The sequence below is a fragment of the Prosthecobacter algae genome (genome assembly GCF_039542385.1).
Lineage (GTDB): Bacteria > Verrucomicrobiota > Verrucomicrobiia > Verrucomicrobiales > Verrucomicrobiaceae > Prosthecobacter > Prosthecobacter algae.
This window is the reverse complement of the sequence record NZ_BAABIA010000003.1, coordinates 628,984-744,326: the sequence shown is the minus strand read 5'-3', so window position 1 is coordinate 744,326 and position 115,343 is coordinate 628,984. Positions and strand designations below refer to the sequence as shown.

General features: G+C 60.3%; 94 protein-coding genes, 2 tRNA genes and 1 pseudogene (2 of these 97 only partly in view). 35 read left to right on the top strand and 62 right to left on the bottom strand.

What is annotated here, in order from left to right; genetic code table 11:
- The 10 genes from ABEB25_RS09775 to ABEB25_RS09730 form a co-directional block, all read right to left on the bottom strand.
- Positions 1-133: the beginning of a ParB/RepB/Spo0J family partition protein gene (locus ABEB25_RS09775; RefSeq protein WP_345736203.1), read on the bottom strand. Its footprint begins 2,156 nt before the window's first position; the window shows 133 of its 2,289 coding nt (coding positions 1-133); its start codon is at positions 131-133; the stop codon falls past the left edge of the window.
- A gap of 30 nt (positions 134-163) precedes the next feature.
- Positions 164-913, bottom strand: coding sequence for a hypothetical protein (locus ABEB25_RS09770; protein WP_345736202.1), 750 nt, complete (start codon positions 911-913; stop codon positions 164-166).
- Complete coding sequence (locus ABEB25_RS09765; RefSeq protein WP_345736201.1) at positions 910-1,335, bottom strand: hypothetical protein; 426 nt, start codon at positions 1,333-1,335, stop codon at positions 910-912. Before ABEB25_RS09765 ends, ABEB25_RS09770 begins: the two co-directional genes overlap by 4 nt.
- 3 nt (positions 1,336-1,338) lie before the next feature.
- Positions 1,339-1,572, bottom strand: a complete 234-nt coding sequence (locus tag ABEB25_RS09760) for a hypothetical protein (protein ID WP_345736200.1) — start codon at positions 1,570-1,572, stop codon at positions 1,339-1,341.
- A gap of 2 nt (positions 1,573-1,574) precedes the next feature.
- A complete protein-coding gene (locus ABEB25_RS09755) occupies positions 1,575-1,802 on the bottom strand; it encodes a hypothetical protein (protein WP_345736199.1) in 228 nt (75 codons plus the stop codon).
- A complete protein-coding gene (locus ABEB25_RS09750) occupies positions 1,799-1,999 on the bottom strand; it encodes a hypothetical protein (RefSeq protein ID WP_345736198.1) in 201 nt (66 codons plus the stop codon). Before ABEB25_RS09750 ends, ABEB25_RS09755 begins: the two co-directional genes overlap by 4 nt.
- Positions 2,000-2,318: 319 nt before the next feature.
- Positions 2,319-2,816, bottom strand: coding sequence for a hypothetical protein (locus ABEB25_RS09745; protein ID WP_345736197.1), 498 nt, complete (start codon positions 2,814-2,816; stop codon positions 2,319-2,321).
- Positions 2,813-3,433, bottom strand: coding sequence for a hypothetical protein (locus ABEB25_RS09740; RefSeq protein ID WP_345736196.1), 621 nt, complete (start codon positions 3,431-3,433; stop codon positions 2,813-2,815). The genes ABEB25_RS09745 and ABEB25_RS09740 overlap by 4 nt, the downstream gene beginning before the upstream one ends.
- A complete protein-coding gene (locus ABEB25_RS09735) occupies positions 3,430-3,825 on the bottom strand; it encodes a DUF7673 family protein (protein WP_345736195.1) in 396 nt (131 codons plus the stop codon). The genes ABEB25_RS09740 and ABEB25_RS09735 overlap by 4 nt, the downstream gene beginning before the upstream one ends.
- Positions 3,826-3,852: 27 nt before the next feature.
- Positions 3,853-4,725, bottom strand: coding sequence for a BRO-N domain-containing protein (locus tag ABEB25_RS09730; protein WP_345736194.1), 873 nt, complete (start codon positions 4,723-4,725; stop codon positions 3,853-3,855).
- Between the two features lie 396 nt (positions 4,726-5,121).
- On the opposite strand from ABEB25_RS09730, the gene ABEB25_RS09725 reads away from it, so the two are divergent.
- On the top strand, positions 5,122-5,436 hold the full coding sequence (locus tag ABEB25_RS09725) for a hypothetical protein (RefSeq protein WP_486360836.1): 315 nt from the start codon (positions 5,122-5,124) through the stop codon (positions 5,434-5,436).
- 65 nt (positions 5,437-5,501) lie between these two features.
- Here ABEB25_RS09725 and ABEB25_RS09720 read toward each other — a convergent pair whose 3' ends face one another.
- From ABEB25_RS09720 to ABEB25_RS09705, 4 genes are all read right to left on the bottom strand, one after another.
- The gene (locus ABEB25_RS09720; protein WP_345736192.1) at positions 5,502-6,014 is read right to left on the bottom strand and encodes a GYF domain-containing protein; all 513 of its coding nucleotides are present in this window, start codon (positions 6,012-6,014) and stop codon (positions 5,502-5,504) included.
- Between the two features lie 29 nt (positions 6,015-6,043).
- Positions 6,044-7,216, bottom strand: a complete 1,173-nt coding sequence (locus tag ABEB25_RS09715; protein WP_345736191.1) for a tyrosine-type recombinase/integrase — start codon at positions 7,214-7,216, stop codon at positions 6,044-6,046.
- 114 nt (positions 7,217-7,330) lie between these two features.
- Positions 7,331-7,415 (bottom strand) — tRNA-Leu (locus ABEB25_RS09710).
- A gap of 19 nt (positions 7,416-7,434) precedes the next feature.
- Positions 7,435-8,394: a CPBP family glutamic-type intramembrane protease gene (locus ABEB25_RS09705; protein ID WP_345736190.1), complete on the bottom strand. Its 960-nt coding sequence runs from the start codon at positions 8,392-8,394 to the stop codon at positions 7,435-7,437.
- A 33-nt stretch (positions 8,395-8,427) separates the two neighbouring features.
- Between ABEB25_RS09705 and ABEB25_RS09700 the strand changes: the two genes are divergently transcribed.
- A complete protein-coding gene (locus ABEB25_RS09700) occupies positions 8,428-8,733 on the top strand; it encodes a hypothetical protein (RefSeq protein WP_345736189.1) in 306 nt (101 codons plus the stop codon).
- Between the two features lie 145 nt (positions 8,734-8,878).
- On the opposite strand, the gene ABEB25_RS09695 is transcribed toward ABEB25_RS09700, so the two are convergent.
- The 6 genes from ABEB25_RS09695 to ABEB25_RS09670 all read right to left on the bottom strand — a co-directional run bounded on the left by ABEB25_RS09695 (position 8,879) and on the right by ABEB25_RS09670 (position 13,910).
- Positions 8,879-9,589, bottom strand: coding sequence for a hypothetical protein (locus ABEB25_RS09695; protein WP_345736188.1), 711 nt, complete (start codon positions 9,587-9,589; stop codon positions 8,879-8,881).
- Between the two features lie 45 nt (positions 9,590-9,634).
- Entirely contained in the window at positions 9,635-10,153 is a 519-nt protein-coding gene (locus ABEB25_RS09690) for a dihydrofolate reductase (RefSeq protein WP_345736187.1), read from the bottom strand.
- A gap of 31 nt (positions 10,154-10,184) precedes the next feature.
- Positions 10,185-11,489: a hypothetical protein gene (locus ABEB25_RS09685; protein ID WP_345736186.1), complete on the bottom strand. Its 1,305-nt coding sequence runs from the start codon at positions 11,487-11,489 to the stop codon at positions 10,185-10,187.
- Between the two features lie 11 nt (positions 11,490-11,500).
- Entirely contained in the window at positions 11,501-12,367 is an 867-nt protein-coding gene (locus ABEB25_RS09680) for an ABC transporter ATP-binding protein (protein ID WP_345736185.1), read from the bottom strand.
- Positions 12,364-12,771, bottom strand: coding sequence for a GntR family transcriptional regulator (locus ABEB25_RS09675; RefSeq protein WP_345736184.1), 408 nt, complete (start codon positions 12,769-12,771; stop codon positions 12,364-12,366). The genes ABEB25_RS09680 and ABEB25_RS09675 overlap by 4 nt, the downstream gene beginning before the upstream one ends.
- Before the next feature lie 161 nt (positions 12,772-12,932).
- Positions 12,933-13,910 (bottom strand): MBL fold metallo-hydrolase, encoded by a 978-nt coding sequence (locus ABEB25_RS09670; RefSeq protein WP_345736183.1) that lies wholly within the window; start codon positions 13,908-13,910, stop codon positions 12,933-12,935.
- Between the two features lie 231 nt (positions 13,911-14,141).
- Here ABEB25_RS09670 and ABEB25_RS09665 point away from each other — a divergent pair, with 231 nt between their 5' ends.
- The 3 genes from ABEB25_RS09665 (at position 14,142) to ABEB25_RS09655 (ending at position 21,374) form a co-directional block, all read left to right on the top strand.
- A complete protein-coding gene (locus ABEB25_RS09665; RefSeq protein WP_345736182.1) occupies positions 14,142-15,332 on the top strand; it encodes a S1C family serine protease in 1,191 nt (396 codons plus the stop codon).
- Positions 15,333-15,591: 259 nt separating this feature from the next.
- Complete coding sequence (locus ABEB25_RS09660) at positions 15,592-18,018, top strand: beta strand repeat-containing protein (RefSeq protein ID WP_345736181.1); 2,427 nt, start codon at positions 15,592-15,594, stop codon at positions 18,016-18,018.
- Between the two features lie 335 nt (positions 18,019-18,353).
- Positions 18,354-21,374: a beta strand repeat-containing protein gene (locus ABEB25_RS09655; protein WP_345736180.1), complete on the top strand. Its 3,021-nt coding sequence runs from the start codon at positions 18,354-18,356 to the stop codon at positions 21,372-21,374.
- 234 nt (positions 21,375-21,608) lie between these two features.
- Here the strand turns inward: ABEB25_RS09655 and ABEB25_RS09650 are convergent, their stop codons facing one another.
- From ABEB25_RS09650 to galE, 4 genes and pseudogenes are all read right to left on the bottom strand, one after another.
- Positions 21,609-22,433, bottom strand: coding sequence for a hypothetical protein (locus tag ABEB25_RS09650; RefSeq protein ID WP_345736179.1), 825 nt, complete (start codon positions 22,431-22,433; stop codon positions 21,609-21,611).
- Positions 22,434-22,503: 70 nt separating this feature from the next.
- Entirely contained in the window at positions 22,504-23,820 is a 1,317-nt protein-coding gene (locus tag ABEB25_RS09645; protein ID WP_345736178.1) for a Gfo/Idh/MocA family protein, read from the bottom strand.
- Between the two features lie 92 nt (positions 23,821-23,912).
- A pseudogene (locus ABEB25_RS09640) lies at positions 23,913-24,662 on the bottom strand (MIP/aquaporin family protein); the annotation flags it as partial.
- Between the two features lie 106 nt (positions 24,663-24,768).
- Positions 24,769-25,776 (bottom strand): UDP-glucose 4-epimerase GalE, encoded by a 1,008-nt coding sequence (galE, locus tag ABEB25_RS09635; RefSeq protein WP_345736177.1) that lies wholly within the window; start codon positions 25,774-25,776, stop codon positions 24,769-24,771.
- Positions 25,777-25,876: 100 nt separating this feature from the next.
- Between galE and ABEB25_RS09630 the strand changes: the two genes are divergently transcribed.
- A complete protein-coding gene (locus ABEB25_RS09630) occupies positions 25,877-27,034 on the top strand; it encodes a Gfo/Idh/MocA family protein (protein WP_345736176.1) in 1,158 nt (385 codons plus the stop codon).
- 73 nt (positions 27,035-27,107) lie between these two features.
- Here the strand turns inward: ABEB25_RS09630 and ABEB25_RS09625 are convergent, their stop codons facing one another.
- A complete protein-coding gene (locus ABEB25_RS09625) occupies positions 27,108-27,803 on the bottom strand; it encodes a hypothetical protein (protein ID WP_345736175.1) in 696 nt (231 codons plus the stop codon).
- A 12-nt stretch (positions 27,804-27,815) separates the two neighbouring features.
- On the bottom strand, positions 27,816-29,696 hold the full coding sequence (locus tag ABEB25_RS09620; protein WP_345736174.1) for a DUF1549 domain-containing protein: 1,881 nt from the start codon (positions 29,694-29,696) through the stop codon (positions 27,816-27,818).
- Between the two features lie 108 nt (positions 29,697-29,804).
- Between ABEB25_RS09620 and ABEB25_RS09615 the strand changes: the two genes are divergently transcribed.
- Positions 29,805-30,554 carry an RluA family pseudouridine synthase gene (locus ABEB25_RS09615; protein WP_345736173.1) on the top strand — a complete coding sequence of 250 codons (750 nt, stop codon included), beginning with the start codon at positions 29,805-29,807 and terminating at the stop codon, positions 30,552-30,554.
- A gap of 23 nt (positions 30,555-30,577) precedes the next feature.
- Here ABEB25_RS09615 and ABEB25_RS09610 read toward each other — a convergent pair whose 3' ends face one another.
- Positions 30,578-32,209: a peptide ABC transporter substrate-binding protein gene (locus ABEB25_RS09610; protein WP_345736172.1), complete on the bottom strand. Its 1,632-nt coding sequence runs from the start codon at positions 32,207-32,209 to the stop codon at positions 30,578-30,580.
- A gap of 435 nt (positions 32,210-32,644) precedes the next feature.
- Between ABEB25_RS09610 and ABEB25_RS09605 the strand changes: the two genes are divergently transcribed.
- Genes ABEB25_RS09605 through ABEB25_RS09575 form a run of 7 tightly spaced genes read left to right on the top strand, consistent with a single transcriptional unit; the run spans position 32,645 to position 40,058 of the window.
- Positions 32,645-33,898 carry an ABC transporter permease gene (locus tag ABEB25_RS09605; RefSeq protein WP_345736171.1) on the top strand — a complete coding sequence of 418 codons (1,254 nt, stop codon included), beginning with the start codon at positions 32,645-32,647 and terminating at the stop codon, positions 33,896-33,898.
- A 1-nt stretch (position 33,899) separates the two neighbouring features.
- Positions 33,900-35,408 (top strand): ABC transporter permease subunit, encoded by a 1,509-nt coding sequence (locus tag ABEB25_RS09600; protein ID WP_345736170.1) that lies wholly within the window; start codon positions 33,900-33,902, stop codon positions 35,406-35,408.
- A gap of 28 nt (positions 35,409-35,436) precedes the next feature.
- On the top strand, positions 35,437-35,685 hold the full coding sequence (locus ABEB25_RS09595) for a UPF0175 family protein (protein ID WP_345736169.1): 249 nt from the start codon (positions 35,437-35,439) through the stop codon (positions 35,683-35,685).
- Positions 35,682-36,167 (top strand): PIN domain-containing protein, encoded by a 486-nt coding sequence (locus tag ABEB25_RS09590; protein WP_345736168.1) that lies wholly within the window; start codon positions 35,682-35,684, stop codon positions 36,165-36,167. Before ABEB25_RS09595 ends, ABEB25_RS09590 begins: the two co-directional genes overlap by 4 nt.
- A gap of 2 nt (positions 36,168-36,169) precedes the next feature.
- On the top strand, positions 36,170-38,110 hold the full coding sequence (locus ABEB25_RS09585) for an extracellular solute-binding protein (RefSeq protein WP_345736167.1): 1,941 nt from the start codon (positions 36,170-36,172) through the stop codon (positions 38,108-38,110).
- Positions 38,107-39,093 (top strand): ABC transporter ATP-binding protein, encoded by a 987-nt coding sequence (locus tag ABEB25_RS09580; protein WP_345736166.1) that lies wholly within the window; start codon positions 38,107-38,109, stop codon positions 39,091-39,093. Before ABEB25_RS09585 ends, ABEB25_RS09580 begins: the two co-directional genes overlap by 4 nt.
- Entirely contained in the window at positions 39,090-40,058 is a 969-nt protein-coding gene (locus tag ABEB25_RS09575; RefSeq protein ID WP_345736165.1) for an ABC transporter ATP-binding protein, read from the top strand. Before ABEB25_RS09580 ends, ABEB25_RS09575 begins: the two co-directional genes overlap by 4 nt.
- A 38-nt stretch (positions 40,059-40,096) precedes the next feature.
- Here ABEB25_RS09575 and pbpC read toward each other — a convergent pair whose 3' ends face one another.
- Both pbpC and ABEB25_RS09565 read right to left on the bottom strand, forming a co-directional pair.
- Positions 40,097-42,361 carry a penicillin-binding protein 1C gene (pbpC, locus tag ABEB25_RS09570; protein WP_345736164.1) on the bottom strand — a complete coding sequence of 755 codons (2,265 nt, stop codon included), beginning with the start codon at positions 42,359-42,361 and terminating at the stop codon, positions 40,097-40,099.
- Positions 42,362-42,462: 101 nt separating this feature from the next.
- Complete coding sequence (locus tag ABEB25_RS09565) at positions 42,463-43,818, bottom strand: alkaline phosphatase family protein (protein ID WP_345736163.1); 1,356 nt, start codon at positions 43,816-43,818, stop codon at positions 42,463-42,465.
- A gap of 161 nt (positions 43,819-43,979) precedes the next feature.
- Between ABEB25_RS09565 and ABEB25_RS09560 the strand changes: the two genes are divergently transcribed.
- Entirely contained in the window at positions 43,980-44,147 is a 168-nt protein-coding gene (locus ABEB25_RS09560; RefSeq protein WP_345736162.1) for a hypothetical protein, read from the top strand.
- A 173-nt stretch (positions 44,148-44,320) separates the two neighbouring features.
- On the opposite strand, the gene ilvC is transcribed toward ABEB25_RS09560, so the two are convergent.
- Positions 44,321-45,349: a ketol-acid reductoisomerase gene (gene ilvC / locus ABEB25_RS09555; protein WP_345736161.1), complete on the bottom strand. Its 1,029-nt coding sequence runs from the start codon at positions 45,347-45,349 to the stop codon at positions 44,321-44,323.
- A gap of 183 nt (positions 45,350-45,532) precedes the next feature.
- Here ilvC and ABEB25_RS09550 point away from each other — a divergent pair, with 183 nt between their 5' ends.
- The 4 genes from ABEB25_RS09550 (at position 45,533) to ABEB25_RS09535 (ending at position 48,407) form a co-directional block, all read left to right on the top strand.
- Positions 45,533-46,072, top strand: a complete 540-nt coding sequence (locus ABEB25_RS09550; protein WP_345736160.1) for an RrF2 family transcriptional regulator — start codon at positions 45,533-45,535, stop codon at positions 46,070-46,072.
- A 176-nt stretch (positions 46,073-46,248) separates the two neighbouring features.
- Positions 46,249-46,431, top strand: a complete 183-nt coding sequence (locus ABEB25_RS09545) for a YezD family protein (protein WP_345736159.1) — start codon at positions 46,249-46,251, stop codon at positions 46,429-46,431.
- 21 nt (positions 46,432-46,452) lie between these two features.
- Complete coding sequence (locus ABEB25_RS09540; RefSeq protein ID WP_345736158.1) at positions 46,453-47,220, top strand: M14 family zinc carboxypeptidase; 768 nt, start codon at positions 46,453-46,455, stop codon at positions 47,218-47,220.
- A 215-nt stretch (positions 47,221-47,435) separates the two neighbouring features.
- Positions 47,436-48,407 carry a CNNM domain-containing protein gene (locus tag ABEB25_RS09535; protein WP_345736157.1) on the top strand — a complete coding sequence of 324 codons (972 nt, stop codon included), beginning with the start codon at positions 47,436-47,438 and terminating at the stop codon, positions 48,405-48,407.
- 14 nt (positions 48,408-48,421) lie between these two features.
- Here the strand turns inward: ABEB25_RS09535 and ABEB25_RS09530 are convergent, their stop codons facing one another.
- The 8 genes from ABEB25_RS09530 to ABEB25_RS09495 form a co-directional block, all read right to left on the bottom strand.
- Positions 48,422-49,510: a substrate-binding domain-containing protein gene (locus tag ABEB25_RS09530; RefSeq protein WP_345736156.1), complete on the bottom strand. Its 1,089-nt coding sequence runs from the start codon at positions 49,508-49,510 to the stop codon at positions 48,422-48,424.
- A 292-nt stretch (positions 49,511-49,802) separates the two neighbouring features.
- Positions 49,803-50,969, bottom strand: coding sequence for a thiolase family protein (locus ABEB25_RS09525; protein WP_345736155.1), 1,167 nt, complete (start codon positions 50,967-50,969; stop codon positions 49,803-49,805).
- Positions 50,966-52,498 carry an acyl CoA:acetate/3-ketoacid CoA transferase gene (locus tag ABEB25_RS09520; RefSeq protein ID WP_345736154.1) on the bottom strand — a complete coding sequence of 511 codons (1,533 nt, stop codon included), beginning with the start codon at positions 52,496-52,498 and terminating at the stop codon, positions 50,966-50,968. Before ABEB25_RS09520 ends, ABEB25_RS09525 begins: the two co-directional genes overlap by 4 nt.
- On the bottom strand, positions 52,495-53,256 hold the full coding sequence (locus ABEB25_RS09515) for an SDR family oxidoreductase (RefSeq protein WP_345736153.1): 762 nt from the start codon (positions 53,254-53,256) through the stop codon (positions 52,495-52,497). The genes ABEB25_RS09520 and ABEB25_RS09515 overlap by 4 nt, the downstream gene beginning before the upstream one ends.
- Before the next feature lie 120 nt (positions 53,257-53,376).
- Positions 53,377-54,333 carry a Gfo/Idh/MocA family protein gene (locus tag ABEB25_RS09510; protein ID WP_345736152.1) on the bottom strand — a complete coding sequence of 319 codons (957 nt, stop codon included), beginning with the start codon at positions 54,331-54,333 and terminating at the stop codon, positions 53,377-53,379.
- Positions 54,330-55,319, bottom strand: a complete 990-nt coding sequence (locus ABEB25_RS09505) for a Gfo/Idh/MocA family protein (protein WP_345736151.1) — start codon at positions 55,317-55,319, stop codon at positions 54,330-54,332. Before ABEB25_RS09505 ends, ABEB25_RS09510 begins: the two co-directional genes overlap by 4 nt.
- Positions 55,320-55,506: 187 nt before the next feature.
- Positions 55,507-55,591, bottom strand: a tRNA-Leu gene (locus ABEB25_RS09500).
- Positions 55,592-55,715: 124 nt separating this feature from the next.
- Positions 55,716-56,417 (bottom strand): SWIM zinc finger family protein, encoded by a 702-nt coding sequence (locus ABEB25_RS09495; protein ID WP_345736150.1) that lies wholly within the window; start codon positions 56,415-56,417, stop codon positions 55,716-55,718.
- A gap of 68 nt (positions 56,418-56,485) precedes the next feature.
- Here ABEB25_RS09495 and ABEB25_RS09490 point away from each other — a divergent pair, with 68 nt between their 5' ends.
- The 4 genes from ABEB25_RS09490 (at position 56,486) to ABEB25_RS09475 (ending at position 61,080) form a co-directional block, all read left to right on the top strand.
- Positions 56,486-56,920, top strand: coding sequence for a SufE family protein (locus ABEB25_RS09490; protein WP_345736149.1), 435 nt, complete (start codon positions 56,486-56,488; stop codon positions 56,918-56,920).
- Positions 56,921-56,930: 10 nt separating this feature from the next.
- Entirely contained in the window at positions 56,931-58,280 is a 1,350-nt protein-coding gene (locus ABEB25_RS09485; RefSeq protein ID WP_345736148.1) for a Gfo/Idh/MocA family protein, read from the top strand.
- A 162-nt stretch (positions 58,281-58,442) separates the two neighbouring features.
- Positions 58,443-59,171, top strand: coding sequence for an RNA polymerase sigma factor (locus ABEB25_RS09480; protein ID WP_345736147.1), 729 nt, complete (start codon positions 58,443-58,445; stop codon positions 59,169-59,171).
- The gene (locus tag ABEB25_RS09475; protein WP_345736146.1) at positions 59,164-61,080 is read left to right on the top strand and encodes a bifunctional serine/threonine-protein kinase/formylglycine-generating enzyme family protein; all 1,917 of its coding nucleotides are present in this window, start codon (positions 59,164-59,166) and stop codon (positions 61,078-61,080) included. Before ABEB25_RS09480 ends, ABEB25_RS09475 begins: the two co-directional genes overlap by 8 nt.
- Positions 61,081-61,086: 6 nt before the next feature.
- On the opposite strand, the gene ABEB25_RS09470 is transcribed toward ABEB25_RS09475, so the two are convergent.
- The gene (locus ABEB25_RS09470; RefSeq protein WP_425572015.1) at positions 61,087-62,397 is read right to left on the bottom strand and encodes a DUF1501 domain-containing protein; all 1,311 of its coding nucleotides are present in this window, start codon (positions 62,395-62,397) and stop codon (positions 61,087-61,089) included.
- Between the two features lie 156 nt (positions 62,398-62,553).
- Here ABEB25_RS09470 and ABEB25_RS09465 point away from each other — a divergent pair, with 156 nt between their 5' ends.
- Both ABEB25_RS09465 and ABEB25_RS09460 read left to right on the top strand, forming a co-directional pair.
- Complete coding sequence (locus tag ABEB25_RS09465) at positions 62,554-62,781, top strand: AbrB/MazE/SpoVT family DNA-binding domain-containing protein (RefSeq protein WP_345736144.1); 228 nt, start codon at positions 62,554-62,556, stop codon at positions 62,779-62,781.
- Positions 62,778-63,176 (top strand): type II toxin-antitoxin system death-on-curing family toxin, encoded by a 399-nt coding sequence (locus ABEB25_RS09460; RefSeq protein ID WP_345736143.1) that lies wholly within the window; start codon positions 62,778-62,780, stop codon positions 63,174-63,176. Before ABEB25_RS09465 ends, ABEB25_RS09460 begins: the two co-directional genes overlap by 4 nt.
- An 8-nt stretch (positions 63,177-63,184) precedes the next feature.
- Here ABEB25_RS09460 and ABEB25_RS09455 read toward each other — a convergent pair whose 3' ends face one another.
- The 3 genes from ABEB25_RS09455 to ABEB25_RS09445 all read right to left on the bottom strand — a co-directional run bounded on the left by ABEB25_RS09455 (position 63,185) and on the right by ABEB25_RS09445 (position 69,743).
- Positions 63,185-64,504, bottom strand: coding sequence for a sulfatase family protein (locus ABEB25_RS09455; protein ID WP_345736142.1), 1,320 nt, complete (start codon positions 64,502-64,504; stop codon positions 63,185-63,187).
- Entirely contained in the window at positions 64,494-67,427 is a 2,934-nt protein-coding gene (locus tag ABEB25_RS09450; protein WP_345736141.1) for a PSD1 and planctomycete cytochrome C domain-containing protein, read from the bottom strand. Before ABEB25_RS09450 ends, ABEB25_RS09455 begins: the two co-directional genes overlap by 11 nt.
- A gap of 228 nt (positions 67,428-67,655) precedes the next feature.
- Positions 67,656-69,743 (bottom strand): spermidine synthase, encoded by a 2,088-nt coding sequence (locus ABEB25_RS09445; protein WP_345736140.1) that lies wholly within the window; start codon positions 69,741-69,743, stop codon positions 67,656-67,658.
- 133 nt (positions 69,744-69,876) lie between these two features.
- Here ABEB25_RS09445 and ABEB25_RS09440 point away from each other — a divergent pair, with 133 nt between their 5' ends.
- The gene (locus ABEB25_RS09440; protein ID WP_345736139.1) at positions 69,877-70,416 is read left to right on the top strand and encodes an RNA polymerase sigma factor; all 540 of its coding nucleotides are present in this window, start codon (positions 69,877-69,879) and stop codon (positions 70,414-70,416) included.
- A 6-nt stretch (positions 70,417-70,422) separates the two neighbouring features.
- Complete coding sequence (locus ABEB25_RS09435; protein WP_345736138.1) at positions 70,423-71,868, top strand: anti-sigma factor family protein; 1,446 nt, start codon at positions 70,423-70,425, stop codon at positions 71,866-71,868.
- Positions 71,869-71,979: 111 nt separating this feature from the next.
- Here the strand turns inward: ABEB25_RS09435 and ABEB25_RS09430 are convergent, their stop codons facing one another.
- The 3 genes from ABEB25_RS09430 to ABEB25_RS09420 form a co-directional block, all read right to left on the bottom strand.
- Positions 71,980-73,764 (bottom strand): hypothetical protein, encoded by a 1,785-nt coding sequence (locus tag ABEB25_RS09430; protein WP_345736137.1) that lies wholly within the window; start codon positions 73,762-73,764, stop codon positions 71,980-71,982.
- A 239-nt stretch (positions 73,765-74,003) separates the two neighbouring features.
- The gene (locus ABEB25_RS09425; protein WP_345736136.1) at positions 74,004-75,371 is read right to left on the bottom strand and encodes a tetratricopeptide repeat protein; all 1,368 of its coding nucleotides are present in this window, start codon (positions 75,369-75,371) and stop codon (positions 74,004-74,006) included.
- A gap of 4 nt (positions 75,372-75,375) precedes the next feature.
- A complete protein-coding gene (locus ABEB25_RS09420; protein ID WP_345736135.1) occupies positions 75,376-75,579 on the bottom strand; it encodes a hypothetical protein in 204 nt (67 codons plus the stop codon).
- A gap of 253 nt (positions 75,580-75,832) precedes the next feature.
- Between ABEB25_RS09420 and ABEB25_RS09415 the strand changes: the two genes are divergently transcribed.
- Complete coding sequence (locus ABEB25_RS09415; protein ID WP_345736134.1) at positions 75,833-77,011, top strand: Gfo/Idh/MocA family protein; 1,179 nt, start codon at positions 75,833-75,835, stop codon at positions 77,009-77,011.
- Positions 77,012-77,137: 126 nt separating this feature from the next.
- Here the strand turns inward: ABEB25_RS09415 and ABEB25_RS09410 are convergent, their stop codons facing one another.
- The 3 genes from ABEB25_RS09410 to ABEB25_RS09400 all read right to left on the bottom strand — a co-directional run bounded on the left by ABEB25_RS09410 (position 77,138) and on the right by ABEB25_RS09400 (position 85,058).
- Positions 77,138-82,012: a DUF7453 family protein gene (locus ABEB25_RS09410; protein WP_345736133.1), complete on the bottom strand. Its 4,875-nt coding sequence runs from the start codon at positions 82,010-82,012 to the stop codon at positions 77,138-77,140.
- A gap of 165 nt (positions 82,013-82,177) precedes the next feature.
- On the bottom strand, positions 82,178-82,687 hold the full coding sequence (locus tag ABEB25_RS09405; protein WP_345736132.1) for a DUF6702 family protein: 510 nt from the start codon (positions 82,685-82,687) through the stop codon (positions 82,178-82,180).
- Positions 82,674-85,058, bottom strand: a complete 2,385-nt coding sequence (locus ABEB25_RS09400; RefSeq protein WP_345736131.1) for a M1 family metallopeptidase — start codon at positions 85,056-85,058, stop codon at positions 82,674-82,676. Before ABEB25_RS09400 ends, ABEB25_RS09405 begins: the two co-directional genes overlap by 14 nt.
- 126 nt (positions 85,059-85,184) lie before the next feature.
- On the opposite strand from ABEB25_RS09400, the gene ABEB25_RS09395 reads away from it, so the two are divergent.
- Genes ABEB25_RS09395 through truA form a run of 3 tightly spaced genes read left to right on the top strand, consistent with a single transcriptional unit; the run spans position 85,185 to position 87,288 of the window.
- Positions 85,185-85,946 (top strand): TSUP family transporter, encoded by a 762-nt coding sequence (locus ABEB25_RS09395; protein ID WP_345736130.1) that lies wholly within the window; start codon positions 85,185-85,187, stop codon positions 85,944-85,946.
- Positions 85,947-85,991: 45 nt separating this feature from the next.
- Complete coding sequence (gene ruvX, locus ABEB25_RS09390; RefSeq protein ID WP_345736129.1) at positions 85,992-86,486, top strand: Holliday junction resolvase RuvX; 495 nt, start codon at positions 85,992-85,994, stop codon at positions 86,484-86,486.
- Entirely contained in the window at positions 86,461-87,288 is an 828-nt protein-coding gene (truA, locus tag ABEB25_RS09385) for a tRNA pseudouridine(38-40) synthase TruA (RefSeq protein ID WP_345736128.1), read from the top strand. Before ruvX ends, truA begins: the two co-directional genes overlap by 26 nt.
- Before the next feature lie 62 nt (positions 87,289-87,350).
- Here truA and ABEB25_RS09380 read toward each other — a convergent pair whose 3' ends face one another.
- The 5 genes from ABEB25_RS09380 to ABEB25_RS09360 form a co-directional block, all read right to left on the bottom strand.
- Entirely contained in the window at positions 87,351-90,062 is a 2,712-nt protein-coding gene (locus ABEB25_RS09380; protein WP_345736127.1) for a VWA domain-containing protein, read from the bottom strand.
- Positions 90,059-91,864 carry a vWA domain-containing protein gene (locus ABEB25_RS09375; protein ID WP_345736126.1) on the bottom strand — a complete coding sequence of 602 codons (1,806 nt, stop codon included), beginning with the start codon at positions 91,862-91,864 and terminating at the stop codon, positions 90,059-90,061. The genes ABEB25_RS09380 and ABEB25_RS09375 overlap by 4 nt, the downstream gene beginning before the upstream one ends.
- Before the next feature lie 443 nt (positions 91,865-92,307).
- A complete protein-coding gene (locus ABEB25_RS09370; RefSeq protein WP_345736125.1) occupies positions 92,308-93,168 on the bottom strand; it encodes an acyl-CoA desaturase in 861 nt (286 codons plus the stop codon).
- 313 nt (positions 93,169-93,481) lie between these two features.
- Positions 93,482-96,115 carry a DNA topoisomerase III gene (locus ABEB25_RS09365; protein ID WP_345736124.1) on the bottom strand — a complete coding sequence of 878 codons (2,634 nt, stop codon included), beginning with the start codon at positions 96,113-96,115 and terminating at the stop codon, positions 93,482-93,484.
- 147 nt (positions 96,116-96,262) lie between these two features.
- Entirely contained in the window at positions 96,263-97,684 is a 1,422-nt protein-coding gene (locus ABEB25_RS09360; protein ID WP_345736123.1) for a sulfatase, read from the bottom strand.
- 87 nt (positions 97,685-97,771) lie between these two features.
- Between ABEB25_RS09360 and ABEB25_RS09355 the strand changes: the two genes are divergently transcribed.
- Entirely contained in the window at positions 97,772-99,184 is a 1,413-nt protein-coding gene (locus tag ABEB25_RS09355) for a hypothetical protein (RefSeq protein ID WP_345736122.1), read from the top strand.
- 26 nt (positions 99,185-99,210) lie between these two features.
- On the opposite strand, the gene ABEB25_RS09350 is transcribed toward ABEB25_RS09355, so the two are convergent.
- On the bottom strand, positions 99,211-99,984 hold the full coding sequence (locus ABEB25_RS09350; RefSeq protein ID WP_345736121.1) for a dioxygenase family protein: 774 nt from the start codon (positions 99,982-99,984) through the stop codon (positions 99,211-99,213).
- Positions 99,985-100,046: 62 nt separating this feature from the next.
- Positions 100,047-103,949, bottom strand: coding sequence for a S8 family serine peptidase (locus ABEB25_RS09345; RefSeq protein WP_345736120.1), 3,903 nt, complete (start codon positions 103,947-103,949; stop codon positions 100,047-100,049).
- A gap of 179 nt (positions 103,950-104,128) precedes the next feature.
- On the opposite strand from ABEB25_RS09345, the gene ABEB25_RS09340 reads away from it, so the two are divergent.
- Positions 104,129-105,385, top strand: a complete 1,257-nt coding sequence (locus ABEB25_RS09340) for a TCR/Tet family MFS transporter (RefSeq protein WP_345736119.1) — start codon at positions 104,129-104,131, stop codon at positions 105,383-105,385.
- On the opposite strand, the gene ABEB25_RS09335 is transcribed toward ABEB25_RS09340, so the two are convergent.
- Positions 105,330-106,205, bottom strand: coding sequence for a YicC/YloC family endoribonuclease (locus ABEB25_RS09335; RefSeq protein ID WP_345736118.1), 876 nt, complete (start codon positions 106,203-106,205; stop codon positions 105,330-105,332). The two genes, ABEB25_RS09340 and ABEB25_RS09335, sit on opposite strands and share 56 nt — an antisense overlap.
- Before the next feature lie 98 nt (positions 106,206-106,303).
- Positions 106,304-109,171, bottom strand: a complete 2,868-nt coding sequence (locus ABEB25_RS09330) for a DUF1553 domain-containing protein (protein ID WP_345736117.1) — start codon at positions 109,169-109,171, stop codon at positions 106,304-106,306.
- A 56-nt stretch (positions 109,172-109,227) separates the two neighbouring features.
- Here ABEB25_RS09330 and ABEB25_RS09325 point away from each other — a divergent pair, with 56 nt between their 5' ends.
- Entirely contained in the window at positions 109,228-109,536 is a 309-nt protein-coding gene (locus tag ABEB25_RS09325) for a type II toxin-antitoxin system Phd/YefM family antitoxin (RefSeq protein WP_345736116.1), read from the top strand.
- The gene (locus ABEB25_RS09320) at positions 109,533-109,871 is read left to right on the top strand and encodes a type II toxin-antitoxin system RelE/ParE family toxin (protein ID WP_345736115.1); all 339 of its coding nucleotides are present in this window, start codon (positions 109,533-109,535) and stop codon (positions 109,869-109,871) included. Before ABEB25_RS09325 ends, ABEB25_RS09320 begins: the two co-directional genes overlap by 4 nt.
- Before the next feature lie 164 nt (positions 109,872-110,035).
- Here the strand turns inward: ABEB25_RS09320 and ABEB25_RS09315 are convergent, their stop codons facing one another.
- From ABEB25_RS09315 to ABEB25_RS09295, 5 genes are all read right to left on the bottom strand, one after another.
- Positions 110,036-111,436 carry a DUF1501 domain-containing protein gene (locus tag ABEB25_RS09315; RefSeq protein WP_345736114.1) on the bottom strand — a complete coding sequence of 467 codons (1,401 nt, stop codon included), beginning with the start codon at positions 111,434-111,436 and terminating at the stop codon, positions 110,036-110,038.
- Between the two features lie 2 nt (positions 111,437-111,438).
- The gene (locus ABEB25_RS09310; protein ID WP_345736113.1) at positions 111,439-112,140 is read right to left on the bottom strand and encodes a FadR/GntR family transcriptional regulator; all 702 of its coding nucleotides are present in this window, start codon (positions 112,138-112,140) and stop codon (positions 111,439-111,441) included.
- Between the two features lie 425 nt (positions 112,141-112,565).
- On the bottom strand, positions 112,566-113,573 hold the full coding sequence (locus ABEB25_RS09305) for a carbohydrate kinase family protein (RefSeq protein WP_345736112.1): 1,008 nt from the start codon (positions 113,571-113,573) through the stop codon (positions 112,566-112,568).
- A 14-nt stretch (positions 113,574-113,587) separates the two neighbouring features.
- Entirely contained in the window at positions 113,588-114,709 is a 1,122-nt protein-coding gene (locus tag ABEB25_RS09300) for a Gfo/Idh/MocA family protein (RefSeq protein ID WP_345736111.1), read from the bottom strand.
- Positions 114,706-115,343: the 3' portion of a class I fructose-bisphosphate aldolase gene (locus tag ABEB25_RS09295; protein ID WP_345736110.1), read on the bottom strand. 196 nt of this gene lie beyond the right edge of the window; the window shows 638 of its 834 coding nt (coding positions 197-834); its start codon lies off the right edge, out of view; its stop codon occupies positions 114,706-114,708. The genes ABEB25_RS09300 and ABEB25_RS09295 overlap by 4 nt, the downstream gene beginning before the upstream one ends.

Here is a 115,343-nt window from a genome sequence, read left to right as displayed (position 1 = left end):
TCAGCTCCTGCATTGGCCCTTCATCAAAGTGCTTGCGCGGATTGGTGGGGCTGGCGTGCAGCTCCACGTATTCGAGGTACTGGATTTGGGGAGCTTCCTCCCCCTGATTCATCGGTTCAGTTTGGGCGATCATGTGGTCGTTTGCGTTTGGGTTTGAAAAAAGTCAGTCTTCCAGGTCGATGCGGTCGAGGTCGATCTCGTCAGGGTGGCAGTTGCAAAGCTTCGCCAGGCGCTCCCGCTCAGCCTGCTTGCGTTGCAGCTCCGCTAGATGCTTGGCCCGTGCGCTGATCGTGGGCAGGCCGTCGCACTTCGGTGGCAGGGCAGGCATCTCATCACCAGCCTTCCGGCCATGCGCACGGTGCTTGTTGCCCTTCTGGGCCTTGCTATAGGCAATCTGGGCGCTGGCGGATTTGCCACCGCTCATCACAAATTCGGAGCGGCTGTAGCGATCCACCAATTCACACACCACCTCCTTTTCAATGAGCTGCCAGTCCTGTTTGGAACGCCCAAAAAGCTGCGCCATCTCGCAGGGCCTCATGTTCCAGTCATGCGCCTGGTGCTGAGCGCGTGCCAGCATGAACAGCCGCTCGAGCGCCGTCAGCGGATCCGGCCCTTTGCCAAAGACGAAGTTCAGCGCTGTATTCACCGCCTGCCTGCGAGCATCATCGAGTTCCTCCAGGAGTTGCAGCACGCGTGCGATCAGCTCCTCGCGATCCATCCCCCTCAGCTCTTGCTGGTCGCTCGGCAGCCAGTCGGGGTCGACACGTGTCGACCCCGCCTCCCGTCCGATCACCTCCGTCAGCGGCGTGTTAAAATCCGCAGGATCCACGACGAGGAACTCACCTTCACGCCGCCAGACCTTGGCGAGCGTGCCACCCACATGGGCTTCGTATTGTTCACGCGCCTTGCTCAAACCTCGCCCTCCTCTCTGTCCTGAGTGTGATCCCCGGCCCGGTGCAGCGAGGCCTCCACCTTCTTCGGGTCCGGCACCTTAGCGATCCGATCCCCGGTCCAGATCTCTTTCCAATCTTGAGCAGTGGCCAGTGTTTCAGAGCTGCCCCTTGCGGACATCGGCAGCGCCGCAAAAAGTGGGGTATCTTCGACACTCTTTTGTGCCACCCCCTGGCTGGCTTCACCCACCATCCGCTTGGCTCCCAGACCATTCCGAATGGCGTTCACAAAGCTCAGCATCTCAATCATTGAATGACGAATGGCCATCGTCACCACCAATGCTTTCGGATACAGTTCCTCCATCCGCCTCACATGCTCACGCATGGTGACCTCGGCCTCCACAGCCCTCGCGCATTCGCGCTCCAGTTGTTCGTCCAGTGGCATAATTTACAGTTGGTTAGCCGCCCCTTTTTGAATGCCTGCTGCCCCGAGGATTTTGCGAGCCATGCTCACCGGGCAGAAGCCGATCTTGCGCATCGTCAGGGCAAAGCGCCAGGCCCTCACCCGATCCCCATCCGCCAGCGCCAGGACGGCCCTCAGCCCATCCTTCTCTGGGATCTGGAGAATCTCACCGACCTCGTTGCACCATTCTTGTTCAGCGATCATATAGGGCAGAGGCATGGTTAAAATTGTTTGTTGCCTGAGCCTCTGGCCTCAGCTCGCATCACATCGGCAGAGCGAAACCGGGCCGTCTCTCCACGTGTGCCGCTCATCGGTCGCAGGCCCCAGCGCTGGGCCATCCGGCGCATCCATTGGCGACGCAGGGCAGGGGACTCCATCGGCGGCTGCCAGCGCTTTTCGAGGTCCGCCCAGGTCAGCAGCCCGTCATGAATTTCGGTGGGTGCGCTCATGCTGCTTGGCGCACCTCCTCAGCGTCCAAAGGTTTCGCATGCACGCACATCGCTGCGTAGGGCCGTTCGGCAAAAAAGATCGCCACCTCAGGCAGCCTAATTGCCAGCCCCGCCGCCTCGCAGGCATTCTTAGCTTCCAGCGTGCGAAACCATTTTTTGGCCACACCCTCAGCGATAACGGTCACTTCACAGCGCATGGTTAGCCTTCCTCCTCTTTAAGGCATTTCAGGCAGCAGGTGATCAACATACCCTCGGCCTGCGTGTAAGGATCATGCGTCCAAGGCTTGACCCGCAGTTGGTCATCAGGCTTTTCAGCGGCGCAGTCCAAGCAGTATCGCTGATCCACAGCCTTGATCTCAGGATGCTCGACGGTAGCCTCATCGCACAAAGGGCACGTGGCCTCCTTGACGACGATTTCACACGACCCACAAAGCCGTGCCTCTTCGATTGTAATCACCCCCGGATAAAGGGTTCCCCGGCGTAGTCCAACGCTCATAATATTTTGTTAGTGATGGGTTATCCTTCCGTGTTTTCCGCACCTTCCGTGGTCGTCTCTTCTGCCCTCGGCAGCTCGCGCTGCAGCCGCTCATGCAGTTGATCCAGGCACTTCAGCACCTCGCCCTGGCGGGCCTGGGCACCCTTCAGGGCATCGCCATAATCCTCGACGCTCAGCGTGGTCGCTGCCGTCTGGATCAGTTCCTGCACCAGGCGCGACTCGCAGCGCACGGCCCGGACGATGTGATACAGATCCCCGGTGGTCAGCTTTGGATCCAGCACTAGCGCCGCAAAGGGATCCACACCCTCCAGATCCTGAGGACTGGCCTCGAACTGCGCACACAGCGCCTTGTATTCCCGCCAGCCTTCCGCCGTCATCACGGCCCGTCCCGCGCAGCCGTCCACGTAGTGCAGCCCATCGGCGGCGTTGACGGTCAGCAGGCAGGTATTGCAGCCCGCCAGCCGGAACTGTTCGGCTGCCTTTCTCATCGGCAGCGGTGTCATGGATGCTTCATTCATGGTCTTTCAGTGCCTCCTTGGTTCATTGAAATTTTCACCTGCATGGACTCAGGCGTTTCGATCCAGTTGCAGTCATTGCAGCCCTTCGTGACGTCCGGCAGACCCTGCTTTTCCCAGCGCAAATCTTCGAGATTCTGGCTACCACAATCCGGGCAGCTCGGTCGCCACAGAGCCAGCTCACCTAGAAGAGGAGGCGCTTTCGCCGCTCGCTCGATGCGCTCCGCCTCAGCGATCTGGAAGGCGAGGGAAACAATCAGGTTGCCCAGCGGCGTCTTCCTGGGCTTCCAAGCCTTTGCCTCAAAAGGCCACCAGCTCGAAGGATCACCCGCGTTGCCCAGGTGCTCTTGTTCCAGCGCCGCCCGCGCATACTCCAGTGAGGCCAGATTCAGCTCACCGTTCACATGCCGATCATCGTGCGCCGCATCAAAGCCCTTGGCCCCTTGCACCGCCCGCTCCGTCAGCACCAGTTCGAAGACGGATGTCAGCCCCATCTCCGACAGCAGATCATCCGCCATGCGCTCCAACAGCGCCCGAGGCCCCTTGACCAGCTTCATCGCTACAAGCCAATCCATGATCACCTCCCGGATGATCCGGCGTGGGTAGAGCGGCGCGTTCACAGCGAAGGCTCCTTTCTATGTGCATCGGTGAACCAATCGAACAGCCCGGCTGCCTTGAAGGCGTCGGAAACCTGATCGTAAAAAAACGTGTCTCGCCCGCCCTCAAAACCGAAGGCCGTCAGCACGATCATCAGATCCTGACGCAGAGGCCAGTCCAGCGACACGATCTCCAGGAGACTCGTCTTCTGGCCATTCCATAGAGAATACAGCAGATTACGCAGCGTGTAGCCCTGGCCCGTCTTTTGCGCACAGACCTCCACCAGCCGTTCCAGCGCTGCAGGCGCATTCTGCGCCAACACCCGCTGTTGTTGCTGCTGATTCCGCAGCGTCCCGAAAAAATCCAGGAAGGCCTCCACGGTTTCAGGCTTCGGTGCCTCAAGTGTTGAGCTCATAATTCGGATGTTTGGTTTGTTGTTTGCTCACACGAGAGCCATCTCATCGACCTTGTTGATCTGGTACTTCCTCACCGCTCCGCCCCGGCTGATGAGCTGGTAACCACTTGGGAAGATTCGTCCGTTGAACTTCTCGGCCAGCTTCCCGAAGGCGCTTCGATGGCTCGCAATGCTTGTGTCCTTCCTGAAAATCTGCGGGAAGTACCCGTTCATCTGGGCCATGTCCCGGACAAATTGGGCGTCCAGCACTTCACCGCTTGCACCGCTTTTTTGGATCATTTCGAGCAGGCGCTCCATCTCGACGGCATCACTGTCTGGAAGCTGTTTCAGCCTCCCAAACTTCAGCCGCAAAGTGTCGAGAATTTCCCTGGGGAAAACAAAGCAGCGGCCATACGTATCCACCTCTTCCACCTGGAACACACAGCCCATGGCTTTGGAGTAGCGACGAACCAAAAAGCCAAATTCGATCTGTCTTTCGATGGGCCAATTTTTACCCACCTCTTCAATGTAGCGTAGGACGGGAAGGGTCCCAGCTCGGTCCGGCACGCCCCCCATCCCTTCAGCCGCGATGTACTCGCCCCTCTTGCGCAGACTCGGCAGCACCTCAGCGGTAACCCATTTGCGGAAGCTCTTAGCCTCAGCCTTCCGACTCTTGAAGATCAGAGCGTAGAGGCCTGATTCGGAAATGATGTTGAAGCACTGAGCCCCACCGCGTTTCCCTGAATGACCCTCAGTATTATCTAGGGTCATCTTTTCGTCATCATCCAGCGCCTTGATTGCTTCGCTAGGGTTGGAGATCTCCAAAATTCGGCAGACGTCCGCCGCCACAAACCAAGGCTCCGCGCCCCTTTCCACCACACGCACAGCCTGGGAGTTAAAGTCGAATATTTTAAGCGTCATAAAATGGAGCGATAAAAGTGCCGTTCCAGATTTAGGCAGCGATGGCAGTCTGTGCTGCCGCCTCGGGGGTTGTGCCTTTCAGTTGGGCGCGAAGGATTTTGAGTCCGCGCTCAAGGGCCAGTCTCGCAATGTCGGACTTGGACAAGCCAGTCTCGACGCTTGCAGTCTCAATATCTTCACTCAGCTCGTTTGAGATTCGCAGGCTCATTGGCTTGACTGCATTCCGTTCGTCTGTTTGGGGATTTGTGCTCATGATTATGTAGCGGTTTAAACTACATTACGCATCCCATCAATTTTATTTTGTGTTTTTTTTAACTACATGCACTCTCTTGCATGGCACGCCCCAAAAGCACCGAAGGAGGTGAACCCGTTTCAATACGCATCAGTGATAGGCTCATGGACGAAGTCAGAGCTGCTGCTGATCAACTCGATAAAAGCCTGCATGAGACCATGCGTGAAGCTCTTCGGATCGGCTTAGCCGATCTCAAAAGAATCAACTATGACATCAGCGGCGCTGTCCTTGATGCAATTTCAAAGCCCGTCCCCCTAGCCGTGAACCAGGGGGAGGGCACCCCGATTGTGAAAGCTGCTCATTTGTTCGGGCACACCACGCCCGCGTCTTCCTCGAAAGCGGCGGAGCAGCATGCGACAGGAACCGATGGCGAGGCGAAATCGAAGAAAGTCACTTATCGCTCTGGCAGGAAGAAGTAGACCTAGAGCAGCCTAACCAATCATCCAACATTATTATAGGCCCATGGTAATCCCACGGGCCTTTTTCATATCACTAAACCCAGCTCGGCCGCCAGCTTCTTATTGTAAGCCTTCGCCCCGATCACTGCATCAGCCATCATTGCGGCCCATACGATCCATCCTGCTGCCACAAGGCTGCTCAGGGCAGCAAAGGCAAAGATGGCCAAGAATCCCACAGCTAAAAAGATCTGCTTCCATGCTCGACAATAAATCTGGCCTCCAAAGGGAAGGAGGGCGCTTAATGCGAGCGCCAATCCTGGCGATTTTTTACGCTCTTCGAATTGCTGACGAGCATGGTTCTGCATCTGCTGGCGTCGCTGTTTGATGGCGTCCTCTTTTCTTTGAAAGTCAGCCGCCTGTTCCACATGTTCGATCAGCGGTGTCCAGTCCGGACTGCCTTCCTCACAGATCATGGCTTTAGCGGTCGCTGAACCGGAATGCCACATGTTCAGGAGCTGGGCGTCAGTGAACGGTCCCTCCGCAGCGCTTTCTCCAGTCTTGGACAGCCAATAGGTAATCATCCCTATGACTAAATCCAAGCCTGCTCATGAAATCAAGGATTAAACTTTCACGGCTTCAGCGCCCAAAACTTGGAGGCATCCGTCTTCGTCTTCAAGGCCCGGTAATGCCGATGCAACATCGCTGCTGACTCATGGCCCATCTGAGTCTGCAGTTGCGCTTCGTTTTGGTGCATCGCGTAGTGCATGGAGGCATACGTGTGCCTCAGCGCGTTGTGTGGCCACCGCCCAAAGGGGGCAGGCTCAGGATCCTTTCGCGCTTTCTTCCTCTCGTTCCGGCTCAAGCCATCGCCGCTGTTGCCCGCATCCCAGCCCAGCTTGCTGCGGAATACCCGCCAGCGCCCGTCCCACCACTTGCCCGTGATCTTCCCTTCCAGCTTCAGTCCCGAGGCCTTCAGCCAGGCCACTGCATTCTCACTGAGGTCCACGATGCGCCGCCTTCTTGTCTTCGCCTGGCTGCCTGCCACCACCACCGTCGCTGCCTCCAGATCCACAGCGCTCCAATCCAGCCTCGCGATCTCCGCAGGTCGCAGCCCCGCGTAAAGGCCCAGCACCACAAAGCCGATCACCTGCGGATCCTTGACCGCCGCTCGCAGCAGCAGCTCGCATTGCTCGACCGTCAACGTGCCGATCTCGCCATCCCCGAGCTTCGGCTTTGCCACTTCCGCACATGGATTCAGCGACAGGTATCCCTTCTTGATTCCCCAGGAAAAAAGCGCCGAGGCATCGCCCAGATAGTTCACCCATGTCTTCGGTGCCCACTTGTTCCGCTTCAGCCATCTCTCGATGTCCTGCCCCCGGATCTCATTCGCGGGCCTCGACTCCAGTTCATTTTTCAAAGCCCCCAGCGACACCTTGAGCTGCCGATGATATCTCGGCGTGGAGTGCTCGTACTTATCATTGAGAAATCGCTGCACCATCGCCCCGAATGAGATCGACTCTTTGGTCACTCCATGCTTCAGGAAAAACTCAGCAGCTTCAGTCAAAGTTGCCCCGGCATCCTTGAGCTTGGATCTTACCAGCAGCACTTCCGTGATTTCGGCTGAGGTCAGATGAGTCAGCGAGGTGCCGTGCCTTTCGGCGGCATTCTCATGATCTTCCTGCGCTGTTTTTGCCGCCAGTCCGGTCGGATAGTTTTTCTGGACTCGCTTCCCATCGACCATCCCCAGGTCGAGCTGGTAGACGATTTTTCCGCTAGGAAGCTTTCTCTTTCGAATGGGCATTACCCAGCAGGGATAGGCGTTACACGTGTAACGTCAATCGTGACTTTTCGGGCCTTTTCGGGCCGTTTGCAGCCGCGCTTGTCTCTCCTCCCTCCTACGTACAGCCTCCCTCAGTGGTGCCGGAGACAGGACTCGAACCTGCACTAGTTACCCAACCAGATCCTAAGTCTGGCGCGTCTACCAATTCCGCCACTCCGGCAAAGAAGGACTGAACCTCTTTATGTTCCCTCTTGGGGGGCTTGCTGCAAATGATTTGTGCGCAGACAGCGCAAGGCCAGCCAGCCAGTGAGCAGGACGACGAGGAGGGGGAGGAGGCCGATTTTGAGGTTGCTGCCGATCCAGGGGAGCCAGCCGGGCTGGCTGCGGGTGAGGGCGCTGAAGTATTTCAGCCCGAAGACCCAGCCGCCATGAAGGCCGATGCCCAGCCAGAGGGCGCTGGTTTTCATGCGCGCCTGAGCGAGCACCCAGCCGACGGCAAAAAGGGTGGCGAATTCGGCCAGGAGGAAGTCCACATCGCCAAAGCCGGCGGCGATCTGCCGCAGGACGAGGAAACCGCTGGCCCAGGTGACCTCGGCATCCTCAATCTGCCAGCCCTCGGGTGGTTTCATGAAGTGGACGATGGCAAAGATGAAGGTCCCTGCGAGCAAGGCACCCCGTGCGCTCATGGTGCGAAGCAGCAGGCCCAGGAGGAGACCGCGAAAGAAAAACTCCTCCACGATCCCTGCGCCGAGGGCGGCGGTGAGGGGCTCGCCAAACTTGAACCAATCGGGCCTGGGCCGGAGCTGGTAGGCACCCATTTTCAAGAAGATGAAACCTAGGGCCAAGAGCAGGCCAGCTGCCAGAACAAACCCCAGAGCCCACTGCGCCACGCCCCGGCCCACGGGCTGCCAGGTGGGCAGCAGCTGGCGGTCCAGCCGCACCCAGCGTAGGAAGGGAATGATGAAAACGATGGCGCAGAGGAGCACCGCCCGGTTAAAGTAACGGGAAAAGTGCGCGCGCTGGATTTCTGAGAGCAACCAGTTGCCTAATCTGGTTGGGTTGTCAGTCAGCCAACCTTTGGCCCATTGCCCGAGGTCAAACAGCACGGGCGCTAGCAGAGCACCGCCCAGCATGACGGCGCCCAAATAGAGCAGAAGCTTGGGCAGGGCAGAGGGGGGGCTGGCGTTGGCAGCTTGCATGGTGGCGATACTAGCGCATCCTGCGCACTCTCAATGACCAAAAACCAAATCCACGAATGGCACGAGCGCCTGGAAGACAACCGGAAACAGTACATTCGCGCCCACTGGAACTCACGCGAGTGGCTCTTCCGCCTGGCCCATCCTGATGGAGAGGAGTGGATGCCCATGCAACCCACAGCCGATACGTGGCTGAAACTGCATGATCTCCTTTTCCGCAAATACCAGCGCAAAAAGCTGCCGCTGAAGCACATCAAAACCGTGGAATCGGCCATGGAAAAGCTGGGCATCCCGGTGCCAACCCACGGCGGCCCTGAGACAGCGGAAGAGGAGGAGTATTGAGAGAGCCTTCTTGTGTTTCTACCGCCATTTGCTGACGTACTGCGTTAGTTCCCCCCAGGGATCCCTCCATGGGCCGGGCCTTTTTCACCCGGGCGCGTAGAGGGGCATGAACTGCCTTGGGATAACGAGGCCCCGACAGCAGTGATTACCCTCTGTCTTTTTCGACAACGACGCCGCCACCGTGAGCTGCGCCAAAACGAAGGCCCACCTGCACCTCGGGGAAGTGAAGCTGCCAGGCTGCCTGCACATCACGTCGTCTCATGAAGGTTCCCAAAAGGGCCAATACAAACGCCCCGCCTCCGAGGGTGGCCGCGAAGATACGGGCGATGTGGCCGTGATCTGTGGACAGTGTCGTCGCAGCCGTGCGGCGCTGTTTTTCCAGAAGCTGCATCTGGGTCATGACCACGCGCAGGCTGGCGGCCAGCCTTTGGTCTAGCGGTTGCTCTTTTACAGCCATGAGGGCTGCCATGTGTTGGGACAGGCCACTGATTTCGGCTGTCGGATAGCGTTGCCAGAGGCTGGGGGAAAGTGACAGGGCCAGGGAATCACTCGCCCGATCGTACGCCAGGAGGATGGCGTCCCGGTTCGGGCTCCAGTGCTGGCGCAGATCTCTGGCCTGGCTGCGGAGGGTCTGGCCCGAGGGCAGGAAAGTGCCAGCATTCAGCCAGACATCCGCCTGAAGGGCAGCCCGGCAGGCGGCGATTTCCCTGGCCAGTTCCGCCTGCCTTGGTTCGGGCAGGGCGCGGGTGTCATCCCGAAGACCGTTGGCGGGTGGGGGCGGAAGATCCTGCGTCCCCGCCAGGGCCGTGAGGCTCAGGCCGGCAAATAAAAGCAGGGCTGCAAAGGACCGGGTCATGACTTTCGGAAGGTCGTCTTGAGGGATGCAGCATGCAACAGGCAGTCAGGCCGCATGCTGATAATGGCGCACGCGCTGGTAGGTCACGATGCTGAAGCTATGGGCGTGATGAGAGTCCGCCGGGTGGTCTTGGCGAGTCACGGGTTCCCAATCATCGTGGCTGAAGGCAGGGAAGGGCACTCCGTTGCCTAAGGCATCGTTTACATGGGTGATGATGAGGCGGTCCGCCAGGGGCATCGCTGCCTCGTAGGCCGCCGCCCCTCCGCACACGACCAATTCGGTCTGTCGTGCCTCCCCCGCTTGCCGCAAGGCCGAAGAGACGCCACCCACACGTTCCCCCCAAAACGGGACAAACTTTTCATTCATCGTCAGCACCAGCGGATGGTGGTCGGAGAACCAGCCGAGCATCTCCTCATAGGTCCTGCGGCCTAACAGCAGCCATTTCCCCTGCGTGTAGGCGCGGAAACTGGCGCGATCATCTGGCAGATCCCAGGGGACGCCTTGGCTTCTGGAAATGTAACCATCCGATGAAACCGCAGCGATAAGAGTCAGCAGGGGCGTCATGATGGCAATGGAGCATCCTCCCATGTACAATTCAAGGCCTGCCTAAAGAGTCTGCTGCGGCTATGCCAAAGGCGCGGCGCGGACGGTAGTAGGAGGGTGCGCGCCAGAAGCCGCGCTGTAGAAAGCAGGCGGCGGCCAAAAACATCACAGAACCCACGGCCGACATCCAGAGTGCAGAGCGATCTGGCGCGAAGATCCCTGCCACCATTACGGATATCGGCAGCAGCATGATGACAAAGCGCCACGATGACCCGACATAAGAATTGAAAGTGAGAAGCACCGCAGAGACTCCGGCGGTGATGAGGGCGGCGTTGAGACACTCAATGCCTAACGAAGAGTTTGGAGAAAAAATCGCCCCCGTCAGGGCCGTCTGCGACGCGGCCAACAGGCCTAGCATGATCGGAACACTGAGCAAGGCCAGCGTCAGCCTTCGGGTGGAGAGGGGGACGGAGCGCAGCATCCGCAGGCTGAACCAGTCAGCCACCACGGCAGGGACAACCATCATCGTGATCACCAGTTGATCGTTGATCTGGCGGGCGTCTTCAGCGGAGATGGTCCGGCCTCGCCATAACCGTAAGGCCCAGAAGGTGCAGGCAAAGAATAATAGCAGGCTCAGCAGCCTCCCATGTATAGTGAGGAGGAGCAGCAGCAGGCCGCCGCTCCCAGTGGCGGGTGTGCTGGCATTTGTGGTTGTTGGGGACTGTGTGCAGGCGGTCACCTTCAGACGGCTCTGCGCCACCTTGCCTGCCTGAATGAACGAAAAAGCTACGAGTGGTGGGATGAGCGCGAGCATGATCCATTGCCAGGGCTGCACCGCCGCAGGAGTGCCCGGCAACTGCGAGCGGAGCATGAAAAAACCTGGGAACAGTAAGCCCCACAGCGCACCACAGGGGACAGTCACCATCCATTCCACCTTCGTCTCCGGCTTGCGTGGCAGGATAAAACGCCACATGAGGAACATGAGGGCGGATAGGCCAATGCCGAGAAGCGTTACGACTATGAGGGAAAACCACGGCGCTGCCAGCCCCGGCAAAGGGGCCTGGGCATGGCCGGCCTGCTGCCAGAGGAGGCCCAGTGCCAGTAGCGGGGTGCTGAGGAGTGTGGGCAGACAGACCGAGATGAACCACCACACACGGTCCTGCTCCTGCCTGGAAACAGGCTGGAGACGAACAGTGTAAAGCACGCCAGTTCCAGCATCCACATGGAGGAGTGCCAGAGCCAGTGGGGGAAAGCTGAGGAGGTTACGGGTGAAAAAAGCCAGACTCCCGATGACCAGGATGTAAGCGGCCCAGACCCAGCGCCACCGGTTTAAATAATCGAGCAGGATTCGTGTCATGGCGGCAGGGGCTATTGAGTGAGGGCGAGGAAGAGTTCCTCCAGCGAGAGGGGCTGCGCGTGTAGGTCCTGCACACCGCGTGAGGTGAGCCCGGCTACAGATGTCCTGTGCGTGTCCAGCACGGCCCGCCAGCGATCGCCCGCCTGCTCTTGGACCGTAAGCCCCGGCAACCCTCGAAGGAGGAGGTCCTTGCTGCGGAACTCCAACTGGAGGTGGCTCTCCACTAAGGCTGAGGTGGTGCCGCTGGTCAGCACACGGCCCTGATGGAGGATACTGACCTGATCCGCGAAACGCTCCAGATCACTGATCTGGTGAGAAGAGAGCAAAACGGTGCGGGATTCATCTTTCACGATGGTTAGTAATTCGGAAAAGAGGGACTTCTTTGAGTGGGCGTCCAGGCCTGTGGTGGGCTCATCCAGCACGAGGAATTGAGGGCGCCAGGCCATGGCCAGGACCAGAGCCAGCTTCATTCGCCCACCAAAGGAGAGTGTGGCGATGCGGTCCCCGGCACTGAGACCAAAAGACTGCATGAGCCGGGTGGCTAGTGATTCGTCCCAACCCGGATGAAAACCGCGCACAAAACGGATGGCGCGGCTCACCTTTCCCCAGGCCATGTAGCTGAGGTCTGGCCCCACATAGGCGGCGCTTTGTTTCACCTCCACTTCGTGCCGCACGTGGTCCAGCCCGTTGACCTGGATGCTGCCGGCATCGGGTAGGCCCATACCAAAGATCTGGTCCAGCAGGGTGGTCTTGCCTGCGCCATTGGGACCGATGAGGCCATAGATGGTGCCGGACGGCACGCTCAGGCTGATGGGGCCAAGGCTGAAACGAGGAAAGCGTTTTTCCAAACCGGTAATTTCAAGGGCAGTGGCATTCATGAGGCGGTGGGGTGGAGCGTTTGCATGAAAAGTTGCTGGATCTCAGTTGGGGAAAGGCCTGCTTCGGTGGCTTCCCGCAGGGCGTTGCGCAGGTGGCTCCGCGCCTGCGCAATCTTCACCTCACGGGAGCGATCCTGCCCCCGTGCGGCGACAAATGTGCCCCGGCCCTGGCGGCGGTAGATGATGCCCTCGCGCTCCAGTTCCTCGTAAGCCCGCTTCACCGTGATGACGCTGACCATCAGGTCCCCCGCGAGCTGGCGGAAGGAGGGCAGCGCCGAGTCCGGCTCCAGCAGCCCCTCGCTGATGATCCTTTTCAGCCCCGTGATGATCTGCTCATACAGCGTCCCAGGGGCCGCCGGGGAAATGGCAGGCAGGAGCAGCTTGATGGAGGGTGTGTTGGACATGCAGTTGATCTACTGTGCATATTTAATATGCACAATAGTTCCGCGTCAAGACATTCATGAAAAATTGAGTGGCCACGACTTGTTAGGCCCCTCGTTGAGCTGCCGGCTCGTTCTATGAGGACATCTTTTTCAACCCACTGGGACCATTGCCCGGGGGCCCCTTAATACAGCGCCGATTCCCCTTCGTGGAGGATGCGCACGCGGTCCTGAAGCTGACGGGCCTGGGTGGCCAGCAGCAGCCGTTCTGCCGGTTCATGGATGGGTTCTCCACCCAGGGGGAAAGTATCGTGGTGCATGGGCACCATGTGCTGGGCACCTAGCATGGCAAAGGCGTCCAAGGCTTCTTCGGGATTCATGTGAACCGGGCGACCGCTCGGAGCCTGGTAAGCACCGATGGGCATCAGGGCCAGATCAATCTGAGCGCGCTGACCGATTTCCGTAAATCCATCGAAAAGGCTGCTGTCACCACAGTGGAAAAGGCTGCGCTGGGGAGAGCTGATGAGGTAACCCCCAAAACCGCGATGGGTATCATGAATCATGCGGGCCCCCCAATGACGGGCCGGGGTAAGGGTGATGCGCAGATCACGGAATTTCGCCCGCTGCCAGGTGTCTAGTTCCACGATTTGGCCAAATCCGGCCCGTTTGACAATGCCGCCCACGCCTTTGGGCACGATAATGGGCTGTCCACGGGCCACCCGGCGCAGGCTGGGCAGGTGCAGATGGTCATAGTGGGCATGTGTCACCAGCACCAGATCAATGGGCGGCAGATCGCTGGCCCAGACGCTGGGGTGACGCAGACGCTTGATGGGGCCATGCCACAGTGCCCAGTTCGGATCGATGAGAATGTTGACGCCAGAAATCTGAGCAAAAAAGCCAGCGTGCCCTAGCCAAGTGACCCCAATTTCTGTGGAAGTGACCAGCGGCACGCCATCAATGACGCGGCCCGGCTTGCGTGGCGAGAGAAGGGAAGGGATCAGAACTTCGCCAAAATACTGCAGGTTGCGCTTTCGCCAGCCTTCTGTCGGCATGAGTCCGATGCGGTGCTCATCCCGTGCGGCCTGGGCCAAAGGGGGACGCCGCTGGCCTGAGCTGCCCAAAAAGGCGGGCCCACCGTTGTCCGGGGCAGGATCGTGAATCATGAAAGGACGGTCTGAGTGAAGGTATGGGACGCAAAGGAGTCTGACAACCTTGAATATGAAAGCGTTGGCTCTTCGCAGCAAAACTTCCTTACGCACAAAGAATGCCACGCCTGCTGCCCTGGCCGCTTTTGTCAGCCCATCTTTTTGGGCAGCGAGGGATTCAGGGGGCGGTAAGAAGCCGCAGTCCGCATCTTGCCATCGGCCCGCAGCCACGCATCGTAGGGCTTCGTTATGGAAACTCTCCGCCGTCTCGTTTTTGCCATCACCGTTTTTCTCATCGCCACCTTGGTTTTTTCCATCTGGCGTCGGGGACAGGAGGGGTATGGGCTGCTGAATTTCCTTCGCGGCGAAAAGCCCCAAGCCGCCCAGTCTTTCACAGCCCCAGCAGCACCTAAGCTGGATCTCAATGACGTGAAAATTCTCAGCGCCATGAACGATGAGTTTTCCAAGCTCTCAGCAGCCGTGCTGCCCAGCGTCGTGAGTGTGACCACCAAAACGGTGCGCCGGGGGCAGACCGCCTGGCATCCGTTTTTTGGCGTCGTCAGTGGCCGTGCCCAGATCATCCCTGGACTAGGCTCCGGGGCCATCATCTCAAAGGAAGGGCACGTCGTTACCAACTACCACGTCATTGCCGATGTCAGCGAGGTCATTGTCACCACCAATGACAACCAGCAGTATCCAGCCCGCGTTTTGGGGGCGCATCGCGAACGTGACATCGCCCTCCTCAAGATCGAAGGCGGAAAAAAGGATTTCCCCGCCCTGTCTTTCGCCAATTCGGACGACGCCCGGGTGGGCCAGTTGGTATTTGCTGTAGGCAATCCTTTCGGCCTTAGCGGCACCGTGACTCAGGGCATCATCAGTGCACGGGACCGCCATCTCAGTGACAGTCAGCTAGACTACCTACAAACCGACACGGTCATCAATCCTGGCAACTCCGGTGGCCCTCTGGTCAACATTCGGGGTGAAATCATCGGCATCAATGTCGCTATTTACCGGGGAGATGAAAATGTGCGTGCCTGGCAGGGCGTAGGGCTGGCCGTGCCGGCCAACGATGCCAAGATGGTAGTGGACTCCATTCGCAATCAGGCCAAAGGCGGTGACCCAGCCTCCGTTGCCGGCATGGGCTACCTGGGCCTGGAACTGAACGCCGAACCCGTCCGTGTGGAAGCGGCTTTGGGCGGCTCCGTCACTATGGGCGCTTATATCACGGACCTCGATCCCCAGTCGCCCGCTGCTCGTGCAGGCCTGGTCGTAGGAGATGTCATCACGGCCATCAATGGCCGCACCTTTCGCACTCCCGGAGACCTGTTGAAGATCATCCGCTCAATGTCACCAGACTCCCAGATCACACTAGAGGTCATCCGGGGCGGAGAACCCATTTCTGTGGCTGCCCGGGTGGGGCAGAGACCCGATGTTAGATGAGTATTTATAGTATGGCGGTTAAGCCTGTTTGGGTGGAATTTAGTTGAAATAGTCATGGTGCAACCAAAGTTGGTTCCCCGCTGGGTGCCTGCTGACTTTTTTTGGCAACGTTAAAAACGTTTAAGGGTATCTCAGGTGTAAAGCTCTAAATGCCTGCCCCTTCCTTATGAAAAGTCTCATTCCTTCATCTTTAGCTCCTAGATTGTCTGCGGCGGCGCGAGCGTGCTTGCTTGGTATCCTGGTTTTATTCGCAGGGCTAATGCAGGGGGCACCTACACTGACGCCGGGAGATCTGGTGGTGGTGCGTTTTAATTCCGGTGTCAGTGGTGCGGCGAATGATTCGGTTTCGCTGCTTTCTTTGGCAGCCATTCCCGCTGGCAGTGTCGTCATGATCACCGATCATGGTTGGAGAACCTCCTTCTTCACAACGAACACCGTTGGCGCAGCTGGGCGTGGGGATGGTACTTTGATCTGGACCGCCCCAGCGGGCGGAGTCGCCGCAGGGGTCTATCTCCACTTTGTGGGAGACGGCACCTCCGTCACGGCCTCTTCAGGCAGTGCCGGAACGGTGACGGGGGACTTTGGTACGACAGGTCTTCAATCAACCAGTGAATCCATCATCATTTACCAGACGGCCAATAATGCGGTAGGCGGAACCCCGACATTCATCTATGGGTTCAACCAGTTTCCTGAAGCCAACCGCGATGCTGGCAATGGCTGGACGCTGGCCTCCAGCATCACTGTGGACAATGAGTTTTTTAAGTCCACCCTTCCTGGTTCGGGCGGCTCACCTGGCATTACGGCCCTGACAGCAGTCACAGCGGATGCGGGACTTGGCACGGCCTATGGCAGGCTGGCAAACCAGTTTAACTACATCTATGTGGGACCCACCACCGCTGCTTCAAAGAACACCTGGCTCCAGCGGGTGCACACCACTGCCAATTGGCAGTCCAGTTCCACGGTTTTTGCGGTGACGGATGGTTCTCTCGATGAGCCCCCGAATGTTGGCGGTTCAGCAGTGGCCCCCACAGTGGCCACGCCGACGAGCACGGCAGTGACGGGAAACAGCGCCAGTCTCGGGGGCAGCATCACCGCCACCGGTGGGGCGGATGCCACGGCGCGCGGGGTGGTCTATGCACTGACTTCTCAGAATGCGAACCCAGAGATCGGCGGGGCGAATGTGACGGTGCTCACAGAGAGCGGGACCTTCAGCACGGGGGCCTTCACGCGGAATGCCACCAGCCTCGCAGCCAGCAGTGGCTACAGCTACAAAGCCTATGCCACGAACAGCGCTGGCACGAGCTACAGCAGCGTGGGTACCTTCACCACCACGGCCGCTTCGGCCACGATCATCTTCAACGCCACCACGGGGATCTCCGGCACGGTGGTGACGGATGGCCAGGGGGGATCCAACGATGTGCCGAACATCGCGCTCCAGTTTTCTGCCAAAGCGGCAGATGGCACCACGGACCTGCCGATGACCTACCAACCCAATATTTATGCGGGAGCAAATGGCGTTGCGGGGGGCTATAACAGCAGCAGCATCCAGTCGGTCTTCAAAATCAAAAGTTCGTCCACGGCCACGAACTTCACCATGAGTTCGATCTTCATCGTGGACTACGGTGGCGTGGATGGAGATCTGCTGAGGATTGAGGCTTTTGACGATGGGGTGAGCGCAGGCTTCATCACCTACCAGGTCTCCGGGGCCCCGTGGTATGACACGGTGGATCTGGCCACCCTGGGGGGAACGAAGTTTGTGGACATCGATGAAGTGCGCATCACGGGCAGCGGCGGTGTGAACATGTACATCGCGGTGAACAATGTCACGATCTCAGGCATCACCACTTCAGCCTCCACCGCCACGGTTTCCTCTCTGACTCGTGCGAATCCGACGCCGAGCAATCTGAACACGGTGAACTGGACGCTCACCTTCGGCAGCGCCGTCACGGGCGTCACCGCCAGCAACTTCACCCTCGGCGGCACCAGCACCGGAGCTAGCGTGGGCACTCCCACCACGGCCAATGCGGGCCTGAGCTGGACGGTCCCCGTCACCACAGGCACAGACGGCACCCTGCTCCTGCGTCTGGACAATGACACGAGCCTCTCGTCCGATATCACCACCACTCTGCCTTTCGTGGGGGAAACTTACACGATTGATAAGACCGCGCCTGATACCAGCATCACGGCAAATCCCGCCCTGCTGACGACCAGCACGGGTGCCAGCTTCAGCTTCACGGGGAGCGATGCAGGCAGTGGTGTGGCCAGCTATCAGGTCAAACTGGACCTGGGCAGCTTCGCCACGGGCACCAGCCCTACTTCCTACACCAGCTTGGTGGATGGCAGCCACACCTTCCAAGTGCGGGCGGTGGATGCGGCGGGCAATGTGGATGCCAGCCCCGCTAGCTACACCTGGACGGTGGATACCACCCCGCCACAGGTGCTTTCCGTCACGCGTCTCAGCCCCAGTGCGCAGGCTGTCTCCTCCGCCACCGTCACCTTCCGCGTTACATACTCTGAGGCAGTCACGCTGAATGCACCCGCCACCTCGCGTTACGCCGTCGTCCCTGTGAGCGGCAGCAGCATCACGGGCACGGTCACTGGTGTGAGTGGCACGGGAAACATACGGGATGTCACCGTCAGCATCACCGGCGGCACGGGTGAGTTCCGCCTGCGTGTGGTGGACTGAGTGTCTTTGTGAGTTCTGTAAAAATTTATTATCCGATGAAAGCTTTCATTCCTTTTCTCACATTTGCCGTTTTGTGGTTTGCTGGCCAGGTTCACACCACTGCGGCGACTTGGACGACACAGACTTCCAATTCTCCTGTTTCATCCAACTTGCGCAACCTTTGGGGCGTGGATGCAAACAATGTTTGGGCTGTAGGAGGGACGACCTCGGTTCCTGCCCTTTTGAAATGGAACGGTTCGGTGTGGGCTGCTCAGTCTTCACCTGTGCAAAAAGCACTCTACAGTGTTTGGGGTACCAGTGCGACTAACATCTGGGTTGGCACGCGTGAAGCCAGTATGATGCACTATGATGGCAGCACCTGGACGACTCATATCAGCGGACTTGAAGCTGGCGGCACTAACGGCCCCTACTTCATTTACAACATTTGGGGAACTGCGCCTAATAACATTTGGGCCGTGGCGGACAACGGTGAGTTTGGTCCGATCATCAAATGGAACGGCACTAGCTGGAGCACACAGTACACCCACACGACAGGCCTGCGCGCCATTTGGGGGTCCTCGCCTACCGATATTTGGGCGGTCGGCAACAGCACCGGAATCGTGCATTATGATGGCACCAGTTGGTCAACCGTCAATTATACGCTGACGCCGGCCTTGCTTCCAAACACCACCTTGTTTTCTATTTGGGGAACTGATGCAAACAATGTCTGGATCGGCGGTGCTTCTTCTGGAGGGGTGGTCACGATTTTGAAATGGGACGGTTCTACCATATCTCGGTTCAATACAACAGGGATGCCTGCAGCCACATCAGTTGGGAGTATCCGTGGCATCACGGGGACTTCTGCCAATAACATCTATGTCGCCGGGGACATCAGTGGCTTTGCTTCGAGATGGGACGGAACCACCTGGACTACTCAATCTACCGGCACTGTCAGCAGTTTGAATGCGATCTGGTGCACGACCAACGGGGCCGATATTTGGTCTTCAGGGGCTGCGTCCACAATCATCAAGGGCACGGCCACTCCTGAGGGGTCCCCCCCCACCGTCACCACCCCGACGAGCACCGCCGTCACGCACAACACGGCCACCTTGGGCGGCACGATTTCCGCCACCGGCGGGGCCGATGCCACCGCACGCGGCGTGGTCTATGCACTGACTTCGCAGAATGCGAACCCGGAGATCGGCGGGGCGAATGTGACGGTGCTCACGGAGAGCGGGACCTTCAGCACCGGGGCCTTCACGCGGAATGCCACCAGCCTCACGGCCAGCAGTGCCTACAGCTACAAAGCCTATGCCACGAACAGTTCCGGCACGAGCTACAGCAGTGTGAATACCTTCAATACTCTCGCCGCTCCTGCCCCTGAGATCGCCGTTTCCTACGCGGGCAATAATGTGGCCGATGGGGCGACGGTGCCGGCTTTGGCCAATGGCACCGACTTTGGCAGCACCCCGGTCGCTGGCGGTCAGGTGGAGCACACCTTCACCATCACCAACAGCGGCACCGCCGTCCTCACCATTGCCAGCCTCGCGGTGACGGGGGACTTCAGCATCACGGCCACACCGTCAAACAATGTGGGCATCAGCGGTGGCACCACCACCTTCACCATCCGGTTTGATCCCACCACCACAGGCGTCCGTGCGGGTGAGGTGAGCTTCACCACCAATGACGCCAGCGAGACCTCCTACAACTTCACCGTCCAGGGCACCGGCACCGGGCCGCAGACCTTTGACCTGGTGAGCTTCCCCATCGCGAACACGCCTTACGACAGCGGCGAAACTTACATTTACTCCTCAGGCCCCACCCTGCCTGAGCCGGTACCCACTACGCTGGGCGATGTGGTCTCCGCAGGTTCCGCCCCGGGTGGTGATGGAACCACCAGCATCGGCGACTTCGGCCTCCTGCGCCGGGGTGGCTTCCTCGCAGACAATGGCCACCTGGTGTTCCCTGGGACGCTTGAGATCGGCACGGGCAGCCCTGCGGTGACTTTGGCCAGTTCCTCCGGTTTGTGGAAGACCGCTGGGGGAAATCTTTTCCTCCTCGCCCGCAGCGGCACCACCGTGCCGGATGTGGCCACGGCCCAGTTTTCCACCCTACCAGAGGTCCCTGGCATCAGCGCGGGCGGCGATGTTAGTTTCCTGGGCACCCTGAACATCGGCATCGGCGGCGTCACGGCTGACAATGACACCGGCCTGTGGAGCGAATTGGGCGGCACTGGCCTCAATCTCCTGCTGCGGGAAGATGACAACGTACCCGGTCTCGCCGGCGTGAAAGTGGCCAAATTTGCCTCCGGCATCTACGCCACCGCCACCACCGGGGCCAGCACCGGCCAGGCGGCCTTCTCCGTCACTTACAAAGGAGCCAGCACCAAGACCGCCCTCCTGCGCGCTAGCATCAACGGGGCCGCCACCACCATCAGCGTCGTTGCCACCGAAGGTGAAGACGCCCCCGGCACCGCCGTGGACTTCGCCAACCTCGCTGGCAGCTACTCCGACCCAGGCCGCATGGACAGCGCAGGCAATTTTGTCTTCTCCGCCATCACCACCCCCGGCAACAAAGAAGGCATCTGGTATCAACCCGTGGCCGGAGCCACCAGCAAGGTCGTCTTCTCGGGCGAGACGGCCCCCGGCACCTCGGGAGCCACTTTCTTGAAAGTCTATCGTCCCTCCATCGGCAGCGGGGGCGTCATCGCCTTCCGCGCCTCCCTCAATGCAAATGGTGACAACAGCAGCAGCACCCGCAACGACGGCATCTGGCGTGTGGATGCGGACAATCCGGCCAGCCTCACCTGCATCCTGCGTCGTGGGGATGACAGCAGCGTCGTTTCCAACCTGCCCGTCGGCACCCGTGTGGGCAACCCCTGGGGCGGCTGGCTCACCACCACCAATCGTGGGGCCTGGAAAGCCTGGCTGGATGCCAATGGCGACTTCACCAGCGCTTCTCCGGCGGATCGCCACGCCATCTACGCCGATCTCTCCGGCACCATGCAGCTCGCCGTCACCGTGAACGATGCGGCCCCAGGCACCACCGGGGCCACCTTCAGCGGCTTTGACTTGCCCGTGGTCGGTGGGGACAATCAATACGCTTTCATCGGCAACCTCGCTGGCGGTGACACGGTGGCTGAAAACAACCAAGGCCTCTGGAAAAGCGCCCCCAACGGCGGTGCCCTAACCCTCGTCCTGAGAAAGGGCGATGTCATCCCCACGAGCGAAGGCAGCAAAACCGTCACCAAGATAGACCTTCCAGGTTCCCTTCAAACCGATCGTCGCTGGGAACAGCCAGTCATGGATAACACGGGTCGCATGGTGCTCTACATCACCTTCGGTGACGGCAGCACCAGCCAGATCATCGCACCGTAAGTCGCGTTTTTTGGAAGCTCGGTCTCCCTCGGATCGTCTTCGTTCGCTCCTCCATCCCGAGCTTCCAAAACCACGTTCCCTCTTCCCCTGGGAGAGGCCAAGGTGAGGGAGGGTCGCAGCAGGCAAAACCTCGTTCGCTCCCCCATCCCGAGCTTCCAAAGTCGAGTTCCCTCTCCCCTTGGGAGAGGCCAAGGTGAGGGAGGGTCACCGCAGCCAAAACCACGTTCACCAAGTCTAACCCTTCTGTGCCATACCCGCTTTTCTCATCCAAAAGGCGAGGATGAAAACCGCCGCCACTCCCCCGCCGACGGCCCAGTAGAGAGCCGTGCCCCTCTCTGCATCCTGCCCTGAAACGGGCAGAAGGATTTTCTTTCCGATGGCCTCCCCAACCTTTTCCGATGCAGGCGTTTTGCCGGTGGGTTTCACCGCCGAGTTCTGCGGTTCCTTGACCCTCGCAGCTTTCAATCGGGCCTCATGGTCCGCGAGGATCTTTTCCAAAGGTTGGTCCCAGATAGCCCCTCCTCTTTCCTCACCTTGAGGGTGATATGGCCGACCGTTGCGGAGAATGAGCGTAGCATTACTATCCGGGAACATCGGAGTCAGCGGAATATCCGTCACGACAAACTCCTGTAGTTTTCCTTGCCGATCATAGGTCTTTATTTTTCGAGTGGATATCCACTCCTGGTATTTAAATATTACCATGATGCTTCCCATGGGAGACTTAATGGCTTCTTTCCAACGCCCCTCGTTGCGGGTGAATAAATGGTAGGTCAAGCCTCCTTCAGGACTGCCTGTGTAACCTGAAAACTGATCCCCCTCACGGTAAAAGGCGTCGGGCGAGGCTCCATAAACAGAGCTGAAATCATGAACCGTCTCAGGTTGACCTCCCTTGGGATGCCACATCAAAACATTGACCGCAGGTTTTTCGTTATACAGTTGATGGAGTTCCCCTCCTTCATCCCGATAAATGACACGGTCTTGCTCCATGGCCGAAACTGGGCCCACCGTCATCGCGATGACGGTCATCCAAAGTCTGCCAAGACGGGTCACATTGCTCATGATGGAAGTTTGTGAACCTCTGCAGGTTTTGATGAAGCTCGCTGACTGAAAGGCTGGAAGTGCTCGCGGTCTAGTGGGGGGCGGGATAAACCCATGGTCCACGGTATTCCCGGCTGAGGAGTTTGCTCGCTTCCGGATCGCCGATGATGACTTCCTTTTCGGCATCCCAGGCGATGCTGCGGCCGGCCTTCCAGCTCAGCATGGCGAGCATGGGCAGGCAACTGGAACGATGGGCGCTTTCGATGTCGGCCACGGGTTTGCTGCCCGTCTCGATGGCCTTGATGAAATCTTCCCAGAGCAGGGCGATGTTGTGGCCGTCCGGTTCCTGGAGCTGATGGTCGCCATGGGTGGGGGCTTCCTTGGCGTTCACGGGGTAGAAGGTCCAGCCATCGCGCCAGCCAATGTGGAGCACGCCTTTTTCACCATAGAAGTAGGCACCAATCTTGTGCTTCTCGTTGTTGTTCTCCGCAAACTTCCGATGCTCCCAGACGGCGGTGAAGTGCTCGAACTCAAAGGTGGCCACCTGATGATCCGGGGCATCGGTGGTCTGTTCCTTTTCATTCAGGATGGCCTCGCCAAAGATGGGACGGCCGCCCGTGCAGAAGACTTTTTTCGGACCTTTCTCACCGCTCCACCACAGGATCTGGTCCAGCCAGTGGACGCCCCAGTCGCCCATGGTGCCATTGGCATAGTCGAGGAAGCTGCGCCATCCGCCGGGATGCATTTTGGTGTTGAAAGGGCGCATGGGGGCCGGGCCACACCACAGGTCCCAGTCCAGGCCTTCGGGGATCTTGCTGTTGGGCTTGGGGGCTTCCGGGCCGCCTTTGCTGTCGGCAAACAGGCGCACCATGCCCACCTTGCCGACTTTGCCTGATTTCAGGAAGTTCATGGCCTCGACATGATGCGGGCCGATGCGGCGATGCAGCCCCACCTGGACGACGACGCCTGCCTCCTTGGCTGCCTGCACCATGGCGCGGCTTTCATGGATGGTGTGGCCGGTGGGCTTTTCCACAAAGACGTGGGCTCCCGCCTTGCAGCAGGCGATGGATTGTAGCGCATGCCAGTGATCCGGCGTGGCGATGATGACGATGTCCGGCTTGGCCTCAGCCAGCATCTCGCGGCAATCCTTGTAACCTTTGGCCACATCGCCCGTCTCGGACTTCACATCTTCGAGGCTGTTGGCCAGGACGTTTGCATCCACATCACAGAGGGCCACCACTTGGGTGCGGCCCTGGGCGATTGCTTCGCGCAGAATGTTCATTCCCCACCAACCGCTGCCGATGAGGGCGGTGCGGAACTTTTTCTCTTCCTTGCCGAAGACCGGCAAGGCTGAAAAGGCGAGGGAGGCTGTAGTGGCCGAGGTGAGGAAGGAACGACGGGAAGTCATGCGTGTGAAAGCATGAACGGAAACCGGGGTGGGAGTCAATCAACGACGATGAAAAAGGGACTTGGCACAGAGCTAGGCCAACGGTGCAGACCTCAATGCAAGACGGTCTTGGCGGCCCAGAGAGCCTTGTACAAAAAGGCACCACCGATGCCACCGAGGATGGGCCCGAGGACGGGAATCCACGCATAGGCCCAGTCGCTGCCGCCTTTGCCAGAGATGGGCAGAAGAGCGTGGGCAAGGCGGGGGCCCAGATCGCGGGCGGGATTGATGGCATAGCCGGTGGGGCCGCCCAGGGAGAGACCGATGGACCAGACTAGGATGCCGACGAGGGCAGGGGAGAAGGCTTTGTCAAAGCCGGTGCCGGGGACGAGGTTTTCAGGTGTGAGGATGGCCAGCAGACCGATGACAAGCATAGCCGTGCCAATGGCTTCGCAGATGAGATTGGACACGGGGTGGCGGATGGCGGGCGCGGTGCAGAAGGTGCCCAGTTTGGCTCCTGGATCGGAGGTTTCCTTCCAATGCGGCAGGTAGCTGAGCCACACCAGCACGGCCCCGAGAAAGGCCCCCAACATCTGCGCGGCGAGGTAGCCGGGCACCAGGGCCCAGTCGAATTTGCCAATGCTGGCCATGGCCAGGGTGACGGCGGGATTCAGGTGGGCACCGCTGATGGCACTGGTGCAATACACGGCGATGGTGACGGCAAAGGCCCAGCCTGCGGTGATGACGATCCAGCCGGAGTTGTTCCCCTTGGTCTTGCCCAGGACGACATTGGCGACGACACCGTCCCCGAGGAGGACGAGGATGAGGGTGCCGAGGACTTCGGCCAGGAAGGTGGACATGGCGGTGGGTTGGGTGAGGACAGGAAAATGATTTCCCCCACCTTTCTATCGGGATGCGATGAAAAGGACAAGTGCAGAACGCAGGCCAGTGGATGCGCGTGCCGAGAACTCAGTCCGCATAGCGGCCTTTTTTCGGGCCGGTCATCCAGTTCCAGGCGCTTTGGATGTGCTCACGCGGGTCTTTGTGGGTGGCTTCCCAGCCCAGGAGGGTTTTGGCCTTGGTCGGCTGGCAGATGAGTTCGGGCGGGTCGCCCGGGCGGCGGGGGCCGTAGCTCACAGGGATGGTTTTACCGGTCACGGCCTGGGCCGTCTGGATGATTTCGTTGACGCTGAAGCCGCGCCCGGTGCCCAGGTTGACGGCTTCCGTATTACCTCCCTGCCGGAGATAATCCAGCGCCAGCGCGTGGGCAGTGGCCAGGTCATTGACATGGATGTAATCGCGGATGCAGGTGCCATCCGGGGTGGGGTAGTCAGTGCCAAAAACGGTGATGTTTTCGATCTCTCCGGTGGCCGCCATGAGGATGCGCGGGATGAGATGGGTTTCCGGATCATGGTCTTCGCCGATTTCCCCCGCCGGATCACAGCCGCTGGCGTTGAAGTAACGCAGGAAGACGGACTTCAGTCCCCAGGCGTGGTCGCAGTCGCGCAGCACGCGCTCCAGCATCCATTTGCTAGCCCCATAGGGGTTCACCGGGTCCTGGGGGTGGTTTTCATCCATGGGCACCCGCACGGGATTACCATACGTGGCACAGGTGGAGGAAAAAATGAACCGGCGGCAGCCGTGGCGTTGCATGGCCTCCAGCAGGACGAGCGGGGCGGCGAGGTTGTTCCGGTAATACTTCAGCGGATCCGCCACCGACTCCCCCACCTGGGCAAAGGCGGCAAAGTGTAGAACGGCCTCCGGCTGGTGGTCGCTGAAAAGTTCCTCGATGAGGGCGGTATCCCCCATGTCCCCATGCACAAAGGTCACCCGGTCCAGGGGCAGGGCTTCGCGATGGCCGAAGACCAAGTTATCCAGCACGACAATCTTTTCACCGAGGGTGAGCAGATGCCGGACTGTGTGAGAGCCGATGTAGCCTGCGCCGCCAGTGATGAGTAGGGTGCCTGTGGATGCCATGGCCTGCCCTTAGCCATCGGCACGGCAGACTGCAATACCAAATCCGGTGACTTTATCGCAGTTGACCGCTGCTTTCCCCCTCGCTAGCCTCGCCTCCTCTATGGAAACCGTCAGACTCGGCATCGTTGGACTCGGCAACATGGGCAAGGCCCATCTCGCAAACATTCGCGCCGGCAAAGTGCCCGGAATGCGCGTCACCGCCATGTGCGAAAGCGTGGGCACCCTGCCTGCCCAGCTGGAGGGCGAGCAGCCTTTCACGGATGTGAGCAAGATGATCAAGTCGGGCCACATTGATGCCATCCTCATCTGCACGCCTCATTTCAGCCACACCACTATTGGTATCGAGGCCCTGCAAAACGGCCTCCACGTCCTCGTGGAGAAGCCCATTTCCGTTCATAAGGCCGACTGCGAGCGCCTCATCGCTGCCCACACGGACAAGAGCAAGATCTTCGCTGCCATGTTTAACATGCGCACCAACGCCTGCTTCAAGAAGGTGAAGGACCTCATCGACAGTGGTGAGCTGGGCCAGATCCGCCGCGTGCACTGGGAAGTCACCAACTGGTTCCGCACGAACTACTACTACGCCACAGGCGGCTGGCGCGGCACCTGGAAAGGCGAAGGCGGCGGCGTGCTGATGAACCAATGCCCTCACAATCTGGACCTCTTCCAGTGGATGTTCGGTGCCCCGAAGACCGTTCGCGGCTTTTGCCAGTTCGGCCGTTTCCATGAAATCGAGGTGGAGGACGATGTCACCGCCGTGATGCAGTATGAAAATGGCACCACCGCCACCTTTGTGACCTCCACAGGCGAGGCTCCTGGCGTGAACAAGCTGGAAATCTCCGCCGAAATGGGCCGCCTGACGGTGACCGATGGCGCTAAGATCCACTTCCAGCGCAATCGCCAGCCCATGAGCAAATTCTGCATGGAGGCCGAGGCGGCTTTTGCGATGCCAGAAAGCTGGCACATGGAAATCCCGGTGGCCGAAAGCGGTGGTCAGCATGTGGAGATCCTGCAGAACTTCACGAATGCCATCCTGAAAGGTGAAAAACTCCTCAGCCCCGCCGAAGAAGGCATCCACAGCGTGGAACTGGCCAATGCCATCCTTCTGAGCACTTGGCAGGACAAGGCCATTGAGCTGCCGATGAGCGCCGCCGACTACGAGCGCATCCTCATCGAAAAAGGAGAGGCCAGCACCTTCCAGAAGACCAAGGTGGTGGCGAAAGCCAGCGCAGACGACTTCGCAAAAAGCTTCCGTTAACCGGTAGGAGCTTAAACAAAAAGCGGTGCCTTTTGGCACCGCTTTTTTTATGGCTTCGACGGGCAAGAGCGCTTCAGCCTTTGACGATCCGTGCCGTGACAAAGCACAGCACCCGTTTTTCACCATCCGGCCCTTCATTGCCTGCGGGCGGCAGCAAGACGCCGAGGAGGGCGCTGCCACCATCAGTGACGGCGGTGGCCGTCTGTATTTTCATGGTGTAAAACTTCGGCATCACGATGAGTTCGCGTTCGACTCCATCGGTGGGCAGGCTCAGTTGAGGTTCATTGCCGAGATCAATGATAAATTCCGGGGCGATGTTCAGATCAATGGATTTGCCATCGGGGCCCAGCACGGGATCCACCTCGAAACGGGCACCGACGGGACGCATTTCAAAAGCGGTGGGAATCGGGACGTCCACCCCAGACAGTCCGGCGGGCACTGCGGGGGCATGTTTGGCCCGGCCAACCGGGACATTGTACTCTGTGGCGTAGATGCGCTCTTTGACGGATTCGGCCGTCGCACGCTGGCCACTTTTGGTCGTTAGATTCAGTGTGGCGGCGAGTTTGCTTTCACCGTCCTTGAGCAGGCGCTTCAGGGTGTCGTGCCACTCCAGGCTGGAGGTGGGAAGTTTTTCGCCATGCAGGATTTCGGTGGCGATGGCCGGCGTGGTTTCGACAAAATCCACCGTGATTTGCAGGGTGGTCATCACAGGCTCCTGGGCCGCCAAGGGAAGTGCGCAAAGTGCGAGAATGGGAAGCAGCGATTTCATAACGGTATCAGATCAATGTTGGAACAAAAACTCGCGGGTGTTCAGCAAGGCCCAGGCGAGGTCTGGCAACGCGGTGGCCGGAGATTCTCGGAGCCGAGCGAGAGAAGTTTCGCGCTCGTATTCAAGCGGAGTGCGGCCCAGGGTGTCGAGAAAAAGCTGCTCCACCTGAGCCTCGGGGGCTGCCGCCGAACGGGCACTGGCGATGAGGGCACTATCGGCTGCGCTTGCCTCTTCAACGATGGGGCTGGCGATCATCAGCCGTGCAACTCCGTGCGAGAGGGCGGGCAGGCTTTCATCCGCCCATTCACGCGAGCCTCGGCCAAGAATGCGCAGCGGGTGTGCGGGGGGCAGCACCTGGGGCAGTTGGGCAGCGGGCACCCGGCCATCCGTTTGCCCGGCCACGGGCAGGCAGGAGATAAACTTGTCCCACACCACTTCGGCAGGCAGCCTGCGAATGATGGGGGCTGGCAGAAAACCTTCCAGCAAAGTACCTTCCCGACCTGCCGGGGGGATCGCCTCGCGCTGGTAGGCCTGAGTGAGGGCGATGACGGACTGGAAACGCCCGATTTGATGATCGCAACGCTGGAACTCCTGCCGCAGCGCGGTGACGAAGCCGCCCTGATCTGCCCGCATCCATTTCTGCATGAGGATGGATGCGGAGGAGGGGCTCGCGCAGCTCAACTGCCGCTGGACCTCCTGGGGCGTGGCGGGCGTGCTGGAGCCTTCGTTGAGGCGGGCCGCCTCAGCCTTGGGCAGGGCCGGGGTGCCGAACATCCACGACCACACCCGCAGGGCGCTCATGCTGTCCATGCGTTCGCGATTGTCCTGGGTGAACCATTGGGCCAGGCGTCTGCGGATCTTTTTGGGATCTGCTGCTGGATGCAAAGCCGCAGGGCGTGGCAAAAGGAGAGATTCATCTTTTTCAAAGTAGGTTAGGGCGGGCGTGACCACATCTCCAGGCTTACCATCCCGATAAAGATAATGACGGGGGAAGACGGTGCTGAGCGGAACGGGGCCTAACTGAAGATAGGGGAACGTTTTTCGGGCGCTGGCTGCATCCATTTCATCAAGGTGAGGCAAGGCCGCAGGGCTCTTTGGCGCAGGCTCCGTCTTACGCCCCACCGGCTTGGCACCTGGAATCAAAGGTTTAAAAACAGGAGCTTTGGCAGGTGGGCTTTCGGCAAGGCGGGTGACGGCAAAGCAGGCGGCGAGTTCCAAGTAAACGCGCTGAGTGGTGTCGCCAAAAGGGTCGTCGTGGCAGCCTGCGCAGTGGACGGATTCCCCGAGAAAGGCACGCACCGATTCAGTGGACGTCACCTGCGCGCAGCCGGAGTCTCTGAGGATGAAGCCGGTGGCCGGATTCTGTGCCAGGCTGCCTTCTGCTGTGAGCAGGTCGGTCAAAATCTTGGGCAAGGGACGGTCTTCACGGAAGGATCGGCGCAGCCAGTCAATGTAAGGTTGCTGGGAAGTCCCCATAACTTCATCTTTCACTCTCAGGGCATCCGCCATGCGCAGAAAGCGCAAGTCTGCGGCAGCGGACTGGGCCTGGAAGCTGCTGATCACACGTTCTCTTTTGTCCGGCTTTGCATCGGTGAGGAAAGCTTTCAGTTCAGTGGAGGTCGGGAGCCTGCCCAGCAGGTCCACGGACAGCCGACGCAGGAAGGTCGCATCATCGGCCACTGGTGGAATCGTTGTCGGGGTAACAGGAGGGCGGGAGCTTTTTTGCTCCATTGCCAGTTCCATGGACTGCTGCGCTGCCAGCGCCCGCGTCAGGGCTGCGTCCAGACGGGCGGCAGCCGCTCGGGCTTCGGCATCAGGCGGTGCGGACCCGTCCATGAGGGTATTGCCTGCGAGGCTGGAGGTGAGAAAAAGACAGGCGGCAAAGGTTCTCATGCCTCTAGCAACGGCCCTGCGGCACATCGCTTAGAGATATTGCCGGGAATGGAGAGGCTCGACAAGGAGCGCTGCAAAAATGAATCGCCGTGCTAGGCTGGCGGCCCTGTGCTGCACGCTGTTAACCCAGACTTTACCGTTCTCGATGAAACCGATGACTACATCGTCGTGGACAAACCTGCGCCTTTGCAGGTGCACCCCAGCACGCCCAATGGCACCTGGACCCTGTGGCATGGGCTGAATGGCCTGCTCGCCTATGAGATGGCCAATGGCGGGCAGATTTCCATCATCAACCGGCTGGACCGGGAAACGAGCGGGACGGTGCTGGTGGCCAAGAACCAGGCTGCCGCGCGTCGGTTTGGTATCGCCATGCAGGAGCGTCAGTTTCACAAGACTTACTTGGCCATCGTGCATGGCTGGCCCGCCTGGCAGGCGCTGGACTGTGAAGGCCCCATTTTGCGCAAAGGTGACATTGCAGAATCCCCCATTTGGGTAAAACAGATGGTGCATCCCGATGGTGCTGCCTGCCAGACACGCTTCCGTCTTTTGCAGACGGTGGAGCATGAACAGGCAGGGCGTTTGACCTTGGTGGAGGCCTCGCCCGTGACGGGGCGCATGCACCAGATCCGTGTGCATTTGGCGCATCTCGGGCATCCCATTCTGGGGGATAAAATCTACGGCGCGGATGAACGCTGCTATCTGGATTTCATCGAGACCGGCTGGACCTCCGACCTGGAAAGGCGGCTGCATTTTTCCCGACAGGCTTTGCACTCCTGCCGCCTGGAAGTGGAGTCGCCAGATTTTCACCATGTTTGGGAGGCCCCCCTGCCTGCGGAAATGCAGCGGTGGCTGTCCTGACGGTGACCTGGCAGGATAACCAACTATGGGATCAGAGAAACGGCCTTGTAGCAGCGGTGCTCCAGCAGGGAGGACTTCAGCCCGCGCACTTCGGGGCGGCTGAGGTGGTTGCGCACGTAGTAGTAGAGGGGGATCATGGGCAGCTCCTCCAGCAGCAGGGTTTCAGCTTCGCCCAGCAGGGCCAGGCGTTTCTTGCTGTCGCCTTCGCGCAGGGAGGCCTGCATGAGTTCATCGTAGCGGGGGTTGCTCCAGCCGGTGTTGTTGTTGCCATCGCCCTTTTGCCAGATGCTCAGGAAGGTATACGGGTCCAGGTAATCTCCCACCCACCCGGCGCGGCAGATTTGGTAGTCCAGCTTTCGCTGATTTTCCAGATAGACGCCCCAGTCCTGGTTCAGCACTCCGGCGGGGATGTTGAGGTTCTTTTTCCACATTTCCTGGATGGCCTCACCCACGGTGCGGTGAGACTCCATGGTGTTGATGAGGATGTCGAATTTGGGAAACCCTTTGCCATCGGGAAAACCGGCCTCGGCCAGCAGGCGGCGCGCTTCGTCGGGGTCGTACTTCAGTTGGCCGGGGCTCACGTAGCCTTCGCCAGCGCCGGAAGGGGTAAAGCCGAGCGCGGGCTTTTGCCCCCCGCGCAGCACGTTTTGGATGAGCGCCTGCTGATCCACGGCCAGCACCAGGGCCTTGCGCACGCGGGGATCTTTAAAGGGTGCCTTGGTGACGTTGATGCGGTAAAAGTAGGTGCCCAGCATGGGATCGGCATGGAAGACCTGGGGCTCCTTGGTGCGGTAGTGGTCCAGCTTGGAAAGCGGCACCGTGTTGGTCACGTGGATCTGGCCATCGCGAAAGGCACGCTCCTCTGTGGCATCGCTGACGATGGGGATGAACTGGATCGCATTCAGCTTCACGGTGGCTGCGTCCCAGTAGTGGGGATTGCGGTCCACGGTGATGGAGTGGGTGTAGCGCCATTCCTTGAGTTGGAAGGGGCCATTGCCCACCAGGTTGCCCACGCGGGTCCAGGGCGTGTCTTTATCGGTCATCTTGCCAAAACGCTCGATGACGTGCTGCGGCACCGGGTGCCAGGCGTAGTGCTTCAGCATGGAGGGCAGGTAAGGGGCGGGGCCTTTGAGGATGATCTGCAGCGTGTGGTCATCCGGCGCCTTCGCGCCCACTTGGGTGAAGTCCTTCACCGTGCCCTTGTTGTACTCCTCTGCATTCAGCATGGGGTAAAGCATGGGCGCATAGGGCGCGGCGAGATCCGGCGAAAGGATGCGCTGGAAGGAGAAGAGGAAATCCCGCGCCGTGAGTGGGGTGCCATCGCTCCACTTCGCCTCAGGGCGCAGGTGAAAGGTCCAGGTGATGAAGTCCGGCGTCTCCCAGTGCGTGGCCACGCCGGGGCCATTCGCATCGGGGTCCTCCACCGTGGTGGCCACGAGGCCTTCGAAGAGCGCATCAAAGAGGTGATGCTCCGGCGTTCCTGTGGCCAGTTGCGGGTCCATCGTTTCCGGTTCAGATCCATTGCCCAGCAGGAGGATGCCTTTCTCCGTGGCTGCAGAGATGCGCGTGGGCCGGTGGGTGCGGGACTGATGAAAAGCAGTCACCGCCCCGATCAGGCCGGTCAAAATCAAAGCTCGTATGATCCAGGCTCGCATGCGTCCTTCAGGGTGGGGGACACGCTCCAGCTTGTCAAGACGCCCCCGTGCCTCAAGCCCTTCTTCATCGAGGATCAGGACTTGCCAAGTAGCGGCATCTAGCTTCACAAACTCGGAGCGTCTCAGAATACGCCGCCCAGCGGCAAGACATAAGACCTTCACCACAATTCCCCTTGGTTAAAACATCGCAATATGATACCTTGTAATGGCCTTCATGTCTTTCTCTCAGCCCCTATTCTCATATCCCCAAGTTTCCCCACACGGGGACCGTGATCCCCATCAATTCCCCACTCTAACTCATTCATCAATTAGTTAGGGTTTAAAATCCCCAAATGGGGAAAATTTCATTCTCATCCCCATCCCCCAGCCACCCACAATCTTTGGCAGAAGTTCTTGAGCATTATGGCGTATAGTCTGACTGTTAAGCTCCCCATCATGCGCGATTATTTCATCCGACGCTTCCTGCTCATCTTCCCGACACTCATCGGGGCGACGATGGTGGTGTTTTTCATCACCCGCATCACCCCTGGTGGACCGCTGGAGGCCGCCATGCAAAAAGCCTCCATGCAGGGGGACCGAGGCATGAAGAATGCCGGAGCCTCGCTGACGGAGGAGCAGAAGGATGCCGTGGCGGCCTACTACGGTTTTGATCGTTCCTTTTTCCCCGCTTACCTGGCCTGGCTAGGGGTCATCCCAGCGCAGATGGACAAGCAGTTTGTGAAATTTGAAGCCGGCAAAACGGAGGCTGAAGTGACGCTTCGCAGGCTGCTGCCACGGGCCGAATGGCAGCCCAACAATGCCTACCGCACTACCCAGGCCACCGTCACCCCCAGTGGCGAACTGCGCGGAGCGGATGCCGAGGACCTCAAACCCTGGCACACGAAGGTGGAAAAGGAAAAGCAGCGCGTGCAGATCTACCGCAGCGAGTACAGCGGCCTCTTCCAGGGAAATCTGGGCATCTCCACCCGCTACAATCTGTATGTGTGGGACATGGTCCTGGAGCGCATGCCCATCTCCATCTTCTACGGGCTGGCCACCTCCCTCCTCATGTACCTTGTCTGCATCCCGCTGGGCATCTTAAAAGCCATCAAACACCGCACGGTCGTGGACAATGCCACCTCGATTCTCATTTTTGTGGGCTACTCGATTCCGGGCTTTGTGCTGGCCAGTGTCTTGGTGGTGTTCCTCGCCGCCCGTGCGGGGTGGTTTCCTACCGGCGGCTTTGTGGGGGATAACTTTGAAGAGCTGACCTTCGGCGCGCAGGTGTGGGACGTGCTGCATCATGCCTTCCTACCTCTGGTCTGCTACATGGTGGGGTCCTTTGCCTTCCTCACCATGCTGATGAAAAACAACCTCATGGACAATCTGGCCGCTGACTATGTGCGCACAGCCGTGGCCAAGGGGGCAGGCTTTAAAAGGGCCGTGCTGGTGCACGCGCTGCGCAATTCCCTTATCCCGGTAGCGACCACGCTGGGGCATATCGTTTCCATCTTTGTCGCGGGCTCTCTGCTCATTGAGATGATTTTTGAGATCAACGGTTTCGGGCTCCTGAGCTACAACAGCATTCTGGATCGTGATTACCCCCTGGTCATGGGCATCCTCGTCGTCCAAGTCCTGGTGCTCATGGTCGGCAACATCCTGTCTGATTTCCTCGTCGCGCTTACAGATCCGCGCATCCGTTTTGAATAACATGTCACCGCGCATCCTTGGCACCCTGCTGGCATTGTACACACTCCTGAGCGGGGGCTTTCGCCTCGCGGGCCTGAGTGTGCCTGTTTTTAAAATCCCCTTCCTCTCCACCGCCACGGTGGGCTGGGTCCTGCTGGGCCTGTGTTTGCTGGCCGGGGTGTGGCTGCTGCGCGGGCCGCGTCAGTGGCAGTTCAGCCCGCTCACGCTGAAACAGTTGCGCCGATTCAAGGCCATTCGCCGGGGCTACGTCTCCTTCCTCCTCCTGCTGGTGCTGGTACTGCTGGGCTCGCTGGATGGGTTGCTGGTGGGCAAGCGCGCCCTCATCGTCAGTTATGAGGGGAAGCTTTACTTTCCCTTTGTGACAAAGGTCCTACCCGCCACCACCTTTGGCGGCACGGAAGAAAGTGAGACAGACTACCGCGAACTGAAGCTGAAATTTCGCGAGGAAAAATCCGCTAACTGGGTGCTGATGCCACCTGTCCCCTACGATGCGAAATTGGACACATCCGAGACCATCGCCATCATGGAGGAGCGCGGCGGCCTCATCTATGAAACGGGCTCCAGCCAGCCCTTCAATGGCCGAGCCTACACCGTCTTTAAAGACAAGCCCGAGCAGAAGCGCCAGGAGATCGTCTTTCGCCAGGGCCAGCGCCACGGCGAGCTGCGCGGCTGGGACCTGGCCGGGGAGCAGGTGGAAAAGGCCACCTATGAGAAAGGCCAGCGTCAGGCCTACACAGACTACACGAATGGCAAGATCCCCGCGCTGGATGCGCAGACCGCACCCACGCTGTATGCGGCCATTTACCCGCCTTCGCCGCCCTCCACCACGCATCAGCATTTCCTCGGCACCACTTCCTCCGGTGGGGATGTGCTGGCCATCCTCTTTGGCGGTTGGCAGCAGGCCATCATCGCCTCCGTCTTGTTCGTCACCATTGTCTTTGTGGTGGGCGTCATTGTCGGCGGTACCCTGGGTTACTTCGGCGGGTTGTATGACATCATCGGTTCCCGCCTTATCGAGATCTGGTCCGTGCTGCCCTTTCTGTTCATCATCCTCATCATCAGTTCCATCATCAGCCCCACACTGTTCATGCTGGTGCTCATCATCTCGGCCTTTAGCTGGATGGGCACGACGATGTACATCCGCACCGCTGCCTATAAAGAAAAGGCCCGTGACTACGTCGCCTCCGCCCGCCTGCTAGGGGCCAGCACCAGCCGGGTGATCTTCCGCCACATTTTGCCCAATAGCATCGCCATCCTGGTCACCCTGGCCCCCTTTGAAGTGGCGGCCATCATTAGCTCCCTAGCCGCGCTGGACTTCCTGGGTTTTGGCCTGCCGCCGGAGGAGCCTAGCTGGGGCCGTCTGCTGCGGGAAGGCACGGAGGATTTTAATTATCCGTGGATCGTGGGCAGTGCCTTTGTGGCCATGACCACCGTGCTCATTTTGGTCACCTTCGTGGGTGAAGCCATCCGTGAGGCCTTCGACCCGAAAAAATTCACGACCTATAGATAAACCGCCAGCCCGCTGTTATACTTTTGTCATGACGATTCAAATTCCAGACCCCATCGCCCAGCAGGCTGGCCTTGATGAGCAGGCCGCTCTCAAGGAACTGGCGCTCACTCTTTTTGCTCAAAAGCGGCTCTCCGCCAGCCAGGCTCGCAAACTGTGTGGGGTGGACTTTTTTGAATTCGAACAATGGCGCCATGAACGCGACCTTCCCATCCGCGAATTCATGATGGATGAGTTGGAGAGTGATCTTGAAACCCTGCGCTCCGAAGGATTGCTGTGATCGTCGTCTCAGACACTTCCTGTCTGTGTTATCTGGCGATGATTCGTCAGGAGGAGTTGCTGCTCCTACTTTTTCACGACGTGATCATTCCACCTGCGGTGGCGGCAGAGCTGGCTCGGGGGGCCGTGGACTTTCCTGCCATCCATCGGGTGCTTGATGCAGCTTGGTTGACCGTGCGAACGCTCAACTCTGCTTCCCGCGCTGCTGAGCTGGAAAAGCAGGTGGACCGTGGCGAAGCCGAAGCCATCACTCTGGCAGAAGAAATTCACGCAGACCTCTTGATGGTGGATGACCAGGAAGCCAGGGATCTGGCTGCGAGGCTGGGCATCAAGCGAATTGGCCTTTTAGGCGTTTTGATCGCAGCCAAAAAAGCAGGCCATCTGAATGGATCGCTAGGCCCCGTCTTGGAGGCACTTTTGAATCTGGGCTTTCGTGCAAGCCCGTCTTTGATCCAGCAAGTTTTGAAGGAGGCTGGAGAATGACCATGAAACTTTCCCCTATGCTCAAAGCAACGATGTTGCTCATCACCCTCTGTTTGGCTTTTCTGCCATCCTGTTCCGAGTCCACCGACGATCGCTTTCCCCCCTACGACAATACGGCGGAAGTGGAGGCTTTTTGGAAGTCCAAACCGGAGCTGTTTCAGTGGAAAACCCCGGCAGATCTGCCCACGGATCTGAAGTGGGAAACCGGCGCGGATGTGCCCGAATTTGGCGATCCCGCCGCTAAAAAAGGCGGCACCTTTCACGACTACCACCCAACCTTTCCCGCCACCTACCGCGTCGTCGGCCCGGATGCCAGCGGCACCTTCCGCGGCGAGCATCATGACCAGGTGATGATCTGGATGGCCACCCGCCATCCCGACCAAGATGCCTGGATCCCCGGCATGGCCGATGCCTGGGCCTACTCTCCAGACAAGAAGACCGTTTACTTCCGGCTCGATCCCAAACTCACCTTCTCCGATGGCACGCCCATCACCGTGGAGGACTTCTTCATGACCTTCTATATCATGCTGAGTCCCCATATCCAGGACCCTTGGTATAACGACTATTACAGCAAAGAATTCAAGAGCATCACCAAGTACGACGAGCACACCTTCTCCTACACGCTCAAGGAAAACTATCCCGATCCCATGTGGAAGGTGGCGGACGTGCAGCCCATGTCACGGAAGTTTTACAAGGAGTTTGGCCAGGACTTCCCCGCCCGCTACCAGTGGCGGAAATCCCCCACCACCGGGGCCTATGACTTCGATCCCGAAGTGGATGTGAAACGTGGCCGCCGCATCACCATCCACCGGGTGAAAAACTGGTGGGCGCGGGATAAAAAACACTTCCGCTACATCTACAATGTGGATGCCACGGACTACCGCATCATCGCCAGTCAGGACAAGGCCTTTGAGCTCTTCCGCCAGGGCCAGCTCGACTTCTTCATCGCTGGCCTGCCGCGCTACTGGTATGACAAGGCCGAGATCCCCGAGATCTACAAAGGCTACATCGAGCGCCACATCTTCTACAACGAGTTCCCTCAAGTGAGCTGGGGCATCCGCATCAATGAAAGCAAGCCGCCGCTGGACAATCTGGACCTGCGCATCGGCATCAACTACGCCATGAACCTGCAAAAGGTGCTGGATGTGGACTTCCGGGGCGACAAGACCCGCATGAACACCACTGAGGCTGGCTTTGGCAAATTCACCAATCCCGCTGTCAAGGCCCGGCCCTTTGATGTGGTGAAGTCGCGCGAGCATTTCGCTAAAGCTGGTTATACCAAACCTGGGGCGGATGGCATCCTCATGAATGCCAGTGGCAAACGTCTTTCCTTCACCCTCACCACCTTCAATTCCGGCACCATCACCCCCATCATGCTGCGGCTGAAGGAGGAGGCGAAAAAGGCCGGGCTGGAGATCATCGTGGAGGGACTGGACACCACCCAGCTCTACAAAAAGCTGAACCAGAAGAATCATGAGTTAGGCCTCGCTGGCTTTGGGGCACAGCCGCCTTACCCGCGATTTTGGGATGATTATCACAGCGACAATGCCTACAAGACCGGGCCCGATGGCAAACGCACCGTGGTGGTGGATACCAACAACCTGACCATGACGGCCGACCCGGCGCTGGATCCGATCATTGATCGCCACCGCAAAGCCGCCACGGAGGAGGAGGTGCAGCAGCTTTCCTGGCAGCTCTCCCAGCTCATCCATGATCGGGCAAATACGATCCCGCTGTGGGAATCTTCCAACTACCGCTACTTTAGCTGGCGCTGGCTGCGCTGGCCGAAAACGGGCAACGCCTTTCACAGCCAGATGCCGCTGGATGCCCGCATGTTCTGGATTGATGAAGACCTCAAACGCGAAACCCAGCAGGCCCAAAAAGATGGGCGCGACTTCGGTGAATCCCTGCAGGTGCATGACTCCTTTGTAAAACCCCGATGACCACCGTGGACTCCATCTTACAGGTCGAAAACCTCGTCACCGCCTTTGACACCGATGCCGGGCGCATGACCGCCGTGGACGGCATTTCGTTTGACGTGCCGCGTGGCAAGACGCTGGGCATCGTCGGCGAATCCGGCTGTGGCAAAAGCGTCACCGCCTTTTCCATCACCCGCCTGCTGCCCCAGCCCCACGGCCAGATCCTCAGTGGCAGCATCCGCTTTGAAGGGCAGGACCTGGTGAGTCTGCCGCTGGAGCAAATGCAGGCCATCCGTGGCAATGACATCAGCATGATTTTTCAGGAGCCCATGACCGCCCTGAACCCCGTGCAAACGGTCGGTCGCCAGCTCGCCGAGGCCATCCTTTTGCACACGCAATGCAGCAAGGCCGAGGTGCTGAGCCGCAGCGTGGACATGATGAAAAAAGTCCGCATCCCCGCGCCCGAGGCCCGCCTGGGCGAATACCCGCACCAGCTCAGCGGCGGCATGCGCCAGCGCATCATGATCGCCATGGCGCTCATCAATAAACCGAAGCTCCTCATCGCCGACGAGCCCACCACTGCGCTGGATGTCACCGTGCAGGCACAGATCCTCAAACTCATCGCCGATCTCCAGCAGGAAATGGGCATGAGCGTCATCCTCATCACCCATGACCTCGGCGTCATCGCGGAGGTGTGTGATGAAGTCGCCGTCATGTACGCTGGCCGCATCGTCGAGCGCGCCAGCGTGCACGAGCTCTTTGCCCGCCCACGCCACGCCTACACCCAGGGCCTGCTGGAAAGCATCCCGCGTCTGGACAGCACGCCCAAGACCCTGCTGAAAGCTATCCCTGGAAACGTCCCTGGCATTGCCGACTTCCGCCCCGGCTGCCGCTTCGCCACACGCTCGGGCCGCCCCCACACGGACACGCACCTGAGCGTGCGCCCCGCCTTCGTTGAAATCTCGCCTAACCATTGGGTAGAAAACTGCCCCATCTGCGTCGCATGAGCCTCCTCACCGTTCAAAATCTCCAGCAGCATTTCCCCGTCCGTGGCGGCCTGCTGCGGCGCTCTGTGGCCTCCTGCAAAGCCGTGGATGGTGTCAGCTTTTCCCTGGCTGCTGGGGAGACCCTAGGCCTCGTGGGTGAATCCGGCTGTGGCAAAACCACCCTCGGCAAAAGCATCGTGCGCCTGCTGAAACCCACCGGCGGCAGCATCCAGTTTGAAGGGCAAGACATTACCCACGCCAGCATGGGCCAGCTCCGCCCCACGCGCCGGCACATGCAGATGATCTTCCAAGATCCCGCTGAATCTCTGAACCCGCGCCACACCGTGCGCGACATTTTGGAGGAGCCCTTCATCGTCCAAAAACTCGGCAACAAAGAAGAACGCCGCGCTTGGGTGGCCGATCTCCTGGATAAAGTCGGCCTGCCCACCACCTCCGGCGATCGTTTCCCCTTCGAGTTCTCCGGCGGCCAGCGCCAGCGCATCGGCATCGCCCGCGCCATCGCCCTCAAGCCCAAACTCATCGTCTGTGACGAGCCCGTCTCCGCGCTCGACGTCTCCGTGCAAAGCCAGGTTCTAAACCTCTTGTTAGACCTCCAGAGGCAGATGGGACTCAGCTACCTCTTCATCGCCCACGGCCTCAGCGTCGTGAAGCACATGAGCGACCGCGTCGCCGTGATGTACTTGGGCAAGATCGTCGAGCTCGCCCCAGCGGAAACCCTTTACCGCCAGCCACTGCACGCCTACACCCGCGCCCTGCTGGATGCCATCCCCGTGCCCGATCCCGCCCTGCGCCGCCCGCGCTCCCTGCTGCAAGGGGACGTGCCCTCCCCCATCAATCCCCCCGCCGGCTGCGCCTTCGGCCATCGCATGGCCCACCCCCGCTGGAAAGACAGCGTGGGCATGGACCTCAGCTTAAAAGAAATCGCCCCCGGCCACTGGGTGCAGCCCTGCCCCTGCTGCACTTGAGGTGGAAAGCGAGTGTGTGAAAGCAGCGGGGCCGCTCTCTATTCTGGATGCACAATGATGTGAGTGCGCTGCACTTCACCGCTGCTTGGCTCCGTGGCCCGGAGATCATGACGACCTGGGGTGAGATCCACATAGTTTACATCACCTTCGGTCTTCACCGGCAGGGTGTCGCAGTCCCAGCTTATGGATCGCTGGGGTTCGGTTTGCAGCAGCAGGCGACGCCCTCCCATAGGCAGGTCCGGGTCCAGCCGCACCACGGTGCCGGGAATGGGATTTGAGATTCGCCAGGGACGTGCCTGCGGGGTGGTCTCTATTGTGACCAAGTTGCCCATCCAATTGTCAGCGCTGCGGATCCAGGTGGCGTACTCAGGTCGCAGGTAGGCGCGACCTTGGGAGTCATAGTCCGCAGCGGTGGCGGCGGGCGGCTGCTGGGCCTGGACAAAGATTTCTTCATGGCTCACACGCACGGGCGGGGATTGGGCTGTGAGGCGCTTGCCGGTGCGAGGATCGATGCGGGCACGGACAATGCCGTGCGGTTCGGCATACCAAGTTAGGCCGAAGCGGGTCTGAAGTTCCAAAAAGACATCCCGCCAGATGGGGGCCGCACCTGTGACACCAGAGACATCCTGCATGGGAGAGTTGTCAAAATTGCCTGCCCAGACACCGACGGTGAACTCCGGGGTGTAGCCGACACACCAGTTGTCGCGATAGCCGGTGCTCGTGCCCGTTTTGACGGCAACAGGGAAGGGGAGGCGCAGTGGGGAGTTCTGGCCAAAGGTGAGCTGGCGGGCCTGGTTGTCCGCCAGAATGTCGGCCATGAGGTAGCAGGTGGCTTCATCAAACTGACGTCGCGGCGCAGGGGTGGTGGCGGCCTCGTTCACAAGCGTCCAGGGGAGGTCCTTTCCCAGGCGGGCCAGGCAGGCATAGGCATTCGCCAGCTCCAGCAGCCGGACCGGGGCATTACCGATGGTGAGACCGAGGCCGTAATGATCTGCGGGCTCAGTGAGTGTGCTCAGGCCTAACTGTTGAAGTGTATCTAACAGGGGCTGTGCGCCCCCAACCAGACTGAGCACCTTCACGGCTGAAATGTTGAGGCTGTTGCCCAGGGCATTCCGATAGGTCATGGGGCCATAGGTTTTATGCGCGTAGTTGTCGGGCCGGTAGGTGCCGGTAGGGGTGGTGTATTCGATGGGAAGATCTGCAATGATGCTGGCGGGTGTGTGGCCTTGTTCCAACGCCAGCAGGTAGGTGAACGGTTTGATGGCGGAGCCGGGTGAATGGGGCACCCACGCGCCATTGATCTGGCCGCCTTCGGGGGCGAGGAAATCACGCGAGCCTGCCAGCGCCAGGACGTGGCCGGTGGCATTTTCGATGACGACCACGGCGGCCTGGGAAACGTGACGCTCCTTCAAGGCCCGAAGGCGTTGGGCAATGATCGTTTCCACCTGCCGTTGCAGTCCGGCTTTGAGGGTTGTGCGTGTGGTCTCGCGTGGTGTGGTACGTAGCATCTCCACCGCATGGGGTGCCTCGAATCCGCCGTGGTATCGCTGCAACTTTAGGGTCTCCTTTTGTGCCACGTGGAGTTGCTCGTCTGTGAGCCAGCCTAGGGTGTGCATCTTTGCTAGGATGCGCTGCTGCCGGGGTAGGATGGCTGCCAGTTGTCGAAAGGGATTGTAGCGGGAAGGAGACTGAGGAATGGCTGCTAGCAAGGCGCATTCCGCCGGGGTGAGATCCTGCAGAGGCTTGTCGAAATAGCCCTGGGCGGCGCTGGCGCAGCCGGTCAAGAGATTGCCATAACTGATGCGGTTGACGTATTCGGTGATGACCTGTTCCTTGCTCCAGGCCATGGCCAGATGACGGGCCTGGATGGCCTCCACGGTTTTGACCCACCAACCACGTTTGCCGGGCCGGGCAGCGGCCACTTTGATGAGCTGCTGGTGGATTGTCGAAGCGCCCGAGACAATGCGGCTTTGCGAGGCATTGTCGCGTGCTGCACGCGCAATGGCCAGCAGGTCCACCCCGCCATGATCAAAGAAGCGTTTGTCCTCTGCTGCCAGGGTAGCCTGGATGAAGCGGGTGGGGATCTCTTCAAACCGCAGCACCTGTGCCACACGATCTCCCTGCGAGGTCAGCAAAAGACGCAACGGTTCACCCTCGCTGGAAAGGTAGCGAGAAGAGGGCTGTAGCGGAGTCTGCAGGGCGGCGGGCAACGACACTGCCCAGGGCAAAGCGAACCAGGTCGCCAGCCCTAGCAGAAGGGCGACGAACAGCAGAGATAGCAGACGTTTGAGCCAGCGTGGCATGGGCAATGACAAGGGGCCGCTGGCATCACGCCCCGGCCCCTGCAAAGAACATGGTTCCCCGCGAAGCACAAGCCCGCGCGGATGCGCCTGCTGTGGAGAAGTTACTTCCCGGCTTCCAGAATCTCCTCCAGCACACGGCCATCTGGTGCTGGCAAGGAGATGTCCAGCAGCCGGGCGATGGTGGGGGCGATGTCCAGGTTCGCCATGCGAGGCAGCACCACGCCTTTTTTGATGCCTTTGCCGGAGGCGATAAAGATGCCGTCCAGTTCCGGGTCTGTATTGGGGTAACCGTGCGTACCGCCGTAGTCCACACTAGGGCCGGTGACGGCATCGCCTGCTGCGCCGTTGTTGAAGGCAAAGCCTGCCTTCGCGTACAGCACCAGGTCACCCATGCCCTGATTTTCGGCGGGAGTCGGCATGCCCAGTGTGGGTCCGTCGTTGCCATCGATCACCTTGTCCACACCCTCGGTGGCGGTGAAGAGTTCCTTGAGTTTCGGCAGCAGTTCCGCCTTGCGGGCGGGGTCCAGCACGTAGATGAAGCACAGGCCGCCCTGGGTCATCGCTGCGACATCACACTGGGTGATGGCATTGCCAAAGGCTTTGGAGTAACCGGCCTTTTTCAGGGCCACATTGGGGAACACATAGTTGGTTACCTTTTTGAAACCATGATCCGTAGCGATGACGAAGGTGGTCTTGTCTTTCAACCCGGCTTCTTCCACGGCTTTCACCAGATCTCCCACCAGCCGATCTGTGTAAGCCAGCGCCGTGTAGCTGGCCATGTTGGCCGGGCCGTAGCGGTGGTGCATGCCGTCGGTGTTCAGGGTGTGGTACAATAGAAGGTTAGGCTTGTGCGTCTTGATGATGTGGCTGGCGGCCTTTGTCCAGGTGAGGTCATGCCAGGCCATGTTCTTGCGCTGCGGGCCCGGGTTCATCCAGGAGACCTGCTCTGCCGTCAGCAGGCCGGCGGCGATCATTTCCTTTTCGATGGGGCGGTCCGCATTCGGCAGTTCTTCGAAGCTCCAGGTGATGGTTTCCGCATCCTTGATAGCTACCCAGTCCACTTCGGCGGTGGTCAGGCCCTCTTTGTGGGCGATGTCATAGATCGTCGGCACATGGACGAGGCGGTTCTTGTGCACCCAGGGTTCAATCTTCGGCGGCTTGTTGCCCTCTCCCCTTACCAGCAGACCATTGAACAAAACGCCATGTTTGCGGGGATTCACTCCTGTGACCATGGTGGTGTGATTGATCCAGGTGATGGAGGGGTTGGAGACGGTCATCGCCTCCGTCTGCGCACCCTCAGCCGCCAGCTTGCGCAGGTTTGGGACGGCCAGTGATGGGTCCTTCCACATCCAGGCTGGGAAACCATCAAGGCTGATGAGCACGACGTGCTGGTTTTTGTCAGCCGCAGAAAGTGCCGCAGTCAATCCGAGGGCCAGGAGGAGAGGTCGAAAAATCATGGGCAGACAGTACGACCGAATCAAAGGCATTCTTCATTACGCCTTGGAGAGTTTCGCTTTGGGATTCAGGTGAGGGGAAATCAATCTTTGATGATTTAGCACCCTTGCTTCATGATCCTGCGATGTTTGTTGGAAACTCCTCCGCCCCTCGAAGGATACCTTTGTCCAAGATCCTCATCACCTTGGTGGTCATCACAGCGGTGGGGGCAGCCGCGTTCTTTGTTGCTCAAGCCGTGAGGCATGATCGGCTGAAGCAGCAACTGTATGACGAAGCGCCAGCCCTATTCAAAGACGATCTCAAGCTGATAAATTCTCAAGGGCGGTCATAGGGATGGACCTCCGCGTCCCCTCTTGGCAGGGCGAGAGTGCTGAAATCAGAACGAAGTTTTCGGGGGCGGCTGAAGCCGGAACTCCAATACACTGACAAAAAAGCGCGGGTCCTTTCGGACCCGCGCTCAAGATTGTCAGAGGTGTGAGGGGCCGTTTTTTACGACCGCTTTCATCACTCGTAGCTGGCCTGCTGGCCTTTGAAGTCGCGCTTCTTGATCCATGGCATCAGGCTGCGGAGGCGAGCGCCGGTCTTCTCGATCGGGTGCTTCTCGCCGTCTTTGAGCAGCTTGTTGAAGGTCTTGTAACCGCTCTCGGTTTCCTTGATCCACTCCTTGGCGAACTTGCCGTTCTGAATTTCCTTCAGAGCTGCCTTCATGCGCTTCTTAACGCTGGCGTCAATGATCTTCGGACCGACTTTGACGTCGCCCCACTTGGCGGTTTCAGAGATGGAGAAACGCATGCCGGCGATGCCGGACTCGTTCATGAGGTCCACGATGAGCTTCAGCTCATGGAGGCACTCGAAGTAAGCCATTTCAGGGGAGTAGCCGGCCTCGACCAGCACTTCGAAACCAGCCTGCACGAGGGCGCTGGTGCCGCCGCAAAGAACGGTCTGCTCTCCGAAGAGATCGGTTTCGGTTTCTTCCTTGAAGTCGGTCTGGATGACGCCGCCACGGGTGCAACCCACGCCGTGTGCCCAAGCGAGAGCGATCTGCTTGGATTTTTTGGAAGGGTCCTGATAGATGGCGATGAGTCCTGGAACGCCTTTGCCTTCTGTGTACTGACGGCGGACGATGTGGCCTGGGCCTTTCGGGGCGACCATGATCACGTTCACATCCTTCGGTGGGACGACGGTCTTATAATGAATGGCGAAGCCGTGGCTGAACAGGAGGGTCTTACCCTTGGTCAGGTTCGGGGCGATGTCAGCCTTGTACACACCACCGATTTTGGTGTCAGGAACGGCGACGAAGATGACGTCGGCCAGCTTCACAGCTTCGGCGGTGTCATAAACTCTGAAGCCTTTTTCTTCAGCGACCTTGCGGCTCTTGCTGCCGGAATACAGACCGATGATGACGTTGACGCCGCTTTCCTTGAGGTTCAGGGCGTGCGCATGGCCCTGCGAGCCAAAGCCGATCACGGCGCAGGTTTTGCCTTTGAGAGGCGCCAGGCTGGCGTCTTTTTCAGTGTAGATTTTTGCGGGCATTAGTTGTGGGTCTGGTTAGAGGGCGCGCAGAGTGGTGCAACTGAGGGGGATGGTCAAGGAGGAGTTGACAGGCGGTTAGGCCGGGTGGAGTGCGCCGCTGCAGCCCATTCCGTCCTGCCGGACTGTTTGGCCAAGCCGCAAAGCCATACTTGCGAGGTCGGGATTTTGGCCTACATCGTTGTCATGAGACTGACCAAACGTGGAGAGTACGCCCTCCGCACCATGATCCGCCTGGGGGTCGCTGCCCGCAATGGTGAAGGGGTGATTTCCGTATCCTCCCTCGCCGAGCAGGAGCACCTGCCGTTTAAGTTCCTCGAAGCCATCCTTTTTGAGTTGAGGACTGCAGGCTACGTAGAAAGCCTGCGCGGCAAGCACGGGGGAGCCCGGCTGGCCCGCCCGATGAGTGGCATCAAAATGGGCGAAATCGTCCGCCTTATTGATGGCAAGCTGGCCCCCATCGGCTGCGCGAGCGAGACGGAATATGAAAAATGCACCTGCCCGGATGAGGAGCACTGCGGCCTGCGCATGCTCATGATCGATGTGCGCAATGCCATCGCCAATATCCTGGATCGCTACACCCTGGAGCATGTGGTGGAGGTGACGCTGCGGAAGCAGGAACAGTGCGGCACGACGAAGAAAAAGACTGCCAAAAAAACAGGCAAGTCGCGCCATGCTGATCCTGCCGATGGATTCCTGGCCGTGCTGCTGGACACGCCTGTGTAAAGGTGAAGACGCGGTCTAACGGTCATCTCGTCCTTGCTGATCAAGCCCGGCCCGCTTTCTGCCGCCGGGCTTTCCCATGCTTTGAACGACCTTTTTTTCAGGCCTGAAGAGCAATCCATGTCTGTTTTAAATCCTACTTGACGGGTGTAGATATGAAAGATAGGAATTAGGCGTCTATGAGTCAACACACCGCCGAAACAGAATCCGAAGCCTGGTTGGAAATCGTCCGTCAGAAAGTCGGCGCTATGCGTTTTGGCTCGGTGCAGATCATCGTCCATGAAGGGCGGGTGACGCAGGTGGAGAGCACGGAGAAAACCCGCCTCTCCTCTGAGACCACCCAGGTCCCCGCGAAGAAGTAGTCCCTTGCCGCTCACGCCATCATGAATATCTTTCCCCCTGTTCATCTCTCCCGCAGTCGCCACACCCCGCTGCGCATCGCCCCTTCACGCCTCATTTTGGAAAGCCTGCCACCAGACCAGGGAATCTACATTCCCAAGATCATCAGCAAACCGCTGAAGAAGGGCCAGGGCTACAAATTTGGCATCTTCGGCGGCATTCATGGCGATGAGGAGGCGGGTACGCTGGCCATTCAGGAACTGATCCAGTGGGCGGCGGAAAAGCCGGAGGAACTGCACGACTTCGAACTCCATTTCTTTCCCATCTGCAATCCGACAGGACGTAATCTGGGCATCCGCCACAATCAGAACGGCCTGGATCTGAATCGCGAATTTTGGTATGGCTCCATTGAGCCTGAGGTCATTTACCTGGAGAACGAGCTGCGCCGCGAACGTTACGACGGCATCGTCTCCCTGCATGCCGACGATGACTCTGATGGCTGCTATGGCTTTGTCAGCGGGGCTCTGCTCAGCGAGCACCTGCTGGAGCCTGCGCTGGCCGCCGCAGCGGAATCTCTGCCGCGCAATGAGCTGCCCATCATTGATGGTTTCCTCGCCTCCCGTGGCATCATCAAGGAAGGTTACCACGGCATCCTCAGCGCGCCGCCGGAGCAGCATCCGCGGCCTCTGGAAATCGTCTTTGAAACACCCGCTCTCTCGCCCATGCACCATCAGGTCAGCGCTACGGTGGCGGCGGTGAAGACCATTCTGGCGGAATATCGCCAGCTCCAGGCCTACGCGGCGAACTTGTAATCTCTCCCCCCCCCGGAGCGCGCCCTCAGCCTCAGATTTCGGTCTCGGGTCACCCCACCCGGTGCCCGCAAAAGATCTTTCCCATCCGAAGAGACTGAGGGCGCATGCCCTGCCCATGGGCGAAGTCAGCACCTGACCTTACACGTGCTTTTTTAGCGAGCTTGCTGGGCGGGGTTTCTGCTCGTCTTGGGTTCCATTCATTTCCCCCCCACTCGATGCTGCTGCTCCTCCTTGCCATCTCCGTCACCGTCCTCGCCGTCTCCTTCACCTGCTCCTTGACGGAGGCGGTGCTGCTCAGCCTGAATCCACTGGAACTGAAGTTGCAGGAGAAAAAGGGCATCCGCAGTGCGGGGCGCTGGTTGGAAATGAAGAACGCCATCGAGCGGCCTATCTCCGCCATCCTCGTCTTCAATACCCTGGCCAACACGGGCCTGGCTACGCTGGCAGGTGCCCTTTTTACCGGTATCTATGGGGCAGAGTGGCTGTGGGTCTTTTCCATCCTCATGTCCATCCTGGTCCTCTTTGGTGGGGAGATGGCGCCGAAGATCATCGGTGTGCATCATGCGGCCAAGTTTGCTCCCCGGCTCATCGGGCCTCTCACCGTCATGCTGCGCCTCTGCCATCCGCTGGTATTGCTGATGGAAAAATTCTGCGAACGGCTGAAGAGCCGCAGCACCGAAGGGCGCAACCAAAGCGACCAAATCATGGACATCATCACCCTGGTGCAGGCGGCTAAGGCTGAGCAACTGCTGCATAACCAGGAAGAGATCATCATGATCCATGCGGCCACCCTCAGCGCCCGGCGGGTGAAGACGGCCATGGTGCCGAAGGAAGCCGTGCGCGTCTTTGACGCCCGGCTCTCCCTTCTGGAAAATGTGCAGGCGGTGGGGCCCAAGTTGCATCGCAGCTATCCTGTGAGCCTGGATGGTACGCCAGACAGTCTTATCGGTTACATCCGCGTGCGCGAGCTCTTCGTTCAGAATCTCACCACCCCTGCCACGGCGGACTGGACAAAGCTGGTCCGGCCAGCGCTGCATGTGGATGGCAAGGCCTCCCTCACCCAGCTTCTGGCCCTCTTTTTGGAGGAGCAGGAGGTCGCCGCCTTGGTGGATGCCCCCGGTGCGCGCATGGCGGGATGGATCACCCTGGACGATGTGATGAAAGTTCTGATGGGCGCACGTGTTTAATTTGGCGCTTTTTGTTAGACGGACTCTCCGGCGACGAAGGTGGGCATCAGCCGGATGGCATTGGCGGGCACGGTATTCGTCTCTGCCAACTGGCGGACGACCAGGGCGATGCGGGTGGCCAGTTGCGCAGGCTGGATGGCGTAACGGGCGACGGTGGGACTGGTGGCATCCAGGATGGGATCGTTGTCCCGAGAGATCACGGCGATGTCTTGTGGGATGCGTTTGCCGCGGCGCATGAGATGCATCATGACGGTGAGGACCTGGGTGGCCCCGCCGACCACGTAGGCGGTGGGCGGTTTTGGTTGTCGTAGGGATTCGTCCAGCAAGGCGCAGAGACTGCTGGACTGGTTGTCATGCCGCAGTACATGCAGTTGGGCTCCGGGCATGTCCTTGAGGGCATCGCGCAGCCCCTCCTCGCTGGCGATGTCACCCCCGTACACATCTTTGAAAAGCACCAGGCCGATCTGTCGGTGGCCTTTGCGCCAGAGCAGGCCGCCCGCGTGGTGGCAGGCGGCGTGAAAGTCCACATCCACGGAGGGCAGGTTGATCCCTGGGGCGGAGGACCCCAGAATTAGGGAAGACAGTGGCTGCTTGCTGAACCACCGCTGCATGGGTTCCTGGGCGCTGAGCACCAGCCAAACTGAGGCGGGGTGGGTTGCTACAAACTGCGAGAGTACCCGCCCCGGGTTGGCTGTGTAGCAGGCTGGGTTCACGTGGAACTGCACCTCACAACCTGCGGCGGTGAGCTTGCTCCGCAGGCTGTCGATGACAAAGGTGATCCGTGAGGGTAGGGAAAGGAAAGAGCCGGGCATGAGGATGGCGACGACCTTTTTGGGCTCTTCGATCTCAGGTTTGCTCCGGCGGCCCTTGATGCGCCGCCGCTGTCTGTGGGCCACTTCCAGCCAGCCTTTGCGCTGCAATTCATCCAGGGCCGAACGGAGTGTGCGACGGCTGACCTGGAGGCTTTCGCAGAGTTCGCGCTCTCCTGGCAGCAGCTTTTGCCAATGGCCGTTTTTGATGCCTTCACAAAGGCTGTCTACCGTTTGGGCCACTAAGGATAGTCGCCGAGGAAGGCTGGGGGAGGTGGCGGCTTTTTTCTTCATCTGGATCCTTGAAGTGACCAGAATTAGACTCTTCCGACGCTGTGGTTTGGCAAACGAAAATCGCCACCTGTTTTGAAGGAAACGGAACTTTCATGGCCTTTCCCACTTTATGGCTGTGGGATGAGTAGCCTAACTATTTATGCCGAAGGTTTGTTGTGGGGCCGATGTCAACGTCGGCCAAATGGTTGAAATTTCCGCAGCCGGGCGTCTCATCTGTGCTGTCTTGCTCTCGTGCATCCGGCCAAAGCCGTCTCTCACCGCTCCCGCGCCACTCCCTTGATGTTAGACCGGCTCATTTCCCTCGTTCAATGGCCATGGCAATGCCCATGCCTCCGCCGATGCAGAGGGAGGCGATGCCACGCCGCAGGTCCAGGTCCTCCATGAGATGCAGCAGCGTCACCAGCACCCGCGCACCGCTACACCCCACCGGATGGCCGAGCGCAATGGCTCCACCGCGACGGTTCAATCGGCTCTGATCAAGTCCCAACTGCTGGGCGCAGGCCAGTGCCTGGGCAGCAAAGGCTTCGTTGATCTCCACAGCGTCCACTGAATCGAGTTCCCACCCGGCCTCTTCGCACAGACGGCGGATGGCATGTACCGGCCCCAGGCCCATGGTGGCTGGATCGCAGCCCACCGCGGAACAGCCGACAAGACGTGCCCGTGTTGTCAGGCTGTGTCGGGAGATGGCGGCCTCCGAAGCCAGCATCAGCAGGGCCGATCCATCGTTTACCCCCGACGAATTGCCAGCCGTGACGCTGCCGTCTTTGCGAAAGGCGGGCTTCAGTTTGGAAAGCTTCTCCAGGGTGGTATCTGACCGCGGATGCTCATCGTGCTGCACCATCCCCTCACGGGTTTCCAGTGGAACAATCTCGCGCTGAAAGGCCTCACGGCTGGCACTGGCCCCTTGCTGGCTGGCCAGGGCAAAAGCATCCTGGTCTGCCCGGGTGATGGCACAGGCATCTACAATGCGTTCGGCGGTTTCTCCCATGCCGATGTTCAGCACGGGATCCGTCAGGCCATCGGCCAAGATGGCATCCACCAACGAGCTGTTGCCCAGTTTGCAACCGCTGCGCAAGTCGGGGGCATAATGCGGGGCACGGCTCATGGATTCCACGCCTCCCGCCAGAACCAGAGCGGCCTCACCTGCCGCGATGGCATCTGCCCCCAGGGCCACGGCCTTCATGCCAGAGCCGCAGACCATGTTTACCACATAGGCGGGCGTGCTCTGCGGCAGGCCCAGGCGCAGCCCCAGTTGGCGTGCCACATTCATGCCTGCTCCCGCCTGCAGCACCTGGCCCAGGATCACCTGCTGAATGGCAGGCTTCAGCGGCTCTGGAACCATCGCCTGTGCCACTGGCAGGGCTAGGTCTGCCACAGAAAGTGAGCGCAGGCCGCCGCCCAGCCGACCAATCGGGGAGCGTTTTGCATCGGTGATGAAGACGGGCGTGGAGTAGATCATGAGAGAAGGGAAAAGCAGCCGTCAGGCATGGCGGAGACAGACTCGATAACAGGAGCGAACTCCATCTGGTCAAGGACCTGCTTTTGCAGATCCACCCCCGGGGCCAGTTCGATGAGCTTCAGCCCCTGCGCTGTCAGTTCAAAGACCGCCCGCTCCGTGACATAGATGACCTGCTGACCCCGATGGAGGGCGGTGGGGCCGTGAAAGCAGACATGCTGGAAACGTTTCACAAATTTGGCATGGCGGCCTTCTTTGACAATCACCAGCCGCCCATTCTCCACGGCCACCTCCAGATCTCCTGCACGCAAGGTGAGGCAAAAGACCAGGCGGCGCGCGCTTTGGACTATGTTGACAAAGCCGCCCACGCCCGCAAAACGCCCGGCAAAGCTGGCCACATTCACGCTGCCCTCCGCATCCACCTCCACGGCACCCAGCACGGCGATGTCCAGGCCGCCGCCATCGTAAAAGTCAAATTGAGAGGGCTGGTCAATGATGGCTTCCGGAAAATAGCTGCAGCCAAAGCTGAGGCCGGAAGCGGGCACTCCCCCGGTAGGGCCGCTCTCCACCGTGAGGGTAAACTCTTGCAGCCTTCCTGTCTCCGCGGCCACCATGGCGACACTTTCGGGTAGGCCGATTCCCAGATTCACAATGTCCCCCGCACGAATCTCCTGCAGGGCGCGTTGGCCGATGATTTTGCGCTCAGAAAAAGCCATCGCGGGCAGTTCAAAGGCCGTGTTACAGGTGCTCACATAGTCGGCATTGAACACCTCGCCGAATGTCTGGTCATGCTGCACCCCCTCGCTGGCCACCACGTAGTCCACCAGGATGCCCGGCACACGCACCGCTTTCGGATCTGGCAGGCGGTCCACGACTTTTTCCACCTGGGCGATGACGATGCCTCCATGGTTTTTGGCGGCCTGGGCGATGGGCAGCACCTCCCCCACCAAGCCTTCGCGTTCCATGCTTAAATTGCCGCGTGCGTCCGCATATGTGGCGCGGATGAGTCCCACATGCACAGGCACGGGCTTGTATCTCAGCCAAATCTGGCCGTCCAGCATCAGCCTTTCCACCAGAGGTTCTGTGGTGCGCGCATTCATCCGGCCTCCGGTCTGCGATGCGTCGATGAAGGTGTTCAGGCCGACCTGGGTGATCAGGCCTGGGCGCTTGGCGGCGATCTCGCGGAGGAGCACGCTCAGCACCCCCTGCGGGAAATTGTAGGCTTCGATTTCATTGGCCAGCGCCATGGCTCCCAACTTGGGCGCGAGGTTCCAGTGGCCGCCGATCACCCGCTTGATGAGCCCCCGATGGGCGAGGTGGTTCAGGCCGCGTTCGCCCCGGTCTCCTTGGCCGGCGCAATAGTACAACGTCAGGTCATTGGGCGTGCCCGTTTGCAGAAAGCGCCGTTCCAGTGCCGCCGTCAGCATCTCCGGATGTCCGGCACCCACAAAGCCACCAACCGCCACACAGGTGCCATCTGGAATGGCGGCGATGGCTTCATCTGCCGTGACGCAAAGAGCCGCCGCCCTCATCCGCGCCAGCCTCCGTTCACTTCCAGAGTTTGCCCTGTCACGTAGGAGGCCAGCGGCGAGCATAGAAACAGCGCCACGTTGGCGATCTCAGCCGTGCTGCCGAATCGGCCCAATGGGATGTTTTTGATCATCTCGGCACGCACGCTTTCCGGGATGGTTGCGGCCATCGCCGTATCCACCACGCCCGGGGCAATCGCATTGGCGCGGATGTTCCTTCGTGCCGCCTCACGGCTGAGCACCCGCATCATCGCCTGTACGCCTGCCTTGGCTGCCGCGTAGTTCGCCTGGCCGTAGAAACCCTGGATCGCCGCGATGCTGCCCATGCTGACGATGGCCCCGTTTTCACGCATGATTTCAAGCGCGTACTTGCAGCAGTGAAACACCCCCGTGAGGTTTACATCCATCACCGATTCCCATTCTTCATGGCTCATCTTGGCGATGGTGCGGTCGCGCAGGATGGCCGCGTTGTTGATCAGGTAGTCGAGACCGCCAAAGGTCCGCTGCACCTCCGTCATCATGGCCTGCACGGCTTCGGCATCCGCCACGTCTGCCATCACCACGGCTGCGCTCGTAGCGCGCAGCGCATTCAGTTCATCGGCGATCTTTTGGGCGTCTTCACCCGTGCTGCCCAGCCCTGGATGATTCAGCGCCACCGTGGCACCAGCCTGATGAAAGGTGCGGGCCATCTGGGCTCCGATACCCTGGGAGGCTCCAGTGATAAGGACAACTTTGCCTTGGAGGTCGATGCAATGGCTCATGGAAAAAGGAAGGGCTGGAAGTGCCTGGGATGCGGTCAGTGCGCGCCGTCAGGCAGTTGATTTAACAAGAATCGTGAGGCCGCAGGAAGAGCAAAGTGGGGGCTGTCAGGTCCGGGGAGTTTAAAGTTCATGCAGCACATCGGCGATGCGTATCATGGACCCGCCTTGCTCACGGCTGCGGATTCCGGCGATGATCACGGCCATCAGTTCCACGGTTTCATCAAATGGCAGCGGCCGCACCCCCGTCTGCAGCATGTGGATGAACGCCACCAACTGGGCCCGGAAGGCGTGATAAGTGTCGCTATGTTTCAGCGCGAGATCGCCTTTTGTTCCATAAAGGTGCACCGCGCCAAAGCTGCCATACGCATCATGCAGGGCACCCAGGGTCAACCTAACGCCGCTGTGGTGGGTGACGTGCATCACATCCCCGCCTTCATCACTGTGGGCCTGAACGCTGACAAATCCGGTGCCGAGGAGCGGCTCCACCGCTTCCAGTGCGTGGATGCCGTAACGCTCCCAAGTCTTGCAGGTGAAGCTGGTGATCCAGCGCAGATCGCCGAGGTGGGTGCGCTGGGATTCGCTAAGCCGCATCTCCGGTGCATAGCGTATGCCGCTGGTGGACAGGAGGGTTTTGCCCTCATGATGCCAATGGGCAAACTGGCGCAGATCAGCCATGTTGGTGGCCATTGGTTTGTCGACGAAGACAGGCAGTCCGGCTTCAATGAAGGGCCGCGCCCGGCGCACATGATCATCGCCATCGTCGGTGGCGATGATGACAGCATCCACCTCGCCAATCACATCCTCAGGTCGGGCCACGACCTGTTCTATTAGGCTGGCTGCGGCCACCTTGGGTGCATCGGCGGGATCGTCCGTCCAGATGTGCGTCACTCGGGCCCCTGGGATGCGGATGGCCTCCAGCGGCTGCCGTCCCATGTAGGCCGTGATGCCGGGGTAGGGGCACTTGGCCATCTCGGTCGGATTGTAGCCATTGATGATGCCGCTCCAGGAGTAAGGGTGGCCGTTGCCTTCGATCATTCCCAGCATGGCCAGACGGAGTTCTTTTGCTGGGGCGCTCATTCGAGGGTGATGGGGAGTTGAGTTGCGGAGGAACGCAGCGCGGCTTCATTGAACCGTAGCGTTTGCACCGCCTCTTCAAAAGTGCAGAGCGAGGTCTTTTTCCCTTCCATGACATCCTGGAAAGCATGGGCCTGGGCTGTGAAAAGCTCGTCCCTTTCCATTGGTGGAGTCACGTGCCAGGTCCAGTCGGCATCGCCATGTTTCATCACCCCCCAGCGCCGGTGATGGATCTCGATCTTCAGGCTGCCGCGCTCACCGTTGAGGAGCAGGGTGTTTTCGTTGGGGGCCTGAAATTGCGTCAGCGCATAGCTGGCCAGCACCTCGCCGTGGCGTGCGAGGATGTTCACCGTGTCTTCCACCGTCACGCCTTCCAAGGCCTGATGCGAGGCATCGCAAAAAACGCGTGTGCAGGGGCCGATGAGCCACTCCACCGCATTCATCACATGCGTCAGGGCATCCTGGATGGCGCCTCCTCCCAGATCGTGCCTCGCATAGTAGATGTCCCGGTAGGCCGGGCGGAAGGTCGGGAAATGCTGCCCTGAGGTGCTGCTGACGTGAAGGATTTTGCCCAATTCCTTTTGCGCCAGAAATTCATGCGCGGCCTTGAGCCACGGCATGAGGTGATAAACATAGGCCACCGCCACCTTTCGTCGGGTTTGGGCAATCGTCCGCCGAGTCTCCGCGACCAACGTCTGATCAATCGCGAGCGGTTTTTCGATGAAGACGTCCAGACCTTCGATCATCAGCCTATTCGCCAGTGGCAGATGAAGGTGGGCCGGGGTGCAGATGACGGCGGCATCGAACGATGAAGCGGCCAGGGCTGCATCCAGAGAATCATGAACCGTCAGCCCATAACGTTCCCTGATTGCGGCTGCCAGCGTTGGGTTCGTGTCGCAGGCGGCTACCAGACAGCGCCCTGTGTTCTGAAAGCAGCGCAGATGCCGCTCTCCAATGCTGCCGCAGCCGATGATGAGGATGGAATGCATGATTGTCGCAGACAAAACGCAGCAGCGAGCCGCAAACCTAATGGCAATCTTTGGTTACAAATGGATACCAGTGGACAAATGGACGTCAAAAGTTGGTTCTTCACAGCCACCACTCGACTTTGAGCGGCTTTGTTCTGAAGGGAAATCCATTCTTTGCGAACGAAGCCACCGCCTTCTTTTGTAAAAGTGCCGCTGGCCGGACTCGAACCGGCAAGGGAGTTACCTCCCAGCAGATTTTAAGTCTGCTGTGTTTACCATTTCACCACAGCGGCGTGCGGGTGAGAGAAATCACCTTAGCGGGAAATTCGCGGAGGCCAAAGGCAAAGTCAGCCGGAACCTGTTTTTCGGAAGTTTACTCAGATCGGCACGGTCTTTGAACCATCTTCGGTCCTGAATTTACTCCGTGAGATCAATGCCGAAGAGGGCAGAGAGGTCCGTACCCTGCAACTCACGGTCGGTTTGGCCGAGGCCTGCGGCAGAGGTTTCGCTGGCGGTGGCCAGCAGATCCGCCTGATCCACCCCACGTAGGGTGAAAAGGAGCTGTGGCTGGGAATCCAGCAAAATGCCCGTGCCATACAGCACCGCAGCCGCATGTTTGCACAGGTCCGCGTGGTCCGGGCAGGAGCAGTCAAAACGGATCTCGCCCGGCTGCGGGAACAGGCCGTCTTCCGGGTGCGAAAGCACCTGCATCAGCCCATCGCCCAGTTTCCCCGTCAGCAGGTCTAACAAAGAGTTCACCTGGCCCTGGCTGGCCTGGACGATCTCTTGCCAATGATCGGCCGCCAGTGGGCGGATGTGGATGAGCGTCTCGTAAAGCTCCGTCCCGGCCACCACGGCGCTGATGGTTCCGGGCTCCACAGTGAGATCCAGCACCTTGCCCTGGCGCAGGTAGCTGCGGCCGGCTGGCAGGCGTGCCTCATAGTGCTGGTAGTGGGCCAGATGTCGGCACCAGGCCTGGCCCCAAAAGCTCTGGCACAGGTGACGGCTTTTTTGCGGGGCCTCCAGTGGCAGCAGGGCCTCGCCTCGGGCGCGCCGTTTGGCGATCTCCCGCTGCACTCGCTCCGCCGCTTCCTGCGTCTCTTCCTGGTTCCATGACATGCGCTTTTTTAGCCCCGGCGCACCGGACTTGCCAGTGAAACGAGTGGCAGGTGGGGCAAAGCGTGGCCATGCTGGTGCCCATGACCCTGCGGGATAAACAAACCGAACTCATCGCCGACCTGAACCTCATCGAAAACGTTCAGGAGCGCCTCTCTGCCCTCACCTCTTTCATCCCAGCGGTGACGCTTCCCGAGACCCTGCGCACGGACGATCTCCTCGTCCCCGGCTGCGTTTCGCGCGTGTGGTTGCATGGGGAGCTGCGAGATGGGCGCTGCCATTTTCGTTGCGCGGCAGACTCGCCCATGGTCGCGGGATTAGTGGCTCTTTTGTGTCACCTTTACACGGATTCGGAACCGGCGGAGGTGGTGGCCGTAGAGCCTGAAATCTGGGTCGGATGCGCCTTCCATAAGGCTTTGTCGCCCACCCGGCTGAATGGACTGGCCTCCATGCGCACCCGCATGCGTGACTGGGCCGCTGCAAGCTCGCAGGTCCCCCAGGCGTAGTCCTTTGCCTATGCCTGTCAGCCGCCGCACCTTTTTCAAAAACACCTCCCTCGCCGCTGCCTCCGTCGCCTTTCCAGCGGTGGTAAAGTCTGCCAACCCGAACTCGAAGCTCCAGGTCGTGTCCGTGGGCGCGAATGGCATGGCCTTCAGCGACATTAAGAACATCGGCGCGCATGCGGCGGTGAAGTACGTGGGTTTTTGCGACATTGACAGCACCCGCTTTGATCAGGTGGACAAAGCCTTCCCGGGCACCCCACACTTTGCCGACTTCCGCGAAATGTTCGCGCAACTGGGCGATAAATTCGATGCCGTCTCCGTGGGCACACCGGACCACATGCATGCGAAGGCCTCTATCGATGCCTTGCGATTGAAGAAGCACGTGTATTGCCAAAAACCCCTCGCCCACACCGTGTGGGAGTCACGCCAAATGCGCCTGGAGGCGGAAAAAGCTGGCGTGACCACGCAGATGGGCAATCAGATCCACTCCGCCATCGAGTATCGCCTGGGCACCCGCCTGCTGAAGGAAGGGGCCATTGGGAAAATCAAAGAAGTATACTCTTGGGTGGCCGTGACAGGCAACGAGCGCAACAAGCGCCTGGACCCCATGCCGGGCAGCGCCGTGCCGAAAAATGTGAACTGGGACCTGTGGATCGGCTGCGCGCCCATGCGCGAGTACGCCGCCTGCTACCACCCCTTCATCTGGCGTGACTGGCAGGACTTTGGCGGTGGTGCCATGGGCGACTTCGGCTGCCACATCCTGGACCCCGTTTTCACGGCCCTGGGGCTGAATGCACCCCTCACCGTCACAGCGCGGAACAGCGGCATCAATCAGCATATCTGGCCCACCTCCGAAGAGGTGGAATTTGTCTTCCCTGGCAATGACCTGACGGCGGACAAAACCCTGAAAGTGACCTGGAGCGATGGTGGCCTGCGCCCCGACCGCAAGCTGGCCAAGATGCCGGATAACCTGGAACTGCCCAAGAGCGGCTCCCTCTTCATCGGTGAAAGCGGGAACATGGTCCTCGGTCACGTCGCCGGTCCGCGTCTGTACCCTACGGATAAATTCACCACCTTCAAATACCCGAAGGAAAAAGGCCTCAGCCACTGGCATGTCTGGGTGGATGCCTGCCTAACTAATAGTAAAACCAGCGATGGGTTCCACTACGCAGGTCCTCTCTCTGAGGCTGTGCAACTTGGCAATGTGGCCACGCGCTTCTGCCCCGGCCCCATTGACTCCCGCACGGGCGATCCTGTGGAGCCGAAGATCCTGGAATGGGATGCGGCCAACCTCAGCTTTAAAAACTTCCCCGAAGCTAACAAACTGCTGACCAAAACCTACCGCGAAGGCTGGGCGATCTGACTCAGCATTTGAAATGCTATTATGGCGGGTTGCATATTGCATCCTGTGCATGGCTGGACGGCACTTGCCAAAAGTGCCGATCCGAGCCAAAGGAATGGCTAATCCACCGAATGAAGATTGCCCGGCAATCGTCTGTGCTGGATGATCGTCGCCACTTCTCGCATGTCCTTGCGCCCTGCATCCACCGTTCGTGCCTCGTTCCCGGTCACTGCCTGGACACAGGTCGTGACTGCGCGGGAAGGGGATGAAGTGGCTTCCAAGGCTGCGCTGGAAGAACTCTGCAAGGGTTATTGGCCGGCCATCTACACCTACCTCCGTGCCCTCGGGTGCGACCGTGAAGAGGCCCTGGATGAGACCCAGGAATTCATGACCCACTTCATCCAAGGAGGGGGCCTTCACAATGTCTCGCCGGAACGTGGCCGCCTGCGGAGCTACCTCCGCCAGTCCCTGCGCAATCACCTCACCACGGTTCGTCGAGATGCGGCCCGGCAAAAACGCGGTGGTGGCAAAACTTTTGTGTCCCTGGATGATGTGGAGGTCTTCGATGTACCCAGTGAGCCGGATGCAGCGGACCAATGGTTTGACCGTCGCTGGGCCTGGGCGCTGGTGAAACGTTCCATGGATCGCCTGGAGGCACGGTATCAGCGTCGCAACCGGATGGCTGTTTTTTCCACCCTGAAAGAGGGCCTCATCTGTCCTGAACTTCTCAAGCCGTATGCCGAAATCGGCCTGACTCTGCAAATGACCGAAAACCAGGTGAAACTGGAAGTGCACCGTGCGCGCCGTCGTTTTGCCGAAGAACTGCGAGCGGAGGTCGCTGCCACCCTTGCTCCCGAATCCGATGCCGATGAGGAACTGCGTTACCTGATGAGTGTTCTGAGCTTTGAGTGAAACTGCCCCCAGTCTGACCGCCTGCCCGCGATGTGGCAAGGAACTGGCCCCCAAAATGATGGTGGGCGGCATCTGCCCCGCCTGTGTGGCCAGTACGATTCAGAAGAATCTTTTCGCCAGTATGGATGATGAGATTGAGGAAAAGGAGCCTCTCTCCCTCAATGTTCAGGGTTATGAAATTCAGGAACTCATCGGCGGCGGTGGCATGGGCGAAGTCTATCGTGCCGTCCTGACTGCCCGTGGCAAGGTGGTGGCCATGAAGGTGGTCTCCGGCAGGCTTACCCGGGACCCCGAAGTCACGGCGCGTTTCGAGGCCGAAGTTGCCGCCCTTTCCCAGCTCAGCCATCACCATGTGGTGCGTGTGCTGGATCATGGGGAGACGGTCAATGGCCGCCATTTCCTGGTCATGGAATATGTGGACGGCTGCGATCTGCGTCGCCTTCTTCGCGCCCAGCGGTTGGACCTTGAGCGCGCTCTGGATATTTTCCTCAAGGTGTGCGCCGGAGTTTCCCACGCCCACCAGCGCGGCCTAGTGCATCGCGACATCAAGCCCGCCAACATTCTCATCGGTGCGGACGGAACTGTGAAGGTGGCCGACTTTGGCCTAGCCAAGACACTGGTGGAAAACTCCACCGCCTACGGCTTTACCCAAACTCGCGATACCTTCGGCACCCCCTATTATGTGGCCCCGGAGGTCACCCGCAGTGCGGGTACGGCCGATGTCCGGGCGGATATTTATGCGCTCGGCGTTCTGCTTTATGAACTGCTCACCGGCTCCGTGCCCATGGGTCAGTTCACCCCGCTGTCACAAAAAACCGGCCTCAGCAAAAAGATTGATGCCATTGTTTGCCATGCCCTGGCGGATGACCCTCAGCGCCGCCTCTCATCGGTGGCTGAGATGGCAGCAGCCGTTGAGAAAATCGCCACGGAGCACCGCAGACGCCATGCCAAAAAAGCCCGCAGCCGCAGGGTTTTGGCCGTGGTTTCCATCTTCCTGATCATGGGTATTGGCGGGGCAGTGGGGGCCTGGATTCGCGACGGTCGGCTGACCTCCTATCATCCTCTTCGCAAGCTCAATGACCCCGGTCGCGCTACCCGCGACCAGGCTTGGGAAAACAGTCTGGGCATGGCTTTTGTGCCCGTCCCCGGCACCCAGGTTCTTTTTGCCCAGCATGAAACACGCGTTCGCGACTTTGCGGCCTATGTCCGCACACGGCAGGCGCTGCCGGACTGGAGCGGTAGGGCTGCATCAGCAGGCAGAGTTCCTCCCTCTGCCTCCACCACGAGCTGGGAACACCCTGGCTTCAGCCAGTCTCCAGACCATCCCGTCTGTGGTATGAGCCAGAGAGATGCTCGCTACTTTTGCGCCTGGCTCACCAATCAGGAAATCGCTGCTGGCTGGTTGAAGAAAAATCAGGCCTATCGTCTGCCCACGGATGCCGAATGGAGCCTGGCTGCTGGCATCACCCAAGATCCAGGCCCGGATGCCCCCCCGACTTTTTCAGCGGAGCCTCACATGTTACCTGCTGGCAATTTTGCAGGGCCAGAAGCGCGTCAGTATGCCCTGTGGCCTTCGCGGCTGGCGGCCGATGCCCCGGAAGATCCCTATCCTTGCACGGCCCCAGTGGGGAGCTTTCCCGCCAATGCCCTGGGCCTTTTCGATCTGCATGGGAATGTGGCTGAATGGACGGATACCCGCTGGGCCTCCGGGGCTAACCGTGTGCCGATTCACTACTACCTCCGTGGCGGATCCTGGGCCACGGGGCGCATTGTGAAGATGCGCCCAGATAGCCGCATGCACAGCAGTCGCTCTCGTGCCCAGCCAGACTTTGGTTTCCGGCTCGTGCTCGATCTCGATGTCAAACCTCAGCCGCCTCAGGCGCTGGATCCGCTGCCTGTGGACGGATGAATCGTCTCAGGCGATGAGCTTGTCGATGACTTGGCCACCGAATTGGCTGAGCTGTTTAAACCGGCCTGCGTGGTAAAACGTGAGTTTGTTGTCATCCAGCCCCAGCAGGCGCAAAAGGGTGACGTGGACATCGCGAACATGATGCACTTCTTCGATGGCCTCCATGCCGCGATCATCCGTGGCACCGATAGTGTGCCCAGCCTTCACGCCACCTCCGGCGAACCACATCGTCATGGCCTTGGGGTTGTGATCCCGCCCATACTGGGTGCCGCCACGCACGCCATTGTCCGGGGTGCGGCCAAATTCGCCACACCAGACGATGAGGGTATCCTCTAGTAGACCGCGTTGTTTGAGATCGGCGATGAGCGCAGCGATGGGCTGATCCACCTGCCGGATGAGGTTGCCGTGGGCTCGTTCGATGTAATCATGGCTGTCCCAGGTCCCGGCGTAGAGCTGCACAAAGCGCACGCCCTTTTCCACCAGCTTGCGCGCCAGCAGGCACTTGCGGCCAAAGGCATCCGTGGCGTCTTGGCCGATGCCGTACATCGTTTTCGTCGCGGCATCTTCTTTTTCCAGATCAATGACCTCGGGCACCTGCATCTGCATACGAAAGGCCAGCTCGTAGTTATTCATGCGGGCTTTTAGCTCGTCATGCCAGGGGTGGTCCTGGACATGCTTTTGGTTAAGCCGCGTCAGCAGGTCTAGGTTCGCTCGCTGGTGCTCGGGCGAGATGCCAGGAGGCGGCAGCAGATCCAGTACGGGGCTGCCTTTGGGGCGCAGGGGTGTGCCTTGGAAATCGGCAGGCAGGTAGCCATTGCCCCAGTTCGCGCTGCCGCCTTGCGGGTAGCTGATCTCCGGCAGCACGACAAAGCCGGGTAGGTCCTGATTCACCGAACCTAGACCGTAGGAGACCCAGGCACCCAGGGCGGGATCTCCGCCAAAGCGGTTGCCACAGTTCATCTGGTACATCGCGGTGGGGTGATTCACGCTGTCCACCTGGCACCCCCGGTAAAAGCAGATATCATCCGCCACCTTGGCCAGGTGCTGCCAGGGCTCGCTCATCCAGGCACCGCTTTGGCCATGCTGGGCAAACTTGAAAGGGCTGCGCACGTAGTAGCGTTTGCCACTTTCCATGGCGGATCTCATCGCCCCCTCGCGCACAAATTCCTTCAGGTGCAGCTTCTCCAGCGCCGGTTTGGGATCGAAGCAATCAATGTGGCTCGGCCCGCCCTCCATCATGAGAAAGATGCAGTTTTTTGCCCGCGCCGGGACCTGCTGCGGCTTGGGCGCCAGAGGGCTGCGGGCCTCAGCGGCCATGAGGGAAGTCAGCGCCACACTGCCAAGGGAGGTGCCCAGGCCATAGACAAACTCACGTCGCGTCGGCGTATGCAGCGCCCGCGCTCCGGCACAGGGGAAGAGGGAACGGTTCATGGGTTTGGTTGACAAATGGGGGTGTAAAACATAGTTTAACGCATGATTAAGACCATCACCAAGATCGGCAATTCGCAGGGGATCATCTTTGATTCTGCCGTCACCCAGCTCACGCGGCTTAAAGTCGGAGACCAAGTGAACATGGAAATCCACGCAGGAGGTACGATCACGATTACACCCCTGGTTTCCATGCCACCCAAAGAAGACGTCTCCGCCTTGATTAAGGACACGATGAAGCAGTATGCCCGTACCATGAAACGGCTCGCATGAACGATAATCCCAATACCTGCCTTCATCTTACGGTAGATATCGTTCTGGAGATCCACGCGGAGGCCATTGCCCAGTTTGGCGGGGCTCTGGGGCTGCGGGATCTCGCTTTGCTCGAGTCGGCAATAGCGGCCCCTCAAGCCAGTTTTGGAGGCGTTTCCCCATTCAATGACAACGTGGAAGTTGCAGCGGCCTACCTGTTTTACCTCTGTAGTAATCATCCTTTTGTCGATGGTAACAAAAGAGCGGCTCTTGGTTCCTGCATTGTCTTTTTGAAGCTCAATGGATACACGACGGCTGACGACTGTGACGACTGGGAAACTCTCACCCTGGCCGTCGCTGCCGGGGTGCTCAGCCGGAACGAGGTCACGGCGAAGTTGCGAGAGCTGCTGGTTTAACAAAAAGCTCATTGTTTCACAGGCTTTGGACGTTCGGGGATGCGGGTGTCTTGGCGATGTTGAGCGGCGAGTCGCGTGAGGCGCTCAACCACGTCGGGGTGCTGGGCGGCGATGTCGTTGGTTTCGGCCACATCGTTGGTTAGCTGATAAAGCGTGGGTGGACTGGTGAGATGCAGTTTCCAGGAGCCTTCACGCATGGATTCCTTGCGGTTCATCTTCAGTCCGTAGAGCGAGTACAGCGTGCGTCGAGGGGAAGGGGCGGAATGGAGGAGCACGGGGCTGACATCGCTGCCATCCAGTTTTAGGCCCGCGGGCAGAGTGGCCCCGGTGAGGGCGGCCAGGGTGGGCAGCACATCCAGGGTGGAGAGAAACTCGCCACACGTGAGCCCGGCTGGCACTCGGCCGGGCCACCAGGCCACGCAGGGCACGCGCAGGCCACCTTCATGGACGGTGTGTTTGCTGCCTGTCAGGGGCGCGGCGGTGCCTGGGGTCTTGCGCTCGGGACCGTTGTCACTGGTGAAGATCACCAGTGTTTTGTCGGCCAGTCCCAGGGCGCGCAGCCGGGTTAAAATTTGGCCCGTGCTGTCATCCAGTTCTTCCACCACATCGCCATACAGACCGCGTGCGGATTTGCCTTTGAAGCGAGGCGAAGCATCAAAAGGCAGGTGCGGCATGGCATGGCCCAGATAGAGGAAAAAGGGTTGGTCGCGATGGCTTTCGATGAACTTCAGCGCCTCCTCTGTGTAGAGGCCCGTCATCTCTGCGGGCACGGCAGGGCGGCGTTCCACCTCATGGCCACGCAGCACGGGCATGCCGCCTTCCTTTTCAAAGACCACGGTTTCAAAATGATCCAGGTTATGAAGCACCCCATAGTAGCTGTCGAAACCCTGATCCATCGGCCTCAGCCCCGGCTTGAAACCCAGGTGCCATTTGCCAATGCAGCCCGTAGCGTAGCCTGCGCTTTTGGCCACCTCTGCCAGCGTCAGTTCCGTGGCGGGCAGGCCGCCCGCTGCATCGGGCCGCAGCACCCCTACCGCCAGGCCACTGCGGCCGGGATAACGGCCCGTCATCAGCGAGGCGCGTGACGGCGTGCACAGCGCGGAGGTGACGGAGAAATCCGTGAAACGCGTGCCCTCAGTCGCCATTTGATCCAGGTGCGGTGTGCGGATATCCCGCGCGCCATAGCAAGCCAGATCACCGTAACCCAGGTCATCGCAGTTGATGAAGATGATGTTAGGTCGGAGCGCGGCCTGGGCGGGTATGCCGAGCAATGCGGTGAGCAGCACTGCGCCAGCCTTGATCCACGTCAAAAAGGAATCAATAGACATAAGCAAACTCGTTGGAATTCATCAGCACTAGGCACACATCCGCCAGGGCCCGGGTGCGGGCATCCGCGGCGCCGGGTTGCAGATCGGGGATGAAGTCGGCGTAGGCGGGCAGCTTCTCCTGAAAGCTGAATTTCTCTCCGGTGTTCTCTTCTACCGCCTCGCGCGTGATCTCCAGCGGCGGTGGCTGAGAGGAGAAAGTGAGTGCCTGCTGCTTCACCTCCATGGCTTGCCAGTGGGTGGTGCAGGCGGTCTTTTCTTCCGTTGTGGGCGCACGGCCATAGGCCAGGGCAAAGACGCGCTCCAGGGCATCGGCAGGTTGGTCTTTTAAAGCGCGATGAGCCAGGGCCAGCGCGCGGTCATAGGAGGCCTGGCCATTGAATAGGCTGAAGACCTGCGGCGTCACGGTGGAGACCTCTCGCGCCTCGCAGGAAAAATCGGGACCAGGTTCATTAAAAACCTCCATGAAGGGATCCCGCACGCCGCGAATTTTCAGCGCATACAGGCTGCGGCGGTGCCGCTGGGAGGGTAGGGGGTTCGGCACCCAGGCAGCAGCAAAAGTACCCATGACTTGGCGCGGCTGCATGGCCACCTCTCGGTGGATTTCAGGCCGATTCGGGATGCCTCCCAGGGCGGGGTTCAGCTCGCCCGTGACCTTCAGCATCGTGTCACGCAGCTCCTCAGCGGTGAGGCGGCGCGGTTTGAAAACGGCATAGGCAGCCTCCAGTTCTTCGCGCGTGAAGGGCGCTGTATCAAGAGGAGCGTGGACACTCCTGTCCGCCGGATTGGGAATGGCATGCGCACTTCGCCGATAAGCCGCGCTGCTCATGATGAGGCGATGCATTTCCTTGATGCTCCAGCCCTTGTCCACCAGCGTCGCTGCCAGCCAGTCCAGCAGCTCCGGATGCGTGGGTTTCTTGCCCGTGCTGCCAAAGTTATTGGGGTTCCCCGCCAGGGCTTGACCGAAGTGCCAGAGCCACAGACGGTTCACGATGGTGCGGGTGGTGAGGGGATTGTCCGCACGGGCAATCCAGGCCGCCAGGGCGCTGCGGCGGCCCTCCAGTTCTGCGGTGATTTGAGCCTGCACCTGCGCGGTTTCAAAGAGGGCTGTCAGCACCCCTGGCTGCACGGGCGTGGTGGGTGAAAAGGGATCTCCTCCGCCCAGGATGGCCGTTTGTTCCAGATCGCCTGCGGTGAGTCGATCCTGCGGCACGCGGAGCGGTTGGTTCACGCTGGTCATCGTCGGAGTGCGGCCATTGTATACGCTGAAGGCATAGGGCTCGTAGCGTTCCATCTCCCACTTCAGGCGCTCCAATCCCTTGCGGGCCACACGTTCATTGCCGAAGTCCACCGGCTGAAAGCCGACCAGCTTCGGCGGATACTGACCCTCCGGTAAGCTCTGCTTTTGCAGACTGTTGCGGGCCAGGTCATACACGCCCACAAAGTTCCGTGCCTTGCCCTTGCCACCCTGGCCGGGGCCTTTCTTCGCACCCCCGTTTTGCAGCGTTGCACGGGCTGCCGCCACAGCTTGGTCCCAGGCTTGACGATCCAGCTTCTTCTCCGCATACCACTTTTCTGCGTTGACGAGCATTTGATTATCCAGCTTGCGCAGGACATTCAGGTGCTCGGCATAACGCATCTCCAGGTATTTGAGTTCTTCAAAGCCCGTGGTGTTTTCTTCGGGCAAAAACGGGGCGGCACGTTCCGCAAGTTGCGTGGTGCTGAAGCAAGCCTGCATGGCATAATAATCATGTGTGGGCACGGGATCGAATTTGTGATCGTGACAGCGCGCACATTGCAGGGAGTGGGCCAGAAAGGTCTCGCCCACGCTATTCGTCACATCATCCAGGAACCGCTGGCGGGCGACTTTCGCCACCTCCATGCCCGTGAGTTCCCACGGGCCCATGCGCAGGAAGCCAGTCGCGATGAGTCCTTCCGAAGTGAGGCTGGCACTCTTGCCTGCCTGGGCGGTATTGGCGGCCATCTCATCCCCGGCAATCTGCTCTTTAATAAACTGATCGTAGGGCTTGTCGGCATTGAAACTGCGCACCACGTAGTCGCGATAGCGCCAGGCATTGCCGCGCTCGTAGTCGTTGGCAAAGCCGCTGCTGTCCGCATATCTAGCCACATCCAGCCAGTGCCGCGCCATGCGTTCGCCATAGTGGGGCGAGTCTAACAAGCGATCAATCAACTGGGTGTAGGTCGCTTCCACGTCAGTGGTGGTCTTCATCGCCAGCTCAAAAGCATGCACCTCCTCCGGTGTGGGTGGTAGGCCGGTGAGGTCAAAGGTGGCGCGGCGGATGAAGGTTCGAGGATCCGCTGCCGGGGCGGGTTTCACTCCGTTGGGAAGGTGCAGGGACAGCAGGGCATCAATGGGGTGCGGGGCCGTGGCAGGCAGCGTGGTTTTTTTTACCGGTTGGTAACCCCACAGCGCGGCAGGCGGGTAGCGGCGATTCGCCCAGTCGGGCGAAAGCGCCCCGGTGGTCTTGATGATGAGTCCATCCTCCGCCTCCCAGGCCTGTGCGTGCGCCTGGGCGATCTTTTGCCGCTCCGCCTCCTCAGGCCACGGGGCACCTTCCGTGATCCAGCTCTTCAGCCAGCCGAGTTGTGCTTCCGTGAGGGCGTCCTTCTCCTTCGGCGGCATCGCCTCCCACTCCTCATGGGTGCGGGTGGCGGCGAGATACAGCGGGCTGCTTTCGGGCTTTTCCACAACGAGGCTCGTCGCTTCACTGTCCCCTCCCTTCAGCGTGCTGGCCAGCGTGCGCATGTCCAGCCCGCCTTTGATCTTCGCCTCGTCCTGCCCATGACAGGCCAGGCACTTTTCTTGAAACAAGGGCCATACTCTCCTAACAAAAAGCGCCTCTACCTCTTCTGCGTGAAGCGAGGAGGCGATCAGCAAGGGCAGCAGGGCGAGGCGAAAAGTCATGGCAGTAAAACGATGCATCAACGGCTACATTTCTTTTCCCGTTCACAAGATGAAGTGTGCCAATTTTTTTCAAAGCGTGCGGCCAGGCCCTGCTTGCTGCGTTTCGTGGACTCACTCCACCTTGCCTGCCTCGTGCATCGCTTTTACCTCTTCGCTCAAGAGTGCCCTGTGCCCGACAAACTCGGGCGGAGTGCCAAAAAACTGTGGATTGTTTCACGGGCAGCTTCCTTACTCGGTCAGCAGGATCTGAAACAGGTTGTGATAACGGTCCGTCCACAGCGGCACATCCAGCTTCGGTTCATCTTCCGGTTCGTCGGCTGGGGTGTTCTTTAGGAAGGCTTCATTCTGGGTCACCAGCATGTAGTCCGTATCGTCGTCATCACCCATTTGGGCCGTGATGACACGGGTGGTTTGCCACCCCATTGCATCGGCCTGTTTTTTCACCACGGGGGCCAGGATGAGGTAGCTGTTCGTCACGTGGACGACAATGATGCCATCCGGCTTCATGTGGCGGTGGTAAATCTCAAAGGCTTCGCGCGTCAGCAGATGCATGGGGATCGCATCGCCGCTGAAGGCATCCAGCAGCAGCACATCGAACTGTTGGTTAGGCTCCCGCTCCAGCATCAGGCGTGCATCGCCGATGATAGTGGCCACCGTGCTGCCGCGTTTTTCCGCATCCGCGAGGTAGGTGAAGTGTTTTCGCGCCAGCCGTACCACATCCGGATTGATTTCATAAAAGCGGAAGTCATGACCCGCCTGGGCATAGCAGGCCGCCGTACCCGCCCCCAGACCCACGATGCCCACCTTGGCCCCCTTTTGCCCTGCCAGCCTCCCCAGGGCCCGGCCAATGCCCGTGTGACGGCCATAGTAGGTCACGGGCTCCTCGCGGTAGAGGTCGCCCAGGTTCTGCATGCCGTGGACAATGCCTCCGCGGGTGAGCGTCCGGTACTCGTTCTCCAGCCCCGTGTCGTAGTCCTCATCCACATGCACCGTCCCGTAAAAGTTGCGCACGCGTTCCAGACGGGGCTCAACCTTGGTCGTTTTTTCTGCTAGAAAACCTATGCCCAGACTCCCCAGGACCGCGGCGACACCCGCCAGCGGAAAGCCGACCCAGCAACGGGAGAGCCGCACCCCAGCCACCGCCAGGGTGATGGTGGCGACGAGCAGGCTGGCAAGCAGCGCCAGAGGCCACTCCATGTAAGTGACAAAAATTCTCGGGGCCACCAGGCTCACCAGCAGTCCTCCGATGGCCCCGCCGGCCGACATCATCAGGTAAAACTCCGTCAACCGGGACGGCGCAGGTTTCAGCCGCGCCAGCTCCCCATGGCAGACCATGCAGGCCAGGAACATTGCGCCAAAACACCAGGCGATTTCCGCCAGGTAGTCTGGTGTCAGGTCCACCTCCCAGCCCAGGTGCTTTTCTCCGGCAGTGATAAATAGCACCCCCATGGCCAGCGGTGCCCACAGCCCGCGCATGTACCAGCGCTCATGCTCGAAGCACAGGATGAAAGTCAGCAGGTAGAGGCTCAGCGGCACCACCCACATGAAGGGTACCACCGCTACATCCTGGCAGACATGGTTCGTCGTCGCCAGCAGCATCACACTGGCCAGTGCCGGCAGCGCCACCCACAGAAGGCGATGCCACCATTTCGGTGCCGTTTCGGCAGCTTCGCCATCGGTTTTTTCCACCACCTCAGTGGCCGGGGCAGGGGAGCTCACCTTCCAGGCTAGCGTGGCTGACAGCGCGGCAAAGACCACAAACGCGCCCGACCACAGCCACGTCTGCGAAGTCACCTCCAGGCGGGGTTCGAAAAAAAACGGGTAACTCAGCAGCGCCACCAGCGAACCGATGTTCGACAGCGCATAAAGCCTCCATGGCGTACCCCCGGGCACTGCTCGGGTGAACCACACCTGCGCCAGCGGACTGGTGCTGGACAGAATGAAATACGGCAGCCCCACCGTGCCCAGCAGCAGCAGTAAAATGCGGCCTGCCGGGTCCTCACCCCCCGCCGGTTTCCACCCGTCTCCAGGCGCGATCGGCAGCACGGCCAGCGCCGCCAGCATCAGCACACTGTGAATGATCGCCTGCGTCCGTGGGCGCAGTTTTGTCAGCAGGTGAGCGTACGTGTATCCCGCAAAAAGCACGATTTGAAAAAATACCATGCAGGTGGTCCACACCCCTGGGCTGCCCCCGAACCAGGGCAGGATGTATTTGCTGATCACGGGCTGAACCTGGAACAGCAAAAAGGCGCTGAGTAGGCTGAGGGTCCCGAGCAAAAAAGCCACAGGTAGGCGGGAGGCGGAAGAAGGGGACATTCAGGGATGGAAAACGGACGCGTCAGGGGCGGGGTGGCTGAAACCAGCCCGAAGGAAGATTGTCGCAACGTTCTGCAAATCCGTCTCTAACAAATCTCTTCCCCACCCGTTAGAATAGTCGCAAAGTGAAAACATGTCCGTCCAGCCGCACCAAGATGAAGCTTCCCTCCTTGTCAGGCGGGCGCTGGACCAATGCGAAAGCAATCTCATTGCCTACACCGCTGGCATCCTCAATGGTGACTACGAACGCGCGCGCGACGTCGTCCAGGATGCCTTGCTCAAGCTTTACCTCACCGACCCTGACAAAGTCCGGGACAACCTCAAGGCTTGGCTCTTCACCGTCTGCCGCAATCGCGCCCTCGACATTCTCCGCAAGGACCACCGCCTCGATCTCGGCAATGAAGATGCCCTCGAAAGCGCCGTCTCCTTCGGGCCCGATCCTTCTGAAAATGCCGATTCCCAGGAGCTGCACACCCGCCTCTGGGAACTCGTCGAAAAACTGCGCCCCAACCAGCGCGAGGTCATCCGCCTCAAATTCATGCACGACTGCTCTTACCAGCAGATCGCCGACGTCACCGGCCTCACCGTGGGCAACGTCGGATTCATCATGCACGTGGCCATCAAGAAACTGCGCGAACTGCTGAACCGCGAGCTGGCCACCCCTTCCCACTGACCCTTTATGAAACCGACTCCGCACGAAAATCCCGATCTCACGGCCTATGCCCTGGGGGAGCTGCACGCGCGTCAGGCCCGGGAGATCCACGCCCTGCTCGCCGCCTGCCCCGTGGCCGCCCATGAGTTGGAGCAGGTCGAAGCCGCTACCGATGCCCTGCGTCAGGGTGCCCCCATTCCGCAGGAGCGCCTCCGGCCGGAGCAGCGCCACGCAGTCCTTTATCCCACTAGCATACCTCGCCGCATGGGGCCCCTCATGCCCCGCCCCGCCCAGCGCCGTTCCCCCGGCCTGTGGCCTGTTGTTTCTGGCCTGCTCAAGGCCGCCGCTGTCATTGCTCTCACCGGGGCAGCCTATCTCGTTGGCCGCCATTCCGGTCTGGGTGGCGGGGATTCTGCCGCTGTCGCCCAGGTCTCCCCAGAGACTCCGTCCGCGCCAGTCTCCGCTTCAGATTCCACCCCCGCTGAAAAAATCCTCGTTCAGGCACCTGCGGCTTCCGCGGCGCCCGCCATCCTTGTGAAGGCTCCGAAGGCACCCGAAAAAGCTCCCGTGCTGGTGGTCGCACCGCCAGCGCCTCCAGCCCCGGTCATTGCGGCCAGCCCAGTTCCAGAGGTGAAGCCCGTCACTCTGCCTGCCGCCAAGCCTGCGGCTCCGGTCATCGTGGCTGCCGTCGCGCCACGCCCATTCCCCACCATCAGTCCGGGAAAACACACCCAGTTCGTCAATGCCAGCCGCCAGCCCGTGGATCAGTTTGCCCTGGCTCCCGCCCAGATCCGCCCCCTGCCAGCCAAGGTAAATCGTAAGGAACTCCTCGCCTCCCCAGCCCCTGCCGCTTCCCCTGCTGCCGAATCCAAGGAGCCAGGCAAGACCCGCAATACCGATCTCTTCATCCATTCTTGGAAGGCTGAGGTCGCCTCCTGCCCATGGAACGAAGGCCATCGCCTGCTGCGGGTCACCATCCAGTTGCCCGCAGACCAGCCCGCCGCTCTCAGTCCCACCACCTACCCGCTGCGGGTCACGTTCGATCCCAACAACGTCCGCGAATACCGTCAGCTTTGCGAGCGTCATCAGCCTGCGGCAGAGCTGCGCCAGTCTGGCACCCACGTCCTCTGGTATGAGTTCATGCCCAACGGCGCTCCTGCTGGGGATAAGACGGTGGCTACCGTCACCCTGGAGAAAGGCCGCTTCACCACCCAGGCCATCGGCCCTTTTGACAGCACCAAGCTTGCCGTCATTGATGGGGGGGATTCCTGGCAGAGCGCCCGCGAAGACTTTATCTTCGACAGCGCTGTCGTCAGCTTTGGCCTGCTCATGCGCGGCATCCCTCAGGCTCCCAAGCTGGACCACGCTCTCGTCCTTTCTCTGGCTGAGCAATCCCAAGGGAGCGATGCCACTGGCGAACGCCGCCGTTTCATCAAGCTCGTCCGCGAGGCCGCCCTCGCCGCAGGTCTCTGAATCTCGCGCCAGTCTTGTCCAAGACGTTGGCACTCTCCAGCTTCAGGCCAGTTCGATCTGTCGACCAATCCTGGCGGATTCCAACGCCGCTTGTGCCCCTGCATCGCCTGGTCAGTCTTTCAGCGTGCGGGAACGGTTCGTGTAAAAGGTCATCTGCAGGCTCAGGCTCTCCTTCGCCCCCAGCGGGATGGCCACCAGCGCCACCGGGATTTTGTACTCAAAGTCCGGCCGCGCAGGGAAGTCGCGGTCAAAGGCCATCATCGGCCCGCGGAACAGCAGTTCCGGCCATTCGCCATAGGGACCGCTGAAGGCCTCATGCAGATACTCCATGCGCGTGCTCACCGGGGTCATGATGAATCCCGCCACCGGATTCCCTCTTTCCTCTGCCTGGGCTTTCATCCGGTCAAATTGCTCACGCTTCACCGGGATCCAGCTCGTCACCTTGTCCGCATACCAGGCGACAAACCATGGCGCGTCGGAAAACAGCATCTCCTCCGGCTCCACCAGCCGGTTCACCAGCGCCACCCGGTCAGGCACATAAGGCGGCCAGTGGGGGTAGATGCGGTTCCTCAGGGTCAGCCCCATTTTCACCTGCGCAGGCAGCACGTTCAGCAGCGGCAGCGCACTCAGCGCCAGGGCCACCAGGGCATAGCCCCATCGGGTCCACAGCCCATTGCCATTCGGGTGCAGGCGCGCCCACATCACCGCCAGCATTGCTGCCCCATAAATGGTTAGGCCAGGCACCAGCAGCAGGTAAAACTGGTTGTCATCCAGCCTCCCCTCAGGCAGGCCGATGAAGCCCATGCCCAGCACCACCGCCAGGGTCAGCACACCCAGGCTCAGCCGCAGCTTCGCCGTTTCAGGCCGCCGGAAACGGTGTAGCAGCGCCACGATGAAACACAGGGCTGGCACACTGTAGCCCAGATGGGCAAAGAGGCCACCCAGTTGCTCCTGCCAGTTTTGCAGCAGTTTCCTCAGCAGCTCCGCTACCTGCACGGGGGGCATGTTCAGCGCGAACTGCCGTTGCAGCACGCTGACATCCAGCGGCAGTAGGTGGGTCTGAAAAAGGGTCTTCGCACCGCCCAAGGGATCTCCGCAGCGCTGCTGCATCCACCACCCCCACCCCACAAGGGCCAGCATGGGCATCACCGCCACCAGCACCGCCCCCATCCGTTTTTGCGGCACGGCTACCACCGTCGCCAGCACCAGGCCCATCACCAACCACACCGCCAGCCAGTGGGTCAGCATCATCATCGCCGCCACCGCTCCCAGGGTGAGTAGGGGCATTCCCACCGCGTGGCCCGCCTGTCCTCTCATCGCTGCCGAGACCAGCAGCCGGAAGGCCAGCGCCGTCAGCGGCAGTAGCGTCGCCACCGGGCTGCCACTTACGGCCAGTTCCCACAGCGGCTCACACACCGCCAGCGCCAGTACCGTCACCGCTGCCACCGTCTCATCGAAAAGTTTTCTCGCCGCCCCGTGTGTCCACAGCAGCGCCAGCAGCATTCCCGTCACCCCAAAGCAGGCGATTACCCGATCCAGCAGATAGATGGATCCATTCTTCCCAGGTGTGTAGTCCAGTTGCCCTTTCAGAAGTTTGAAGGCCGGCGCCCATAGCAGCGGTTGCAGCGGTGGCTGCGTGATATCCGGCATGGCTTCCGGTGCCGGATTCTTCCCCGCCTCATTCAGCAAAGCCCACGCATAGGGCCGCACCACCTTCGTCTCAAAATAATTCCCTCTCGCCATCTCCCGCGCCATCTGCGCCTGTTCCATGCCCGTGGCACTGCTCAGCCCCCGGAAAGTGATAAACACATGCACCAGCGCCATCCCGATCGCCAGGCCGTAAAAGGCGAGCCGGAACAGCGGATTGCTAGCAGGGGTCGGCGGCTGGAGTGACATGGGGGAAGGTGGGCACCTGCGGTTGGCTTGTTTTAGACCATTTCCAAAAAGAGTCCAAATGAAAGCAGGCTGCCAGGGCGAATGGCTAAGACGGTGGTGTAGCCAGGGGTGGCCAATATTTGCAAGCTAGACCGCCTGGACTCGTTCATTGCCTCTCTTCCCCCTCGTCGGGAGAACAAAAATCCCTGGTCCACTTTTGGCAGACCAGGGATTCGTAGATGGTTTCGGTCGAAGAAAAATCAGGTGTAGGAGGACTCCACGCGGGTGGCCACATCGCGGTAGCCATAGTCCGCATTGTAGATCTCCTTCAGTGCTTCCAGATACTGGTCCTGCCGGCCCATCTTCTCGCTCACAAGTGCCAGTTCATAGAGCACTTCCTTCTTCGTGTTGTCCATGATCGCCAGTTCCTTGGAGGCATCCATGAAGGCGCTGAAGGCCAGGTCGTTCATGTTCTTCTTCTCAAAGCAGCGGCCCAGCATCAGGATCGCCTTGATGCGGATGTTCGGGTTGCTCTTCGCCTGCTGCAGTTCCGGAATCGCTTCCGTGTACATCGCGGAGTTGAAGTAAGCCTGGCCCAGGTCATACCGCAGGGCCTTGTCCGTCGGGTTGCGCTCCACACGGGACTTCGCCTCATTGATCATCACCGAGGCGCGCTGACGGCGGACTTCGGCCAATTGGGCACGTTTTTCTTCCACGTCAGGGGCGTCAGGGTAGGCTTCAATGTGGGCCTGCATCTGCTGGATGTACAGGTCCTCCGCCTTGTCGCGGATGATTTCCGTGCGGCGCTGCAGGGCCACATCCCCAGGGTTCAGCGTCAGCGCATACTGGTAGAAGTCCAGCGCCGTGCTCGTCTGGTCCAGCTCTTCAAAGAGCTGCGCCATGCTTTTCACATAGTTGATGTTCTTCTGGTCCTGGTTGTACAGCTCCGTGAAGTGAGCCAGGAGGGACTCCGTCTGCTCCTGCGTGCGGCCCTGCTTATTCAGCATTTCCAGCAGGTTCGCTTCTTTGTTATCCTTCTTCGCGCTGTTGATGTCGCCCGTGTTCCAGCCCTGGCCTTCGATGGAGGCGCGAGCGGAGGCGTCTTTTTCACCTTTGCCGGCGTGCAGATCCTTCGGATCCAGCTTCAAAATGTCTGCATACACCCGGCTGGCCTCTTTCGGCTTGCCGTGGGCCATGTAATGCTCCGCCAGGGTGTGCATCACCTTGGTGTTCGTCGGCTGGCCTTTGCAGATCGTTTCCAGGGCAAAGGATGCCAACTCGGGGAACTCCACTTTCAGCGCCAGATCATAGAGCTGCTGGTTGCCGCTGACGCTGTACGGATCCTTCTGGAAAACGTTCTCCTCCAGGTCCGCGATGGACTCCCAGGGATCTTTCTTGCCGCCGCCCTTGAACATGCCGCCGCCAAAGCTGAATTTGCGACCGCTGCCCGCCGCTTCACCTTCGGCCAGGCGCAGCCATTTGCGCCCTTCCAGAAAGTACGGCACTTCTTTGACAATCGGAAGCAGGAGACTCACAGCATAGTCCCAGTTCTTCTGTTCGACGGACAACTGGCCTCTTTTCCAAAGATTCTGATACTTGGGTTGCAGTTCGCTCGCGGTGACGATCATGATGCTATTGGCGTTTCGGGGGGTTAACAGGGGTGTCCTTGGCGGTGGGGTCTTCCTTGCCGGAGACCAGTTCGGTGAGCGTCCGCCACTCCTCCCGCACCCCTTTGCTGAAGCCAGTCATGCTGAAACCGTGCTCAAAGAGCACCATCCAGCAGAAAGTGGCGGCCAGAAAAGCAAGGAGCCAGAGGATTTTGGAAAACAGACGCATGTCCCGGGAAAAATGAAGATTACAAATAAACTGCCCTGCCCGTCCAGCACGGAGTTTTGTTTTAAAAAACCACGTCGCCCAGGCCCGCCTCCTCCCTGGGCAGCCCTCGTGCCAGTTCCGTCACCTCATTTTGGCTTTCACGCCCGACTTTTTTGCGGGCCCGGCTCAAAAGACGGGCAGAACACTCCTCACAGTCCGCTTTTGCCGAAAACCCCTACTTGCACAGTCAGCCCCTCCTGGGGCAGCGTGAGGCATGACACCCCTCCATCATCTCCGCGCAGGCATCATCGGCACCGGCTTCATCGGCCCGGTCCATATTGAGGCGCTGAAACGTCTGGGCATCCAGGTGACGGCCATCTGCGCCTCTTCTAAAAGCGCCCGCAAGGCGGCTGAGATGTGGGGCATCGAGGAAGCCTATGGCGACTACGATCATGAAGCCATGTTCGCCAGCCCGAACGTGGACGTGGTGCATATCACCTCGCCGAACAAAGCCCATGTCGAGCAATGCCTAGGCGCCCTGGCCATGGGCAAGCACGTCATCTGTGAAAAGCCCCTCGGCATGACCACCGCCGAAACCGTGCAGGTGGTGGAGGCCGTGAAAAAGGGGGGCAAGGCCGGGCCTGTCTTTGCCGTGAATTACATGTGCCGCTTCTTCCCCGCAGTGCTGCAAATGCGCGCCTTGGTGGAGCGCGGAGACCTTGGCGAAATCATCCACGTCCAGGGGCACTTTTTCCAGGACTGGCTGCTGCACCAGACCGACTATAACTGGCGTGTTATGGCCAGCGAAGGCGGCAAACTGCGCGCCGTCGGCGACATCGGCACGCACTGGATTGATGCCGTTAGCTTCATCCTAGGAGCCAAGGCCGAAAGCGTCTTTGCCCACATCGAAACCTTTCACAAAACTCGCCTGCGTCCGAAAGGCGAGGTAAAGACCTTCGCCAAGGTGGACCCCAAAACCATGGTCCCCTACAAAGTGGACACGGAAGACTTCGGCAGCGTGCTGCTGAAGTTCGGCAAGTCCAAGCACGGCCACGCCAACGGCGTTCATGCCAATGCGAGCATCTCCCAGGTCGCCGCTGGGTGGAAGTGCAGCCTCGCCCTGGGCATCTACGGGACCAAAGGCAGCGTCCAGTGGGACCTCCAGCAGCCGAACGAAATCATCCTCGGGCGTCGCGACCAGCCTAACCAGATTTTGCAACGCGGCACCCCCGGTTTCCTGGAAGACGTGGCCAACTTTACCGACTACCCCGGTGGCCATGCCGAAGGCTTCAGCGACGCCCACAAGATGCACTACCGTGCCGTCTATGAACACATCGCCAGTGGCAAGAAAACCCCCGTTCTCTTCGCCACCGCCGCCGATGGCCACCATGAAGTGAAGCTCTGCGAAGCCATCCTGCAAAGCAGCAAAGCCAAGACCTGGGTGACGGTTTAAACTTCTTTTCCTTCATCAAACTCGGCCGGGCACCATGTACTGGTAGGGCATTTCGGAGAAGCACTGCCAGATTCTGTCGCCTGCCCTCAGGATGAGGCCCTCGGGCAGTCTCTGAAGACAGGTGTGCTAAGGCACTTCGGAAGTCATGAGGGCGGTCGTTTTGTCGCTGAAGGTGGCAATCCATGCCACCTTGGCGGCATCATTCACGCTCCGTGTGATTCCGAGATTTCCCACGCTGCTTTTGAGCAGGAGGAAGGAGGTCAGGCGTTTGCCATTGATCAGATCCCCTTCACGGAAGAGCAGGCGCGGGCGGCCCAGGAAGTCGCAGGCCCAGACGCCGGTGTCATTGCTGGCGGTCACGCCGCCTTTGCCGATGACGAGGGAAGCAGCGAAGACGGGTCCGCGGCCACCTCCTGCGATGGAGAGATTGGTAATTGCCTTCCACTGGGAAGCGGGCACATCGGGAGCTTCACCACCGCCTTGGACCAGCATCTGGAGCGGCTCCTGCGCGGGTTTCCACCAGAGCGTGGTCGCATTGGGGCCTTTGACGGTGCCGCCTTTCAGCGTCGCGAGGAACGCCACTGAACTGTCGGTGGAGAGGACGGGGTCGCCCAGCACACTGTAGGAGGAATTGAGGACGCCGGAAGGCAAACCGACTCGTGCCAGAGGGCTGTAGGTGCCGTCCTGGTTGCTGAGGAAGATACCACGCGCATCGGCTTTGGTGACGCCGCCTGTGCCGACTTTTAAGGTGGCCAGGAAGGTGCTGGTATCCTGATCATTGGCCGCCGGGAAGCCGTACGAGGCGAAGCTGCCCCCCGCAAGAGTCGGACCGCCGGCCGTGCCGATGGCACCCGCAGCGGAGAAGACGGTGGCCGCGCCATTTCTTTCCGCCGAGACGACCGCTTGGGTACGGTCGGTAAAGGTGACCAGGGCTAGCACAGCCCCTTGGGTGCCGGCGGGTTTGGTGACCCAGCCACGGCCTTGGCCCCCGGAGAGTGCCCCAGAGATAAAGCTGACGATGGTGCCGACAGTTTTGGAGCCGATCTGCTGACCTTCCCGCAGGGCCTGAGCCATGGGGAGATTGCCGCTTTTGAGCCACAGGCCCACGTCATTGGCGGCAGTGACTTTCAGCGTGCCCGTGCCACCGGAGAGTTGGGCGTAGATGCCGATGACGCCCGCATGGACATCCACCGCACGGAAGTCTTTAAACACGGGGCCGCCGGTCGGCAGTGCGCCGGTGGCATCTGGGGCAGCTTCGCCCAGGGAATTGAGAATGCCGAGGCGGGACTGACTCTCTGAGCTGGAGGCTATCACCACCACCTTGGCGGGCGGTTTCGGCGTGCCACCGGCAATGCTGGCGATGCTGAGGAGTTGGCCACCGTCAATGACGGGGTCCGTGAAGGCAGTGTATTTGGAGCCGCCAGGAAGCGAGGTGGGCCCACCGGTGAAGCCGGAGCACTTGTTGTTCAAGAAAAGGCCTGTGCCAGAGAGCTTGGGAGAGACGCTGGACCACTTGGCCAGGTAGGTGACGTTGCCTGCGTCATCAATGGCCGGGAGGTTAAAGCTGGTGATGGTGGCACCCGCTGGCAGGAAGACCCCTGCCCCTGGCGCTGCGGCTTTGCTGGCCACTTGAAGGGTGCTGCTGGCGGCCACGGGACGGATCCGGACACCAGAATTTCTCGCCCCGTTGGTCCAACTGAGCACGTCCTGGTACTCGATGTTAACATGGTAAGGTCCCTCTCCCATGTCGTTGGTGACGGTGTCCACGGTGACCGTGTGAATGCCGGAAGTGACCACGGCTGGAAGGTCAAAATTGTAATTTGTGTAGGGCGGATCCTGAAGCTGGAAAATCAACTTCACCGTGCCTGCCTTTGGAGGTTCTGGCAGACGGAAGACAATGTTGGCCATGGGGTAGAGGCCACTGTTCATCTTGGGGGCAATCAGCTCAGGCTGGACAGCGGTGTTATCTTCAGCCGTGCCACTCAGTTGCAGGCTGAAGTTAGGTTCATCCAAATCATTGTTGGAGATCGAAAGTCCGGCCGTTTTTAATCCTGGCGTCTGAGGCCAAAAGGTGACCTTGAAGGTAGTAGAAGCGCCCACGGCGACGGTCGCGACGGCGGGTTGCTCGAGGTAGTAAGAACTGGCGCTGACCCCCTGAAGGGTGACGAAGGAAGGGCCATTCAGCACCAGCGGGGCGCTGCCCCGGTTGCGGATCTCCAAAGTCACCGTGGTCTCGGTGCCGACCTCCTGAATGAAGAATGGGCTGAAGTCGAAGGTGTCTCCATTGAGGAGCTCGGGGCCAAAAGAATCCGGGCCAAGCACTGGCCGGATGGAGATTTGAGACTCGGGAGTGCTGACCTCAAAAGCACCGATGTCGCTGGCGTCTCCACCGGTGGCATTCGGAACGGTTTTGTTTTCAAAGGGGCGCAGGCGTCCGCGTTGATCCGCCGTGGCAGCGGCCTGCACCTTGCCTTTATCAATGGCGGGACTGCCCGTCATAAGCGCGATGGTTCGGTTGGGGCCGCCGTTGAGTTGAAGACCAGCGGGATCGAGCAACGGATTGGCCACGTTCAACTGATTGCCTGTGGTCGTTCCGGTCACCGTCATGTTCGGGGCAGCACCGATCAAGTTATATCCCAGGCTGGTGAGGGCACCTTGAATCTGGTTGGCCGCTGCGCCTGAGGCTGCGAGGGTGTTGCTAACCACCAGGGTGTTGCCCATGGAGAAGCTGCCGTCCACGATGAAAATGGCGTTGGGTCCGATGTTGGCAGCGATGGTGCAGTTTTGCAGCAGCAGGGTGCCGGAGGCTTGATAGATGGCGCTGGCGGAGCTGCCGCTGGAGCTGCCGTCGTTGCTGGCGATCGTGCAGTTCCGCAGGGTGATCGTGCCGCCATTGTTGTTGATGGGTAAGCCTCCAAAAAACTGCCCGTCGCCAAAGGTGCAGCCTGTGACCGTGAGATTCGTGGTGCCCGAAACATCCAGATAAGGGGCGCTCATGGAGCCGCGGAAGGTCAGCTTCGAAAGCGACACGGTGCCGCCGCTGATGGAGAAGGTCATGCCCGGAAGAGTGACTCCAGCGACGGGACCGATGATCTCCACATCACTGGTGATCGAGATCGAAGTAATCGGCAAACTGGTGGACAGGGGGGTGGCAAAGACGCTGGAATCAAAGGTCACCGGCGTGGTGAGTCCGTCGTCTTGAGCCCGGCTGATGGCCTCCCGCAGGGAGGTCACGCCGTCAATGTTCGAAAGGGAGTCCTGCGTAGTGGTGACCACCAGGGAGGGGATCTCATTGATCACGAGCGTAAAGGTAGATACCTCGCTGTCTTCCTTGCCGTCATTCACCTTGAACCGGTAGGTGCCAAAGCCGACCACCGTGGTAGTGCCAGTGATGGAGCCATCGTTGTTCAGAGTCAACCCGGTCGGCAATGCAGTGCCGACGATGGTGTATGTGATTGGATCATTGTCGTCATCATAACCAAAGACAAAAGCACCACTGAGTGCCTGGCCTGCGCTGCCCATAAACGAATTGCCAGGCAAGACGATGGGCTGGGTGTTTGGCAATGTCTGTGACTCAAAGGCTCCGATGTCGGTGCCGTCGCCGCCGACAGCGTTGGGGAACTGGGCATCGTCCAGGTTCACCGTGCGTGGCTGGCCACGCTGATCCACGGTGGCACCAGAGAGCGCCTTGCCTTTATCCACCGCAGGGCTGCCAGGGCGCAGGCGAAGGCTGCCAACGGCATAACCATTGGGCGCTGGTAGGACCTGAACTTTGGCGTCCAGCGGTGCGGCTGTCGTCCCTGTCAGCTCCGTGCTGCCACTGAAGCCTGCGACTCCATCGGGCAAGACGGCAATCAAGTTATAACCGAGAGAGGAGAAAGACCCGCCGACGTCAGTGGGACTCTGTGGAGTATTTCCAACTGAGACTTGGTTCAGGGCCATCAAAGAATTCCCCACGGTCACCACACCCGCGCCAAAAACGCCAGCACCCCGAGCCAAACCCGTCGCCCCTAAGGGTATGCCGAAGCCAGAGAAACCGCCTGTGCCGGACCGGCAATATCCATTGACCACCGTGCAATGGAGGAGTGTAACTGGAGAGGCTGCGTAAATGGCAGCGCCTTCCGCATTGGCTCCTTTTCCCCCAGGATTGTAGCCCGAGGAGGAGGTGTTTGAAAACTGGCCGCCGTTGGCACCCACGCCACCAAAAGCACCTTGACCGGCGAAAGTGGTGCGAGTGATGGAGCAAGTGCCCGCTGCTGCGTAGATGGCAGCGCCTTGGCCCACACCCCCGTCGCCGCCGCCACCGCCAAAGGAGAACTGCCCACCTTGGGTATCACTGGCCCCCGAGCCGCCATTGCCGCCCGTGGCATCATTGTCCAAAAACAAGCAGCCAGTCACCGTTAAGCTGGTGCCGTTGCTGAAGATCGCACCGCCCCGAGCTGCCCCGCCGGGCTGGCCTTGCTGGTTCGTGAAGAAAGCACCACTGCCGCCTCTTCCCCCAAAGGTTTTGCAGGCCTCGAAAACGCAGTTGGTCACCGTGAGATTTCCCCCATTCAGGATGGCTCCGCCTTCAGCCGAGCCTCCAGGCGTGGGTTGAGTGGTGAAGTTTCCAGACGCCCCGTCTGTGCCGGTGTTTCGCGCATTGGCAAATTTTAGACCGGTAAAAACCACGGTGCGCCCTGCTGAAATCTGGAAGCCAGGACTAAAGCCACCAAAGTCAATCGTGACCTGATCCGCCCCAGGCCCCGACATCGTCAGATCGTAGTTGATAACTGTGCGACCAAAGGTGTTGATTGTAAAGGTGGCAGGCAGGATGGCCGGATCAAAGGTGATCCTGTGCGGGCCGGGAGTTATGCTGGCTTGATATAGGACAAGGTTCAGGTTGCCGGATTCAAAAACAGAGGCCGAAGTGACCACATAGTCTGCCGCCGTCGCCATGCCGGCGCTCAAAAGTGCAGCCGCTAGCCAGGCACGAACCCCACCGAGTCGAAGTTTTCTCATAAACATAAATAAAATCGTTTTAACGATGAGCCAAGTCTTTACGACGCGCTAAAGTAAAAAAGGTTAGTAAATAGCGTCAGTCAGGGATGACATGGCCATTCTGCAAACGGATCACCCAGTGGCGCAAAAAGTGGCTTTCTGGCAGGGCCTCCAAATGACGTGCTGTCATTGAAGCAGGATCTGGACCATGGCTTTCCTGCTAAAGAGACGCTGGGATTTTTCGCTGCCGCTGCGGAGGCTGAGGAGCTGAACTTGGTCTTCGAAGAGTTCGTTAAACACAGCATGCCGGAGCGTGCAGGCTTCCAGCCCCTGAGGCAGAGGGATTTCAAAGAAGATCGTCAGGGCGGGATCGCCGCTTTTGAGACTGTCCGCCTCCAGTTCACGACCCACCCAGAGGAGCGGCGCGATGTGACCTGCGGCATCGGTTACCACGAAAGTTTGCGTCAGGTAGGCCTGAATTTTCGACTCGAAAGTCGTGTCTGGAGATAGGCGCTTTTCTTGCTGCTTTTGCAGGGCCAGCTCGAGGTCGCTGAGGAAAACGGTGAGGCTAACTTCGAGCTTTTGGGTGACGGTATTGAACTCGGCCTCCGCCGTGGACTGATGCAGCGAATGCGCATGGAGACAAGGCGCGAGCAGTGCGGCGGCGACAGCGAGGATGAGGCTACTTTTTCTCATCAGACTTTTTCTCGGCCTCTTTTTTCTTTGGCTGGGTCAGCTCACGCATGGGGTTCGGCGCCTTGTCATCCTTGAAGAGTTGAAAGCGGCTTTTCACCGGACGGCGAGGCCAAAAGTTGTTCTCCACATTGCAGTCCACCAGTTCCTGGCGGGGATCAAAGGTCACGGACTTCAGCTCCTTCAGCGTGAGGTGCAGCTTGGTGGTATTCTCGGTGTTAAAGCGCCAGATCTCGGCGGGCAGCGTCAGTTCCTCACTGCTGCCGTCCGTGTAGTCCAGCTTCAAAATCAACGGTGTCACCAGACCGCCCAGGTTACTGAATTCCAGCACGTAAAAGTTATGCTTGGTCTTCAACAACTCGGGGTCGATTTCTTCCTCCTTCAGGTCTTTGAGCAGAGTTTCATATTTCTTTTTCTCGCTGGGCAAGGCGGTGGCTTCATCGAACTGGTCGTAGAAGTCCTTGAGCTCTGGAAAACGGTCCACGCGCTTCGGCAGCGTCGCGTTGCGCTGGCGGGTGAGGGTTTGCGGCAGCTCGTCCTTTTCCTTTTTCTTCTTCGGGTTTTCCACGGCGGGGTCGCGGCTGTCCAGTTGCAGCCACTTCACTTCGTCAATGGAGACATCCACGTGATCCACGCTGTAAAACCAGCCGCGCCAAAACCAGTCCAGATCCACCCCACTGGCGTCTTCCATAGTGCGGAAGAAATCGGCTGGGGCGGGTCGCTTGAACATCCAGCGGCGGGAGTAGATTTTAAAAGCGTGGTCAAAGGCTTCGCGCCCCAGGATGTGCTCGCGCAAGATATTCAGCGCCACGGTGGGCTGGCCGTAGGCATTCGGGCCCAGATCGGCGATGGACTCGGAATTGGTCATCACGGGCACACGATCACTCAGGCGCATGTAGTCGGTGAGCCCGCGTGCATCCCGGCGGTGTTTCCAGTCGTTCTCCCACTCCTCTTCCGTCAGGTATTCCAGGAAGGAATTTAGTCCTTCATCCATCCAGGTCCACTGGCGTTCGTCGGAGTTCACGATCATGGGGAAGTAGTTGTGCCCTACTTCATGGATCACCACGCCAATGAGCGCGTATTTGGTGCGCTCAGGGTAGGTGCCGTCCTTCTCTGGGCGTGGGCCGTTGAAGCAAATCATGGGGTATTCCATGCCGCCCACCGGGCCATTCACCGACCACGCGACGGGGTAGGGATAACTAAAAGTATAACGTGAATAGGTCTGGATAGTGTGGGCGATGGCGTGGGTGGAATACTTGTCCCACAGCGGCATTCCTTCCTTTGGGTAGAGGGACATGGCCATCACAGGTGGGCGAAACATGCGGTCCGTGATGCCACCCCGGCGCTCTGGCGTGGGAGGAAAGGTGGCACCCTCCACAGCCATGGCATCCCAGATGAATTTGCGCGAGCTGGCAAAGGCAAAGTCGCGCACGTTTTCAGCCTCAAAGATCCAGGTCTTCTGGCCTTTGGCCTTGGTTTTTTCCGCTGTCTTGGCCTCTTCAGGTGTGACGATGAAGACGGGCTTCTTCGTTTCTCCTTGAGCCGCTTGCAGGCGCGCGCGCTGGGTCGCGGTCAGCACCGTTTCGGGATTTTGCAGCAGGCCCGTGGCGGCCACCAGGTGGTCTTCCGGCACGGTGAGGTGGACCTTGTAGTTGCCGAACTCCAAGGTGAATTCGCCCGTGCCGAGGAACTGCTTATTCACCCAGCCTGCGTAGTCCGTGTAGGCCGCCAGGCGGGGGAACCACTGGGCGAGGGTGTAGATGCAGTTGTCATCTTCCGGGAAGTGCTCATACCCCGTGCGGGCATTGATGCGCTTGCAGTCATTGATGGGATAGCTCCAGGCCATTTTAAAGACTTGGGTGCTGCCGGCTTTAAGCGGCTCCGGCAGGTCCACCCGCAGCATAGTCTTCACTACGGTGTAGGGTAGGGCCTGACCTTCAGCATCGGTGACGCGGGAGATCTTCAGTGCTCCGTCATAGGTCTCATAAGCCAGCAGGCGATCCAGTGCGGAGTAGGTGACCTTGGCGGGGTCAATGCCACGCTTGCTGTTAGGCGTGAGGCGGGAGTCCGCATTGTGCGAGAGGTAGTTTTGGTCGAGCTGGACCCAGAGGTAGTCCAGCGTATCTGGGGAGAGATTGTGATAAGTCACCGTGGCCTCCGCGCTGAGGCTGCGCTTTACATCATCCAGCGTGGCGTGGATCTCATAGTCCGCGCGGTTTTGCCAGTAGGCCGCGCCCGGTGCGCCGGAGGCGATGCGCTGCGGGGTGGGGGTGGGCAGCAGTTGCTCCAGTTGCTGGAATTTCCCCACCGGGGCCCCGGGTCCGGCAGCAGTGGCGGTGAGGGCGGCGAAAAGGCAGGGCAGCAGGAGCTTCATCGTCCGCCATTGTTCAGCTATGATTGAAATTGGCAATCCCTGATTGCAGCCAAGGGCGAAGTCTGGTTGCATCCTCACCATGATTTCGCGCTGCCGTGCCCTTTCTGGCCTAACCAAAAGTCCCCCATGAGCTGGGATACGCTGCTGCTTCTCTTTCTTGCTGGGTTGAGCGCGGGGTTCATTGACTCCATCGCTGGGGGTGGGGGGCTGATCTCCCTGCCGACGCTGCTTTGGGCCGGGCTGCCACCGCATCTGGCCTTGGGCACCAATAAGATGCAGAGCACCTTTGGCACGCTGCTGGCCGTGCGGCGCTATGCGCAGGCAGGGCTGGTGCAGTGGGCCCAGGTGCGGTTGGCCGTGGCGGTCACCTTTGTTGCGGCCCTGCTGGGCACTCTGGCAGTGACGCAGGTGAGCCCCGATCTGCTGAAAAAGCTGGTGCCCTGGCTGCTGCTGGGCATCGCCGCATACGCACTGGTGAGTCCACGCTTCGGCCAGCAGGCTGCACGCGCCCGGCTCACGCCCACCGTTTTTGCCTGCCTGGGTGGCTGCGTGCTGGGGTTTTACGATGGCTTCCTGGGCCCTGGCACGGGCACTTTCTGGACGGTGGCCTGTCTCTCCCTCCTGGGGCTGAATCTGCTCCACGCCACCGCCTACACAAAGGTGGTCAACCTCACCAGCAACCTCGCTTCCGTTTCGGTCTTTATCTGGGCTGCACAAGTCCGATATGACATCGCCGCCGTGATGATCGCGGGCCAGCTCATCGGTGCCCGGCTTGGCTCGGGCCTCGTCATCCGCCATGGAGCTCCCTTCATCCGTGTCATGTTCCTCCTCGTCGTTTTTGCCCTGGTGGTGAAGCTGCTGTGGGATCAATGGGCGGCAGGCTCTTGATCCCAGGGCGAATGCGGTGCATCTTGGCGGCTTCCCTCTCCCCCCATGCCACGCATCCTCGCCATTGATCACGGAACCGTCCGCATCGGACTGGCCATCAGCGACGAGATGGAGCTGACCGCCAGCCCGCTTAAGACCCTGGAGTCCAAGTCCGAGGTGGAGCGCGAGATCGCCCGCATCGCGCGGGAGAAACACATCGCCCGCATCGTCATCGGCATGCCTTTTCTCATGAGCGGCAATCGGGGCGAGGCGACGGAGCGTGTGGAGAAATTTGCCGATCGTCTGGGCAAGGCTCTTCAGCATGAGCTGCCCATCGAGTTTGTGGATGAGCGCCTCTCCTCCGTGGAAGCGGAAGCCTCCATGTCCCGGGCAGGCATCACCGATAAGCGCCAGCGCAACGAGATCGTGGATCAGTTGGCCGCTGTGGTCATCCTGCAAGATTACCTCAATAGCCAGCGCGGCCCGGCGGGCTTTCTCCTGCCGGATGAAACCTACGACCTGGAGTGGACTAACCATGAGTCGAAGCGACGCCGAAAGTAAGCTGGGGCTGAACAAAGGCCCAGGTCCGGGACTGCGGCGTCTGCGTGTGGTGGTGGCCTACTGCGGCACCCCCTGGCGGGGCTGGCAGGCCCTGGCCATCGGCGGCGGCATCCAGGATGAACTGAGCGCTGCCGTATTCAAGGCCACCCAGGCCGTCACCACCGTTCACGGCTCGGGCCGCACGGATGCGGGCGTGCATGCCCTGGGCCAAGTGGCCCACATGGACGTGCCCGTGACCCTTCGCATGAGCGATGAAGCCTGGGTGAAAGCCGTCAACGCCTGCCTGCCCCTCACCATCCGCTTGGTGGATGTGCGCGCGGCTGAGCCGCCGACTTTTCACTCCCGTTACGATGCGAAGGGCAAGGTCTATCGCTACCGCATCTGGCGCGCGCCCCAGCTTTCCCCCTTTGAATCCGATCGCGTCTGGCACATCCACGGCCCGCTGGACATGGCGGCCCTGCAGACCTGCCTGGACAGCCTCGTGGGCACGCACAACTTCGTGCGCCTTTCCGCGAATCGCGGTGACATGCCCGAGACCCAACGCCGCGCTCTCCCAGAGAAAACAACGCGCACCATTCATCGTGCCGAGATGCGTGAGGACGGGGACATCCTGGAACTGGAATTCGAGGGTGATGGCTTCCTTTATAAAATGGTACGCCTCATTGTGGGCAGCCTCATCCTCGTCGCACGTGGCCGCGCCACGGTGCCCTGGTTTCAGAGCCTGCTTACCGACGATACGGCCCCCCAGAGCAACCAGATGGCCCCGGCGGGCGGGCTGTATCTGGTGCGTGTTTTGTACTGACGCGGGTTTGGGCAGGGCGTTTCTCATCCCATCTGAGCGGTCGCAGGCCCTCGTTGCGGAGTTCATCTTTTCTTGGCGCGGTCGAAGCGGCTTTGGCGATTGATCTCGGGTTCCGGGGGAGGTGGGGCTTCGGGGGGCGGGGGAGCGGCTGTGGGGGGAGGGGTGGCTTCCTTGTGAACGCGCTTTTGATGAGCCAGGACGGCGGGGCTGGGGGAGGGACGGTTGCCTTTGATCTTCCAGCCTGCGAAGGCCCATACGGGGAGATGCCAGCCGGTGCGGGTGATGAGGGCCTCGGCCAGCATGAGGATGAGGGCGAGGAGGAGGAGTTCGTTGCGGAGGTCCACGAAACGTTCGGCACGGGGGCTGCGCCAGGCTTGGCTGAGTTCCAGCAGTTCACGGCCACCGCTCGCCAGGGAGACCTGCTTCAGTTCCTCGGTGCGGGCTTCATCAAAGGCCCACTCGGTGCTGGTGCCCACGAGGGTGGGACCGAAGGGCAAGGCCTGGGTACCCACCTGAACGGCACCGCGTACCATTTCGCCTTCGGGCAGGTCCACGCGGGCCTGGTAATGGCCGGGGGAGAGACGTTCCCAGGCCAGCTCATGGCTAGAGCCGGCGGTGGCCCCATGGGCGAGCATGATGCGGGGTGCCTTGGCCATGAGACGCTGTTCCCAGGTATCGTCATGGAGGAGGTCAATGGTGAGCCCGGTGCCTTCCAGGCGGTGCTTGAGGCCGATGCCGGGAGGCAACTGTTCCCCCATCAGCCAGCGGGTCAGGGTTTGGAGGAAGTCGCCGTATTTCGGCCAGGCGCGGGTCTGGGCGGAGAACTCGCCCCCCAGAGGGAAGGTGATGGCGGCGGTGCGGCCGATGCCGCGCTGGCCAAAGGCGACGAGCGGGGCGGTGTATTCATCCTGGGTGATGAGGGCCTGGCTGGCCCAGTCGCGCAGGTAACAGAGATTGTAGCCATCGGCCTGGGCATGCCAGTCGAGGGGCTGGCTGGTGATTTCAAACCAACCACCGGCGGCCTGGGTTTTGACCGGGTCGCGGATGAAGGCGCTGCGGGCCACGGCCACGGTTTCCTGGCTGAAGATGCTGGGGAGTTCCTCGGCCTTGTCGGTGAAAAAGAGGCGGCCTTTGCCGCGTGTGGCAATGTCTTCGAGCAGTTGGGCATCCGAGTCGGCGCGGGTGCCGAGGGCGATGACGCTGAGGGTGCCGCCATTGGCGAGGATTTCATCAATGAGGTTTTTGTAATCGCCGGGCTCTTCTGAGTCGGCGGCATCGGAAAACAGGATGATGTGGCGCTGACCGGCCGGGGCGGTTTTGAGCTGATCCCAGGCGGCTTTGAGGCCATTGTAAACAAAGATGCCGCCGCCGGTGCTTTCGATGCGGCGCACGGCGCTTTCCATGCTTTCGCGGTTAGGCCCGACAGGCTGAAGGGGGACCATCTGGTGGGCTTCGCTGTCCACGGCGAAAACGGTGAGCAGATCCTGCGGACCGAGGAAGCGGATGGCATTGGCCGCGCCTTCATCGGCGAGGGCCATTTTGGTGAAGCCGTTTTTGACGGTCATGCTCATGGAGCCGCTGCGGTCCATGACGATGGCCATGGCGACCATCAGTTTGCGGTGCTCCTGCTTGAGCTCCATGGAGACAGGCAGGAGGGAATCTATGGAGGACTCGAAGTAGCCGCCTGCGGCAAAGCTCTTCTGGCCGCCAGCCATGAGCAAGCTGCCGCCCTGCTCACGAACGTAGAAGTCGAGGGAGGAGAGGAATTCGCCGGGCAGTTCAAAGGCGGGAACGTTGTTGAGGATGACACATTTGGCCCCGGCGAGCTGGCCGGTGCGGACGCTGCGCAGATCGGTGACGGTTTCGACGGTGAAGCCCTGGCGCTGCAAGGTGGTGGCCACGGGATCGTCGGTGTAGGAGGTGAGGAGAAGGACGCGAGGGCCACCGGCGATCTCGATCATGGCTTCATGGCGGTTGTTGCCGGGGTGGGCATCGATGGCGGGCTGAATGATGGCCTCATAGTGGGCCACACCTGCATTGCCCAAGCGGTCGGTGAGGCGGATCAAACCTGTGCCGAGGCGGATGTCCACTTCGGCGGTTTTCAGTTCGCGGCCCTGACGCATGAGCTTGAGTGGCACAGGGCCATCGCGCGTGCCGCGGACTTCGATCTCGATGAGGAAGGGTTCGCCAAGCTGGGCCTTGGTGGGCAAACGCAAGGCGGAGATGCGGTAGTCGGTGGGCTCGGGATCGCGGGCGAGGTAGTAATCCAGTTCGATGCCTTCGGCCTTGAGCTTTTCGGCGATGCCGGTGAGGGGTTCGGTGGCATAGCCATCGGTGAAGATGAGCAGGCGGGCGGGGCGACCTTCGCTCTCCTTGCCGACTTGGACGAGGGCCTGTGTGAGAGCCTGGGCGGTGCGGGTGGACTGGCGCTGGCGGTCATATAGCTCGGCTCCTTCCGCGCCACGGCGCATGACTTCCTCGGCGAAGCTGAGCTGAAACATCCGGTCGCTGGGGCCGCGGCTTTGCTCCAGCAGCTTATCCCATTCGGGCAGTCCTTTGGCCATGGGCTTTTCGGCGGAGGCGGAACTGTCGAGCAGGACCCAGAGGTCCACACCATCGGCAAGCCGCCGCCACTGGGGCTGGGCGAGAACGAGGGCGAGAAGGCCTAACAAAAAGAGTCGCAATGGACGCCAGACGCCCAGACGAGGCAGCCACCAGCCTGCCAACAGCAGGACGGGGAAGAGGGCAAGCCATTCGGGGTGACGCAGGATCATGAAGAGGGGCCGGACAAAGGGTTCAAGGCGGGGGCGGGTGTCTTGTCGCGACCCCGCCACCAGCTACCCAGAAGGAGGGCGAGAAGAAGTAGGGTCCAGGGCCGCCAGCGTGGATCGGGCTCCTGGAGAGACTGAACCTGCTCGGTCTGAAGGGAGGCACGTTCGTCGAAGGGCTTGCAGTTGCTGAGGTCGGCTTCGCGCGAGTCCGCAAAGTGGGCGGCGGCGATGAGCAGGTTTTGCGGTCCCTGGGTGATTTCGAAGAAGGCAGGGGTGGCAGGTGCGCGCAGCAGGTGGGCCTGGGTCAGGGGAAGCGTTTCGGTTTTGCCTCCCTGGATTTTCAGGGTGAGAGGGGAGGCGCTTTCCAGTCGGCTGTGGGCGACGGTGAGGCGCTGGCGGAGATCGTAGTTGGCGCTTTCAGGTGCGATTTTTTCCCCGCGCACCTGTTCGAGAAAACGATGAAGCAGGACGGCGAGCGCGGGCAGCTTCCGGGCATTGCTGGTGGCGAGATCGAAATGGCAGAAAAGCTGACGGGCTCCCGCCGGTGTTTGGCGCAGGCTAATGAGTGGCCGCTCGCCCTGCCAGAGAAGCACGCGGTCGAGATGATCGCGTGGCATGACCATGCCTTCGCGGACGAGGAGGGACTGCCAGTTTAGCCCGTCCGTGAGCGGATGGGCTTCACCGACGATGGCCCCGCGAAGAGGCGGGGGATTGGCAACCTGGGAAGGGGTGGCAAAAAGGCAGGCGTGTTGGGTGGCTTCCAGCGCAACGCTGGGCGGCCAGGTGATGACCTGGAGATCGGCCTGCTGGGCTTCCTTGGCCACGGTCGTGTGGGCATAGCTGCTGAACAGGCTGACGATTTCCTGAGTGGCCAAATTTTTGGGCACCGGGAGGTGAAGAGCCAGGGTCTTGGGCTGCGGACGCACGAAGGGAAGTTCATCATCGAGAGTCAGGGCATCGGGAGTGAGGGTGAGACGGAGGGCGTTTTGAGCTTCCAAAAAAGGGCCGGACAGGGTGCGCGATTCGCGCGGGGCGAGGGTGATTTTGATGGGGGCAGAGGCCTGGGGGCCTGAGGAGACGACCCATTCCCGCTCCTGGGGTGAGGCGCTGTAGTTGCGGACGATGGCGCGCCAGAAGTCCTGGCCGTCCTGTTCCTCGACGGAAATGCCGGCCCAGCCGACGTTGGCGTTTTCCTGGCCGATGGACAGGGCTTTGGCGGCGAAGGGCAGGGAGGCGGAAGGAGGATGATCGGTGATGAGAAGCACCGCGCCAAGAGGGCCGGAAAAGCTGCGGGCAGTGCGGAGGGCGGGGGTGAAATCATGTGTGCCCAGGAGCGGCTGCCAGGCGGAGAGGGAGGCCATGAGATCGCCAGAAGTGCCTCCGTAGTAGAGGTTGGCGGCATTGACGTCGGTGCTGAGCAAGGCCAGTTCGGCCCGTGCTCCCAGGGGCAGGATGCTGGCCAGGGTCTCACGGATGGCCTTTTCAGCCGATGGCCGGAAGGCCTGCATGGAAGCGGAACTGTCCAGAACAATGGCGATGCGGTGCACTGCATCCTGGCGCAACCAGCGGGGGCCGGCGAGCAGCCAGGTGAAGATGAGCACGATGAGCAACTGCAGCCAGAGGGGGATGGAAAGGCGGAGTTTTTCGATGCGATTGCCCTTTTCCGATTCGCGCTGGAGCTGCTGGAGAAGGAACAGCGTGGTGACGGTGACGCGGCGGCTGCGACGCTGGAGAAAATGGATGGCCAGCACCAGGGGGATGCCCAGCAAGGCCCAGAGGGCGGCAGTGTGGGTGAAGGCGGGCATGAGGAAAGAGTTTCTTCGGAGCAGCGGGATTCGTCCAGCAGGGGATTAGAAAAATGTCTGGTCAGCTACTGGCGCGATGAGTCTGTGACTGGGGATGGGGAGAGGATGCGTTTTTTCCCCATTTGGCGATCTGGTGAAGCAATCCTCTGGCAATCAACGACTTGGGATGGGGATGGCGTGGGGATCATCATCCCCATGGTGTCCCCATGACTTCCCCATGGGGAAGAGGACGGGAATGATGGAACGAACGAGACCATCTGAAGAAGACAAAGGATCTGACCAAGAAGACGTGGCGTCCATGGCGCGGCAACGTCTGGAAACCCGTCTAATATCCGGCACGGCCAGGGCCCAGGCAAGCGGCTGAAAGTGGACTTTGGGGGGCGGTTATGGACACAAAAAAAGCGGAGGCTTTTGGCCTCCGCTTTTGAATTGAGATGGGGCAATCAGCCCAGGGCCGCCGTGGCTTCCTTGCCTTCCAGCACGCGAGCATTCGGCTCTTTGATTTCGTGGACGATGCGCACGAATTTGAGGAGCTTGATGACGTAGTAGGTAGGGTCAATTTCCCACCAGAAGAACCCCTGGCGTGCGCAGTGTGGGTAGTAGTGGTGGTTGTTGTGCCAGCCTTCGCCCAGAGTCAGGATGGCGAGGATGAAGGAGTTGCGGCTGGATTCGCCAGTTTCATAACGACGGCTACCGAGAAGGTGGCAGAAGGAATTGATGGCGAAGGTGGTGTGATAGAGGATGACGGTGCTGAGGCAGAAGCCCCAGAGGAAGTACATCAGGCCGCCCATCGCGGTGCCGGTCATGAGGAGACCGAAAACGTAAGTGGCGATGGCCAGGGCCACCGGCGGGATGAAGTGGTATTTGTCAATGAAGACGAGCTCACGGAACTTGGTGAGGTCTTTGACGCGCTTGGCGTCATAGTCATTGTAGTCGGGGGCAAGGATCCAGCCGACGTGGGCCCAGTAGAAGCCCTGCTGCTTGACGGAGTGGATGTCTTCTTCCTGATCGGAATGCTGGTGATGGTGACGGTGATGGGCGGCCCACCAAAGAGCGCCTTTTTGGGCGGACATGCCTCCAAGCCAAGCCAGGACGAACTGGAACCAGCGAGAGGTTTTATAAGAACGATGGGAGAAGTAGCGGTGGTAGCCACCGGTAATGCCAAATTTACGGATCAGAAACAGTCCCAGGCAGAGCAGGATGGCTGTCAGATCCGGTTTCACAAAGAATGCCGTGATGGCAAGAGCGTGGATTCCAAAAAAGAGGATGCCACCGGTGGTAAGTTGAAAGGCGGGTTTAGTCACAAGTAGAAAAACGGGAAACCACAGATGACAGTTATTTGCAAAAAATCAACCTCCCGATTTCAAAGCGGCAGGATTGGCACAGTTTTGCAAGCAGCGGGCGTGTCGTGCAAAATGCCTTTTTAGGCTGTCTCGCCGCTTGGGTTGTGAGGATGAGGTCTGCCTTTTGCCTGCGAACGAAAGCGGTGTCGCCGAAGCCTGTTGGCCCCGGCTTCTTTGCCACCGCACTCCTGGACGCTTCGCGTGGGGTGAGTTCGCGCCCAAACCTGAGGCCAGGAGGGCCTCATCGTCTGCGCTCTCCCACCTCGCCCCGAGATTACTCTTCGGGGGCGTCCTCGGGGGTGTCTTGGGCAGCGGCTTTTTTGGCGAAGCGGCCTTTTTTAGGGGCTGCGGGGGCCTTAGGTTTGGCTTCACGGGGTGGGAATTCCCAGCCGAGGAGGCGTTTTTCACCGGGCTTGCAGAGCAGGAAGGCGCTGAAGGGGCGGTCGCGTTTGGAGATCATGCCAGCGATGACGTCGGTCTTGCCTTCGGTGAAGAACTTGATGGCGTTCTCCTCGCTGATTTCCTTCTTGCAGAGGACCTTGGGCAGACGGGCATTGCAGGCTTTGGCGTCCTTGGCGGCAATGTTGCAGATGTAATGGTCCGGGGTGTTGTAGATTTTGCCATCGCGCTTTTTGAGGGCGCAAACGGGGCATTTGGCGATGGGAGTGGCGCTGGCGAAATCGAAGGGCGGTGGGGCGTCGGGATCGTTTTCGCCACCGGGGAAGACGAAGGCGGTTTTGCCGTCGTCCTTGACCTCAATGCCGGCGGTGAAGTCCTTGCCAAGGCGGCTGCGGAAGCCTTCCATGGGAGGAAGGAAGCGTTTTTCGAGGAGCTCGCGGAGGAGGTCTTCGCCCAGTTCGCGACCGGCGATGACCTTGTAAACGCGGACTTTGCACTCAGGGTTTTTGCAGGAGACGTAGTCTTCCTTCTGTTCGAAGCCGCGCTGGCCGCAGACGCCGCACTTGGCATCGAAGTCGGGATAGACGCGGTCTTTGGCGATCTTCTGATAAGCTTTGGTTTTTTCGACCACCTGGTTGGTGAGGTGGCGGATGTCGCGCATGAAGCTGCCGCGATCGAGCTTGTTCTGCTCCATCTGGCGGAGTTTATACTCCCACTGGCCGGTGAGTTCGGGGCTGCTGAGGGCCTCGATGCCGATCTGGCTGATCTGGTCAATGAGGGTGAGTCCCTTGCTAGTGACGGCGATGTTCCGTTCGACGCGCTCGATGTATTTGTCCGAGATGAGGCCTTCAATGATGGCGGCGCGGGTGGCGGGGGTGCCGAGGCCGCGTTCGCTCATGGCTTCGGCGAGTTCTTCATCTTCGACGAGCTTGCCTGCGCCTTCCATGGTAGAAAGGAGGGTGGCTTCATTGAAGCGGGCCGGAGGCTTGGTCTGCATTTCGGCAGCTTCGATGTCCACGGTGCGGGCGCTGTCGCCGTCTTTGGCGAGGACGAGGAGCTTGGACTTGCTGTCGCCTTCGGCAGCGGCTTCTTCGGCGGCCTTTTTGCCATAGACGGCGAGCCAGCCGGACTCGACGAGGACCTTGCCCTCGCTCTTGAAGGCATCGTGGTCCACGCGGGTGATGCGGGTGGTGACTTCAAACTCGGCGGGGGGGAAGAAGACGGCGACGAAACGGCGGGCGACCATGTCGAAGAGCTTTTGCTCAGCCTCGGGCAGTTCCTTGGGCGGGATGAGGCCGGTGGGGATGATGGCAAAGTGGTCGCTGACCTTGGTGGTGTCGAAAACGCGCTTGGTGGGGCGCACCCAGTTTTTGTCCAGCGCGGTGGCGGCGTGGGTGCCGAGGTCCTGGGGGAGGGCGCCGGGCTTGCGGGTATCCTGCCGGGCAAAGGTGCTGAGGGTTTCCTTGACGGTGCCGAGGTAATCCTCAGGGAGGTAGCGGGAGTCGGTACGGGGATAGGTGAGAACCTTGAACTTTTCGTAGAGGGCCTGGGCGATCTGGAGGGTGCGGCGGGCGGAGAAGCCGAAGCGGTTGCTGGCCTCGCGCTGGAGGCTGGTGAGATCGTAGAGAAGGGGGGCGATCTGTTTGGTCGGGCGGGTGACCTGCTCGATCTTGCCCGGTTTGCCGAGACAGCGCTGGACGATGGCCTGGGCTTTTTCGAGGTCCCAGAGGCGCTCGGGCTTTTTGTGCTCGTCGGTTTCGTCTTTTTTGAAGGATTCGTCGAACCAGCGGCCCTCGTAGCTGCCGGCGGGGACTTCGAAAAGGCCGTGCACTTCAAAGTAAGTGCGGGAGACGAAGGCCTGGATTTCGAGCTCGCGCTTGGCGAGGATGGTGAGGGTAGGGGTCTGGACGCGTCCGGCAGGGGTGAGGCGGAAGCCGCCGTTGCGGGAATTCAGGGCGGTGAGGGCGCGGGTGGCATTGATGCCGACGAGCCAGTCGGACTCGCTGCGGCACTTGGCGGCATCGGCGAGGGGACGCATTTCGGTGTCGCTACGCAGCTTTTTGAAGGCTTCGAGGATGGCACCCTGGGTCATGGACTGCATCCACAGGCGCTGGACGGGCTTTTTGATGCCGGCGGCCTCGACGATGTAGCGGAAGATGAGTTCCCCCTCGCGGCCAGCATCGCAAGCATTGATGAGCTGGTCCACGTCCTTGCGCTTCATGAGGCGGCTGAGGAGCTTGAAGCGGTCGGCGCTGTCTTCGATGGGCTTGAGTTCGAACTCCTCCGGCATGATTGGCAGGTGGGTCCAGCCCCAGCCGATCTTTTTGCCGTTCACCTCGGGGAAGCCAAGTTCGATCAAGTGACCGATGGCGCTGGAGATGACGTGGGTCTCGTTTTCAAAGTAGTCTTTCTCCTTGGTGAAGGGAGTCATGCCGGGCGCCTTCGCCAGGGCACGGGCAAGGTCGGTGGCCACACTGGGTTTTTCGGCAATGATGAGGGCCTTGGGCATGATGGGTGTCGTTAACGGAAATGGGGGCAACCAAGGGCACGCATTCCACCCCCCTGTCAAATTTTTCAGTGGAGGGAGGTGGGCAGCGGCGTGCCGAAAGCGCGGGGCTGCCGGATGGAACCGAAGGTTTTTTCTGCGGGAAGGCTTTTATTGGGCCTTTTTCTTTTTTTTGCCTTTGCCCTTCTTGGCAGGGGCTTCGGTGGGGGTATTGGGGGTGGGCATGCGGGCGCCGACGGTTTTTCTCCAGGCGATCATCTGGCTCTGCAATTCCTTCACTTTGTCAGGCTGGGCGGAGGCGAGATTTTTGGTTTCGCCGATGTCGTCATCGAGGTTGTAGAGCTCGAGGCGGCCGTCTTCGAAGTATTCCATGAGCTTCCAGCGGCCCTGCTGGATGAGGCCGACGGGGGTGGTGCGCCAGGTGTTTTCGCCTGCGCCGAGGTAGCCGGGGAAGTGCTGGAAGATGGCGGGGCGCTGCAGGGCGGCCTTTGGATCTTTGAACAGGGGGACGAGGCTTTCGCCATCGAGGGGGTAGTTTTCTGGGGCGGCTGCACCGGCGATCTCCAGCAGGGTGGGGTAAAGATCCACATGGATGCTGGGCTGGCCGACTTGGCTCCCGGCGGGTGTGGTGCCGGGCCAGCGGACGATGAAGGGAACGCGGGTGCCGCCTTCATAGAGGCTGCCTTTGCCGCTGCGGAGGGGGGCGTTGTCGGTGGTGTCGCCGCCTTTTTTGATGCCTTCGCGGGTGTAACCGCCGACGCCGCCGTTGTCGCTGGTGAAGATGAGGACGGTGTTGTCGGTGAGGCCCTGTTTGTCGAGCTCGGCCATGACGCGACCGACGCTTTCATCGACGCTGGCTATCATGGCGGCATAGACGGGATTGTTATGGCCGCCGACGCCGGGTTTGGTCTTGAATTTTTCGATGAGTTCGGGCTTGGCGTGGATGGGGGAGTGGACGCCGTAGTGAGGGATGTAAAGGAAGAAGGGGTGGTCCTTGTGGCGCTGAATGAAGTCCACGGCTTTGTCGGTGAGGAAGTCGGCGAGGTACTGGCCTTTGGGGTAGGCGACTTCTGGAGTGGTGCGGAAATCGAAGTGCTTGCCGCTGGATTCGATGGCTTCATCGAAGCCGCGTTTGCCAGGGTGGAACTCTTCCTTCATGCCGAGGTGCCATTTGCCAAACATGCCGGTGGCGTAACCGGCCTTTTTCAGGGACTGAGCGATGGTGATCTTCTCCAGCGGCAGGGAGGTGACGTTTTCTACCGGGCGGAGGGGGCGGGTCTGCCACTCGAAGCGGCCGATGTCGCCGACGGTGTAAACGCCGGTGCGGGGGGCGTACTGGCCGCTCATGAGGGCGGCGCGGGTGGGCTGGCAGTTCTGGCAGTGGTGGTGGCTGGTGAGCTTCAGCCCCTGGGTGGCGAGCTTATCAATGTTCGGGGTCTCGTAGTACTGGCTGCCGAAGGTGGCGACATCGGTGTAGCCGAGGTCATCTGCCATGATGAAGATGATGTTAGGTGGGGCGGCCGGGAGGGCGGTGGTGAAGAGGGCGATGGCGGCGGCGAGCAGGGAGCGCATGATGGGGCTGAAACGAAGGGAGGCGAGGGATCTTGCGCCGGGGTGAATGTCAGGCAGGAAAGCGGGGGCGGAGGCCGTATCTGGGGGATGCGATACCTTTTGTTTCTCGGGTGCCTGCTGATGGGCGGGGCGGTGATGGCCCAGGATGGGGCGGGCTTCCGCCTGGCGACCTTCAGTGTGGATGTGACGATCCCGAAGGGGCATCCGTGCATGGGCGGCGGCATCGCGCCTGCCAAGGAGGTGGGTGACCCGCTGTATGCGAAGGGCTTTGTGCTGACGGGCGGGGACAGGCCGATGGTGCTGGTGAGCTTTGACTGGTGTGAGATCCGCGGGACGTCGTTTGAAAAATGGCAGCAGGCGCTGGCTGTAGCGGCGGGGACGGAGCCGGAGCGGGTGATGATCCACAGCACGCATGTGCATGATGCGCCGGTGATGGATGAGGAGGCGGAGAAGCTGCTGCGCGAGATGGATGCGACGGGGGCATGGAAGAAAATCCCGGCGCCTGCGCCGGAGGCGGCCATCCAGGTGGCCTCGGTCTGCTGGCCGGCCTTTAATGAGGAGTGCATCGAGAGGGTGGCCAGGGCGCTGAGCGAGGCACTGCCAAAGGCGCGGCGGGTGACGCACCTGGGGCTGGGCAAGGCTGAGGTGCAGCAGGTGGCAAGCAATCGGCGGTATCTCGGCGGAGACGGGCGGGTCTTTTACAACCGGATGAGCCGGAGCACGATCCCGGACGCGCAGAAAGCGGATGTGGGGACGATCGACCCCTGGCTGCGCACGCTGAGCTTTTGGGACGGGGACACGCCGGTCTGTGCGCTGCACGGGTATGCGGTGCACCCGATGAGCAGCTACGGGAAGGGGCGGGTTTCCGCTGACTTTCCAGGGCGGGCGCGGGAGAAGATGCAGGCGGCCTACCCAGAAGTGTTGCAAATTTATGCGAGCGGGTGCTCCGGCAATGTGACGGCGGGGAAGTGGAACGCAGGCGCGCCGGACAATCTGGAAGTGCTGGCAGGGCGGCTGAATGCGGCGATGCAGGAGGCGTGGAAGGGGACGCAAAAGGTGCCGCTGGAGCAGTCGCAATTCAGGATGGTGCGGATGCCGCTGGGGGCGCGCAACACGCTGGCGCACACGGAGACGATCCTGCGGAAGAGGCTGGCCGAGGGGGTGAGCCCTTTTGAAAGAGCGGAGGCGGCGATGGGGCTGGCCTGGTATGAGCGGGTGAAGCGCGGGCACCGGGTGCAGGTGCCGTGTGTGGATTTTGGCCCGGCGCAGGTACTACTGCTGCCGGCGGAGGCGTATGTGGAGTTTCAGCTTTTTGCGCAGGCGTGCCGACCTGACAGCTTTGTCTTCACTCTGGGGTATGGGGAATGTGGGCCCGGCTACATCCCGATCGAACGGTCCTGGAAGGAGCAGGACAGCAATCTGAACGACTGGGCCTGGACGCCGCCGGGCAGCGAGGCGGTGATGAAGAAGGCGATCCGGGAGGTGCTGGCGGCCCCCTGAGGACCGCGCAGCGGGATGCTGATGACTCAGCGGCCGGGAGGTGGGCCACCGGGGCCGCCAGGAGGCGGGCCTTCGCCACGGCGAGGACGGCCACCTTCGGGGGGAGGGCCACCAGGGCGACGGCGCTGTTCGGGATCTTCCGGGGTGCTGCCAATGACGATGTCCCAGGTGCCGAGGAGTTCAGCACTGCCGGTTTCTTTGGGCTTGAACTCGCGAATCACGGAGAGGCGCTGAGCCTCGTTGCCCATGCTGCGGAGGACGCCATCGCGGTCATTCTGCGGCACGCCAGCAATGTACAGCTGGGTGGTGAGCATGCGTTTGTCGCCCTGTTTCACGGCAACATGCCAGTGGATGGTGCGGCCGGTGTAAAGACCGGGCTTGATGGTACGGAAACGATACTCGCCCTTTTCATTGGTGATGATTTTGCCGTAGCCCTGGAACTGGGGGTCGCGCTCCTTGCCACGCTGGGTGCCGCGGCTGTGGATGTAGCATCCATTGTTATCCGCCTGCCAGAGTTCGATGAGTGCATCCTGGATGGGCTTGCCATCGGCATTGAGCAGCCTGCCGCCAAATTCGGTGACGGTGCCAACGGCCTGGGCGGCATTGCCCTGGATCTGCAGGAGGTCGTTGTCTTGGTCCAGCGGCAGGTGGTCCGGGTAATAGGGGCCTTCGGTGGCGCGCGGGGTGAGCGTCAATGCCTCAGCGTAAATGGAGCTGGTGATGATGCCGCCTGTGGTAAGGAGCAGGCTTTGGAGGAGGCGGCGGCGATCAAAGCGGATGTGGAATGGGTCGGTGCTCATGGCGGGTGGTTGGTCGAAGACTTCCAACCCACGGGACTGCAACTGGTTCCGCAGGAAATGGATCAATCCGGGGGCAATGTTTGCAGGACCTGCATGCCGCCGCTTAAAATGGGGATGGTGGTCGCTTTTTGTCCATCGAGAGGGAGCTGAGGCAGGAGGAAGTAGCCCTGGGCCTTCACCTCGCCGGAGGGCTGAGGCACGATCATTCCCAGGAAGCTGGCCTTGCGTTTGAGTGTGGAGTCGAGCTCGGCCAGGGTGAAGCTGCCGGTGACCGTGCCGGTGGCCTTGTTAATGACGAGGGTGGCGCGAGCGGGATTGCCTGGACTGCCTGCCACCGGCATCTTGACGACGTAGGTGCTGCTGTATTCGAAGGAGGTGACATTGGGATCGGTGTCGGAGAGGTCGAGGCCGCCATCGGTAAAGATGAGAGCGGGATTGCTTGGCAGGGGCAGGCCCTGGACGATGCTGCCGGCTGATTTGAGGGCCAGATAACCGCCGGCCAAGGACAGGTTGAGTCGGCCAAACCCGGCTCCATAAGTGCGTGAGGTATCCCGCGGTTTAAGCCAAGACAGACTTCCTGTTAGGCTGTTGCCGAGCGGGGCGGATTCGCCCGAGAGGCTGACGGTAAAGTTGCCTAACAGGGAGCCTTTGTGCTTGTAAAGGGATTGGTACACTCCGGCCTGGCCATCGGGGCCGAGGCCGAAAGAACTGGTCACGGTATCGCCTGCGGCGGTGCGTCCAGCGATGGTGACGATGCCTGCGGTGCTGATGCGTGCGGTGAGGTAACCAGTGCCCTGGGGGATGGCGGCCTGGCCCTGGTCGCCGGGCTCTGTGAGGTTGAGCGCTGCGCTGTAATAAGCGGCATGGTCCGCAGCGGGGAGGTTTTTGGCGTGCCATGGATTGCGCCAACCACTGACGCTGGCGGTGGCGCTGCCGTGTGTGCCGGAGATGAGCTGGGCTGTGCCATCGAGAGTGAGGGTGAGGGCAAGGGAATCCACCTGCACGGAGATCTGGGGGGCGGCCTCAGAGAGGAAACCGACGGCGCTTTTGGTAGTGGCACCAGTGGTGACCTTGACGGTGTAGGAGCCGAGGGCGGTGGTGGTGAGGGTGAAGCGGCTGCCGAGATTGCGACCAATCTCCGGGTCAGGGGCGATGGTGCCGGCAAAGCTGCCGATCCATTCTGGATCGAGGGAACGGACGATGAGTTGGCCAGTGACTTCTGCGCTGCGTCCGGCGGGATTGGCGGCCGTAGCGGTGATGGTGAAGTCGCCGGGGACCTGTGGACGGCCACTGATGATGCCCGTTTTTGAAGAATAAGTCAGGCCCTTGGGCAGCCCTTTGAGCGTGAAGCTTTTGGGGTAATTTTGCGCAGTGAGGCTGGCGGTGTAGGGAGCCCCGACAAAGGTGCTATCTAAAGCCAGTGCGTTCATCACGGGAAGGAGGAAGACGCTGCGGATTTCCAGGCTGAAGGTCTTGGAGGTGATGAGGTCATTGTCGTCGCTGAGCTGGGCACGGAAGGTGTAGTTGCCAGCCGTGGTGGGTTTCCCCTGAAGGAGCCCCGTGGTGCTGAGTTGCAGGCCCGGGGGCAGGCTGCCGCTGCCAATGCTCCAGGTGTAAGGAGCCTGGCCGCCTTCGGCGATGAGTGACTGAGCATAGGGCTCGGCACGCATGCCGTAGGGCAGGGGCGAACCTGTGGTGATGGTGATGGGGGAAAGCGTGACGTTGAGATGCAGTTCCTTTTCCACAACGAGCTGGTGGGCGTCCACCAGCCTGACGGTGAAGGTGCTGGTGGAGGCGTCTGCGGGAACGCCGCTGAGGACTCCTGCGCTGCTGAGGGTGAAACCGCTGGGGAGGCTGCCGGAGAGGAGGGTCCAGGTGTAGGGGGCGGTGCCGCCGCTGCCTGCGAGAGTGGCGGTGTAGGGTGCGCCGGTGCTGCCTTCTGACAAGGGATCTGTGGTGGTGATGGATGGGGCTGTGGCGGCGATGACCAGGGTGAAGTTTTTGCCGCCATCGTTCTGGGCGCTGTCATTGACGAGGACGGTGAAATTGAAGGAGCCTGCCTGGGTGGGCTGACCGCCCAGGACCCCGGCTGTGGAGAGGGTGAGGCCGGGCGGCAGGCTGCCCTGGCTGACGGAGAAGGTGAAGGGGGCGGTGCCCTGGCTGGTGACCAATGTTTCCGCATAGGCGGCCCCGACAACGCCGCCTTTGAGTGCATTGCCATTGGTGATGGTAATCGCAGAGGTCAGCCAGTCGGCGACGCCATCTTGATTGGTGTCCACAATGCGGTTGAGGTTCAGCCGGCCGCCTGTCCTGACTTTGCCCTGGAGGCTGGTTTTGACATCCACGTTGTTGAGGATGCGGGCCACGCGCTGAGAGACGGTTTCATTGGGGAAATTGAGCGCGGCAAAGGCGACGGCCCCGGTGACATGGGGGGTGGCCATGGAGGTGCCACTGAGAAACTGGTAGCCGGAGCTCATGACGATGCTGGCATTTGACGGCAGGGCGAGGGCCTTGATAGCGAGGCCATCGGCACGTGAGATGGCGCGGGCGGGGATCCAGTCGCCTGCTGTTCCCAGTGTGCCGAGGAAAAGTCCGTCCACGTTGTTGTAGATGATGGCGGCCTTGGCCCCGGCGGCCTTGGCATAGGTGACCTTTTCAGCAAAGGTGAGGGTGCCACGGGCGATGAGGGCGATGTTGCCACTGACGCCGGAGGGAAACTCGCCCGGATTGCCAATGCCGCAATCATAGACCTTACCGCTGAGGCCGGTGGTGACAGCGCCGAAAGTCATGGGCAGGGTTTCGTAACTGTTGCTGCCGATATTGACCGTGAATTGGCTGGGCTCCGTGGAAAGGATTTTGGAACCTGGAGCGGCGATATCCACGGAGGTGCTGCCAAAATTCGAGAAACCTGAAAGCTCATCCCGTGCATCTGTGGAGGCGACGGTGATGATGTTGGCAAGATCGTAGGAAGCGGGGTAGCTGGGGGTGAGGTTGTTGTTGGCCCCTTCGTTGCCGGCGGCGGCACACATGATGATGCCCTCGGCCCCGGCGGAGGCGATGGAATCTTTTTCGGCGGTGCTGAAACCGCCACCACCATAGGAGGCATTCAACGCAACGATGGGGACGCCGCGGCGCTTCATGGCAACGGCGTATTCGACGGCCTCAATCACGCCGGAACTGCTGATGGCATCGCCGTCATTTGAGACTTTCAAGGCCATGATGCGGACCTGGTCGTGAATGCCAATGAGGCCGAGGTTGTTGTTGCCTTGGGCGGCGATAGTGCCTGCGACATGGGTGCCGTGTTCGCCAGAGTCGGAAGGGTCCGGCAGGTCATCGGCAAAGTCGTAGCCGTGGTAGTCGTCCTTGTAGCCGTTGCCGTCGTCGTCGAGGTTGTTGTTAGGCGTCTCCTGGGTGTTGACCCACATGCGCGGGGCCAGCTCGGGGTGAAGGACATCGACTCCGGTATCAATGACGGCGACGACCATCTCGCCGATGGGTGAGCGGGCCTTGTCCCAAGCTTCGAGGTATTTGATGTCGGCCCCGCTGGTGCCCTTGAGGCCATCCACGGTCTGGCCAGTATTACGGAGGGCCCAGAGGTCGTTGAAACGGGTGTCGTTGGGGGTAGCCTTGACCCAGCGGAGGTAGTTGGGCTCCACGGTTTCGACCGTGGGATCGGCCTTGAGCTCCTGGATGAGCTCCTGGGTCTTGCGTCCCTGCTTTCTCACGAGGCCCATGGGCCTGCGGCGCAGGGCGGAGAGCTCGGGGAAATGCCGTTCAAATCGGAGGGAGCGGCGCTTGAGTGCAGACTCCGCGGAACGACGGGTAGCGGTGGCCTTGAAAGTCACGATGACCTCGCCTTCCACCTGCTCTGTCCGCGTCTGGGCCTGCGCCAACGCCGCCATGAAAAATAGCAGTGCAGTGAGCAGCCGCAGGCAGGAGCGGCGTGGCGTGGTGGAGGAAACCATGACGGCCTAAGATGCGCCCAATGAGCGGAAGGTTCATTCTTTTTCCTCGGTGAATTTTTGAACGTTTATGCAATGTGCAAGGCTGTGTAAAATCCGGAGATTCCGGCTGGGTGGAAGAGGTGTGTCAAATAGCTGTCATTTGCACTTTGCGGTTTTCGTGGTCATGGATGCGACGCTTTATGTCCGGCCGCCGCCCTGCCCTTGGTTTCATCTTCATCACTCTTGCTCTGGATATCCTGGGTATCGGTCTGATCGTTCCCATTTTACCGAAGCTGATCGAGAACTATCAGGGTGGGGATGTGGCGACGGCTTCGCTGACCTACGGGATGCTGCATTCGACGTATGCGCTGATGCAGTTTCTGTTTGCGCCGCTCATTGGCAGCCTGTCGGACCGATTTGGGCGGAGGCCGGTGATTTTGATTTCGCTGTTTGGTTCGGGGCTGGACTATCTGCTGATCGCCTTTGCGCCGAATCTGGCCTGGTTTGTGGTGGGGCGGATCGTGGCGGGGATCACGGGGGCGAACTTTGCGGCGGGGACAGCCTACATCGCGGACATCAGTCCGCCGGAGAAACGGGCGGCGAACTTTGGCCTCATCGGTGCGGCTTTTGGGATTGGCTTCATCATCGGGCCAGCCCTGGGAGGCTGGCTGGGGCAATACGGGCTGAAGGTGCCCTTTTTGGCGGCGGGGGCGCTGACGCTGGTGAACTGGCTCTATGGTGTTTTTGTGCTGCCGGAATCCTTGGCTCCTGAGAACAGACGTACTTTTAGTTGGGCCAAGAGCAATCCGGTGGGTTCCCTGATGGCGCTGCGGCATTTTCCGAGTGTGCTGGGGCTGATCACCACGAGCTTTCTGTTCACCCTGGGGCATCAGGTTTATCCGGCGATCTGGGTGCTGTACACGAGCTATCGGTACGGATGGGATACACAGGCGACGGGACTTTCACTGGCCTTTGTAGGCGTGATGACGGCGCTGGTGCAAGGGGGGCTGGCGCGGGTGATCGTGGGCCGGTTTGGCGAGGTGAAGACCGCGCTCATGGGCCTGGCGCTGGGGACGGTGCTGTATGTGTGCTACGGTCTGGCCACGGAGGGGTGGATGATCTACGCGTGTATCTTTGTGGGCAGCCTATCTGGGGTGGCCGGACCTGCGGTGCAGGGGCTGATGTCCCGCAGTGTGCCGGATGACCAGCAAGGAGGATTGCAGGGATCCCTGACCAGTCTCGCCAGTGTGGCGGGTATTTTGGGCCCGCCGATGTGCACCGGATTGTTTGGTTATTTTGTGAGCCGGGAAGCACCGGTCCACCTGCCGGGTGTGGCCTTTTTTGCCAGCGCGGTGCTGACTTTGCTGGCTCTGGTGCTGGCCTTCCGCGCACTGCGCGGGGTCACTCCACATTTTGCACCTGCTCGCGAATCTTCTCCAGCTCCGTCTTCGCACTGACGACGGCATGGGCGATCTCGGCGTTGTTGCACTTGGAGCCCATGGTATTGAACTCGCGGAAAAACTCCTGCACCAGGAAGTCGAGGCTGCGGCCCACAGGCTCTGCGGAAGCCAGGTAGGTGCGGAATTGTTTCAGGTGGCTGGCGGCGCGGGACAGTTCTTCGGAAATGTCGGTGCGGTCGGCAAAGAGGGCGATCTCTTTGAGTAGGCGCTCATCGTCCAGCGGGAGGGGCAAACCAGCCTGCTCCAAACGCTGACGCAGGACCTGGCGCTGGTGTTCGGGGACGAGGGGGGCCTTTTCGGCAATGACGGCGGCATGGGCTTCGATGCTGAGGAGGCGGGTTTCCATTTCTTCGCGAAGATGGCCGCCCTCTGTGCCGCGCATGGAGCGTAGCTGATCAAGGGCGGCGGCGAGGGCCTCCTGAATGGCTGGCCAAGCAGACTCTGGATCTGCGGCGGCTGATTCGCCTGCGAGCACTCCGGGCAGGCGAACGATTTCACTGAGGCTGATCTCTGGGGAGATGCCCAGTTTGCCCGCGAGATCGCGCAGGCTCTGAACATACTTGGCGGCGACGGCTTCATCCACATGCGGCAGATGAGAGGTCTCCGGGGCATCACTGCGGATGAGCACATTGACCCGGCCTCGGGAACAGGCGGCGGCGACCTGAGTGCGCACCTGCGTTTCCAGATCGCTGAGGTCACGTGGAAGGTTCACAGCGACCTCCAGTTGCTTGCGGTTCACGCTGCTGCACTCCACCACCCAGGCGGTGCCTTCTGCCTGCCGCGATTCCCCACGGCCAAATCCTGTCATGCTTTTCATGGAGGGCGACAGAAGATGCGAACCTGCCTTCAGGCAAGCTGCGTTGTCAAAACGACGAATATAGCTGTGAAGGCAGGCCTAACCAAAGGTGATGTGGATCATTCCAGGTAGATGAGTTCATTTGAATTCAACAATGCGCGGGCAAAGGCCGTGCGGCTCTGGCTTTCGATGAAGCGGGCGCCAGCTTCTTTCTCAGCCGCTGTGGGCAAGCGCTGGAAGAGGAGCTGATAGGCCTGGGGGATGGGATCGGGACCGTCCAGGCGCTGGGCCAGGGCTGCGGCCATGTCCAGGGTGAAGGGGTGATTCAGCATCGTTAGTGCCTGCATGGGCGTGGTGGTATTCGCCCGGCGGGGAGCGGCAAAGGAGATGTCGGGCAGGTCAAAATCATTCAGTACATCCACCACACTGGCGCGGGCATTTTGATGATACACGGCGCGGCGATACGTCTCTGGCCCGTGCATATCCAGCGGGGTGTAGGTGGTGACGTTGTTTTGCATGGCCTTGTAGAGGCGAAATCCAGGGCCACCCATGGGATCCAGCTTTAGCTTGCCAGCGATCGCGAGCAGGGTGTCGCGCACCTCTTCTGCGGTGAGGCGGCGAGGTGGGAAACGCCAGAGCAGCCGCGCATCCTGATCTGCACGCGCGGCTTCGGCGCGATGCTGGCCCGACTGCCGATAGGTCTGGGAAAGCAGGATCTCCCGATGCAGCGGCTTTAGCCTCCAGCGATGGGCGATGAGTCGACGGGCCAGGTAATCCAGCAGAGCAGGGTGTGTGGGCTGGCTGCCCAGAAAACCGAAGTCGCTGGGCGTATCCACCAGGCCTGTGCCGAAATGGTAATGCCACACGCGGTTGGCCAAAACGCGGGCGGTGAGCGCATTCGCATCGCTGGTGATCCAGCGGGCGAGCTCCAGGCGGCGCTGCCCCTCCGGTGCATCTTGCGGCAGCGCAAAGGCGGGGGTTAGATCCGCCAGCACCTGTAGGCTGGCGGGCGGCACTGGCGCGGCGGGTTTCATAGGATCACCCCCGAGATGCACAAACGTGGCCTCCTTTGGCTGTGCGTGCGTGCCCGCCCAGACCTGAGGTAGCGGTGGCACGGCGGCGATCTCGCGCTGCACTTGCGCGATGTCCCGATCCAGCGTGGCGAGCTGTGCTGTCTCTTCTTTCGTTATCACGCTGCGGCGTGCTTTGGCGATGCCGTGGGCGGGGCTCCAGGCCTCGCGCCCGGCATCGCTGGCCACGGTTTGCCAGGTCTGGCCATCCAGGGAGATCTGCACCTCATACTCACAGGGCGTGGCCCCGCGCACCTTGCTTTCATCAATGTCGCGACCGCCTTTGGCGTTGATGAAAGTGATGCTCTGGATCTTTTCCACTCGGGGAAAAGTCAGCGTGAGCACCGCTGGGTGGCCGATGAACCACTGCTCGCCAAACTGGCCGTCGATGCACAGTTGCGGCCCGTAGGCCTCGGGGAAATCTTCAGCGGTTGCTGACTTGGCGCCTGCGGCTTTGGTGCCGAGGCTTGCGAGGGCCACATTATGCGGGGTGGCCTCCGCACTCCAGACTTGGAATTCGGTGAGCTTCCCTCCCGCCAGTTTACCGCCGGGCTCACTGGTCATGGATTGGATGACGAAGCGCACCTGCCGTGCCTCCACTGGCGGGAAGGATTCTTCCGTGCCATGTACATCGATCTTGGAGCGGGTGGGTTTCATTTCCGCAAAGGCCGCCTTCGCTCGTTGTTCCACCTGCGCATTCAGCGCTGCCTTGGCCGCATTTAGGGCAGTCATCCTTGTTGTTAGAGGTTTCATTGCCGCTGCATGGTTCGCGCGTTGCTTTGCACTGGCGATGACTCGCCGTCCGTGGGTAACACCTTCAAAAGCGGCGCGCAGGCGGTAGTAGTCCTCCGTGGGGATGGGATCGAATTTGTGATGATGGCAGCGTGCGCAATTGATGGTTAGGCCTAGGAAGGCCCCGCCCGTGGCGGTGATCATGTCATCCAGCGTGGCAGCGCGGATGTTTTTCTGCGCCACGGGATCTTGATTGCCCACGTCATCGTAGGCACCAGCGACGAGGAAGGCGCTGCCGACTTCGACCTCTGGTTGATCTTTGCCGATGACATCGCCCGCGAGATGCTCGGTGATGAATTGATTGAAAGGCTTGTCCGCATTGAGCGAGCGAATGACGTAATCCCGGAAGGGCCACAGATCATCAATGACGAAGTTTCGCTCAAAGCCATTGCTCTCGCCAAAGCGCACCACATCCAGCCAGTGGCGGCCCCACTGCTCGCCATAACGCGGGCTGGCCAGCAAGCGATCCACCAGCGCTGTGGTGGCCGCGTCGGCATCGGTCTTGTAGGCTTTTTCAAAAGCCGCCACCTCAGTGGCCGTGGGCGGCAGGCCGGTGACATCGTAGCTCATCCGGCGGATCAACGTCCGCGCCTCCGCTGGGCCATTCAGCGACAGTTTTTTCTCTACCAGGGCCTGAGTGATGAAGCCATCAATCGCACCACTTGTAAACTTGGTTAGGTCGCTGGAAACATCGCGCAGCGGTTGCAGGGACCACCAGGTTTTATCCGCTCGCTTCGCCTCTATCTTCACGCCCGTGCGTGGGTCTGGCGCGCCCATTTTCACCCAGGTGATGAGATCTGCGATGACCGCCTCCGGCAGCTTTGGTTTCTTCGGCGGCATCTCCAGGTCTGGCTCCAGATGCTGAATGCTGCGGATCAGCAGGCTGGCCTCCGGTTTGCCAGGGAGGATGGCAGGTTGGCCGCTGTCGCCGCCCTTTTCCCAACCGGCTTTCGAGTCCAGGTAAAGATTCCCTTTCAGCTTCTTCGCCTCCGCGCTGTGGCAGGCGTAGCAGTGCTCCACCAATACTGGGCGGATTTTCTGCTCAAAGAAGGCTACATCTGCCGCTGCCGAGTGAGGGAGTGCGGAGCTGCCGAGGAGCGCTAGTAAAAGATAAAAATGCTTCATGAAGGAGTTGGAGAGTGGGAATTGCCAAACACATAATCATGTGTTTAGTTGAGGTTATGGATATTTCCTTGAAAGACGATGTGGTGAGCCTCACGGACTTTTCGCGAAACACGCGGAAGCACACCCGCGCGCTGGCTAAAAACCACCGCCCTCGCGTGCTGACCCACAATGGCAAAGCTGCAGTGGTGGTGATGTCGGTCGTCGCCTTTGAGGCATTGTCCCATGAGGCGGAGGAACATCGCCTGGATGTGCGCCTGCAGGCCGCGCTGAACGACTACGCCAAAGGCCGCCCCACCCAGCCCGCCAGCCAGGCTTTTGAGGGCATCCGCAGTCGCGCTGCCACACGCCGCCAGCCTGCCCCATGAGCTGGAAACTGCACCTCGCGCCTGATGCGGTGCGCTGCATCGAAGACCAGATGCGCTGGTATGAAGAGGATGAGCAGCGCGGTGGATCAGACTTAGCAGATCGCTGGTTAGGCAAGCTGGAAACAGCCTTGTCAAAACTGAATCAGCACCCTGAGCGGCACGGCTTTGCCCCTGAGAATGGCCGCTGGCAGCCCCATCTGGAACTGCGTCAGATGCGATTCGTCCCCTGGAAATCCAAGCCAGGTTGGCGTTTGCTTTACGTGCTGGATGAAGGCCGTCAGCATCTAACACTTTTGCAGGTCCGTCATGAACGACGACCTTGGCTGGTGGACTAGATTTCATCCCGAGTGTGTTTGGTGTCCAGCCATTGCTGCCTCCTCTCTGAAGGAATAAGCGAGAAGGCGCGATCCCTCCTCAACCCGGCGCGCTGCAACTCACGCTTGGAGACGAGTTTCAAAGGATGGAGCAATGGTCTCATGAGCTGGATAGAAGGGCTCATTCAGGCCAAGATTGGCGTCAGCACATGGCCGTGCACATCGGTGAGGCGGCGATTCGTTCCGTTGTGGTAGTAGGTGAGTTTTTCGTGATCCAGGCCTAACAGATGAAGGATGGTCGCGTAGAAATCGTAAACGCTGGTGACGTCCTGCACGCTACGGCGGCCAAAGTCATCGGTGGCCCCGTGGCTCACCCCACCTTTGATGCCCGCGCCCATCATCCAGGCGGTGTAGGCGTCGGGGTTATGATCCCGCCCCGAGGTGCCCTGCTGGTGCGTAGGCATGCGGCCAAACTCGGTGCACCAGATGATGAGCACATCATTGAGCATGCCGCGCTGTTTCAGGTCCGTGAGCAAGGCGGCGGTGGGTTGGTCAAAGATGGGGCCGTGGCGTTCGTAGTCGGCCTTGAGGGTTTTGTGTGCATCCCAATTCAGCAGGCCATCCACCGCGCTGGCGCGGGATGCGGAGTAAAGGCTGACGTAGCGAACTCCCTGCTCCAGAAATCGGCGGGCTAACAAACAATTGCGTGCGTAGGCGGACTTGAGGTGGTTGGCATCATTCGTGCCGTAGAGATCCTGGATGTGCTGGGGTTCGCGGGAGAGATCGCTGACTTCCGGCGCGGTGAGCTGCATCTTGGCCGCCAATTCATACGCGGCCATGCGTGCCCGGAGTTCCTCCTGACCGGGGTGGGCCTGGGCGTGCTGTTGATTGATGAAATGCAGGTATTCGCGTGTGGCTTTTTCCTCTGCGGGAGAGATGGCGGCTGGCCGGGCGAGATTTCGCAGGGGCTGCTGCGCGGCCATGCTGACGGCCTGATGCTGAGCAGGGAGGAAGCCGTTGCTCCAGTTAGACTTGCCGTTAGGCGGCTCTCCACGCAGGTCCTGGATGGAAACGTAGGTGGGCAGGTTTTCATTGAGGCTGCCCAGGCCGTAGCTCACCCAGGAGCCCGCGCTGGGGAAACCATCACGCGTAAAGCAGGAGTTCATGGCCACACAGCCGGGGCCGTGCGTGTTCGTGCGCGAGGCCATGCTGTGGATGAAGGCGATGTCATCCACATGCCGCGCCATGTGCGGGAGCAGGGAGGTGATCTTTTTACCGCTCTGCCCCGCAGGCACAAAGTCCCACGGCGAGCGCATGAGATTGCCATTCTTTCCCTGGAAACTCACCTCGGCCTCACCCCCAGGCATGGGCGTGCCGTGGTATTTTTCCAGCATCGGTTTGTGGTCCCAAAGGTCCACGTGAGAGGCCGCACCGGGGCAGAAGATCTGCAGCACCTGCTTCGCCTTGGGCGCAAAGTGTGGGTGTTGGACCGGGGCACCATTGATGAGTCGGGTGAGGGCCACACCGGTGAGGCCGGTGCTCATGCGATCCAGAAACGCACGGCGGGAAAGGAAGGTCGTATTCATGGTTAGGCAGTAGGGGATCCATTCAGGCCGAGGTCTTCACGGGCGGTGATGAGATGCTTATGCATGGCACGGGCTGCGGCAGCGCTGTCGCCTTGCTCGATGGCTTTCACCACGGCGGCGTGCTGGCGGATGGCGGTGGCGGGGGTGACGCGCTGGTAACCATGTTTTAGGCTTGCCTGCAGGAGATCTGAAAGCGAGTGCATGAGGAGCCCGGCAATCTGATTTCCCGAAAGCACGGCCAGCGTGCGATGAAATTCCATGTCGGCCATGACGGAGTCTTCAAAAGTGGTGGCCAGGGCCAGCTTTTCATGAACGGCTCGGAGGGTTTTCACCTGTTTTGGTGTCGCACGTTCCGCTGCCAGGCGGGCGTTTTCAGGCTCGACCATGAGGCGGACTTCGATGAGCTGGCGCAGCCGTTCCGTGGCATCGGGCACCAGCAGTTCCAGCGCGCCCGTGAGGGGCTTATGCAAGTGATTGACGGTGCGGATGCCCAAGCCCTGGCGGATCTCCAGCAGGCCCTGCTGCTCCAGCCGTTTCGTCGCCTCGCGCACCACGCTGCGGCTTACGCCCAGTTGAACCGCAAGTTCGCGCTCCGTCGGTAACCAGTTTTCATCCTCCGCCACATCCCGCCGCGCGATGGTAGCCAGGCTTTGACAGACTTTTTCCACCAGGGAAGGCGGGCGGGCGATGGTGTCGAGGATCATGGCAGGGTGATCAGGTGGTCTGACCATTGTTAGAACGTGGTTGTGGTGCTGAGTTTATCAGGGGATTAATTTTTGGGATGGCTTTGTGATTCCAAGCCCAACGGGCTCGCGGAATTTAGCCCAGGGTTGGAACAACCCTGGGAAATAGGAAGACGCGGCTACATCGGAGGATGAACCCCAACGGGGTTCTGTTGGTGGACGTGGATGTTGAGGGGGCGGTCGTATGACCGACACAACCCCGTTGGGGTTGGGCGCTGAGGGGGGCGTGGGGTCGATTTACCCAGGGTTGTGCCAACCCTGGGCTAGGGGACAGAAGCCCTTTGGGCTTGGGGACCGGGGCAGCGTGCAAGAACGCCTGTTAGGCTTAGGGTACGGTGGGAGCTTTGGATGAAAGACCGTAGTGATTTACCTTTGGAAAGGTATCTCTAAAATCGGAACTCAAAACGGCCCGTGAGGGCCAAGCATTCGGCGACAGGTTTCATGCCGCCAGAAGGTGTGGGATGCGAGAGCGAGGCGGCGGCGGTGCAGACGGCGAGGCGGAGGCGCTCCGCCAGCGAGTAACCTTCGTGGAGGCCGTAGAGGAGACCGGCGGCAAAGGCATCGCCTGCGCCGGTGGCACCCTGGCTGTAACCTGCTGGCAGGTTCAGCGAGGGCTGGATGTGGGTTTCCCCAGCATGGGTGCAGGCAGCGGCACCGTGCTCGACATGGATGGTGACGCTCTGTTTAACACCGAGCTGAAGGATCTCCTGCGCGGCGGCGAGGAGGGCAGGGAAGTCATCGGCGGGGAGGGTGCGGGTGAGCACACGGGAAGCTTCGATCTCATTGATGATGAGATGGTCCGTAAAGGGTAGGGCGCTGAGGGCGATTTCGCGGAACTGGGGGTTCTCCGTGCTGACCATGTCCACGCTGGTTTCTAAGCCTGCTTGCTGGGCCAGGGCGAGCAGATGGGCGGCATGGGTGCGGCCATCTTCCGCAAAGCTATCCATGTGATCCAGCAGCATGAGGTAACCCAGGTGTAGGATCTTGGCGTTGGACTGTGTACAGTCACAGTGGCTGGGAGCAAAGAGCGCATTGGCCCCACGCTGATGGAAAAAGGTGCGACGTCCGGTGCTCTGCACCGTCATCGCATCGGTGTAAGAGGTGGAGCGTTGAGCCGTGCTGTGCAGTTGTGCGGTATCAATGCCGTGAGCTTCACAATCGCTGCGGATCCAGCGGCCATTGGCATCGTCTCCCACCAGGCCGCAAGCGACCAGAGGAAAGCCCGCCCGCATGGCAGTGAGGTCTTTGAGCACATTGTAAGGCCCACCGCCATTGGCCTGCGACTCGCCCAGGATGCTGGCCAGCATGTCCTGCTGGGGGTAGTGATCCACAATCTTCACGTAATCCACGATGAAGTTGCCAGCGGCCAGAATGCCTGAGCGAGGGGAGGTCATAAACGGAACGAATCTCAGAGACTGACGACGGTACCTGCGCGCTGGGACTCCAGCGCTGCGGCAAAGATCTCATGGGTGGCCACGGCCTCTTCAGGGGTGGCGCAGCCAAAGCGACCTTCCAGCAGTCCTTCGCGCTCCATTAGGTAAGCGGCCCACATCTGCTGAATGACGTCTGGGAAACCAGGCTCGAAGATGCCACCGGTCACGGCTTTGAACGGCGTGCCAAAGCCAAGCTCGGTGCGTTTCCACCACTGTTCCTTGCCACGCTCAAAGATCCAAAGGGTCTTCGGTTCGGCAGTGCTAAAACGCACGCCGCCATCGGTGCCGAGGATCTCGATGAACCAGGTGTTGGTGGCACCGGGGGCCAGACGCTTCATTTCCAGGCGCAGGGGCACCTCTTGATCGGCGATGGTCATCCAGGTGTGCAGCAGGGCATTGTCCCAGGTATCACAATTTGTTACGCCGCCTTTGCCATCAGGACGCTGGGGGTAGCCTTTCTGAAGCTGGGCAAACAGGCGTGTCGGCTTCCAGCCCAGGCGCAGCGGCAGGTGACAGGAGTGCATGCCCAGGTCATTGAGCGCGCCACCTTCACCACAGGTGGCGTTGATACGCTTCCAGTTAGCCGCCTTCGTGGGGTCCAGATCGCTGCTGTGATGGAAGCCGGAGACGACTTCTAGCACGCGGCCGATCTCGCCTTTTTTGGCGATTTCAAAAGCACGCTGGGCACCTGGGAAGAAGGGCATCTCTGAGCTGCAGCGGACGAAGCGCCCGCTCGACTTCACCGCACCGAGGATGCGGCGTGAGGAAGGTAGGTCAATACCGAAAGGCTTTTCCGCAAAGAGGTCTTTGCCAGCGGCGAGGACATCCAGATAAAGCTTTTCGTGCAGGTTATGTGGCACGGCCACATAGACCACATCCACTTCGGGATTGGCCAGGAGTTCATGGTAATCCGTGGTCTTCTGCGTGCAGGAAGGGATGCAATCAAACCAGGCCAAGGTGGCAGGATTCAAATCTGCCACGGAGGTGAGCACGGGGCGCACACTCACATCGGTGAGCGCACACCAGCGGGCGAAGGCGCTGGCCATTTCGCGACCCATGAGGCCGCCGCCGATGATGCCGATGCGGATGTCTTTCATGCCGTGACGAGTTTGAGGGCTTCATCCACGCTGGCATTGTCATGCACCATGGCCATGAGGGCCTGGGTGATGCCCTTGGGATTCGGATGCTGGATGACGTTGCGGCCATACACGATGCCTGCGGCACCTTGGGCCAGCAGGCCCTGCGTGCGCTCCAGGATTTCCTTGTCGCTCACGCGGCCACCGCCACGGACAAGGATCGGGATGCCGGAGGCGGCAGCGATGACTTTGTGATAAACGCTGACGTCATCGGTGGGGTCCGCCTTCACGATATCGGCACCTAATTCCACGGCCTGGCGGACGAGGTAAGTGATGGCGGTTTCATCGCCATTCACCATGTAGCCACCCGCAATGCTGTTGGCCTGGAAGACGAGGGGTTCGATCATCATCGGCATGCCATAGTAGTCGGCCTGGGGCTTGAGTCGGAGGATGTTCTCCACGCATTGCTCATGCACTTCCGGGGCACCGGGGATCTGGAAAAGATTCACGCAGACGCAGGCGGCATCCAGACGGACGGCCTGAAGCATGGTTTCTTCCAGCATGAGGCTGAAGCGGCTCTCAGGCAGCTCTTTGCCATAGATATTGGCCACATCCGTGCGCAGGACCAAGGAGGGTTTGAAACGTCCTGGGACTT

Bases quoted from the DNA above. Each gene is read 5' to 3' on its own strand.
- ABEB25_RS09765 (WP_345736201.1), bottom strand. From the start codon at position 1,335: ATGCCACTGGACGAACAACTGGAGCGCGAATGCGCGAGGGCTGTGGAG.
- ABEB25_RS09760 (WP_345736200.1), bottom strand. From the start codon at position 1,572: ATGCCTCTGCCCTATATGATCGCTGAACAAGAATGGTGCAACGAGGTC.
- ABEB25_RS09755 (WP_345736199.1), bottom strand. From the start codon at position 1,802: ATGAGCGCACCCACCGAAATTCATGACGGGCTGCTGACCTGGGCGGAC.
- ABEB25_RS09750 (WP_345736198.1), bottom strand. From the start codon at position 1,999: ATGCGCTGTGAAGTGACCGTTATCGCTGAGGGTGTGGCCAAAAAATGG.
- ABEB25_RS09745 (WP_345736197.1), bottom strand. From the start codon at position 2,816: ATGAATGAAGCATCCATGACACCGCTGCCGATGAGAAAGGCAGCCGAA.
- ABEB25_RS09735 (WP_345736195.1), bottom strand. From the start codon at position 3,825: ATGAGCTCAACACTTGAGGCACCGAAGCCTGAAACCGTGGAGGCCTTC.
- ABEB25_RS09730 (WP_345736194.1), bottom strand. From the start codon at position 4,725: ATGACGCTTAAAATATTCGACTTTAACTCCCAGGCTGTGCGTGTGGTG.
- ABEB25_RS09725 (WP_486360836.1), top strand. From the start codon at position 5,122: ATGGACGAAGTCAGAGCTGCTGCTGATCAACTCGATAAAAGCCTGCAT.
- ABEB25_RS09715 (WP_345736191.1), bottom strand. From the start codon at position 7,216: ATGCCCATTCGAAAGAGAAAGCTTCCTAGCGGAAAAATCGTCTACCAG.
- ABEB25_RS09705 (WP_345736190.1), bottom strand. From the start codon at position 8,394: ATGCAAGCTGCCAACGCCAGCCCCCCCTCTGCCCTGCCCAAGCTTCTG.
- ABEB25_RS09700 (WP_345736189.1), top strand. From the start codon at position 8,428: ATGACCAAAAACCAAATCCACGAATGGCACGAGCGCCTGGAAGACAAC.
- ABEB25_RS09695 (WP_345736188.1), bottom strand. From the start codon at position 9,589: ATGACCCGGTCCTTTGCAGCCCTGCTTTTATTTGCCGGCCTGAGCCTC.
- ABEB25_RS09690 (WP_345736187.1), bottom strand. From the start codon at position 10,153: ATGACGCCCCTGCTGACTCTTATCGCTGCGGTTTCATCGGATGGTTAC.
- ABEB25_RS09685 (WP_345736186.1), bottom strand. From the start codon at position 11,489: ATGACACGAATCCTGCTCGATTATTTAAACCGGTGGCGCTGGGTCTGG.
- ABEB25_RS09680 (WP_345736185.1), bottom strand. From the start codon at position 12,367: ATGAATGCCACTGCCCTTGAAATTACCGGTTTGGAAAAACGCTTTCCT.
- ABEB25_RS09675 (WP_345736184.1), bottom strand. From the start codon at position 12,771: ATGTCCAACACACCCTCCATCAAGCTGCTCCTGCCTGCCATTTCCCCG.
- ABEB25_RS09670 (WP_345736183.1), bottom strand. From the start codon at position 13,910: ATGATTCACGATCCTGCCCCGGACAACGGTGGGCCCGCCTTTTTGGGC.
- ABEB25_RS09665 (WP_345736182.1), top strand. From the start codon at position 14,142: ATGGAAACTCTCCGCCGTCTCGTTTTTGCCATCACCGTTTTTCTCATC.
- ABEB25_RS09660 (WP_345736181.1), top strand. From the start codon at position 15,592: ATGCAGGGGGCACCTACACTGACGCCGGGAGATCTGGTGGTGGTGCGT.
- ABEB25_RS09655 (WP_345736180.1), top strand. From the start codon at position 18,354: ATGATGCACTATGATGGCAGCACCTGGACGACTCATATCAGCGGACTT.
- ABEB25_RS09650 (WP_345736179.1), bottom strand. From the start codon at position 22,433: ATGAGCAATGTGACCCGTCTTGGCAGACTTTGGATGACCGTCATCGCG.
- ABEB25_RS09645 (WP_345736178.1), bottom strand. From the start codon at position 23,820: ATGACTTCCCGTCGTTCCTTCCTCACCTCGGCCACTACAGCCTCCCTC.
- galE (WP_345736177.1), bottom strand. From the start codon at position 25,776: ATGGCATCCACAGGCACCCTACTCATCACTGGCGGCGCAGGCTACATC.
- ABEB25_RS09630 (WP_345736176.1), top strand. From the start codon at position 25,877: ATGGAAACCGTCAGACTCGGCATCGTTGGACTCGGCAACATGGGCAAG.
- ABEB25_RS09625 (WP_345736175.1), bottom strand. From the start codon at position 27,803: ATGAAATCGCTGCTTCCCATTCTCGCACTTTGCGCACTTCCCTTGGCG.
- ABEB25_RS09620 (WP_345736174.1), bottom strand. From the start codon at position 29,696: ATGAGAACCTTTGCCGCCTGTCTTTTTCTCACCTCCAGCCTCGCAGGC.
- ABEB25_RS09610 (WP_345736172.1), bottom strand. From the start codon at position 32,209: ATGCGAGCCTGGATCATACGAGCTTTGATTTTGACCGGCCTGATCGGG.
- ABEB25_RS09605 (WP_345736171.1), top strand. From the start codon at position 32,645: ATGCGCGATTATTTCATCCGACGCTTCCTGCTCATCTTCCCGACACTC.
- ABEB25_RS09600 (WP_345736170.1), top strand. From the start codon at position 33,900: ATGTCACCGCGCATCCTTGGCACCCTGCTGGCATTGTACACACTCCTG.
- ABEB25_RS09595 (WP_345736169.1), top strand. From the start codon at position 35,437: ATGACGATTCAAATTCCAGACCCCATCGCCCAGCAGGCTGGCCTTGAT.
- ABEB25_RS09585 (WP_345736167.1), top strand. From the start codon at position 36,170: ATGAAACTTTCCCCTATGCTCAAAGCAACGATGTTGCTCATCACCCTC.
- ABEB25_RS09580 (WP_345736166.1), top strand. From the start codon at position 38,107: ATGACCACCGTGGACTCCATCTTACAGGTCGAAAACCTCGTCACCGCC.
- ABEB25_RS09575 (WP_345736165.1), top strand. From the start codon at position 39,090: ATGAGCCTCCTCACCGTTCAAAATCTCCAGCAGCATTTCCCCGTCCGT.
- pbpC (WP_345736164.1), bottom strand. From the start codon at position 42,361: ATGCCACGCTGGCTCAAACGTCTGCTATCTCTGCTGTTCGTCGCCCTT.
- ABEB25_RS09565 (WP_345736163.1), bottom strand. From the start codon at position 43,818: ATGATTTTTCGACCTCTCCTCCTGGCCCTCGGATTGACTGCGGCACTT.
- ilvC (WP_345736161.1), bottom strand. From the start codon at position 45,349: ATGCCCGCAAAAATCTACACTGAAAAAGACGCCAGCCTGGCGCCTCTC.
- ABEB25_RS09550 (WP_345736160.1), top strand. From the start codon at position 45,533: ATGAGACTGACCAAACGTGGAGAGTACGCCCTCCGCACCATGATCCGC.
- ABEB25_RS09545 (WP_345736159.1), top strand. From the start codon at position 46,249: ATGAGTCAACACACCGCCGAAACAGAATCCGAAGCCTGGTTGGAAATC.
- ABEB25_RS09540 (WP_345736158.1), top strand. From the start codon at position 46,453: ATGAATATCTTTCCCCCTGTTCATCTCTCCCGCAGTCGCCACACCCCG.
- ABEB25_RS09535 (WP_345736157.1), top strand. From the start codon at position 47,436: ATGCTGCTGCTCCTCCTTGCCATCTCCGTCACCGTCCTCGCCGTCTCC.
- ABEB25_RS09530 (WP_345736156.1), bottom strand. From the start codon at position 49,510: ATGAAGAAAAAAGCCGCCACCTCCCCCAGCCTTCCTCGGCGACTATCC.
- ABEB25_RS09525 (WP_345736155.1), bottom strand. From the start codon at position 50,969: ATGATCTACTCCACGCCCGTCTTCATCACCGATGCAAAACGCTCCCCG.
- ABEB25_RS09520 (WP_345736154.1), bottom strand. From the start codon at position 52,498: ATGAGGGCGGCGGCTCTTTGCGTCACGGCAGATGAAGCCATCGCCGCC.
- ABEB25_RS09515 (WP_345736153.1), bottom strand. From the start codon at position 53,256: ATGAGCCATTGCATCGACCTCCAAGGCAAAGTTGTCCTTATCACTGGA.
- ABEB25_RS09510 (WP_345736152.1), bottom strand. From the start codon at position 54,333: ATGAGCGCCCCAGCAAAAGAACTCCGTCTGGCCATGCTGGGAATGATC.
- ABEB25_RS09505 (WP_345736151.1), bottom strand. From the start codon at position 55,319: ATGCATTCCATCCTCATCATCGGCTGCGGCAGCATTGGAGAGCGGCAT.
- ABEB25_RS09495 (WP_345736150.1), bottom strand. From the start codon at position 56,417: ATGTCATGGAACCAGGAAGAGACGCAGGAAGCGGCGGAGCGAGTGCAG.
- ABEB25_RS09490 (WP_345736149.1), top strand. From the start codon at position 56,486: ATGCTGGTGCCCATGACCCTGCGGGATAAACAAACCGAACTCATCGCC.
- ABEB25_RS09485 (WP_345736148.1), top strand. From the start codon at position 56,931: ATGCCTGTCAGCCGCCGCACCTTTTTCAAAAACACCTCCCTCGCCGCT.
- ABEB25_RS09480 (WP_345736147.1), top strand. From the start codon at position 58,443: ATGTCCTTGCGCCCTGCATCCACCGTTCGTGCCTCGTTCCCGGTCACT.
- ABEB25_RS09470 (WP_425572015.1), bottom strand. From the start codon at position 62,397: ATGGCCGCTGAGGCCCGCAGCCCTCTGGCGCCCAAGCCGCAGCAGGTC.
- ABEB25_RS09465 (WP_345736144.1), top strand. From the start codon at position 62,554: ATGATTAAGACCATCACCAAGATCGGCAATTCGCAGGGGATCATCTTT.
- ABEB25_RS09460 (WP_345736143.1), top strand. From the start codon at position 62,778: ATGAACGATAATCCCAATACCTGCCTTCATCTTACGGTAGATATCGTT.
- ABEB25_RS09455 (WP_345736142.1), bottom strand. From the start codon at position 64,504: ATGTCTATTGATTCCTTTTTGACGTGGATCAAGGCTGGCGCAGTGCTG.
- ABEB25_RS09450 (WP_345736141.1), bottom strand. From the start codon at position 67,427: ATGACTTTTCGCCTCGCCCTGCTGCCCTTGCTGATCGCCTCCTCGCTT.
- ABEB25_RS09445 (WP_345736140.1), bottom strand. From the start codon at position 69,743: ATGTCCCCTTCTTCCGCCTCCCGCCTACCTGTGGCTTTTTTGCTCGGG.
- ABEB25_RS09440 (WP_345736139.1), top strand. From the start codon at position 69,877: ATGTCCGTCCAGCCGCACCAAGATGAAGCTTCCCTCCTTGTCAGGCGG.
- ABEB25_RS09435 (WP_345736138.1), top strand. From the start codon at position 70,423: ATGAAACCGACTCCGCACGAAAATCCCGATCTCACGGCCTATGCCCTG.
- ABEB25_RS09430 (WP_345736137.1), bottom strand. From the start codon at position 73,764: ATGTCACTCCAGCCGCCGACCCCTGCTAGCAATCCGCTGTTCCGGCTC.
- ABEB25_RS09425 (WP_345736136.1), bottom strand. From the start codon at position 75,371: ATGATCGTCACCGCGAGCGAACTGCAACCCAAGTATCAGAATCTTTGG.
- ABEB25_RS09420 (WP_345736135.1), bottom strand. From the start codon at position 75,579: ATGCGTCTGTTTTCCAAAATCCTCTGGCTCCTTGCTTTTCTGGCCGCC.
- ABEB25_RS09415 (WP_345736134.1), top strand. From the start codon at position 75,833: ATGACACCCCTCCATCATCTCCGCGCAGGCATCATCGGCACCGGCTTC.
- ABEB25_RS09410 (WP_345736133.1), bottom strand. From the start codon at position 82,012: ATGAGAAAACTTCGACTCGGTGGGGTTCGTGCCTGGCTAGCGGCTGCA.
- ABEB25_RS09405 (WP_345736132.1), bottom strand. From the start codon at position 82,687: ATGAGAAAAAGTAGCCTCATCCTCGCTGTCGCCGCCGCACTGCTCGCG.
- ABEB25_RS09400 (WP_345736131.1), bottom strand. From the start codon at position 85,058: ATGAAGCTCCTGCTGCCCTGCCTTTTCGCCGCCCTCACCGCCACTGCT.
- ABEB25_RS09395 (WP_345736130.1), top strand. From the start codon at position 85,185: ATGAGCTGGGATACGCTGCTGCTTCTCTTTCTTGCTGGGTTGAGCGCG.
- ruvX (WP_345736129.1), top strand. From the start codon at position 85,992: ATGCCACGCATCCTCGCCATTGATCACGGAACCGTCCGCATCGGACTG.
- truA (WP_345736128.1), top strand. From the start codon at position 86,461: ATGAGTCGAAGCGACGCCGAAAGTAAGCTGGGGCTGAACAAAGGCCCA.
- ABEB25_RS09380 (WP_345736127.1), bottom strand. From the start codon at position 90,062: ATGATCCTGCGTCACCCCGAATGGCTTGCCCTCTTCCCCGTCCTGCTG.
- ABEB25_RS09375 (WP_345736126.1), bottom strand. From the start codon at position 91,864: ATGCCCGCCTTCACCCACACTGCCGCCCTCTGGGCCTTGCTGGGCATC.
- ABEB25_RS09365 (WP_345736124.1), bottom strand. From the start codon at position 96,115: ATGCCCAAGGCCCTCATCATTGCCGAAAAACCCAGTGTGGCCACCGAC.
- ABEB25_RS09360 (WP_345736123.1), bottom strand. From the start codon at position 97,684: ATGCGCTCCCTGCTCGCCGCCGCCATCGCCCTCTTCACCACCGCCCTC.
- ABEB25_RS09355 (WP_345736122.1), top strand. From the start codon at position 97,772: ATGCGATACCTTTTGTTTCTCGGGTGCCTGCTGATGGGCGGGGCGGTG.
- ABEB25_RS09350 (WP_345736121.1), bottom strand. From the start codon at position 99,984: ATGAGCACCGACCCATTCCACATCCGCTTTGATCGCCGCCGCCTCCTC.
- ABEB25_RS09345 (WP_345736120.1), bottom strand. From the start codon at position 103,949: ATGGTTTCCTCCACCACGCCACGCCGCTCCTGCCTGCGGCTGCTCACT.
- ABEB25_RS09340 (WP_345736119.1), top strand. From the start codon at position 104,129: ATGTCCGGCCGCCGCCCTGCCCTTGGTTTCATCTTCATCACTCTTGCT.
- ABEB25_RS09335 (WP_345736118.1), bottom strand. From the start codon at position 106,205: ATGAAAAGCATGACAGGATTTGGCCGTGGGGAATCGCGGCAGGCAGAA.
- ABEB25_RS09330 (WP_345736117.1), bottom strand. From the start codon at position 109,171: ATGAAGCATTTTTATCTTTTACTAGCGCTCCTCGGCAGCTCCGCACTC.
- ABEB25_RS09325 (WP_345736116.1), top strand. From the start codon at position 109,228: ATGGATATTTCCTTGAAAGACGATGTGGTGAGCCTCACGGACTTTTCG.
- ABEB25_RS09320 (WP_345736115.1), top strand. From the start codon at position 109,533: ATGAGCTGGAAACTGCACCTCGCGCCTGATGCGGTGCGCTGCATCGAA.
- ABEB25_RS09315 (WP_345736114.1), bottom strand. From the start codon at position 111,436: ATGAATACGACCTTCCTTTCCCGCCGTGCGTTTCTGGATCGCATGAGC.
- ABEB25_RS09310 (WP_345736113.1), bottom strand. From the start codon at position 112,140: ATGATCCTCGACACCATCGCCCGCCCGCCTTCCCTGGTGGAAAAAGTC.
- ABEB25_RS09305 (WP_345736112.1), bottom strand. From the start codon at position 113,573: ATGACCTCCCCTCGCTCAGGCATTCTGGCCGCTGGCAACTTCATCGTG.
- ABEB25_RS09300 (WP_345736111.1), bottom strand. From the start codon at position 114,709: ATGAAAGACATCCGCATCGGCATCATCGGCGGCGGCCTCATGGGTCGC.